This is a genomic window from Microcoleus sp. PH2017_09_SFU_O_A (assembly GCF_020738625.1).
Classification (GTDB): Bacteria; Cyanobacteriota; Cyanobacteriia; order Cyanobacteriales; family Microcoleaceae; genus Microcoleus.
In genome coordinates, this window is record NZ_JAEQCF010000007.1 from 72404 (window position 1) to 187746 (window position 115343).

General features: G+C 45.9%; 97 protein-coding genes, 1 tRNA gene and 2 pseudogenes (2 of these 100 running past the window's edge). 46 read left to right on the forward strand and 54 right to left on the reverse strand.

Features of this window, described 5'->3' with window-relative positions:
* A protein-coding gene (locus tag JGK16_RS04725; protein ID WP_293175738.1) for an SdrD B-like domain-containing protein crosses the window boundary here: on the reverse strand, positions 1–1013 show its 5' portion. 907 nt of this gene lie to the left of the window's left edge; only the first 1013 of its 1920 coding nucleotides appear in the window; its start codon is at positions 1011–1013; its stop codon lies beyond the left edge, outside the window.
* A gap of 128 nt (positions 1014–1141) precedes the next feature.
* Here JGK16_RS04725 and JGK16_RS04730 point away from each other — a divergent pair, with 128 nt between their 5' ends.
* On the forward strand, positions 1142–1963 hold the full coding sequence (locus tag JGK16_RS04730) for a peptidoglycan-binding protein (protein WP_293189762.1): 822 nt from the start codon (positions 1142–1144) through the stop codon (positions 1961–1963).
* A 756-nt stretch (positions 1964–2719) separates the two neighbouring features.
* Here the strand turns inward: JGK16_RS04730 and JGK16_RS04735 are convergent.
* The 3 genes and pseudogenes from JGK16_RS04735 to JGK16_RS04745 form a co-directional block, all read right to left on the reverse strand.
* The gene (locus JGK16_RS04735) at positions 2720–4609 is read right to left on the reverse strand and encodes a DUF1565 domain-containing protein (RefSeq protein WP_293189763.1); all 1890 of its coding nucleotides are present in this window, start codon (positions 4607–4609) and stop codon (positions 2720–2722) included.
* Between the two features lie 65 nt (positions 4610–4674).
* Positions 4675–4809, reverse strand: a complete 135-nt coding sequence (locus JGK16_RS04740; RefSeq protein WP_293189764.1) for a hypothetical protein — start codon at positions 4807–4809, stop codon at positions 4675–4677.
* Between the two features lie 39 nt (positions 4810–4848).
* Positions 4849–6032 (reverse strand): annotated as a pseudogene (locus JGK16_RS04745) (RNA-guided endonuclease TnpB family protein).
* Between the two features lie 100 nt (positions 6033–6132).
* Between JGK16_RS04745 and JGK16_RS04750 the strand changes: the two are divergent.
* Entirely contained in the window at positions 6133–7215 is a 1083-nt protein-coding gene (locus JGK16_RS04750) for a thiamine phosphate synthase (RefSeq protein ID WP_293189765.1), read from the forward strand.
* Positions 7216–7314: 99 nt separating this feature from the next.
* Positions 7315–7527, forward strand: coding sequence for a sulfur carrier protein ThiS (thiS, locus tag JGK16_RS04755; RefSeq protein WP_293189766.1), 213 nt, complete (start codon positions 7315–7317; stop codon positions 7525–7527).
* 360 nt (positions 7528–7887) lie between these two features.
* Here the strand turns inward: thiS and rpmA are convergent, their stop codons facing one another.
* Positions 7888–8175, reverse strand: a complete 288-nt coding sequence (gene rpmA / locus JGK16_RS04760) for a 50S ribosomal protein L27 (RefSeq protein WP_193973153.1) — start codon at positions 8173–8175, stop codon at positions 7888–7890.
* Positions 8176–8202: 27 nt separating this feature from the next.
* Positions 8203–8595, reverse strand: coding sequence for a 50S ribosomal protein L21 (rplU, locus tag JGK16_RS04765; RefSeq protein WP_293189767.1), 393 nt, complete (start codon positions 8593–8595; stop codon positions 8203–8205).
* 410 nt (positions 8596–9005) lie between these two features.
* On the opposite strand from rplU, the gene JGK16_RS04770 reads away from it, so the two are divergent.
* A complete protein-coding gene (locus JGK16_RS04770) occupies positions 9006–11921 on the forward strand; it encodes a pentapeptide repeat-containing protein (protein WP_293189769.1) in 2916 nt (971 codons plus the stop codon).
* Positions 11922–12106: 185 nt separating this feature from the next.
* Here the strand turns inward: JGK16_RS04770 and JGK16_RS04775 are convergent, their stop codons facing one another.
* From JGK16_RS04775 to glpK, 4 genes are all read right to left on the reverse strand, one after another.
* Positions 12107–12325, reverse strand: coding sequence for a hypothetical protein (locus JGK16_RS04775; protein ID WP_293175722.1), 219 nt, complete (start codon positions 12323–12325; stop codon positions 12107–12109).
* A 191-nt stretch (positions 12326–12516) separates the two neighbouring features.
* Positions 12517–13017 carry a DUF3122 domain-containing protein gene (locus JGK16_RS04780; RefSeq protein ID WP_293175719.1) on the reverse strand — a complete coding sequence of 167 codons (501 nt, stop codon included), beginning with the start codon at positions 13015–13017 and terminating at the stop codon, positions 12517–12519.
* Positions 13018–13068: 51 nt separating this feature from the next.
* A complete protein-coding gene (locus JGK16_RS04785) occupies positions 13069–13446 on the reverse strand; it encodes a c-type cytochrome (RefSeq protein ID WP_293175717.1) in 378 nt (125 codons plus the stop codon).
* 143 nt (positions 13447–13589) lie between these two features.
* Complete coding sequence (glpK, locus tag JGK16_RS04790) at positions 13590–15077, reverse strand: glycerol kinase GlpK (protein ID WP_293189770.1); 1488 nt, start codon at positions 15075–15077, stop codon at positions 13590–13592.
* A gap of 336 nt (positions 15078–15413) precedes the next feature.
* Between glpK and JGK16_RS04795 the strand changes: the two genes are divergently transcribed.
* Positions 15414–15998 (forward strand): DUF99 family protein, encoded by a 585-nt coding sequence (locus JGK16_RS04795; RefSeq protein WP_293175713.1) that lies wholly within the window; start codon positions 15414–15416, stop codon positions 15996–15998.
* Between the two features lie 346 nt (positions 15999–16344).
* On the opposite strand, the gene JGK16_RS04800 is transcribed toward JGK16_RS04795, so the two are convergent.
* The gene (locus JGK16_RS04800; protein WP_293175711.1) at positions 16345–17553 is read right to left on the reverse strand and encodes a hypothetical protein; all 1209 of its coding nucleotides are present in this window, start codon (positions 17551–17553) and stop codon (positions 16345–16347) included.
* Positions 17554–17905: 352 nt separating this feature from the next.
* On the reverse strand, positions 17906–18112 hold the full coding sequence (locus JGK16_RS04805; protein WP_293175709.1) for a hypothetical protein: 207 nt from the start codon (positions 18110–18112) through the stop codon (positions 17906–17908).
* Positions 18113–18364: 252 nt separating this feature from the next.
* On the opposite strand from JGK16_RS04805, the gene apcA reads away from it, so the two are divergent.
* From apcA to JGK16_RS04825, 4 genes are all read left to right on the forward strand, one after another.
* Entirely contained in the window at positions 18365–18850 is a 486-nt protein-coding gene (apcA, locus tag JGK16_RS04810) for an allophycocyanin subunit alpha (RefSeq protein ID WP_265234273.1), read from the forward strand.
* A gap of 176 nt (positions 18851–19026) precedes the next feature.
* Entirely contained in the window at positions 19027–19512 is a 486-nt protein-coding gene (gene apcB / locus JGK16_RS04815; RefSeq protein WP_293144548.1) for an allophycocyanin subunit beta, read from the forward strand.
* Positions 19513–19832: 320 nt separating this feature from the next.
* Positions 19833–20036 carry a phycobilisome linker polypeptide gene (locus tag JGK16_RS04820; RefSeq protein WP_006634929.1) on the forward strand — a complete coding sequence of 68 codons (204 nt, stop codon included), beginning with the start codon at positions 19833–19835 and terminating at the stop codon, positions 20034–20036.
* Positions 20037–20475: 439 nt separating this feature from the next.
* Positions 20476–21696, forward strand: coding sequence for an FtsW/RodA/SpoVE family cell cycle protein (locus JGK16_RS04825; protein WP_293175707.1), 1221 nt, complete (start codon positions 20476–20478; stop codon positions 21694–21696).
* 73 nt (positions 21697–21769) lie between these two features.
* Here JGK16_RS04825 and JGK16_RS04830 read toward each other — a convergent pair whose 3' ends face one another.
* Both JGK16_RS04830 and JGK16_RS04835 read right to left on the reverse strand, forming a co-directional pair.
* Positions 21770–22009, reverse strand: coding sequence for a hypothetical protein (locus tag JGK16_RS04830; RefSeq protein WP_293202833.1), 240 nt, complete (start codon positions 22007–22009; stop codon positions 21770–21772).
* A 50-nt stretch (positions 22010–22059) separates the two neighbouring features.
* The gene (locus JGK16_RS04835) at positions 22060–22713 is read right to left on the reverse strand and encodes a Crp/Fnr family transcriptional regulator (RefSeq protein WP_293175703.1); all 654 of its coding nucleotides are present in this window, start codon (positions 22711–22713) and stop codon (positions 22060–22062) included.
* Positions 22714–23248: 535 nt separating this feature from the next.
* On the opposite strand from JGK16_RS04835, the gene JGK16_RS04840 reads away from it, so the two are divergent.
* The 6 genes from JGK16_RS04840 (at position 23249) to JGK16_RS04860 (ending at position 28933) form a co-directional block, all read left to right on the forward strand.
* Positions 23249–23407: a hypothetical protein gene (locus JGK16_RS04840; protein WP_293175701.1), complete on the forward strand. Its 159-nt coding sequence runs from the start codon at positions 23249–23251 to the stop codon at positions 23405–23407.
* A 167-nt stretch (positions 23408–23574) separates the two neighbouring features.
* Entirely contained in the window at positions 23575–24474 is a 900-nt protein-coding gene (gene hslO, locus JGK16_RS04845; RefSeq protein ID WP_293189771.1) for an Hsp33 family molecular chaperone HslO, read from the forward strand.
* 180 nt (positions 24475–24654) lie between these two features.
* Complete coding sequence (locus tag JGK16_RS32690; RefSeq protein ID WP_293175697.1) at positions 24655–24909, forward strand: helix-turn-helix domain-containing protein; 255 nt, start codon at positions 24655–24657, stop codon at positions 24907–24909.
* A 20-nt stretch (positions 24910–24929) separates the two neighbouring features.
* Positions 24930–25259, forward strand: a complete 330-nt coding sequence (locus JGK16_RS32695; RefSeq protein WP_325314819.1) for a hypothetical protein — start codon at positions 24930–24932, stop codon at positions 25257–25259.
* 85 nt (positions 25260–25344) lie between these two features.
* Positions 25345–26532 carry a transposase gene (locus JGK16_RS04855; protein ID WP_293175695.1) on the forward strand — a complete coding sequence of 396 codons (1188 nt, stop codon included), beginning with the start codon at positions 25345–25347 and terminating at the stop codon, positions 26530–26532.
* Positions 26533–26863: 331 nt separating this feature from the next.
* On the forward strand, positions 26864–28933 hold the full coding sequence (locus tag JGK16_RS04860) for a hypothetical protein (protein WP_293189772.1): 2070 nt from the start codon (positions 26864–26866) through the stop codon (positions 28931–28933).
* Between the two features lie 29 nt (positions 28934–28962).
* Here the strand turns inward: JGK16_RS04860 and JGK16_RS04865 are convergent.
* The 3 genes and pseudogenes from JGK16_RS04865 to JGK16_RS04875 form a co-directional block, all read right to left on the reverse strand.
* Positions 28963–30244, reverse strand: a pseudogene (locus JGK16_RS04865) (transposase).
* A gap of 346 nt (positions 30245–30590) precedes the next feature.
* Entirely contained in the window at positions 30591–31064 is a 474-nt protein-coding gene (locus JGK16_RS04870) for a TspO/MBR family protein (RefSeq protein WP_293175689.1), read from the reverse strand.
* A 366-nt stretch (positions 31065–31430) separates the two neighbouring features.
* Positions 31431–32012: a hypothetical protein gene (locus JGK16_RS04875; protein WP_293175687.1), complete on the reverse strand. Its 582-nt coding sequence runs from the start codon at positions 32010–32012 to the stop codon at positions 31431–31433.
* Between the two features lie 352 nt (positions 32013–32364).
* Here JGK16_RS04875 and JGK16_RS04880 point away from each other — a divergent pair, with 352 nt between their 5' ends.
* A complete protein-coding gene (locus JGK16_RS04880) occupies positions 32365–32679 on the forward strand; it encodes a zinc ribbon domain-containing protein (protein ID WP_293189773.1) in 315 nt (104 codons plus the stop codon).
* Positions 32680–32869: 190 nt separating this feature from the next.
* Here JGK16_RS04880 and JGK16_RS04885 read toward each other — a convergent pair whose 3' ends face one another.
* Positions 32870–33724 carry a DUF1232 domain-containing protein gene (locus JGK16_RS04885; RefSeq protein ID WP_293175683.1) on the reverse strand — a complete coding sequence of 285 codons (855 nt, stop codon included), beginning with the start codon at positions 33722–33724 and terminating at the stop codon, positions 32870–32872.
* Between the two features lie 111 nt (positions 33725–33835).
* Here JGK16_RS04885 and JGK16_RS04890 point away from each other — a divergent pair, with 111 nt between their 5' ends.
* Positions 33836–34663 carry an NAD-dependent epimerase/dehydratase family protein gene (locus JGK16_RS04890; protein ID WP_293189774.1) on the forward strand — a complete coding sequence of 276 codons (828 nt, stop codon included), beginning with the start codon at positions 33836–33838 and terminating at the stop codon, positions 34661–34663.
* 310 nt (positions 34664–34973) lie between these two features.
* Here JGK16_RS04890 and JGK16_RS04895 read toward each other — a convergent pair whose 3' ends face one another.
* From JGK16_RS04895 to lysS, 4 genes are all read right to left on the reverse strand, one after another.
* Complete coding sequence (locus tag JGK16_RS04895; RefSeq protein ID WP_293189776.1) at positions 34974–35606, reverse strand: Uma2 family endonuclease; 633 nt, start codon at positions 35604–35606, stop codon at positions 34974–34976.
* 150 nt (positions 35607–35756) lie between these two features.
* The gene (locus JGK16_RS04900) at positions 35757–36518 is read right to left on the reverse strand and encodes a DUF4184 family protein (RefSeq protein WP_293175677.1); all 762 of its coding nucleotides are present in this window, start codon (positions 36516–36518) and stop codon (positions 35757–35759) included.
* 66 nt (positions 36519–36584) lie between these two features.
* A complete protein-coding gene (locus JGK16_RS04905; RefSeq protein ID WP_293175675.1) occupies positions 36585–37847 on the reverse strand; it encodes a SufS family cysteine desulfurase in 1263 nt (420 codons plus the stop codon).
* 430 nt (positions 37848–38277) lie between these two features.
* Positions 38278–39831 (reverse strand): lysine--tRNA ligase, encoded by a 1554-nt coding sequence (gene lysS, locus JGK16_RS04910; protein WP_293175673.1) that lies wholly within the window; start codon positions 39829–39831, stop codon positions 38278–38280.
* 473 nt (positions 39832–40304) lie between these two features.
* On the opposite strand from lysS, the gene JGK16_RS04915 reads away from it, so the two are divergent.
* From JGK16_RS04915 to JGK16_RS04940, 6 genes are all read left to right on the forward strand, one after another.
* Positions 40305–40511 carry a hypothetical protein gene (locus tag JGK16_RS04915; RefSeq protein ID WP_293175671.1) on the forward strand — a complete coding sequence of 69 codons (207 nt, stop codon included), beginning with the start codon at positions 40305–40307 and terminating at the stop codon, positions 40509–40511.
* A 50-nt stretch (positions 40512–40561) separates the two neighbouring features.
* Positions 40562–42577: a transketolase gene (tkt, locus tag JGK16_RS04920; RefSeq protein ID WP_293189777.1), complete on the forward strand. Its 2016-nt coding sequence runs from the start codon at positions 40562–40564 to the stop codon at positions 42575–42577.
* Between the two features lie 321 nt (positions 42578–42898).
* The gene (locus JGK16_RS04925; protein WP_293202835.1) at positions 42899–45691 is read left to right on the forward strand and encodes a PAS domain S-box protein; all 2793 of its coding nucleotides are present in this window, start codon (positions 42899–42901) and stop codon (positions 45689–45691) included.
* Between the two features lie 50 nt (positions 45692–45741).
* The gene (locus tag JGK16_RS04930) at positions 45742–46188 is read left to right on the forward strand and encodes a response regulator (protein WP_293155910.1); all 447 of its coding nucleotides are present in this window, start codon (positions 45742–45744) and stop codon (positions 46186–46188) included.
* Between the two features lie 1031 nt (positions 46189–47219).
* Positions 47220–48719 carry an ATP-binding protein gene (locus JGK16_RS04935; protein WP_293175663.1) on the forward strand — a complete coding sequence of 500 codons (1500 nt, stop codon included), beginning with the start codon at positions 47220–47222 and terminating at the stop codon, positions 48717–48719.
* Positions 48720–49383: 664 nt separating this feature from the next.
* Positions 49384–50472, forward strand: a complete 1089-nt coding sequence (locus JGK16_RS04940) for a response regulator (protein WP_293175659.1) — start codon at positions 49384–49386, stop codon at positions 50470–50472.
* A gap of 355 nt (positions 50473–50827) precedes the next feature.
* Here JGK16_RS04940 and JGK16_RS04945 read toward each other — a convergent pair whose 3' ends face one another.
* From JGK16_RS04945 to JGK16_RS04960, 4 genes are all read right to left on the reverse strand, one after another.
* Positions 50828–53434, reverse strand: coding sequence for a PAS domain S-box protein (locus JGK16_RS04945; RefSeq protein ID WP_293189780.1), 2607 nt, complete (start codon positions 53432–53434; stop codon positions 50828–50830).
* Positions 53431–53826, reverse strand: a complete 396-nt coding sequence (locus JGK16_RS04950) for a response regulator (protein ID WP_293175655.1) — start codon at positions 53824–53826, stop codon at positions 53431–53433. Before JGK16_RS04950 ends, JGK16_RS04945 begins: the two co-directional genes overlap by 4 nt.
* A 124-nt stretch (positions 53827–53950) precedes the next feature.
* The gene (locus tag JGK16_RS04955; protein ID WP_293175653.1) at positions 53951–55387 is read right to left on the reverse strand and encodes a response regulator; all 1437 of its coding nucleotides are present in this window, start codon (positions 55385–55387) and stop codon (positions 53951–53953) included.
* Entirely contained in the window at positions 55380–58244 is a 2865-nt protein-coding gene (locus JGK16_RS04960; RefSeq protein WP_293189782.1) for a hybrid sensor histidine kinase/response regulator, read from the reverse strand. The genes JGK16_RS04955 and JGK16_RS04960 overlap by 8 nt, the downstream gene beginning before the upstream one ends.
* Positions 58245–58611: 367 nt before the next feature.
* Here JGK16_RS04960 and JGK16_RS04965 point away from each other — a divergent pair.
* A tRNA-Arg gene (locus JGK16_RS04965) sits at positions 58612–58684 on the forward strand.
* Between the two features lie 273 nt (positions 58685–58957).
* Here JGK16_RS04965 and kaiC read toward each other — a convergent pair.
* From kaiC to JGK16_RS04985, 4 genes are all read right to left on the reverse strand, one after another.
* Entirely contained in the window at positions 58958–60520 is a 1563-nt protein-coding gene (kaiC, locus tag JGK16_RS04970) for a circadian clock protein KaiC (RefSeq protein WP_293175649.1), read from the reverse strand.
* 143 nt (positions 60521–60663) lie between these two features.
* Positions 60664–60978 (reverse strand): circadian clock protein KaiB, encoded by a 315-nt coding sequence (kaiB, locus tag JGK16_RS04975; protein ID WP_265233654.1) that lies wholly within the window; start codon positions 60976–60978, stop codon positions 60664–60666.
* 99 nt (positions 60979–61077) lie between these two features.
* Positions 61078–61221: a hypothetical protein gene (locus JGK16_RS04980; RefSeq protein WP_293189783.1), complete on the reverse strand. Its 144-nt coding sequence runs from the start codon at positions 61219–61221 to the stop codon at positions 61078–61080.
* A 230-nt stretch (positions 61222–61451) separates the two neighbouring features.
* Positions 61452–62507 carry a circadian clock protein KaiA gene (locus JGK16_RS04985; protein WP_366034548.1) on the reverse strand — a complete coding sequence of 352 codons (1056 nt, stop codon included), beginning with the start codon at positions 62505–62507 and terminating at the stop codon, positions 61452–61454.
* Positions 62508–62812: 305 nt separating this feature from the next.
* Between JGK16_RS04985 and JGK16_RS04990 the strand changes: the two genes are divergently transcribed.
* From JGK16_RS04990 to JGK16_RS05000, 3 genes are all read left to right on the forward strand, one after another.
* Positions 62813–66049 (forward strand): hybrid sensor histidine kinase/response regulator, encoded by a 3237-nt coding sequence (locus JGK16_RS04990; protein ID WP_293189785.1) that lies wholly within the window; start codon positions 62813–62815, stop codon positions 66047–66049.
* A gap of 736 nt (positions 66050–66785) precedes the next feature.
* A complete protein-coding gene (locus JGK16_RS04995; RefSeq protein WP_293175643.1) occupies positions 66786–67661 on the forward strand; it encodes a tetratricopeptide repeat protein in 876 nt (291 codons plus the stop codon).
* 420 nt (positions 67662–68081) lie between these two features.
* Positions 68082–69296: a glutathione S-transferase family protein gene (locus JGK16_RS05000; RefSeq protein ID WP_293189787.1), complete on the forward strand. Its 1215-nt coding sequence runs from the start codon at positions 68082–68084 to the stop codon at positions 69294–69296.
* Positions 69297–69556: 260 nt separating this feature from the next.
* On the opposite strand, the gene JGK16_RS05005 is transcribed toward JGK16_RS05000, so the two are convergent.
* Positions 69557–70030 carry a hypothetical protein gene (locus JGK16_RS05005; RefSeq protein ID WP_293189789.1) on the reverse strand — a complete coding sequence of 158 codons (474 nt, stop codon included), beginning with the start codon at positions 70028–70030 and terminating at the stop codon, positions 69557–69559.
* Between the two features lie 296 nt (positions 70031–70326).
* Between JGK16_RS05005 and JGK16_RS05010 the strand changes: the two genes are divergently transcribed.
* Positions 70327–70545, forward strand: coding sequence for a helix-turn-helix transcriptional regulator (locus JGK16_RS05010; protein ID WP_293175639.1), 219 nt, complete (start codon positions 70327–70329; stop codon positions 70543–70545).
* On the opposite strand, the gene JGK16_RS05015 is transcribed toward JGK16_RS05010, so the two are convergent.
* Positions 70532–70732, reverse strand: coding sequence for a hypothetical protein (locus JGK16_RS05015; protein ID WP_293175637.1), 201 nt, complete (start codon positions 70730–70732; stop codon positions 70532–70534). The two genes, JGK16_RS05010 and JGK16_RS05015, sit on opposite strands and share 14 nt — an antisense overlap.
* Before the next feature lie 475 nt (positions 70733–71207).
* On the reverse strand, positions 71208–72821 hold the full coding sequence (locus JGK16_RS05020; protein WP_293175635.1) for a radical SAM protein: 1614 nt from the start codon (positions 72819–72821) through the stop codon (positions 71208–71210).
* Between the two features lie 336 nt (positions 72822–73157).
* Here JGK16_RS05020 and JGK16_RS05025 point away from each other — a divergent pair, with 336 nt between their 5' ends.
* Both JGK16_RS05025 and JGK16_RS05030 read left to right on the forward strand, forming a co-directional pair.
* A complete protein-coding gene (locus JGK16_RS05025) occupies positions 73158–74720 on the forward strand; it encodes a DUF1800 domain-containing protein (RefSeq protein WP_293189791.1) in 1563 nt (520 codons plus the stop codon).
* A 428-nt stretch (positions 74721–75148) separates the two neighbouring features.
* Complete coding sequence (locus JGK16_RS05030; RefSeq protein ID WP_293189792.1) at positions 75149–76387, forward strand: DUF1501 domain-containing protein; 1239 nt, start codon at positions 75149–75151, stop codon at positions 76385–76387.
* Positions 76388–76666: 279 nt separating this feature from the next.
* On the opposite strand, the gene lspA is transcribed toward JGK16_RS05030, so the two are convergent.
* From lspA to JGK16_RS05045, 3 genes are all read right to left on the reverse strand, one after another.
* A complete protein-coding gene (gene lspA, locus JGK16_RS05035; protein WP_293175629.1) occupies positions 76667–77176 on the reverse strand; it encodes a signal peptidase II in 510 nt (169 codons plus the stop codon).
* 192 nt (positions 77177–77368) lie between these two features.
* Positions 77369–77947 (reverse strand): biotin transporter BioY, encoded by a 579-nt coding sequence (locus tag JGK16_RS05040; protein ID WP_293175627.1) that lies wholly within the window; start codon positions 77945–77947, stop codon positions 77369–77371.
* A gap of 121 nt (positions 77948–78068) precedes the next feature.
* Positions 78069–78212, reverse strand: coding sequence for a hypothetical protein (locus JGK16_RS05045; protein WP_293202838.1), 144 nt, complete (start codon positions 78210–78212; stop codon positions 78069–78071).
* Between the two features lie 99 nt (positions 78213–78311).
* On the opposite strand from JGK16_RS05045, the gene pstS reads away from it, so the two are divergent.
* The 4 genes from pstS to pstB all read left to right on the forward strand — a co-directional run bounded on the left by pstS (position 78312) and on the right by pstB (position 82564).
* Complete coding sequence (pstS, locus tag JGK16_RS05050; protein WP_293189793.1) at positions 78312–79493, forward strand: phosphate ABC transporter substrate-binding protein PstS; 1182 nt, start codon at positions 78312–78314, stop codon at positions 79491–79493.
* Positions 79494–79777: 284 nt separating this feature from the next.
* Positions 79778–80734, forward strand: a complete 957-nt coding sequence (gene pstC / locus JGK16_RS05055; RefSeq protein ID WP_293175623.1) for a phosphate ABC transporter permease subunit PstC — start codon at positions 79778–79780, stop codon at positions 80732–80734.
* Positions 80735–80766: 32 nt separating this feature from the next.
* The gene (gene pstA, locus JGK16_RS05060) at positions 80767–81660 is read left to right on the forward strand and encodes a phosphate ABC transporter permease PstA (RefSeq protein ID WP_293189794.1); all 894 of its coding nucleotides are present in this window, start codon (positions 80767–80769) and stop codon (positions 81658–81660) included.
* Between the two features lie 109 nt (positions 81661–81769).
* On the forward strand, positions 81770–82564 hold the full coding sequence (gene pstB / locus JGK16_RS05065) for a phosphate ABC transporter ATP-binding protein PstB (RefSeq protein WP_293189816.1): 795 nt from the start codon (positions 81770–81772) through the stop codon (positions 82562–82564).
* A gap of 631 nt (positions 82565–83195) precedes the next feature.
* Here pstB and JGK16_RS05070 read toward each other — a convergent pair.
* On the reverse strand, positions 83196–83366 hold the full coding sequence (locus JGK16_RS05070; protein ID WP_293175619.1) for an NblA/ycf18 family protein: 171 nt from the start codon (positions 83364–83366) through the stop codon (positions 83196–83198).
* Positions 83367–83600: 234 nt separating this feature from the next.
* On the opposite strand from JGK16_RS05070, the gene JGK16_RS05075 reads away from it, so the two are divergent.
* Complete coding sequence (locus JGK16_RS05075; RefSeq protein WP_293189795.1) at positions 83601–84197, forward strand: phycobiliprotein lyase; 597 nt, start codon at positions 83601–83603, stop codon at positions 84195–84197.
* A gap of 213 nt (positions 84198–84410) precedes the next feature.
* Positions 84411–85166 (forward strand): phycobilisome rod-core linker polypeptide, encoded by a 756-nt coding sequence (locus JGK16_RS05080; protein ID WP_293175615.1) that lies wholly within the window; start codon positions 84411–84413, stop codon positions 85164–85166.
* A gap of 355 nt (positions 85167–85521) precedes the next feature.
* Here JGK16_RS05080 and JGK16_RS05085 read toward each other — a convergent pair whose 3' ends face one another.
* From JGK16_RS05085 to JGK16_RS05100, 4 genes are all read right to left on the reverse strand, one after another.
* On the reverse strand, positions 85522–86487 hold the full coding sequence (locus tag JGK16_RS05085; protein WP_293189796.1) for an RluA family pseudouridine synthase: 966 nt from the start codon (positions 86485–86487) through the stop codon (positions 85522–85524).
* A gap of 361 nt (positions 86488–86848) precedes the next feature.
* Positions 86849–88291, reverse strand: a complete 1443-nt coding sequence (locus JGK16_RS05090) for a RecQ family ATP-dependent DNA helicase (RefSeq protein ID WP_293189797.1) — start codon at positions 88289–88291, stop codon at positions 86849–86851.
* Positions 88292–88327: 36 nt separating this feature from the next.
* Entirely contained in the window at positions 88328–88693 is a 366-nt protein-coding gene (locus JGK16_RS05095; RefSeq protein ID WP_293175609.1) for a DUF4087 domain-containing protein, read from the reverse strand.
* A gap of 170 nt (positions 88694–88863) precedes the next feature.
* Positions 88864–89244, reverse strand: coding sequence for a hypothetical protein (locus JGK16_RS05100; protein WP_293175607.1), 381 nt, complete (start codon positions 89242–89244; stop codon positions 88864–88866).
* A gap of 291 nt (positions 89245–89535) precedes the next feature.
* Between JGK16_RS05100 and JGK16_RS05105 the strand changes: the two genes are divergently transcribed.
* Entirely contained in the window at positions 89536–90156 is a 621-nt protein-coding gene (locus JGK16_RS05105) for a M23 family metallopeptidase (RefSeq protein WP_293175605.1), read from the forward strand.
* A 380-nt stretch (positions 90157–90536) separates the two neighbouring features.
* Here the strand turns inward: JGK16_RS05105 and ftsH are convergent, their stop codons facing one another.
* Complete coding sequence (ftsH, locus tag JGK16_RS05110; protein WP_293175603.1) at positions 90537–92480, reverse strand: ATP-dependent zinc metalloprotease FtsH; 1944 nt, start codon at positions 92478–92480, stop codon at positions 90537–90539.
* A 664-nt stretch (positions 92481–93144) separates the two neighbouring features.
* Here ftsH and JGK16_RS05115 point away from each other — a divergent pair.
* A complete protein-coding gene (locus tag JGK16_RS05115) occupies positions 93145–93690 on the forward strand; it encodes an NADPH-dependent FMN reductase (RefSeq protein ID WP_293189799.1) in 546 nt (181 codons plus the stop codon).
* Between the two features lie 46 nt (positions 93691–93736).
* On the opposite strand, the gene JGK16_RS05120 is transcribed toward JGK16_RS05115, so the two are convergent.
* Positions 93737–93967, reverse strand: a complete 231-nt coding sequence (locus JGK16_RS05120; RefSeq protein WP_293175599.1) for a hypothetical protein — start codon at positions 93965–93967, stop codon at positions 93737–93739.
* A 521-nt stretch (positions 93968–94488) separates the two neighbouring features.
* Here JGK16_RS05120 and JGK16_RS05125 point away from each other — a divergent pair.
* Positions 94489–95208 (forward strand): TPM domain-containing protein, encoded by a 720-nt coding sequence (locus JGK16_RS05125; RefSeq protein WP_293175597.1) that lies wholly within the window; start codon positions 94489–94491, stop codon positions 95206–95208.
* 44 nt (positions 95209–95252) lie between these two features.
* Here JGK16_RS05125 and JGK16_RS05130 read toward each other — a convergent pair whose 3' ends face one another.
* A complete protein-coding gene (locus JGK16_RS05130) occupies positions 95253–95636 on the reverse strand; it encodes a DUF4346 domain-containing protein (protein WP_293175847.1) in 384 nt (127 codons plus the stop codon).
* Positions 95637–95658: 22 nt separating this feature from the next.
* On the opposite strand from JGK16_RS05130, the gene JGK16_RS05135 reads away from it, so the two are divergent.
* Positions 95659–95796, forward strand: a complete 138-nt coding sequence (locus tag JGK16_RS05135) for a hypothetical protein (protein ID WP_293202842.1) — start codon at positions 95659–95661, stop codon at positions 95794–95796.
* Positions 95797–95897: 101 nt separating this feature from the next.
* On the forward strand, positions 95898–96860 hold the full coding sequence (dcm, locus tag JGK16_RS05140; protein WP_293189800.1) for a DNA (cytosine-5-)-methyltransferase: 963 nt from the start codon (positions 95898–95900) through the stop codon (positions 96858–96860).
* 57 nt (positions 96861–96917) lie between these two features.
* Here the strand turns inward: dcm and JGK16_RS05145 are convergent, their stop codons facing one another.
* The 3 genes from JGK16_RS05145 to JGK16_RS05155 form a co-directional block, all read right to left on the reverse strand.
* Complete coding sequence (locus tag JGK16_RS05145) at positions 96918–97304, reverse strand: hypothetical protein (protein WP_293189801.1); 387 nt, start codon at positions 97302–97304, stop codon at positions 96918–96920.
* Positions 97305–97432: 128 nt separating this feature from the next.
* Entirely contained in the window at positions 97433–97843 is a 411-nt protein-coding gene (locus tag JGK16_RS05150) for a hypothetical protein (RefSeq protein WP_293189802.1), read from the reverse strand.
* 162 nt (positions 97844–98005) lie between these two features.
* The gene (locus JGK16_RS05155; RefSeq protein ID WP_293175589.1) at positions 98006–99814 is read right to left on the reverse strand and encodes an aspartate kinase; all 1809 of its coding nucleotides are present in this window, start codon (positions 99812–99814) and stop codon (positions 98006–98008) included.
* Positions 99815–100097: 283 nt separating this feature from the next.
* Between JGK16_RS05155 and JGK16_RS05160 the strand changes: the two genes are divergently transcribed.
* Positions 100098–100235 (forward strand): hypothetical protein, encoded by a 138-nt coding sequence (locus tag JGK16_RS05160; RefSeq protein WP_293202844.1) that lies wholly within the window; start codon positions 100098–100100, stop codon positions 100233–100235.
* Here JGK16_RS05160 and JGK16_RS05165 read toward each other — a convergent pair.
* On the reverse strand, positions 100221–100985 hold the full coding sequence (locus JGK16_RS05165) for a Uma2 family endonuclease (RefSeq protein ID WP_293189804.1): 765 nt from the start codon (positions 100983–100985) through the stop codon (positions 100221–100223). The two genes, JGK16_RS05160 and JGK16_RS05165, sit on opposite strands and share 15 nt — an antisense overlap.
* A gap of 49 nt (positions 100986–101034) precedes the next feature.
* Between JGK16_RS05165 and JGK16_RS05170 the strand changes: the two genes are divergently transcribed.
* Positions 101035–101694, forward strand: a complete 660-nt coding sequence (locus JGK16_RS05170; protein WP_293198942.1) for an HAD family hydrolase — start codon at positions 101035–101037, stop codon at positions 101692–101694.
* A gap of 612 nt (positions 101695–102306) precedes the next feature.
* Positions 102307–105651 (forward strand): PAS domain S-box protein, encoded by a 3345-nt coding sequence (locus tag JGK16_RS05175; protein ID WP_293198943.1) that lies wholly within the window; start codon positions 102307–102309, stop codon positions 105649–105651.
* 433 nt (positions 105652–106084) lie between these two features.
* Here JGK16_RS05175 and JGK16_RS05180 read toward each other — a convergent pair whose 3' ends face one another.
* Entirely contained in the window at positions 106085–106363 is a 279-nt protein-coding gene (locus tag JGK16_RS05180; protein WP_293175580.1) for a hypothetical protein, read from the reverse strand.
* 353 nt (positions 106364–106716) lie between these two features.
* Between JGK16_RS05180 and JGK16_RS05185 the strand changes: the two genes are divergently transcribed.
* Positions 106717–107448 carry a sucrose-phosphate phosphatase gene (locus JGK16_RS05185; RefSeq protein ID WP_293189806.1) on the forward strand — a complete coding sequence of 244 codons (732 nt, stop codon included), beginning with the start codon at positions 106717–106719 and terminating at the stop codon, positions 107446–107448.
* Between the two features lie 127 nt (positions 107449–107575).
* Positions 107576–107929 carry a DUF6464 family protein gene (locus JGK16_RS05190; RefSeq protein ID WP_293175576.1) on the forward strand — a complete coding sequence of 118 codons (354 nt, stop codon included), beginning with the start codon at positions 107576–107578 and terminating at the stop codon, positions 107927–107929.
* 86 nt (positions 107930–108015) lie between these two features.
* Here JGK16_RS05190 and JGK16_RS05195 read toward each other — a convergent pair whose 3' ends face one another.
* The 5 genes from JGK16_RS05195 to JGK16_RS05215 form a co-directional block, all read right to left on the reverse strand.
* On the reverse strand, positions 108016–108366 hold the full coding sequence (locus JGK16_RS05195; protein WP_293175574.1) for a hypothetical protein: 351 nt from the start codon (positions 108364–108366) through the stop codon (positions 108016–108018).
* A 76-nt stretch (positions 108367–108442) separates the two neighbouring features.
* Positions 108443–108751 (reverse strand): DUF1830 domain-containing protein, encoded by a 309-nt coding sequence (locus JGK16_RS05200; protein ID WP_293175572.1) that lies wholly within the window; start codon positions 108749–108751, stop codon positions 108443–108445.
* Positions 108752–109824: 1073 nt separating this feature from the next.
* On the reverse strand, positions 109825–110211 hold the full coding sequence (locus JGK16_RS05205) for a response regulator (RefSeq protein WP_293154432.1): 387 nt from the start codon (positions 110209–110211) through the stop codon (positions 109825–109827).
* Between the two features lie 263 nt (positions 110212–110474).
* Complete coding sequence (locus JGK16_RS05210) at positions 110475–113927, reverse strand: PAS domain S-box protein (RefSeq protein WP_293189808.1); 3453 nt, start codon at positions 113925–113927, stop codon at positions 110475–110477.
* A gap of 457 nt (positions 113928–114384) precedes the next feature.
* Positions 114385–115343, reverse strand: partial view of a response regulator gene (locus JGK16_RS05215; protein ID WP_293189810.1) — the end only. Its footprint extends 961 nt past the window's final position; the window shows 959 of its 1920 coding nt (coding positions 962–1920); its start codon lies off the right edge, out of view; its stop codon occupies positions 114385–114387.

Here is a 115343-nt window from a genome sequence, read left to right on the forward strand (position 1 = left end):
ATGCTGCCGGTGGGGAAATTGTTGCCGAAATTGACCCCGACAGCGTTGGTATTGCCCGTAATGTCGATCGACCCTGGATTTGGCGTAGTCTGTATCCATCCCGGTTGCTGAACTTCCCTCACCAAATACCGGCCCGGGGAAACATTGGCAAAAGTGTAGTTGCCTTGGGGGTTTGTGATGGTATTGGGTTCCCCCGGATCTAACCTGTTGTTGGCGTTGAGGTCGAGGTAAATTTGCCAGTTAACCAGAGGCGGATCTGTCGCGTCTCGGACACTGTTGGCATTGAGGTCATTGTATTTGAGACCGCTGATGCTGCCGACAAAAAACACATTGCCAAAGTTAATATCTGTGGTGGTCACATTGGAAGTAACGTTAACCGGGCCCGGGTCGGGGGTAGTTTGGCGAAAACCCGGTTGCTGGACTTCTCTCACCAAATATGTATTTGCAGGAATATTGACAAAAGCGTAATTCCCTTGAAGGTTTGTAATAGTAGAAGGTTCGCCACCGTCTAGCCGATTGTTGCGGTTGAGGTCGAGGTAAATCTGCCAGTTAGCTAGGGGCGGTTCCCCCGGATCGAGGCGAGCATTGCTGTTGATGTCGTTGAATTTTGTACCTGCGATCGTCCCAGCGTTGAAATTATTGCCAAAATTAATATTGCTAGCATTTGTCCCGCTGGTTATTGTTATGGGTGCGGGATTCGGGGTAGTTTGGCGAAAGTTCGGCTGCTGGACTTCCCTAACTTGATAAGTTCCCGGTGGCAGGTTGGCAAAGATGTAGTTGCCTTGGGCGTTGGTGAGGGTCGAAGGTTCACCGCCGTCGATCCGGTTGTTGTTGTTGAGGTCGAGGTAGATTTGCCAGTTGGGAATTGGCACATCACTGCCGTCGGGCCGCCCGTTGGCGTTGAAGTCGTTGTATTTGTTGCCGCTGATGCTGCCGACTTGGAAGTTGCCGATGTTGACATTGCCGATGTCTATTTGGCTAGCGGTTCTGGTGGGGTTGCTGGATTCGGTCATGGTGTTGAAGAAGGCCCAATGAACGCGGTTTAATCTTTAGCTCTACGGCAATCTAGCAGTTTTTTTGCCAATTGCAGCTATTTTAGGGGATTAATTTTTTTATCAAAGGGAAGGACTGGGAATCAAAAATGCCCTGTTTGGCCGATGCCCTGTTTGGCCGATGCCCTGTTTGGCCGATGCCCTGTTTGGCCGATGCCCTGTTTGGCCAATGCCCAATTTTTTCCAGATTTGATGTACGATCGCTACCAAGTTTTGTATCGGTCGAATTTCCCATGTCCCAAAACCTGACAGCAAGCTGGAATAAAGCCCGCGAAGTTCCGAGTTTACTCCTCGGCTGGAGTTTGTGCGGTTTATTGGCACTGGGCGCGATCGCCTCTACTCCTGCTAATGCACAGCTACCAACATCTGAACCAGGCAATAATAACAGCCCGATCGCCCAAACAGGTGCGATCGTCCGCCCCGCGCTCAAAATCGGCAGTCGCGGCTCAGATGTTACCGAACTCCAAGCTGCTCTTAAATTATTGGGATTTTATAACGGCGAGGTAGACGGGATTTTCTCGCAAAGCACAGCTAAAGCCGTGTCTCAGTTCCAGGAAGCCGCAGGCATCGCCCCAGATGGCATAGTCGGTCAAGATACTTGGAACCGGCTGTTTCCAGCGGCTGTGGGGGCGATCGAAAACCCGATCGCCCCCACAGCCACAACCCCCGAAAACACAGAGATTAGCCCCCAACCGCAGCCCACCAATTTTCCTGTTTTGAGAAGACGAATGCGGGGCCCAGCAGTCAGAGAATTGCAAGAGCGACTGAGGGCCAAGGGATTTTTGCGCGCGAGTGCTGACGGCGTGTTCGGGCGGGAAACTGAAGCTGCTGTCAAGGCTGCTCAACGACGATATCAGCTACCAGCAGACGGCATTGTCGGCCGCGCTACTTGGGAAGCCCTGCTGCGGTGAAAGTCAACAAATATTGCCGGATATGCACATTGTGCTAACGCGCGATCGTACAAATTGTTAATAATCGATTTCTGAAGTATTTCGGTGCGTCAAAAAGTGTCAAGTTTCGTAAACAAAGTAGAGTTAGTGCAGAATTGGTGTTAGTTTAAATACATGAGGGGCAGAAACCAAGCAGCACAAAAAACTTGGATAAAAAAATTTGAATTAGAGTGTTTGTCCCGCTCGGCTCTAGTTCGCAGGCAACGCCTGAATCGTGTAGTTTATTAGCAGATAAAAGAAAGGTTGATATTGCGCTCGGAATTTGTGAAATAGCTTGAGGCGATTTGAGAAATCGAAAGTTATCAAGTTAGAATTGCGATCGCACAATCAAACACAGAAGTCTGAATAGGCTCCGCTAATAGCTAGCTCCCTCGCAGAGCAGTTGCCAAAAAGTTCACCTTAGTAGTAGTTGTTTGCTGAATTTCAGCAGAGCTAAAAACCCACTTGAATCAATTTAACTCACAAATGTTTTAGGGTCTGGCATCCGATATGCTAGGCCCTAAAATAGTTGACAGTTGACAGTTGACAGTTGACAGTTGGTAGTGGACAGTTGACAAACTAATAGACCTCTTGCAAAAGTTCTTTTAATAAAATTTTGGAACGGGCAAGATGCCCGTTTCACAAGAAAAAACATTTTTTTTGGAACGGGCATCTTGCCCGTCCTAGTTATTTTTGGAAGATATCAACTGACAACTGACAACTGTCAACTGTCAACTGTCATTTGATATCTTCGATCCGAGCATTCAAGCCATTAGCGGTGAGAATTTGTAGCAATTCTTCAGCTTTTTCGCGTTCTTGAAAAACACCAGCTTGAATCACCGATCGCCCGTTGGTAAAAGTCCGAAAAGCATCGGGAACCAAAGATAGCATTTTTTGTCGATCGCCCGAACTCTCGGCATCCACCACAACTCGATACCGGAAACCTAAAGCAGAAGCTCGATCGACTGACGGCGAATTTTCGGAATCGGGCAGAGAATTCCCCCCTAAACCAGCGGGTACGTAGCCACCCCTTCCTAGAGGAATGTTGCGGCCCGGAACCGGCAATTTACCCTCGGAAGTAACCGCACTCGAACTATCAAAATTAGGCGGAATCATTGGTTGCTGTACCGAACTTTCTCGAACCGATCTAGCATCTGGATCGGGTACAGGAATTGCGATCGCCCCTGTTCCTTCAGCAGCAGAATCGGCGTTTCTCGGAGGAAGCAGAGGCCGCAACTGAGTGCTGGTGGGTGCCGGTCGCCTGGAAACTGGCGCTGGTGGCGCAATTGGCGCTCTTTCAACTCTGGGAGTTAGCCGCCCGGGAGTGTAAGCAGGGAGAGAAGTTTCTGGGCCGCCGATACTCGAAGGTCGATCGACCCTTAGCTGCAAAGCAGTTCCCGCAATGGGTGGAGGCGGGCTAAAAGTTCCCGCCACATCAACCGATCCCGTCGTCCGATTGCTCAACAATTGATTGCCGTAAGCGGGGATGACTTGACCTTTCGCCGCATTGTTTATATCGTACTGGCCGTTATTGCGAATCACATTCCCCCCCGGTTCCGCCGAAGTTCCCAAATCTGGCAGAGCTCTGGATATCGCCACAATTCCATCTCGGCGATTGCTTTCGATATAATTGTTGCGAAGTATCGGTCTGGCATCAGCTTGCACCACCACGCCGTCTTTATTCCGAGTAATTTTGTTGCCGATTAACAAAGGCGAAGCGTTCTGGGCGACATTCACCCCAAATCCGGTGTCTTCAAACACATTATCTCGAACTTCCGGGCGAGACTCCCCAAAAATCGTAATCCCGTTAGCTCCATTTTTCGAGAAAAAATTCCCGCCAATCGTCGGCCTTCCAGTACCAACTACCGAAATGCCGTCGTGAGTGCTACCTGAAAAAGTATTGTTAACAACCGTCGGAGAACTCGATTCGATCCACAAAGCGTAACCGCGATAGTTGGTATTTGTTACCGTCACCCCGCTGAGTCCGGCCCCGTCTGCGCCTAAAATCGCGATATTTTGACCAGCCGAAGTCGGACTGATAAACTCTCCTCCGCCTTTGATGACAATATTTTGGCCGCGAGTGTTGGGATTTCCTTGAACAGTCACGCTGGGCCTGAGCATTAATGGAAATTTTTCGCCGCTTTGAGCGCTGTAAGTACCGGGCGCTAGTAAAATCGCGGTTTTCGGCGGGGCGACGCTGAGGGCGTAGGTGAGGGTTTTGAACGGCGCTCCATCGCTGCCATTACCTGCTGTGTCGCTGCCACCGCTGGAACTCACGTAGAGTATGTTAATGTCGCTGTCTGGCGCTTGGGAAAGTAGCTGCACGGAGCCGGTCTCGACAGCGATCGCCGAGGATTGAGGGTGGCAAAAAGCCGTGCTGGCAAAGACGAGGAGCAGGCAAGAACTTAAACTCTTGCTTGGCAATCGACTTTTTTTGCACTTGCTCTGTTTGGAATTTAGGATCATAAAAAAACACAATTTATCTTTGAGCCAAATTTCGCATCCCGTGTTTCGTGTCGGGTTTGCGCGATCGCAGTTTAATGTCACCCACCTGCTGGGGTTTTCTGCTGTTAATCTTTTGTTTTGTCCTGCTAACCTAACGGCTTTCCTCCGAAGTGTGGTAGGCAACTTAAGGATTCCACTTTTATCGAGTTTGCTCTATTATGCTTTGTTTTCTTGAAATTCTATAAAACTTAAAAATTTGTCAAATTTAGATCCATTGATGGCAAAATTAGGTCGATCGCCTTCACCACAATCTTGAGGGCATGGGAGAATGTAGCAGTTTGACTGCTAGCACTTAGTTTAATCAAGGTGGTTCTGATTGACATCCTCCCCGCCTTCTTAACGGCGAGGATTCCTAAGCATCACTACTTAGGTTTCTGCTTCTTCCCTTTGAGGGGTTTCGCACCAGCCTTAACAGATTTACTCTGTTCGGGTCTGACGGTCGCTCCACAGACTGATACGGCAAGTCCTGCCGCCAAAATGTTTTTTGCCGCATTGATATCTCGATCGTGGTGCGTTTTACACTGAGGGCAATCCCACTCCCTGATATTCAACGGCAGATTTTCAACGATGTGACCGCAATTGCCACACCGTTTTGAACTCGGAAACCATCTGTCAATCTTGATTAAAGTACGACCGTACCAATCGCACTTGTATTCAAGTTGCCTGACCAATTCACCCCAACTTGCATCGCTTATAGCTAGGGCTAGTTTCCGGTTCTTGACCATATTCTTCACAGCTAAATTCTCGACGGCGATGGTTTGGTTCTCGCGCACCAACCGCGTTGTTAACTTGTGAAGGTTATCTTTTCTTGCATCGGCGATTTCTTGATGCACTCTCGCTACTTTAATCCGTGCTTTGTCTCGGTTGTTTGACCCTTTGAGCTTTCGGTTTAAAGCTTTATGCGCTCTTCTCAACTTGCGATATTTTACCTTGAATCCTTTGGGATTGGCAATCTTTTCGCCCGTACTAAGAGCAAGTAAACTTGTAATGCCCAAGTCAATACCAACTTGATTGCCTGAAGGAGGTAACGCCTCAATCTCAACATCCACCAATAGAGAAACCGACCACCTGCCAGACGGGGAAAGCTTTACGGTGATAGTTGATGGTGTCGCACTCGTCGGCAATGTTCGGCTCCAGCGAATAGGCAATGCTTGCGCGCATTTTGCTAAATAGACTTGTCCATTCTTGAACTTAAATGCCGACTTGGTGAACTCTGCACTACCACCGTTTCGTTTTTTTTTAAGTTAGGATACTTTGCCCGCCCATCAAAAAAGTTAGTGTAAGCAGTTTGTAAGTGACGCAAACACTGCTGTAACGGTACGCAACTAACTTCGTTGAGAAAATCTAGTTCTTCAGTTTTCTTCCATTCTGTTAGCATACTAGAAGTCTCAGCATACCCTACTCGTTTTTGGTCTTTGTACCATGCCTCGGTTCTTACAGCCAAGGCACGGTTATATACTAAACGAGCGCAACCCATTGTCCGTCGCAACAAACTTTCTTGTTCCGGCGTTGGGTAGAATCGATAGCTGAAGGCTTTTAGTGTCATATTTACAGTCTAGCATTTCGATTGTGATATTACGCTAGACTCAATGTAAAATCTTTGTAAAGCCGTCGTAGAACGACGGGGTTTCTACCAATTTTTCTGAATGACCGAGAAACAAAACAGAACTTTACCGGCACAGCCAGCCCTCTGCCGGATTTTAGATGCAAATCTAGATCGATCGCGCGAAGGGTTGAGAATTATTGAAGAATGGTGCAGGTTTGGTCTCAACAGCGCCGATTTAGCCCTCGTGTGCAAGCAATTGCGCCAGGAATTGGCTTTTTGGCACACCCCAGAATTACGCAGCGCTAGGGATACGCCGGCAGATCCGGGTACGGAGTTGACTCACCCGCAGGAAGAACAGCGTGGCAGCATTCAGCAGCTACTGGCGGCGAATTTTTGTCGGGTGGAGGAAGCTTTGCGGGTACTGGAAGAGTACGGTAAAGTTTACGATCCGAATATGGGCAAGGCTTTTAAGCAGATGCGCTATCGAGTGTATACTCTCGAAAGCGATTTGCTGGCTTACCGGCGCTACCAACAGTTACTTCGATCGCAGTTATACCTTGTAACCTCCCCCAAATACAACTTTTTAACAATCGTGGAAGCTGCTTTGCAAGGCGGAGTGACGTTGGTGCAGTACCGCGACAAAGCCTCAGACGACGGGGTAAAGCTGGCGAATGTGCGGCAGCTTTGCGAACTTTGTCACCGCTACGATGCTTTGTTGATTGTGAACGATCGCGTGGATTTGGCGATCGCCGCGGATGCTGACGGCGTACACTTAGGACAGCAAGATTTGTCTGTAGCGGAAGCGCGCAAGTTGCTCGGCCCGGGACGGATCATCGGTAGTTCCACGACGAATAGCGAAGAAATGCAGCGAGCGATTGATGCGGGAGCAGATTATATTGGAGTTGGGCCAGTTTACGAAACTCCAACGAAGGCAAACAAGCCGGCGACGGGTTTGGACTACGTGCGGTATGCTGCTAGTAAGTCGCCTGTTCCTTGGTTTGCGATCGGCGGAATTGACATCAACAACCTCGATGAAGTGTTGAATGCCGGAGCTCAAAGGGTTGCCACAGTGCGATCGATTATGGATGCAGAACAGCCTACTTTAGTCACGCAATTTTTCATCTCGCAGTTGATTCGGATGCAGCATCTGAAAGCTCAGAAAGCTTTGCAGGCGACAACCTAGGTTGATTGGCGATTTATCGGGCGGGTTTCGTGCACGAATTCTGTGGATAAAATATAATTTTTGTACAAAACCCGCCCTGAAACTGATAATATTTGAGTGATGACAAATCAAATTGCGCTGCAAGTTAACGGAGAAAATCGCAATTGTGCGATCGACACACCGTTACCAAAATTACTAGAACAATTAGGATTAAACCCGCGCTTAGTAGCTGTGGAGTACAACGGCGAAATCCTGCACAAACAATTTTGGGAAACCACAAAAATACAAGAGGGCGACATCCTAGAAGTTGTGACAATCGTCGGAGGAGGCTAACCGATAAGTTGTTGGGCTTCAGCCCTCTTCCAGGTAAGTTGTTGGGCTTCAGCCCTCTTCCAGGTACGTTGTTGGGCTTCAGCCCTCTTCCAGGTACGTTGTTGGGCTTCAGCCCTCTTCCAGGTACGTTGTTGGGCTTCAGCCCTCTTTCGACTTGTAAAAAAAGCAAATTACTAGCCTAACAACCCCATTTCTGGCTACGTACCTTAATTTGGAGGGCTAAAGCCCAACAACGTACCTGAATTTGGAGGGCTAAAGCCCAACAACGTACCTGAATTTGGAGGGCTAAAGCCCAACAACGTACCTGAATTTGGAGGGCTATATTATGAATTCCCAGGCAAAACCCAGGAACGCATAAAATTAAACTGCTACAGCTTCAGCCACAGGTGCTGCTACAACAGGATAAATACTGACTTTCTTGCGAGTCTTACCCTTTCTTTCAAAAGTCACCACACCATCAACCAAAGCAAACAAAGTATCATCTCTGCCGATACCAACATTATTACCAGGGTGAACCTTAGTGCCGCGTTGACGAATCAAAATGTTGCCAGCTTTGACAACTTGACCGCCGTACTTTTTGACACCCAGACGCTGGGAATTAGAATCGCGTCCGTTACGTGTACTGCCTGTACCTTTCTTGTGGGCCATAATGTCCTCAACTTTATTTACTATTGTTTATTCTGATTCAATTTCGCCGGTTTGGGGAGTTTCAACAACTGCTTGAGTCAAATCTCTCGCTGCCAAAACAACACCATTGACTGTAATAGAGTCAATCATAAAACGAGTTGTTTCTTGACGGTGGCCTTTTTTCTTCCGAGTTTTCTTTTTCGGCTTCATCTTGTAGACGAGGACTTTGCGGCCCCGGAAATGCCGCAGCACAGTTCCTTCTACAGTGGCATTTTCTACTAGAGGCTGGCCGATGTGAACATCGTCTTCGTGCTGGATCAGAAATACTTTGTCGATCGTGACTTTGGATTCAGCTTCGACGTGAAGCAGTTCGATGTCGTAGAAGCGGCCTGGTTCTACCCGAAATTGTTTGCCGCCGGTTTCAATGATTGCGTAAGTCATGGGATGGTTGTTGAGATTGCCGTACAGGTAGCTGAGTAGTCAGTTGACAGTTGACAGTTGACAGTTGACAGTTGTCAATTGTTAATAACTTTTGGCTGTGGACTGCTCTCCAGCTTTTGGAATGTCTTAACCTGATCCGAGCCGGATTTAGACAGACAATCTACCATTATTGTCGATTTGGGTATTTTTGTCAAGTTAAAACGCACTTGATATTTTCTGATTTGGGACTTACGCATCAAAACCAAAGAAACCGGGTTTTTTCGGAGATCCTTCGTTACAGCCGACATCAAGGGCAAAAACCCGGTTTCTGACCACCTGTGCATAAGTCCTATTTTATTTATTTACGGAATGTTTAGAGAGTTGAATGTAGAATTTCTCAGACTCTCTATTCTAAAGCGCGGCGGGTAAAAATGGCAAATCGCATATTTAAACTCTTAACTACTGATATTAAAGAACTGTGTTCCGCCGAAGCAGCCGAGGGAATCGGAGAAGCAGGAAAAGCAGCCGCTGAATTGGCGAAAATGTTCAAAGAACAAGGGCTAGATAATAGCAATTTGCTGCTAGAAGTTTTGAACTCTCCCTTAGCTCAAGTTGTGGGAACTGGATTGCCCTTTGTCGGGATGGCGGCGAAACTACTGGCGTTTTTTATTGAAAAAACTGAACAGCAGCCGACTTTAGCTGAGTGCATTTTCCTGGTCAGTCAGGCGGCTTATCTGGAAAGTTTTAAGGATTTTATTGGACAAGACGCAAGTTTGTTAAATCGCATTGGGCAAACTCCAGTTTCCGATAAAGTCAAACAGTTGCTTAAGAAACTGGCGGATTTAGAATTTAGTGATAAAGCAGCTAGAGAAACTGTGAATTGCTTCCGCGATTCGATATTAGCCAAGGAATTTAATATAGTGCTATCAGAGCGGCTGGAACAAGCCGGACTAGAAGGCAGTCAAGCTAAGATTTTGACAAAGAGAGTTGCTGCTAATACTCACCGTTATTTAATCGAAGCTTGGGCAGTTTCCGGCGATGCTATGAAACATCTCGGACAGCCTTCTTTCAGCGAATGGCGGGAGGAACAGCAGAAATATCAAAGTATTGACGAATACCTGGAAGAGCAGATTGCCGATAAGCCAAAAGAAAAAGTATTTGCTGAAGAGTTTACATTTAAGGATATCTACGTACCGCTGAAGGCAAAGCCGATCGATAAAAATGGCAAGCCCATAAATGATGCAGAAGCTTTCGATTTAGAAACTTGGGCAAAGCAATTGCTTGAGGATGAGCATAAACAAAATCGGGTGCTGTTCATCGAAGCTGGGCCCGGACGCGGCAAGAGCGTTTTTTGTCGAATGTTTGCTGACTGGGTGCGACAACATTTGTATCCAGTTTGGACTCCGGTGTTAATTCGATTGCGAGATATTCCCGCATTGCAAAAGAGTTTTCGAGAAACGCTGAAAGATGCAGTTCATGGTGGTTTTGCTACCGATGATGCCTGGTTGACGGAACAAAACACGCGATATTTGTTTTTCTTGGATGGCTTTGATGAGTTGCTGATGGAAGGGAGAAGCAGCGGCGGTTTAGAGCAATTTCTCAAGCAAGTAGGACAATTTCAGGAAGCGTGTCAGCAGAGTTCGGAAATGGGACACCGGGTTTTGATTACTGGCAGAACTTTAGCTTTGCAAGGAATTGAAAGGCAAATGCCAGACAACTTGGAGCGAGTCCAAATTCAGGTGATGGATGACGAACTTCAGCAACAGTGGTTGAGCAAGTGGGAAGCTCAATTTGGAGCGGAAAAAACCTTAGCTTTTCAGCAGTTTTTGCAAGATGAATGCTGTCCTGAACAGGTGAAATCAGACTTGGCACGAGAACCGCTATTGCTTTATCTGTTAGCGGCGATGCACCGAGATGGAATCTTGAAAGTTGAGGATTTTCAAGGAACTAACAGCACTCAAGCAAAAATTTTGATTTACAACCAGGCTGTGAATTGGGTACTCACTGAACAGCGGTCTAAATTGCTCAATCGCAATTTAACAGAATTGGAAACAGAGGATTTGCGGCGTATCTTGACAGAAGCAGGGTTGTGCGTGGTGCAGTCGGGAGGGGAATGCGCTCCTATAGCGATGATTGAGGAACGATTGAAAGCAGATAACTCGGTTAAAGCATTACTTGAGGAAGCACAAAAACGGATTGGCGATAATCCTCTGAGAAATGCTTTGGCGGTTTTTTATCTTCAGCAAGGCAGTAAAGAAGGTTCTGTGGAGTTTGTACATAAAAGTTTTAGTGAGTTTTTGTGTGCGGAACGATTGAAGGAAAGTCTGGAAGAGTGGACGGAACCGGCAAGAAGAGGTAGAGGATTTAATACGAAAGACTCGGATATGGACTGGGAAATTTATGATTTGTTGGGTTATGGGGCGCTGACGGCAGAAATTGTGGAATATTTGATGGGGTTGTTAACAACTCCGGCTGTTGCGGGGGAGGAAAGTCGGTTTCGCCCTGTGGAGTTATTCCAGCGTTTGGAAGATTTTTATCTGCGGTGGTGCGAGGGGGAATTTATTGATATGTTGCCGGAAAGTTTGCCTCAGAAGAAGATGCGCCTGTTGCGAGAGCAATTGAAAACCCAAGAATTGGGACAGCGACAAATAGATGTTTATGCTGGTTTGAATGTGATGATTTTGCTCTTTGAGTTGCACCGTTACGGTCAGAGGAGAGATGAATTGAAAGACAAAATGGTGTTTTATCCTTGCGGAAAGCCTAATGCTAAAGGTAAGCTTGACGATGCAAATCGCTTGTTGCGTATCATCAATTATAGCTATTGTATTGGGGATTCTGGCTTTCTCCAAATTGTTGAGATATTTTTCATCGGCGCAAACCTCAGCGGCGCAACCCTCGTCGGCGCAGACCTCTGGCACGCAAACCTCAGTGGGGTAAACTTCAGTGGTGCAAACCTCATCGGCGCAAACCTCATCGGTGCAAACCTCAGTGGGGTAAACTTCAGCGACGCAGACCTCAGCGACGCAAACTTCAGCCGCGCAAACCTCAGCGACGCAAACTTCAGCCGCGCAAACCTCAGCGACGCAAATTTCCGTGGTGCAGAACTCAGTGGGGTAAACTTCAGTGATGCAAACCTAAGTGGCGTAGACCTTATCGAGGCAAATCTTAGCGAGGTAAACTTTAGTCGCGCAAATCTTAGCGAGGTAAACCTCTGCCACGCAAACCTCACCAATTGCACTTTTGGCGATGTCAAATGGGATGAAAATACAAAGTGGGAAAATGTTCGATGTTTGGATACAGCCGTTAATGTTCCAGAAGCGTTAAGGCAACAGCTAGGAATGCAGTAGAAAGATTGTTCAAGGCTTGGCGGATCATTTTTATGAACAGGCAAGATGCCTGTTCCACAAAGAGTGGATTTTCTTGTAGGGTGGGCATCTTGCCCGCCCGTGAAAGACTTATCAACATACAAAAATCGATCGCACTTAATTCTATCCAAAAGCGCGATCTACCCAAAAGCGCGATCGCACTTAACTCAAGCCACAGCAGCAGAACAGTTATTCGATCGCAATAATTCCAAAGCCTGCTGTCTTACCCTACCTTCCATCACCTCAGTTTGCAAGGTAATAAAAGCCTCAAAATCTTCTAAACCGTACTTAGTCATCTGCAACTGCTGGCGCAACAGTTCCTCGGCCTCAACCGTTAAATAACCCGTTTCCAAAGCTTTTCGGACAATTGTACTGATTAAACTCATAGTAATTTCACCCTGAAGACACGCACGTTATAAACAATGGAGTTTTATCACTTGACCAACTCTACATTGAGTTTGTTTCAAAATTACCTTGAAATACGGTTAAATCTACCTTAAGGCGTACTTGAGGGTAGTAGCTTTTGATACACACAACTCTAGGAATTTTAACTTTAGACCGGATAAAACAAGTATATTTACTTGGTATTTAACAACAGTCGCCATTCTCTGACACCAAAAGGAGGAACCAGCAACCCAGTTTCTTTTTCACCTTTCACAGGCAAACTCAACCTTAAAGGTTGATTGCTTTCCAGTTGTATAATTATTGATTTAAAATCATATTCTCCGACATTGATCGGCAAATCCGACTCGCTCCAAATATCCTTGGCTTTACCAATTTTGCGATCGCCCGCAGCAACAGTTAGCGCTACAGGATGCTGCAATTCTGTTCCGGGAAATCCTACTAATCTCAGGTTAAAGGAGTTTACCAATCCCGACTGTACTCGCTTATACAAAACCACTTGCCATGCTCTATCATGAGTGTCGCGCAGGCTTTGTACGGAGCGGAACATTACTCTGTCTGCTCTTTCTGGATATTTGTGAATTGAGGCGAAGGCGGGCGGGCTAATAGCTAGGATTAGATACAAGCACAAGCTAATAATAGTTATAATCTGGCGCCAAAAATCATTTTTTTTCATATTTAATACTTCCAACGAAGGTTCGGTTCGTAGTGAGGACTTTAGTCCTTCTTATTTCCAATCAGTTTCGGCTTGAGATAACACGTAGGCGGAAACATCAATAATTTGTTGTTCCGACAAACGATCTTTGTAAGCGGGCATAATGCCTTTACCGTTGGTTACTAAATTTGAAATATTGGCGATTGAATCCATGCCGTATTTTTTTAAGGCTTTTTGTTTCAAGTTTTTGCCGCGCCTGATAATGTTGCTACCGTTGATGTGACAGCCTGCACAGTTGGTGCTGAAGACTTCGGGGGCGGTTGCGGTTGGCGGAGTTGTCGCTGTATCTGCGATCGCACTTTGGGAATTAGTGGCAATTTCTGCAAATGCCAGTGTCAGTATTAATAGGATGAGGGTGAGAATTTTTTTTAAGTTATTTGGCGAAATCATTTATTTGCAATTTTCTAATTACTGCTAGATTTGATGATAGCACTAAATCCATAACCGGAACAGGCAAGATGCCTGTTCCACAAAGAGTTAATTTTTATTCTATTTGTGGGTAGGGCTTCTAGCCCGCCCGAAAGGCTATATATTCATTCTTCCCAGTCGAAGGTGCGGGTAACTGCTTTTTTCCAAAACCGATATTTTTGCTCCCGAAGTGCGATCGACATTTGGGGTTCCCAAATACAATCCACCGCCCAATTATCCCGCAATTGGGCTAGTTTGCTCCAAAAACCCACCGCCAAACCAGCCGCATAAGCAGCACCCAGTGCAGTAGTTTCCGCTACCACAGGCCGCACCACAGGCACTCCCAAAACGTCGCTCTGAAACTGCATTAGCGTGTGATTTCCCACCATTCCACCGTCTACTTTTAAAGATAAAAGCTGCACCCCAGAATCCTGATTCATCGCATCCAATACTTCCCGCGTTTGCCAAGCTGTCGCTTCCAATACTGCGCGAGCAATATGTGCCTTAGTCGCATAGCGAGTTAAACCTGCAATTACTCCCCGGGCGCTGTCTTGCCAATAGGGCGCGTAGAGTCCAGAAAATGCTGGTACAATGTAAACTCCGCCACTATCTTCGACGGTATTTGCTAATGTTTCTACTTCCGCAGATGTGTTGATGATGCCCAAGTTGTCGCGCAGCCACTGGACTAATGCTCCGGCGATCGCAATACTGCCTTCTAAAGCATACACAGCGGGCGATTCTCCCATCTTGTAGGCGACTGTTGTCAGCAATCCGTGGTTTGAAGGGACGATCGCCTCACCAGTATTCAGCAGCATAAAACAGCCCGTACCGTAGGTATTTTTCGCCTCCCCAACACTGAAACAAGTTTGCCCAACCAAAGCTGCCTGCTGATCGCCCAAAGCAGCAGCAATCGGAACATTTTCGAGCAATCCTTTTGCAAGTCCAAAAACTTGACTGGAAGGGCGAATTTCTGGCAACATCCGGCGGGGAATTCCCATGATTTCCAAAGTTTCCGCATCCCAATCGAGGGTTTGCAAATCCATCAGCATTGTGCGGCTGGCGTTGGTAACATCGGTAATGTGCGTGCCGCCGGTGAGGTGCCAAATTAGAAAAGAATCGACATTGCCAAAAATCGCATCACCTTTAATTGCCGCTTCCCGCAATCCAGCGATATTGTCCAGCATCCACTTAATTTTGGGGCCGCTGAAATAAGTTGCTAGCGGTAAACCGCAGCGCGATCTAAATCGATCTTTGCCGTCAACTTCTGCTAAGCTAGTACAAATTTGGTGAGTCCGGGTATCTTGCCAAACAATCGCATTTCCGTAGGATTTTCCCGTATTCTTATCCCAAACAATAGCAGTCTCGCGCTGGTTGGTAATGCCGAGGGCTGCAATATCTTTCGCATCGATATTACCGATTTCCAGGGTATTTTTAATTACGCTTTGGGTTCGCCGCCAAATTTCCTCGGGATTGTGTTCCACCCATCCCGGTTGTGGATAGATTTGCTGGTGTTCTTGTTGGTTGCTGCAAATTATCTGTCCCAGGCGATCGAATATGATAAATCTGGTGCTGGTGGTTCCTTGATCTATTGCTGCTACGTATTTTTGAGACAAGAGTTTAAAACCTTTTTAAGTAGAAGAGAGGGTTGACAGTTGACAGTTTAGGTACGTAGTTGTGCTTGGGCGCTCTTTATAATATTAGGCAAGAGTGCTAATATCGAAATTACGTGCCTTGCCCCAAACGCGAGCCGACCTTTGAGCGCTACTTTTGGTGGTTTTATATTTTATATATCCTATCTAATAATAAAACCACCCTACTTAATTAAAGTGGGAGCGAATTCAGGAGCAGCTTCATATAAAATTGATATTAGCGTTCGAGTCTTTAAAGTCTATGATAATATGTAAAAGTCAAATTAATGTCAAAATTTTTAGTTTAGGGAAGTCCCTGCTTTGAAACTAGCAGAATTGCTCAGACTCGATCGCACAATTAAGGTTATTGGCTTTGACGACGCTCCGTTTTCTCGTACCAGCAGTAGTTTGGTGTCGATCGCAGGCGTGGTCTGCGGGGGGACTAGATTTGAAGGAATGGTCTGGGGACAAGTCCTCCCAGACGGATTAGATGCCACCGACGTAATTTGTCAGCTACTGCTAGGAGGGAAATTTTTACCGCAATTGCATCTCGTTTTGTTGGACGGAATTGCTTTCGGCGGCTTCAATATTATTGACCTTCCCAAGTTAGCATCGCGGCTGCAAATTCCTTGCGTTGCTGTCATGCGCCGCCAACCAGATTTAGCTGCTGTTGAAAAAGCCCTCGGTCATTTCTCAGATTCGGAATACCGTTTAGAATTGTTGCGCCGCGCTGGCAAAATTTACGCTTTTGAACCTTTCTTTTTTCAAGTGTGCGGCGAACAACCGGAAGTAATTGCACTGGTACTCCAGCGTTTGACTGATACTGGTAAGGTTCCTGAAGCTTTGCGTTTGGCTCATTTGATTGGGGCGGCTGTGATTACTGGTGTTAGCGGTAGTTCGGCTTGAATTTATTATCGGCAATTTAATTTACCGCCATAAAAAAGGTTCGTAGTGAGGACTTTAGTCCGCATCATTTATTATAAAACAAAAAGGTTCGTAGTGAGGACTTTAGTCCGCATCATTTCTTAGAGGACAAAAAGGTTCGTAGTTAGGACTTTAGTCCGCATCATTTCTTAGGAATGAGAATTAAATAACTTACAATTTTAATTATTGTGGTATGGGCGTCCCGCCCGTCTATAAAGGACGGGCGGGACGCCCATACCACTTTTAAGAGTGTAAATTATTTAATTCGCGATCCTTAGAGGACTAAAGTCCTCACTACGAACCTATGGGGATACGGATTTAAGATTATTTAGCTTCCGACAATCTCGCCCTCAATTTCACCGAATTCGATTTTAATTCCCAAGGCCAAAGTTAGGGTACTTTCAGGTTCAATCATTTTCATGTCGCCTTGACTGTCTGTGGCCCACCAAGAGCGATTGCTCAAATTGATCAATCCTAAGGATAACTCGTTTGGCGATCGAGAATTCACCAGCGCTACCACGCCGCTAGACGCCGTAGCCGTTAAACTCGGGATGTCAGAGGTGAATAGCTGAGTACCCGCAGTCAGAGGGATAACTCGACTTCCCAATGTCAGCAAAAATTGACCGTTGGCAAAAGCATTGGCTGGCGATGCTTGTGATAAAATAGTCGGCGTAACCCGAGCGGAAGTTGCAGTAGGCAAGTCAGAGTTTCCAACTGTAATTGTACAGTTACCGATTCTCTTTTGGTCGCCCGATCGCAAATAACTCACCGCCCCGCTATCAAAATTCTCGCAAACAATTTGACCCCCTTCCAATTGAAACCGCATCGCTAAAGGCGAAACATGAGGAATGTAGATAATAGACAAATTTTCATCGCTACCAAAAGTCACCGGTTCCGCACCAATAGTCAGAGTGCGATTGGTTCCGCTATCGTAACTAATTACCAGCCAAGCTTTGTTAAACAAAGTTTCGGCCACAACTAGCATAATTCCAATCCAAAAGCCGATCGCACCACAGCCAGCTAAACGGCCCGCCGTACCCGACAAAGTATAAGCAAACAGAATAAACAAACAACCGCCCAAAAGACCTCCCACACCGCCACCACCCGCGCCGCGCAGCATTCCTAAATTAGGAATGCGTTTAGAAAGTCCAAGTCCTAACAAACCGCCAGCTATTCCCCAGCAAATCACTCGCAATAGTTCATTTTCGCCGTCGCCAATCCCGCTAAAAATACCTTCAGCGATTGCTCCAGAAATAGCCCCCGCAATTACACCAAACAATCCGCCATTTTTTAAAGATTGTTTGATTTGGGGCTTGCCTTTGATATAGTAATAGTAGCCGAACATAATTGCAGTAGCAATTCCGCCGCCTACCAATCCAAACCAGCGAGATGTGGACAATACACTGTCAAAAACAGATGTTGAATCATTGAGATGGTGCATGAAAGGTTCAGTGATGAGATTGCCGGCGAAACCGCCGACAGCACCGCTAATCCCAAACTGCAAAGCTTTTTTTAGGGCTGATAGATTTCTTTTCACGGCGCACCTGGTTAAAAGTGAGAGTCGATCGATTTTGGATTTTAGATTTTGGATTTTAGATTTCACCGATGAGTCTGGAAAATTGCACCTTAATCTAAAATTTGGGTTGCTCCGCGTCCGAGTGTGGGAAACTTGTATCCGTTTTTGGACGAGAGTCAAATTTAGCTACAAGCTTAAAAGTCACCATTTCCGATCGACACCTGTCACCCCTCAGTCTTCCGCACCTCTGTTTGACACAGAAGTTTTTTAGCCTCGCGCCGTCGCCTTCGGGACAAGCCGCTGAAGGTTCGATGGCTGTAATCCTTGCTGATATAAGATTTTAGCGATTTCTTGACTTTGAATTTTTAACGAATTAGACGCCACCGAGGGCCCAAAAATGAAAAGGAATGTTACAAACTATTACGGTAACACTCAGAATGTGAACATAATGCCTCAAAATACTTGCGAGAGGTAGTTGCGTTAGAGAAGCAATATCCTGACTAACTGCCGAACAGTCACTCGATCGCCACTTACGGATCTGCTGCAATCTCGATCGTAGATTAAAGATCGCATCAATCATTTGTGGTATTCTAAGCGACAGGCTCAGTGCGGCCACAAAAAAACGCACCGGCGTGAAGAACGAGCGTCGTCAAACAGCGAAGGCAGACACCCGGTAACAACTTCAGCAGTTGCAGGCTGTGGAAAGTCCACCCTTCCCCGTCAAAGCTCCAGCCACCAGCGAAGCGAAAGGTACGGGATGAAAGCGCCCGAACGTCGCTAGTTCAACGCGGAGCAGTTCGCAATTGCAAAATATCCAGCGGGTACACACAAGATGAGTATCGTCACCAAATCAATCGTCAACGCAGACGCTGAAGCTCGTTACCTGAGCCCAGGCGAATTAGACCGCATCAAGAGCTTCGTCACCTCTGGTGAACGCCGCGTCCGCATCGCCCAAATTTTGAGCGAATCCCGCGAACGTATCGTCAAAACAGCCGGCGACCAACTTTTCCAAAAGCGCCCTGATGTTGTTTCTCCCGGCGGCAACGCTTACGGCGAAGAAATGACCGCAACTTGCTTGCGCGACTTGGATTACTACCTGCGTTTGATCACCTACGGAATCGTAGCTGGCGACATTACTCCGATCGAAGAAATCGGTATTGTCGGCGTCCGCGAAATGTACAACTCTCTCGGAACCCCGATTGCAGCAGTTGCCGAAGGCGTCCGCGCTATGAAAAATGCAGCTTCTTCGCTGCTCTCTGGAGAAGATGCTTCCGAAGCTTCCTCTTACTTCGACTACGTTATCGGTGCGATGCAGTAAGGAATTTAGGTTTTTGATTATAGATTTTTGATTGAACAATCGAGGGTTACTGATAACAAGCCAAAAGCTTTTGCAGATAATCAACTACTTGTAAATCTCAAATCCCCAATCCCAAATCTAAAATTCTAGCTCCAAAATTGGACTGACTCAGCCACTTTCTAGGAAACAAGACAACCATGCAAGACGCAATTACCGCCGTTATCAATACCTCTGACGTTCAAGGTAAGTACCTGGACAGCAGCGCATTAGACAAGCTCAAGAACTACTTCGCTTCTGGTGAACTGCGCGTCCGCGCCGCTACCGCCATCAGCGCCAATGCAGCCACAATCGTCAAAGAAGCAGTTGCTAAGTCTCTGTTGTACTCTGACGTAACTCGTCCCGGTGGCAATATGTACACCACTCGTCGTTATGCAGCTTGCATTCGCGACTTGGACTACTACCTCCGCTACGCCACCTACGCCATGCTAGCTGGCGACCCTTCCATCCTTGACGAGCGCGTGCTCAACGGTTTGAAAGAAACCTACAACTCCTTGGGCGTGCCCATCGGTTCTACCGTACAAGCAATCCAAGCAATGAAAGAAGTCACCGCCGGTTTGGTCGGTTCTGACGCTGGTAAAGAAATGGGCGTCTATTTCGACTACATCTGCTCTGGCTTGAGCTAAATCTAAGGAAGAAGGAAGAAGGAAGAAGGAAGAAGGAAGAAGGAAGAAGGAAGAAGGAAGAAGGAAGAAGGAAGAAGATTTATTTCTTACCTCCTTTAACTCTTAACTTTTAACTTTTAACTTTTAACTTTTAACTTTGGACTTATTACCTTTAGCTTTGAAAGAAGTCAGGGAAATTGAGAGTGATTGCTAGACCGTCAAAGGCCAGTCGAGAACGCCCGACGAGTTTTAACGAGCTAGTTTTGACTCCTAACTCCCTGACTTCAATCTTTTTAAAATCCATCTAAAAATCTGTAAACCTACTCAGGAGTTTGTTTCCCATGAGAATGTTTAAAGTGACTGCTTGCGTCCCCAGCCAAACTCGCATCCGCACTCAGCGCGAATTGCAAAATACCTATTTTACTAAGCTCGTTCCCTATGACAACTGGTTCCGGGAACAGCAAAGAATTATGAAAATGGGCGGCAGAATTATTAAAGTGCAACTGGCTACCGGTAAGCCCGGAGCTAATACTGGCTTACTTTAAAATCCGAGAATGGATTGATAGAGGGGAAGAGGTCGCGATCGACCTCTTTTTTTGTTTGTTATGATTTTAGCTAGGCTGTTCCACATTAAAATTGGATATTTGAGGCGGGCTAGAAGCCCACCCCACAAGAGGTTGATTATTTCTTGACGTGCAATTTAAATGCTAATTAGCTGATAAGACTTATGCACTCGCCCACAAATAAACCGGGTTTTTAAATCGACATTGAGGGTTTTAAGCAAATATTTGGCTAAAAAACCCGGTTTTTGACCACCGCGAATTAAGCTGGCGTGCATCTGATGTTTACAATCTTGTTTCTTGAAATTCTTGTGGGGTGGGCTTCTAGCCCGCCCCCAAATTAAATTCAAATGCACAACAGCTTAACTAATGATAAAGTTCGCGAGCTCTTAAGCTCGCACTCATAACTCATAACTCATAACTAATGACTAATGATATTCGACGCTTCATTCCATTTTTTGACCCCAGCGCGTCGCAATGGGCTGCGGAGGCCCGATGGCTGCGGTGGCTGACTTTTTTGTGGCTGTTTGTAGGGCTGACAGCATTGTTTTCAGCTTCCTATCCCATTGCCAATTCCGAATTGGGAGACGGCCTTTACTATTTTAAGCGGCAACTAATCGCAGTGGCGATCGGGCTGGCGGGCTTTAACTTAATGGTTTACTCCCCCCTGCGTTACCTGATGAAAACAGCTCAGTTGGGAATTCTGGTGCTGCTGGGAGTGCTGTGGTTGACCTTAATTCCGGGAGTGGGAACCACAGTCAACGGCGCAACTCGCTGGATATCTTTGGGCCCGGTGCCGATTATTCAACCTTCTGAGTTGATTAAACCGTTTTTCGTTCTCCAAAGCGCCCGCATTTTTGGCAACTGGCCTCGATTGACGAATAAAGTTCGGTTTACTTGGCTGTTGATTTTCGGTGCGATGCTGTTGGGCATTTTGTTGCAGCCGAATTTGAGTACCACGGCTTTGTGCGGGATGACTTTGTGGTTGGTGGCTTTGGCGGCGGGCTTACCTTACTTGCAGTTGGGTGGAACGGCTATAGGGGGAATGCTGTTGGCGGTTTTAAGTATTAGTTTTAAGGAATATCAGCGCCGCCGGATTATGTCTTTTCTCAATCCTTGGGCTGATGCGATGCAGGATGGTTATCAGTTGGTTCAAAGTCTGCTGGCTGTGGGTTCTGGCGGGATTTGGGGCGTTGGTTTGGGGATGTCTCAGCAAAAGTTATTTTATTTGCCGATTCAGTACAGCGATTTTATTTTTGCTGTGTTTGCTGAGGAGTTTGGTTTGGTGGGAGGTTTCTCGCTGTTACTGATGTTGGCGGCTTACGCTACTGTGGCTTTGAGGGTGGCGATGCGGGCGCGGAATGCTGAGTCTCAGTTGGTGGCGATTGGGGTGATGGTGGTGATGGTGGGACAGTCGCTGCTGAATATTGGGGTGGCGACGGGGGTTTTGCCGACTACGGGTTTGCCGCTGCCGTTTTTTAGTTATGGCGGTTCTTCGATGGTGGCGAGTTTGTTGTTGTCGGGGTTGCTGATTCGGGTGGCTAGGGAGAGTTCTGAGGCTGAGGTGGTTTCTCTGGATGGACGGCGGGGACAGCCGTCCAAGCCGAAGTTGCGATCGACCAACGGCAATACACAAGCTGAGTAATTTGTCAAGTTATTTCCGCTAAAACAAGCCCATGAATAAGACGGTATAGACGCGGTTTCAACCGCCGTTTTATCTATTGCCGCCCGTCACCCTTATTTGGCGGTTCTTCTTGTTTTTCTTGAGGTTTAGCTGTGATATCAGTTAATTCTTTTTTGTCTGGTTTTGGTGTTTCTGGAGTTGAGTTAGCCATTGGTTTATTGTTTAAGTAGATGCACCGTTTAATTATATCTTTTTTGACTGCAAAGGTATTGCTGTAGATCGCGGGAGCAATATCGAGACCAACAATTCTCATGCAGTGGGGTTTGATAGCCAATACTCGAAGACTTTATGTAGAGTGTAGATGCGAATAGATAGATGTCGGTTCTAGACTGCTTGAGGGTTGCAGCCAAACAAATCGGAGGTGGACGCAAAAACACCTTTATTAAGTATTAAATGCCGATCGCCATCTCGACTGATTAACCCTTGCTGCTGCAATTTTCCCAACATTCGCGTTACCGTTACGCGAGTCGTGCAAATAGTATTAGCAATATCTTGATGTGTCAAGCGGATGCTCAAACGAGTTCCCTCAACCACAGGCTGACCGAAGTCCTGTTGCAATAATAGCAGAAGTTGATACAAACGGTCTTCTACTCGGCGCTGTCCGGCGATCGCCAAAATTGATTCCATTTGTCGCAGCCGCCGCACCATTTGAGGCAACAACTCGTGAGCCAATTGAGGAGAAGCTTCAATTTCCACCATAGAATACCACATCAAATAAACGTCTGATGTTGCCGTAGCTCGGTAAGTCTGCAAGGAAGTCAACCACAAACCGAAACACATCGAAGGCCCCACCCAACCCAAAAGTCCTTCTTCTCCGGTGGGATAAAGGGTACTCAGTTGTGCTAAACCTTGACAGACGCGCCAAAGGCCTTGGGACATTAAAGGAATGGTTTCGCCCTTTGCATAAAAATGCAAGTTTCGAGTTGCTCCTGTGTTATGCTGGACTTCCGCTAAAAGTGCTTTCGATGTTGGTGGCATATCCGTTATTTCCAGCTAAAAAACATTAGTGTGAGACCTAGCGATCTCACTCTAACCGACCCAGGTAAAGGTTAGGTGATCGTTAGGTTAGCGGGAGTATAAGCTTTATCTACATTCAAATTCTGTATCAACAATTACTCAAGCTATGAGTGTGACATTGCTCAGAGTATCGTCGGAATATGTAATTTAAATGCTCAATAGCTTAAATTCTAAACATTATTTTAATCCCAATACGGTTCAGTTAAGACTTTCAATATAGATAAAATAACGATGTATAAAATAGACTTTGCGATTGCTTTCCTACGGCTCACGTTCATAAGATGGTTCCTTGCAACGACCAAAAAATACTAACCAAGCGTATTGAGTTAAATGCGAATTTGATATCACATACTCTTAAACTTTCAAGGTGATTAATTGAGCAATTTCTTCAGTCTAAAAATCTAAAGCCATCTGCTTTAGACTTCGGGAATTACTTGCACATCATCAAGTTCGGTGACTGCTTCTTCCAATCTGAGCCAGCGAACAACAGCGGTAAATGCGTGACAGCGTGCAGGAATGTCCCGCGCGATCGAATATTCGCCAAAAACCAGGCGTTGCTGATTTACGGTATGAAAGGCTAAATATGCCAGTCATAGAAACCAGTATCGACAAAGCTTGGGGATTTTCAACTTATTTTTTTTCATACCCTGATTAAGCAACGCAATTTTTATATGATGAGAATAAAACGGCATTGCGTCGCAGCCCCCGCACCCTGAGGAGTCGTGAAGCTCGATCGCCCTTCCGAACTGACCATTTGCTGCGACAACCTTCAAGAACTTCTAAAATAGTTCCAGCAGTATCAAAAGACAAGTCAGGTTTTTCATGGCCGATCAATTAATTCGCGCTACAGCCGCAGATGGTGGAATTCGCGCTGTAGCCGTCATTACCACCCGCCTCACCGAAGAAGCAAGAGGGCGGCACAAGCTCTCCTACGTCGCTACAGCAGCCCTCGGACGCACAATGTCAGCAGGGCTGTTACTCGCTTCCAGCATGAAGCGGCCCGAATCGAGAGTCAACATTCGCATCAAAGGAGATGGGCCCCTAGGCGGACTTCTGGTTGATGCGGGACTTGATGGCACGGTTCGAGGTTATGTCAGCAATCCCTCAGTGGAATTGCCGCCCAATGCTAAAGGCAAACTTGATGTCGGCGGCGCCATCGGTGACGGCTATTTGTATGTGGTGCGCGACGCTGGATACGGCTTCCCTTACTCAAGTACGGTAGAATTGGTTTCCGGCGAAATTGGGGACGATCTGACTCACTATTTGGCAACCTCGGAACAGACTCCTTCGGCTCTGGTTTTGGGGGTGTTTGTGGGGGCGGCGGGGGTGCAAGCTTCTGGGGGCGTGCTGTTGCAGGTTATGCCGAAGGCGGCGACGGATGAAGAACTTGTGCAAACTCTAGAATCTAGGGTGACTGCACTGTCGGGCTTTACGCCGTTGCTACAATCGGGCAAAACGCTGCACCAGATTCTGGAAGAGTTGCTGGGTGATATGGGCCTGGAAATTTTCCCGGAAACTCAGATGGTGCGCTTTCACTGTGGCTGTTCGTTCGATCGAGTTTTGGGAGCTCTGAAAATGTTGGGTGAAGCCGAACTTCAAGACATGATCGAAAAAGATGGCGGGGCTGAGGCTACTTGCCATTTCTGCAATGAGGTTTACAAGGCTAACACCGAGGAACTTGCCGAACTGATCGGGGATTTGCGATCGAATTCCGGTTCTTGAGACCATAATGTGTAATTGGCTCTATTGAGTGCGAGTTGGGGATGACCGAAAAACCAGGAGCAAGCCCCTGGCGACCGACTTGGGGATAAGCCGGAGGCGACTTCAGTCGCCTAGAACTCTACGTCGAGGAATTTGAATAAACGGAATATTATTTATTCAGGCTGGTTGTAAAATGGTGCAATGTTGAATCTCACCTACGAATACAAACTCATTCCCACCGACGCACAACGCGAAACTATCGACCAGTGGCTGACTATCTGCCGCAAGGTCTACAACTTTGCATTGCGAGAACGGAAGGATTGGGTGAACTCCCGTAAGTGTGATGTCAACTCATGCAGCATCCGGCAGGAATACATTATCCCCGCTGATGCACCCCGTCCAACCTTTGCGCGGAGCGTGCAAAACGCTTTCCCAGGCAAAGCAGTTGATTCCTGAACTGAAGCTACCTCATACCCATGTCTTGCAACAGGTGTTGCGCTTTCTTAGAGGCAGCGTTTGTGGCGATGTGCGATCGGGGGCACGGGTTTCCTAGGTTTAAAAAGCCGATGCGCTCATTTGTGTTTCCGCAATTAAACCTAGAATCCGTTCAACGTTTTGAGGGTGCAGACTGGGTTAATTTGCCTAAGATTGGCCCCGTCAAGATACATCTATCGCGCCCGATTTTAGAGGGGTTTGAAGTTAAGCAAATTCGTATTGTGAAGCGAGCATCTGGTTACTATGCCATGCTCACTTTGCAATGTGATGTTGAAGTTCCTCAAGCATTGCTATCGGGACAATGGGTCTAAAGCCCCGTCCTTATAGGACGGCTTTAATTATTCCTGACTTTTTTGGCAAAACCTAGTATAATAGAGCAAGAACAAAAGTAAAAAAATGAAAGCAAGGTATCAATACAGATTTTATCCAACCGACCAACAAAAACAGAGCTTGGCTCAATTATTTGGTTGTGTTCGAGTGGTCTGGAATGATGCACTTGCACTTTGCAAGCAATCTGAAAAGAAACCCAAATCAGCAGAACTTCAGAAACTAATAATCACTCAGGGTAAGCAAACAGAAAAGAGGGCATGGCTGAGTGAAGTATCGGCAATCCCCTTACAACAGTCAATAGCAGACTTAGAGACAGCGTTTAAAAACTTCTTTGAGTCTTGCAAGGGACAAAGAAAAGGGCGCTCAAGCGGCTATCCCAATTTCAAAAAGCGCGCAAACAGTCAGTCTGCAAGATTAACTCGCGGGGGGTTTTCAATCAAGGGAGATGGGGTTTATTTAGCCAAGATTGGAGTTGTTAATCCAGTCTGGTCTAGGAAATTGCCGTCAGTTCCTAGTTCTGTAACCGTTATCAAAGACTGTGCCAATCGCTATTTCTTAAGCTTTGTTGTAGAGATTAATCCCGATCTAGTCGAAGCCAAAAACCACAGCATCGGCATCGATCTGGGCATTAAAACCTTTGCAGTAATGAGTGATGGAACATCAGCTCAAAGCCCAATCTACAAGCAGCTAGACCGAAGAATTCGCTCTCTTCAACGCAAGCTAGCAAGGCAACTCAAAGACTCAAAACGCCGAAATAAAACCCGGCTTCAAATTGCCAAACTGCATAACCAAATTGCAGACACGCGCAAAGACTTCCTGCACAAACTGTCAAGCAAAATAGTTAACGAAAATCAAGTAATTGTTTTAGAAGATTTGAACGTGTCTGGCATGGTCAAGAATCGCAAACTTGCGCTTAGCATTAGTCAGCAAGGATGGTATGAGTTTAGGGTACTGTGTGAGGCTAAATCTGAACAGCTAGGCAGGGAATTTAGGGTAATTAGTCGCTGGGAACCTACCAGTCAGGTGTGTGCAGATTGCGGGTTTAAGTGGGGCAAATTAGACCTCTCTATTCGTTCGCTGTTGTGCCTTAATTGTGGCACTCAGCAAGACAGGGATTTGAATGCTGCGAGAAATATAGAAAAAGTCGGGATAGGGCATTGCCACGACTCTAAACGGGCGCAGAGGGGACGTAAGACTACTTCGGTAGCAGACCCCTGTGAAGCGTCAAGAATCACCGCACTTTTAGGGCGGTGAGTATGTCAACTAATCACGAAATTTTGTTTGGGGCGTTGTGGGCGATGGCGTCGGGCCCCGCAAGCTACGGCTCTTGCAGTGTTCCGCCTGCAGGAGTATTTCATTCAGTTGACAGTTGACAGTTGACAGTTGACAGTTGACCTCTACCTAGAAGGAAGTGGATTGGAGTAATGAATAATCTTCTTTTAAATTATCCCCATAAGGGATAGGCTTGAAACCAATTCTTTCTGGTAAAAGTGATGGATACATTCTATAGAGCAGTGGATATCAGCGATCGCAGTTTTAAAATAACTAACACTGGCTGGTTGCTGTTTGTGGTGAGCGGAGATTTATGAGTCAAGATCGCAAAACACCAGGCCGTTGGTCTGCATCAGAATCCTTGGAGTCAAAAAAGGATACTTCCTCGCTAGTGCCAATTCCAGCCAGGAAAAATCGCGCTGAGCGACTTAAAGAAATCCGAGATTTGGTTACTTCAGGAAAACTGCCGGGAGGGCATCTGGAACAGCAGCCGAAAGAGTCTGGAGAAAACTCGCAACCGCCACGTGACCCCTATCGGCTGTGGCGCTTCTGGTCGAAAAAATGGCAGTTTTGGCTGGCGGTGAGTTTGCTGATGTCGGTGGGTATGGGGTTTGTGGCAATTTCGTCTTTGCTAAACCTAACCTCGCAGTCGAATTGCTCGAAGATTTTTTGGCCGACGGCTTCTGCTAACGATCGCTTTTTTTGCGCTCAAGAAGCAGCCAGCAAGCGGACGGCGGATGATTTGCTGCGGGCGATCGAATTAGTGAACGCTTTGCCCCAAGATCACCCGCTACGATCGAGAATTAACGGTCAGATCGATCGCTGGTCGCAGGATATTCTCAGGTTGGGAAATTCTAGTTTCCAAGAAGGAAAGCTGGATGAGGCGATCGCGATCGCCCGCAAGGTTCCTCAAGACGTTCCCGCTTACGCGACGGTGCGACAGCAGATTGAAAAGTGGCAGTCAACATGGAGCGATGCAGAGAAACTTTACCGCACGGCAGAAGACCACTTGCGTCAGGAAGAGTGGGGGCTGGCTTTCCGCCAAGCTACTCTGCTGTTGGATACGGGAAATACTTTTTGGGAATCGACGAAGTATGAGGAACTCACTAAGGTAATTCAGACGACAAAGGCTGAGGGTAATAAGTTGGTAAAAGCCAGGAATACAGCCTCGGAGGGAGGGCTGGACAATCTGGTGACGGGGATTAAGCTGGCTCAGGGCATCGATCAAAAGAGTTATTTGTATCAAGCTGCCAATAAGCTGATCGCGGAATTTAGCAAGAAAGTGATGGCGATCGCCCAAAAACGCTTGCAAGCAGGCGATTGGCAGCAGGCGATCTCGATCGCTAACAAGATTCCAGAGGCTGCAAATTTAAAGGAACAAGTACAGGATTTTAACGAGTTGGCTCAGGCTACGGCTCAGGCTTTGACCGGCTCTGTTGATGGTTTGTCTAAGGCGATCGATCTCGCTCAAAAGTTGAAAGACGGCCGCCCTTTGTACAAACAAGCTCAAGATTTAGTCGGCCGCTGGCAGCAAGAAATGGCTGATGTGAAAATTTTGGATTTGGCAAGTAGGCTGGCAGCGCCGGGAGGGGTCAAGGACTTGAGGGCTGCGATCGCCCAATTGCAAACAGTCCCGGAATCAAATCCCCGCTCTAAGGAAGCTCGGACTCAAATCGATCGCTTGAGCCGTCAAATCGAACTGCTAGAAGACAGTCCGTACCTGCAAAGAGCTAACGATTTAGCGACTACCGGCGATCCAAATTCTCTGGAAGCAGCCGTAGCTCAAGCTTCTCGGATCGGCCAAGGAAGAGCGCTTTACGGGGAAGCTCAAACCAAAATTCAAGCTTGGATCGAGAGAAGACAGCGCCTTCAAGACCAGCCGTTTTTGGAGAGAGCTCAGCAACTAGCGGCTAGGGGTAATTTGGCCGAGGCCATTGAGATGGCACGCCGGATTCGATCGGGACGGGTGCTATATGAGGAAGCTCGATCGAACATTCGGACTTGGGAAGCTCAATTGCAGGGCGAGCAAGGCTTGCAGAGCGCCCGTCAGGCCGCCCAAGCGGGAACTGCTGACTCCTTGCAAGCAGCAATTACGCTAGCCCTTCAGGTACCCGATACGAGTTCGCTCCGCTGGCAGGCTAGTGAGGCGATCGAGGAGTGGAGCCAGCGAATTTTGGCGATGGGTGTGGAACAATCGTCGTCGGATCTGGCTGGGGCGATCGCGACTTTGAAGAAAATTCCCTCGGGTTCTCGGGCTTTTGAGCAAGCGCGATCGCAAATCAAAATTTGGGAGGAATCGCTGAATCCTCCGGCTGCTGAGTCACCGACTGTGGCTCCCGAACCCCCGGAAACCGAGCCACCAAGCCGGTCTCCGAGCCGTTAGGCTATAGCTGGTAAAAGTATAGTCATCTATTACATGACATGGGAGGCATTGAGTCCCTCCCCTTTCGCTTTCACTTTGAGCGGATTAACCCGCCTCGGCTGAGCTACACAGCTCCCTATCAAGAGTGCTAAAAGCATTTGGGATTGCTTTTCTTAAGATATTATAAGACCCATTAACATCGGCATTAATCAATCGACCCAACGACGTTTTGTACAATCCTCTCTTAATTCGCGAACCGCTAAATGTGACATCCTGAGATCCAATATTTCCGTAGACAGGAATTGGATCTAAATTCAGAAAGTTCGATTTGGAAGTATAGGATTCCTCTTGCTCTATTACCTTTATTCCAACCAATTCAGCTTTGTATTTCAACATTTCAATTAGCCGAGCATGAGGAATATTGACAAAGTTTTGATTGGTTCTCTTGCCTAAATTAATCTCATTTTTCCATTGTAAGTTTTTGCCAATTACTAGCATCCCTATCTTTTGTGATGCGAGCAGATTGATTATCTGGCGACTGGTATGATGCAAGTAATTATCAACTTTTTGATGGCGGCAACGAGTTAGGCGCCCAAGACGTGATGACGAGCAGCGGTTTCCTTTTAATTGAGATTGCAGTTGTGCTTTACGTTTGTTGTAGAATTGATTAATTGATTTGAGTGGTCGCCCGTTTATCAGTAAAGGGACAAACCCCGGCTGATTTGAAGTTAGCGCTACTAAATTATTCAATCCTAAATCGATACTACCTACTAATTCTTTTTTGTTTTCGATGGTGGGCTCCGGCTGAGTACAGGCATTGTAAATTACCTCAATTACATAGGAATCACATTTTGGCACTAATCTAATTTGACAAATTTTCTCTGGTTTGACCTGGGTTTTAATTAAAATATTAGTACCGGAAAGCTTGATAATTCCTTTCTTGAGTTCCTTGCTACTAATGGCTTGAATCGTATAGACTAGAATATTCCGACCCTTGACTTTATCTTTGTACTTCGGTAATTTCGGGCGACCGCTAAATTTTGTGGGGTTATTTTTGTAAGCTTTGACTGCTTCAAAAAAAGACTTCCAATTTTTGTCTAATATCATTAATATTTGTTGACTTACCTTGGCTGGCAATTCTTTGTATGCTTGATGAGATTTCATCAAACGATTCATTTCGTTGTAATTGATATAACCCCATCCGTAAACAAAACTTTGACGGATAATGTAGTTAGCGGCGTTATACAAATTTTTGGATTTAAAGGCTAGTACATCAATTTCAATAAAACGGTGTTCGGTGGATTTAATGATGTGTCTCTCTGCTAGTTGCATTTAGACTCTCCATTTTTTAACGATCGCTATAATTCTCGCTTGTTGACCTTCTGACTATATGATACTACCATTGCTTACTATTGCTTGCAAACTTAATGAAGTTTTATAATACCATTTTGGATTTGGGATTTTTAAGTTTTCCGTAAGGTGTGTCGCCATAGCCAATCTTCAAAAAAGACCGACAATCTAATAGCGACGCACCAGGGAGCTTCAACAGTTATAAGACAACCCTCAGTGTGAGATTGTCGATTGAATATAAAAATTGTTGATGGCGACACACCCTAAAAATCTTTCCCTTTTCCCTTTTCCCTTTTCCTTCTTCCGACTTCCCTCGGACTTCTATCAATTAAACATCCGCCGGATTGAGGTGCATCATCGCCCAAGTCGTGTAAGTGCCGATCGGACTCCAGAGTATGTAAGGCAGCAATAACAAGGTCGCTGATTCAGAAGCAGCCAACACGCTCAAAGCTAGCAGCACGCTTAAAATTGCGCCAGTTCCGCCGATTATCGTACCGACTTTGAGGCTCCTAACTTTGCACATAACCGACGTATAAGACATAGTTACTATTTCTAAAAGCAGGTACAAACCCATTCTCAACCAAGTCTCCTGAGTTCCCGGTGCTTGCTCCCAAACAATCACTGCTGACCAAGCTCCACAAATAAAAATTACTGTCCAAATTATAGGAATTGCTGCTTCAATTTTTAGCCATCTCGGACGCACTAATCGGTTGAACCATTGGATGTCACTGGTCGAAATTCTGTTAATCGCCAAAGCTACTATCAAGACGACTGCTCCAATTACCATCCATGATTTAATCATTTCTCTACCTTTAGCTAGATTAACTGTTTCAATTAAACCTATATTTTAGGTAATTCCGAGGCAAAGCACATCTCTCTCCAGTCTTAAATTGATAATTGCAAGGTAAATTAGGCTGTTCAACAGTTGACAGTTGACAGTTGACAGTTGACAGTTGGAGAGCGACCTCTACCTATAAGTCCTAGGAATGAAACAGTGAATAATTTTGTTTTATTTCTCCCTCGAAGGAGGAGGCTCTAAACCCATTCTTCTTGGTTAAAAACAGCAAGTTTATTGCCTTCACAATCCCGGAAACATAACCTAATTATGTAGGGTGCGCGACGCGCACCTTACCGCGACAAGTAGCGCTTAGCCTTGCAAATCAATCCGCTAGCCGAGCCGGTGATGGTGTTCTAATTCTAAACTAGAGTCATCATCTTTTCTGGGAACCAGAAGCGTATTTTCACTGCTCGGTTGCAACACAGCTTTAATTACTTGGAGAAAACGGTTGGGTTTTTTAGTTTGGCCGTTGAGTGTGCGACGATCTTTAACTTTTTGAGAAAGGTGTCGCATCACAGATAAATCGAGTTCATCGATGAAATGATCTGCTATACGTTCTCCCATTAAATCAATAGCTTCTGAATACTGATCTGTCAGCATTTCTATGGCATCGTATGCTTCATCAGCAACTTGACTTGCTACTGTTTTATTTTGATCCCCTGATGTCTGAGAATGGCTGCGGCGCCGGTCTAAAAGACTTTGATACTCAGCAACACTCATTCCCAAATTGTAGAGGTGATGGTGAGCGTGATCCATCAAATCTACTTCACTAGGATAGAAGAAACCGCGAGTGCTGTTGATGCCGTGCAGTTTTGCCCAACGCCGCAGAATAGTCTCATCTTGTAGTTGGTATCGCTCCAACATTTGAGCTGTATTCAGCTCCACTTCTGGCGTAACTTTGAAATCGCTCATCGGTAAATCCTCACTGGTGAATAGATGAATACACTTGAAACTTAAAATCAGTAGTTTGGGCGCAGTCTGAAATGACGATAAATCCTTTGACGGCATTCAGAGAAGTCTTGGGGGCATTTGCTAGCCGTCGATCGAGTCAGAGGATTTCAGGGTAGCGTAGTATTGGGCTTGGTCTCGATCGCATTCGGGAGCAACTGCACAGGGTTAATAATATAGCTGATTTGCTGTTTCAACAACCATTAAAAATAGTAAACTTTGCTTTTTTGGCTTGAATTGTTAGTAATTTTGAGTTATAATACTCACTGTTACCGTGCAATTAGTAATTTTAGTAGTTGCAAGCGAGATTCTTAGTATGCCTGTATACGATTATTTTTGTCCCACAAACAACCAGCAGTTAGAAGTTTCGCACAGCATGAACCTGGAAGTTTCGACTTGGGCCCAACTATGCGAGTTGGCTAAGTGCGAACCCGGGGATACTCCTGGAGATACTCCGGTACGCCGAATGCTGAGCGCTCCGAGGTTGATGAAGCCGACATCCGACACTGATTACAAAAATCAGGGTTTCAGCAAGTATGTGAAGCGAGATGAAGGGGTTTATGAAAATGTCACGGCTAAAGATGGTGAAAGCCGTATTATCAATCGAGAAGGTAAGCCGCTGAAAGACTGAGAATCCACAATCACTAAGTTCGTAGTGAGGACTTCAGTCCTTCTTAAAAGTTCGTAGTCAGGACTTCAGTCCTTCTTAAAAGTTCGTAGTGAGGACTTCAGTCCTTCTTAAAAGTTCGTAGTGAGGACTTCAGTCCTTCTTAATTTTTAAGTTTAGCAGGACTAAAGTCCTTACTACAAACCTGATAAGATTATTTACCAAACCAATCACTCATTTTCTGCTGTGCTTGTGCTTTAGTTTCAGCATTAATGTATACTGAAACAGTCGCTATCGCCGCCAGCAACACCCCCAAATCATCTGTAAATCCGACACCGACTAATATATCTGGAATCGCATCAACCGGAGATATAAAATAGGTCAAAGCTCCCACAACAACGGTTTTAGCCCAAGCCGGTACGTTGGGATTTTGAGCAGTGTAATAAAGCGTCAAAGCTTTTTCAACTACTTCTCGGCCAGCGCTTAAAGCAAATTTTTTAAGTTTTGCCCAAAAACTTTCATCGGAATAATCTGGTTGCGGATTGCTGAGGTTTATGGTGGTTCTTTTGGGGTCGATTAAATCGAGAGGAATGCCCTTATTTTTGAGCTGGGAAACGGCAGTATTAAATGATGCTGATGCTTGATTTTTTTTGGGCGCAGCCTCCTGTATTTGTTTCATGTCTGCGATGAATTCTTGCATGGCTTGAATTTGCAAATCGGAAACTGCGAGCATTTTTTTCGCGGATTGAATCGCCTCGCTTTCTGTGGGATGCAGGGTATTATTTGCCAAAGCAATGCCGATCAAAAAATACATGACTCCCAAGCGCAGCGGTTCTTTTGACTGACTGAGAGTTTGCAAACAGTCGCCCAGAGATGGTGGAGTCGCTGTGTAGGATTGGATTTGAGCCTTGGCTGAATCCGAAAACTTGTCTAAATTTATGGTTTTAAACAACAAATTTAGTTCGTCAATATCAACAGAACCGTCGGCGGCTGCGATCGCAAATAAAGAACCGTAAAAAGCTAAAAGTTCGGTTTCTGAAGATGTAGCAAAAATATCTTGTTCGGACATGATGCAACTGGGATCGCTCGCGACGATCTCGATCGTACCACAAACCTGACCTCGAATCTTCGCAAAAACCGGCAATAATCTTAGAGGCTAGGACAAAATGGAGAATTTTTGATGAAAGTTGCGATCGTCGGGTGCGGCTATGTGGGTACTGCGACAGCCCGACATTTACGCGGTAAATCTGATTGTACCGTGACGGCGACAACTACGACGGCGAGCCGAGTTAGTGAATTGGAGGGTGTCGCCCAGCGGGTAGTTGTGCTTAAGGGAAATGATGCAGGTGCGATCGCGAGTTTACTGCAAGACCAAGATGCTGTTATGCTGTGCGTCGGTGCTCGAAATGCTGATGCTTATCGAGAAAGTTACTTAGAAACTGTGACAACTTTGGTATCAGTTTTACAGCAGATACCGACAGTCAAGCAGGTGATTTATACGGGTACTTATTCTGTGTACGGCGACTGTCAAGGTAAACTGGTAAACGAAGAATCGCCCGTCGCACCAGCCAATCCCAACGGTGAAATTCTCGCCGAAACCGAACGAGTTTTATTAGCAGCATCGAATCCAAACCTGCAAGTTTGCATTCTCCGTTTGGGTGGCATTTACGGGCTCGGGCGAGAATTAGTTAAAATCTTTGGGCGTTGGGCTGGGACAACTCGTCCGGGCGCCGGGGAAGATGCGACAAATTGGGTACATCGAGATGATATTGTTGGGGGATTGACCTTTGCATTGGACAATAGATTGCAGGGGATTTACAATTTAGTCGGGGATGTGTCGCTATCTAGTAGCGAATTACTCGATCGCATTTTTGAAACTCACAATCTACCGAAAGCTACTTGGGATACATCTGTGAACAGCGTGCGGCCTTATAATGCGAGGGTATCGAATCAAAAGATTAAGGCGGCTGGCTATCAGTTTATACATCCTGAAATTAGGGAGTTTTAATTATCTGAATTTAGATCGTGTCCGCGGTTATAAAGTTATAAAGTTCGTAGTGAGGACTTTAGTCCTCATAGTTTAAAGAGGACTAAAGTCCTTACTACAAACCTATTTTATCGTGCTACTGACTGCGGACACGATCGGGAGCATCTCAGTTTTGCATTTAATAGTGCTGTCCCCGCTCGCGTATTATACGATACGCGAGCGGGGACGCTCGCACTATAAGAAAAAAATGCTTTTTACAAAAATGAGATACTTCCGAGACGATCTTACCAACTCGCCACAATAAAAGCCATTTTGTCCGTAATTCCTGATGCTATATTTTCCCCCTAACCCAAGTCCTAAAAGATTTCAGCAAAGCAATTTCCCCCATCGTTTGAGTGCGAGTGAAAAACCCAGCCATTTCGGCTGCTGATACAAAGGGAAAAGCAATACTAAAGTCGCGCTCAATATATTCTGTTTCTACTAGCTGATAAAATTTCAAAACTCGCCCGTTATACAGCCAGAGTTCCGGGACTCCAAGTGCTGAGTAAATGGCAAACTTATTAATTGAACTGCTGGTAATATCTATTTCAATGGCTAAATCAGGCCGTGGGGCAGTTTCTAAATCCAGTTCTTGCGTGTCTCTGACTGCTGCTTCATTTTGGATATAATAGCAGCTATCTGGTTCTATTCCTTTTTTGGTATTTTTAAGCTTGAGAGTAGTTGAGCCCGCACTTTTAATTTCAATGTCGATTTCTTCTGCCAAAATGAAAATGAAACGATGAAATTGAAGTTTATAACTTTCATGAAGGTATGAAGGAGTCATGATTTCTAGCATACCCTCATCGTAAGCTATGCGATAACCTCGCTTATCGCCTATTTCTTGGAGCAAGGTTTCAAAGGTTCGCCAGCTAATATTTTCTAGAAGTCTTCTCTGTTCGGCTAAACTTGAAGTGGTAGCAATCATCTCAAAATCTCCTTGAGCTGAGAAAACTCTGGTTTTATTGTAGCACGGGCAAAGTTAGTTCCCAAAAAGCGTTCTTTTTTGAGCCGCGGATGCACGCGAATGAACGCGGATACTGGAAGGGAATTGAGAATTATCTTTTTTACCCAATTCTTAGTTTAATTGCTGAAAACCTTTGAGCTTCCAGAATGTAGCTGAGTATAAAAAACAACCGATAAATAGCCCGGAAATAGAACCAATAACAGCTCTAACAACTATCCCCGAAAAACTTCCATCCTCGGCTAGGTGTAATTTTACGGCAATTGCTGCGAAGATACCAGATGTGAGCAAAATGCAGCCAGTTGCTAATAATTTCCAGGAAATAGGTAGCGTTTCTTGCTTTTGGCGAGGTTGAGTGTTGAGTAACCATACTAAAAACCAAATCGACAAACCGCAGAGCCCGAATATGCCACTTCCATATTGAAGTAATTTGTAAAGTGGTAGAGACACAATCTTAGATTGCAGCAGAGGAAAGTTGACGACAAACCATCCTGTGGAATGAGTAAAATCATCCCAAACAATATGACTGATGCCACCGATCGCGATCGATGCTATAATGATTAAAAATCTAGATAATGGAAAGAACGAGTATCGTCTGATTGGTGGTAGTCTATCGGCTACCTGTGAGGGAGCAAGTGCCAGCAGCGGATGCTTGAAAAACAAATGAAACACTAGCAACATAACCAGGGAACAGGGTATACCTTCAACGAACACTCCTGGTAAACTGTGTCCAATGCTTCTGACTGGTTTTAGGGCGATAAAATATTGCAAATCGGGTATCATTGTCCCAATTGCGATCGCTAACAAATCCAATTTTCGTTTAGATAGCAACCAGATGGGCGCGGCTGCGATCGGATGTGCAATTGTAAAAGGCATTCTGCTCAACTGAATCTTGAAAAAAACTTTGGTAACTGAGGTGGGCAAATACCCACCCCATAAAGCTTACCCCATCATCTCACCAAAAAAGTCGATCGTCTCTTTCAAGGCTTTGACAAACACATCAATCTCCTCATGGGTATTGTAAAAATACACACTCGCCCGTGCAGTAGATGAAATGTTCAAATAGCGGTGCAAAGCTTGCGTGCAGTGATGCCCGGAACGAATCGCGACCCCCTCCGCATCCAACATGGTGGACAAGTCTTGAGGGTGAAGTTCTCCGGCGCTAAATGATGCTAGCGCTGCCCTACCTTCGCCGTTGCTGTCTGGTTGTGGCCCGTAGATTTTGATCTCGGGAATTTGCCGCAACTGTTGGAAGAGATAAGCCGTCAAGTCGGCTTCGCAAGCGTGAATCCGATCCATGCCTATGTTACTAAGATAGTCGATCGCAGCACCAAGGGCGATCGCCTCACCGATTGCCGGAGTCCCCGCCTCAAACTTGTGCGGCAAATCAGCATAGGTGGAATATTCGAGAAACACATCAGCAATCATCTCGCCGCCGCCGAAAAACGGAGGCATTTCTCTCAGCAAGTTTAGTTTACCGTACAGAAAACCGATACCAGTCGGAGCGCACATTTTGTGGCCGGAAGCAACCAGCCAATCGCAATCCATTGCTTGCACGTCTACTACCATGTGCGGCACGCTTTGGCAAGCATCAATTAAAACTTTGGCGCCGAAACTGTGGGCAATTTTGCATATTTCTTTGACTGGATTGATGCAGCCTAAAGTATTGGAAACGTGAACCACAGATACCAACTTAGTTTTGTGGGAAACCAGCGTTTTAAACTGTTCCAAATCAAACTCGTAAGTTGCAGTCAACTCTACAAACTTTAACACCGCACCAGTTTTTTGAGCAATCATTTGCCAGGGAACGAGATTGCTGTGGTGTTCCATCACCGACAGGATAATTTCATCTCCCGCTTGCAGATTGCTTAAACCCCAAGAATAAGCAACTAAATTAATTGCTTCCGTGGCGTTGCGAGTGTAAACAATTTCTTGTCGCGATGCTGCATTGATAAATGCTGCAACTTTGTCTCTCGCACCTTCGTAAGCATCAGTTGCTTTGGCGCTGAGAGTGTGGGCGCCGCGGTGGACGTTGGCATTGTATTGTTCGTAGTAATCGCGCCAAGCGTTGAGTACAGCTAGGGGTTTTTGGGAAGTCGCTGCGTTGTCTAAATAAATTAGCGGTTTACCGTTGACTTTTTGCGTCAAAATGGGGAAGTCGGCGCGAACTTTTGAGGCTAGAGTTTTTTCTTGAATAAGTGTCATATTTTCTGAGTTAACAATGAGAAGTTATTTTTTTGCAAGATTAGGGCGCAATTCCATTTTAAACGATTTTTTGCATCAATAGGTACGTTGTTGGGCTTTAGCCCTTTTTATATATGTCTAAAGAGGGCTAAAGCCCAACAACGTACTTTAATTAATTCCGCTTTTTGGCTGCGGACTGAAGTCCGCACTACAAACGAATCTTACTGCGGTTAATTGATCGGACACGGCTTTGAGGGGGAAAAGTCAATTTGGATTTTGGGATTTGAAAATCCAAAAGCCTTTCGAGTCTAACTAGAGCTTTTCTCTAAAAGATGAGGTATGACTGACAGCTTATATAATACACTAAGAGGGCTAAAGCCCAACAACGTACCTCACCTATCTGAGAAGGGCTATAATCTTGATAAATCAAGACACCACCTACAAAATTTGACTAATCTTTCACTGGCCGCATTGTCGGGAACATTACGGCATCTCGGATGCTTTGAGTATTAGTTAAAAGCATCACCAATCTATCTACGCCGATGCCCATTCCCGCACAATTCGGCATTCCCAAAGATAGCGCTTGGATGAAGTCTTCATCCATGGGATGCGCTTCGTCGTCGCCTGCGTTTTTCTGCGCTAGCTGTTCTTCAAAGCGCTTTCTTTGCTCTTTCGGATCGTTCAATTCTGAGAAGCCGTTCGAGTATTCTGTGCCATTAATAAATAGCTCGAAACGTTCGACAAATCCCGGTTTGCTGCGGTGTCCTTTGGCTAGAGGACTGACTTCGACGGGATAGTCGATGATGAATGTCGGTTGAATTAGTTTGGGAACAACTAATTTGTCAAAAACTGCGTACAAGACGTAGCCTAAACTTTGTTGTTCTAACTTTGACAGATGCAGTTCTAGCTTGCTTGCAGAGCCGATCGCACTTTCCAAGTCCAAACTGTCAAAATCCAGCCCAAACTCGTCTCTGACAGCTTCCACCATCGTTTTAACTTGCCAGTGTTTGCCGCTAAAACCGGGATATTTGTCGCTGTAGTCGAACTTGCGCTCTAAACTGATGGTTTCTCCCTGATTTTCAATTTCCACGACATCTCCAAAGACAGCCGCCGCCGCAAAACACATCACATCTTCGACAACTGTTAAAATGTCGAACACATCTGCATAAGCTTGGTAAACTTCTAAGGAGGTAAACTCGGGATTGTGAGTGCTGTCAATACCCTCATTTCTAAAGGCTTTTCCTAGTTCAAATACTCGCTCAAAACCGCCGCAAATAGCTCTTTTTAAGAACAGTTCCGGTGCCACTCGCAAATATAAGTCTACTTCCAAAGCATTGTGGTGCGTCATGAACGGCTTAGCAGCAGCACCACCGTAAATAGCTTGGAGTGTCGGTGTTTCTATTTCGTAAAAATCTGCTTTCCAGAGATAGGAACGGATGCTTTGAACGATGCGGCTGCGGAGCATGAAACGGTTGAGCGCATCTTGGTTGCTAGCCAAATCCATTTCGCGGTGGCGGCGGCAAACTTCGGGGTCGTTAATGCCGTAATAAGCATCGGGAAATTGGATTGTAGCTTTTGATAAAAGGGTGAATTCCCGCACTAAAATAGAAAGTTCTCCCCGTGGCGTGCGGCAGCCAATACCTTGGACGCCGACAAAATCGCCGATATCAAGCAATTTTTTAATTTGTTCAAAGCTCAAACCGACTTCACCGGTGACGATTGCTTTCTCGATTTTGAGTTGAATTTTGTCTGTGGCGTCTTTTAAATCGATGAAACCAATTTTGCCGCTGTCTCGCTTGGAAATAATCCGGCCTGCTAATCGCAGGGAAATTTCTTCGGGATCGCTTTCTCCGTTGGCGAGTTCTTTTCCCGGCTGACTAAATATTTCGCGAACTTGTTGGGCTGTGTGCGATCGCGCGTAGGATTGGCTAGGATACGGTTCTATGCCTTGCGATCGCAGTTCGTCTACTTTTTGACTGCGGACTTCGGCTTCACTCAGAGTCATTACTTATTGCCTGGTTAAAATTACCAATATCTTACATCTTGCACTATTCTCGTGCTGGCGCTTCGGGCGGGCTCGCCTGCTCACCCCACCAGAAAATTCACTCTTTGTGGGACAAGCATCTTGCCTGTTCCTGACCAAGCTGCAAAATGTGAGAAACACTAGACTTTATCATAACCGCGCAACAGGGATGAATTTTTCAAACAACTAAGATACACTTGCGATCGTCAGGCGTGCCTTAACTGTTGACTAACATCTGCGATCGCAACCGCCACATCCGGCGCAGACGTAAATAATCTCACAAAAAAAAACTAAACTCCTTACAGATAAACGGTTTGATTCCCACTCTCAACTGCCAACTGTCAACTGCCAACTGCCAACTGCCAACTGCCAACTGCCAACTACCAACTGTCAAAGCGGGCGAAACCTTAAAAAATTAAGTTGTCTGTCGATCGCAAGTGGTGAGATGATATGTAGTGCAGCCTCACGGCAGTTCCACAGAAACTGAACAGCAGAGACGCGGGCGATCGAACTCGACTCATCGCACCTCTGCCACAATCGACCACACATATCATGTCCGGTCGATCGATCGTACTATTTGGGTCGGGGCGGGTTTACTAAAACTCTGGTTTTCATTGGGGATTATTGGTGAACCCGCCCCTACAAGAATTACGATCGATTGACCCGATATGATATCACACACACTCTCTCTTAACATATAAAAACCAGAATTATGGCTGTTGCAACTCAATCACTCGAAGAACTCTGCATCAACTCTATCCGCTTTCTCGCCATCGATGCGGTAGAAAAAGCAAAATCAGGACACCCGGGACTGCCGATGGGCGCTGCTCCTATGGCCTTCGTGCTGTGGGATCGGTTTATGCGGTTCAACCCCAAAAACCCCAAGTGGTTCAATCGCGATCGCTTCGTCCTCTCCGCCGGACACGGCTGTATGCTACAGTACGCCCTCATGCACTTGACCGGCTACGATAGCGTCAGCCTCGACGACATCAAGCAATTCCGTCAGTGGGAATCCAAAACCCCCGGACACCCAGAAAACTTTGTCACCGAAGGCGTAGAAGTTACTACAGGCCCTCTGGGACAAGGCATTGCTAACGCCGTCGGTTTGGCAATGGCAGAAGCTCACCTCGCTGCCAAGTTTAACAAGCCCGGTAACACCATTGTTGACCACTACACCTATGTCATCATGGGTGACGGCTGCCACATGGAAGGCATTTCCGGCGAAGCTTGTTCCTTGGCTGGACACCTCGGACTCGGCAAATTAATTGCCCTGTACGATGACAATCACATTTCCATTGAAGGCGACACTAGCTTGGCCTTTACTGAAGATGTCGGCAAGCGTTTTGAAGCTTACAACTGGCACGTTATTACAGTAGACAATACTGCTCTAGACAACGATACTAACCTAGAAGCAGTTCACAAAGCTATTGAAGAAGCGAAAAAAGTCACGGACAAACCGTCCATGATTAAAGTCCGCACCATCATTGGTTACGGTTCTCCCAACAAGCGCAATTCTTACAGTTCTCACGGTGCTGCTTTGGGTACCGATGAAGTGAAAGCAACTCGCGATTTCTTGAAGTGGGAATACGCACCGTTTGAAATTCCTAGCGATGCTTTGTCACACTTCCGCAAAGCAGTTGAACGCGGCGCTCAATCTGAGCAAGAATGGAATCAAGCTTTTGCTGATTATAAAGCAAAATATCCCGCAGAAGCAGCGGAATATGAGCGCACCGTTGCTGGCACACTTCCCGAAGGTTGGGATAAAGTTCTCCCGACTTACAAGCCGGAAGATAAGGCAGATTCCAGCCGGAATCATTCTGGAAAATGTTTGAATGCTTTGGCTGCTGTCCTACCTGAATTGATCGGCGGTTCCGCTGACTTGGCATCTTCTAACATGACTTTGCTCAAGGGTGAAAAAGATTTCCAAAAAGGTCAATACGAAGGACGCAATCTGCGGTTTGGTGTGCGGGAACACGCTATGGGCGCGATCGCCAATGGTATGCTCCTCCACGGTGGTTTGCTTCCTTACTGCGCCACATTCTTAGTATTTGCCGACTATATGCGCGGCGCAATTCGCCTCTCTGCACTCTCCGAAGCCGGAGTCATCTACGTCATGACTCACGACTCCGTAGCCTTGGGCGAAGACGGCCCCACCCACCAACCAGTCGAAACCATCGCTTCCCTGCGCGCCATCCCCAATTTATTGGTAATGCGCCCAGCCGACGGAAACGAAACATCCGGTGCTTACAAGGTGGCAGTTGAAAGCCCCAAACGCCCCACTTTGATGGCTTTGTCTCGTCAAAACTTGCCCAATTTGGCCGGAAGCTCGATCGAAGGAACAGCCAAAGGCGCTTACACTTTGTCAGACGACGGCGGTACTCCCGACATCATTTTGATCGGCACCGGTGGCGAAACATACCTCTGCGTTGATGCCGCTGAAAAATTGCGCGCCGCCGGCAATAAAGTCCGCGTCGTTTCGATGCCTTGCTGGGAATTGTTCGACTTGCAAGATGCCGCTTACCGCGAATCTGTACTACCAAAAGCTGTTACCAAACGGTTAGCAGTTGAAGCAGCTTCTAGCTTCGGCTGGGGACGTTATTTGGGTTCCGAAGGCGACAGCATCAGCATCGACACCTTCGGCGCTTCTGCACCAGGCCCCGTTGCTCTAGAAAAGTTTGGCTACACCGTTGATAATGTCGTAGCTAAGGCTAAAGCGCTGTTGGGTTAATCAATAGCAGCAGCATAATTTTGGATGGGGCGGGCTTGGGGCTCGCCCCTTTTTTTATGGGTGAAGGAAGAAGGAAGACGGAAGAAGGAAGACGGAAGAAGGAAGAAGGAAGACGGAAAAAGATAAAACTTCAACCCGCGGAGGCGGGTTTTGTTTGTGTAGCCGCGAATGACCTTCGCCCGGTCTTCTGTAGATTTTTGAATTTTGAGATAACTTATAAGTTATTGGGTTAAATTTTCCATTCCCCATTACCCATTCCCAATTACCAATTACCAATTCCCAATTCCCAATTCCCGATTCCCCATTACCCATTTCTTTATCATGTGGACTGTTTTAAATAACCTCTTATTCATCGGGAATTACATTCCTCACGGCCACTGTTACCTTTGGCAGCGAGAGCTTGTCGCGCTGCATATAGTGTCAGACTCGATAATTGCCCTGGCATACTATTCAATACCCCTATCCCTAATTTATTTTATCAGTCAGCGAAAAGACTTGCCATTTCGCAACATTTTTTGGCTGTTTGCCGCCTTTATTATCTCCTGCGGTACTACTCATGTAATGGAAGTTTGGACGCTTTGGCATCCTGTTTATTGGGTTTCTGGCTGTCTAAAAATGATTACCGCCGCGATTTCTGCTTACACGGCTTTTGCATTAATTCCTTTAGTTCCCCAAGCATTAACTCTCCTGAGTCCAACTCAATTAGGGATGATCGATCGCATACTGCAACAAGAAATCATCGAACGCCGAGAAACAGAAGCTCGCTATCAAACCTTAACTGAAGCTTCGCCGGTGGGAATATTTTATGCAGACGCTATAGGAGATTGCTTGTATGTCAACGAGCGCTGGTGTCAAATTTCGGGAATGGGCTGCGATGAAGCTTTGGGTAAAGGGTGGTTCCAAGGCATTCATCCAGACGACCGCCAGCGGGTTTTTGACCAATGGTACAGCGCCGCTGCCGAGAAATTGCCGTTTAAATCTGAGTACCGCTTTCAAGGCATCGATCGCACTAAAATCAGTTGGGTATTCGGTCAAGCTGTCGGTCAAGTCGGAGAAAATGGGAAGGTTAAAAGTTATGTTGCTACTATTACTGATATTACAGAACGCAAGCAGGTAGAAGAAGAAAATCGACTGCTCAATGAAACTCTGGAGCGTCGAGTAGTCGCTCGCACTGCTCAAATTGAAATTTACAACCACAAATTGCAAAAAGAAATCGCCTACAGACAAAAAATTGCGTTCACTTTGTTAGAATTGACGCAACTGCAAAATGCAATTCTTAATAGCCCTAACTACACAATTATTTCTACCGAACCAGACGGTACGATTAAAACATTTAATCTGGCAGCCCAGAAACTTTTAGGCTATTCCTCCGAAGAAGTGGTGGGAAAATTTACGCTAGCAATCATTCACGATCCTGTGGAGGTCGGTAAAAGAGCAGAAATTCTTTCTCAAGAATTGGGAGTAAAAATAGAGCCTGGGTTTGAGGTTTTTGTTGCCTGGGCGCGTCGGGGAATAGCTGACGAAAATGAATGGAGTTACATTCGCAAAGATGGTTCGCGGTTTCCGGTACTGCTGTCTGTGACTGCCTTATTTGACAACAACGGAAATATTAACGGTTTTTTGGGTATCGGTCAGGATATTAGCGATCGCAAACAAGCTGAAAAAGATTTCCGCGACCTCACCATTGCCCTGCAAAATGCCGTGGAAGGCATTTCGCGACTGGACATTGAGGGACGCTACGTCAATGCTAACCGAGCTTACGCTCATACCTGCGGTTACGAACCCGAAGAAATGGTCGGTATGGAATGGATACTCACCGTACATCCTGATGATATTGAGATGCTAATCTCAGCTTATGAGGAGATGCTAATTTCTGGCAAAGTAGACGTGGAAGCTAGAGGAGTCCGGAAAAATGGAACGTTTTTTTACAAGCAAATAACTCTGGTAAAAGCTTGCGACGCCCAAGGGACATTTAACGGTCACCACTGTTTCATGAAAGATATCACCGATCGCAAACTAACTGAAAGAGCCTTGCAGGAAAGCGAATTCAAGTACAGACAAATAGTTGAATTAGCAGAAGAAGGTATTTGGGTAATTGACAGCAATTCCCTCACGACTTATGTCAATCACGCAATGGCACGAATGCTTGGCTATAGTGAAGTAGAAATGTTAGGTAGACCGCTTTTGGATTTCACGGACGAACCGGAAAGAACATCAAATCTCTATCCTGTGGATTGGCGCCAGCAAGCTATTGGTGAAAAACGTGAAGTACAACTAAAAACTAAGGAGGGTAAAGATGTTTGGACTTATATTTCTACCAGTCCAGTATTCGACAATCTGGGGAATATGCTGTCTTGTTGTGCGTTGGTTTACAACATTACAGGCCGCAAAGAAGCAGAGGAGCAAATGCTGCAACTTACAGAAGATTTGAAGCGTTCTAACGAGGAACTAGAACAATTTGCTTATGTGGCTTCCCACGATTTGCAAGAACCGCTCCGAGCCGTTACCAGTTACACTCAATTACTCGCCCAGCGCTATCAAGAAAATTTGGACGATCGCGCCGATAAGTATATTAATTATATTGTTGACGGCGCGACCAGAATGCAACAATTGATTAATGATTTGTTGGCGTATTCGCGACTGGGAACGAGGGGTCAGGAGTTTGAGCCAGCCGACTGCAATGCTGCTGTCAAGCAAAGTTTGTGCAATTTGCAAATTGCGATCGCCGAAACCAAAGCTGTCATCACCTGCGACGCGATGCCAACGGTGATGGCAGATGAATCTCAACTGGTGCAATTATTCCAAAATTTGATCGCCAACGGCATCAAATTTTGCCGCGAAGACATCCCCTTCATTCAGATCGCAGCCCAAAGGCAAGAGGGCGAATGGCTGTTCAGCGTCCGCGATCGTGGCATTGGCATCGATCCTGAGTATGCCGATCGCATTTTTATCATTTTTCAACGCCTGCACGGACGCCGCGAATATTCCGGTACTGGCATAGGTTTGGCGATGTGCAAGCGCATTGTGGAACGCCATGGCGGGCGGATATGGGTGGAATCTCAGGAGGGAAAAGGAGCGACTTTTTACTTCACTATTCCTATAATTAATAGCTGAAGGGTCAAAGTTCAATTTTTTTTTCCTCTAATCAAAAGGATACGCCAGTTATGAGCGATCGAAGCACTGTTAGACCCGTTGAGATTCTGCTGATTGAGGATTCGCCCAGCGACGCCGATTTGGCAATAGAAGCCTTCGGTCAGGGTAAAATATTGAATAACTTACATTTTGTGGAGGATGGAGTTGAAGCAATCAAGTTTTTACACAAAACAGCACCCTACCTGGGCGTACCCCGTCCTGATTTAATTTTGCTGGATTTGAATCTGCCCAAAAAAAGTGGCGTTGAAGTGCTAGAAGAAATTAAAACTGACCCTAATTTAAAATTAATTCCTGTAGTGATTCTCACCACTTCAGCAGCTCCGGAGGATATTGCCAAGTCCTACTCGCTCCACGCCAACTGTTACATAACTAAGCCTGTAGACTTCGTACAATTTACTAAAGTAGTCAGGTTAATTGAGGAATTCTGGCTCGCAGTCGTCAAACTTCCTCTAAATTAAACAACAGATACTTTGCTGATGGCCAATAGAAAATTTTTTCAACTTTTTGAAATTCGGTATAGGAGGATTCACCCAGCAGTCCTGATATCGGTAAAAAATGCAAATGTAGGCTAACTGCAAACCCCAGAGCCATTTCTCATGCCAGAATCGCAAATAGTATCACTTGGCTAGAAAAAGTCTGGCAAAAAGCATTTTTTTCACAAGTGGCATAAGAGTGGAAGATGGAGTTTGATACTCCCCATGCCTAAAGGCGAGGGGATTCTTGAAGAAACCATAATCGGATCTACAAAGGCGCTATCAATTCGCCGCTACTCGCTCAACTTGAATTTCTTCAAGCATTGCGTATACTTTAGTTTTTTTTGCTTTCAGAGTCCATCACTAGCCAAAAGTTACGGTACGCTCAACAACCAGCCTTTTGTTTGCCCTTTAACTATTCCGAATCAAGTCGGATATGTCCGTTGCCGGGATTGCACCGTACTAGGTTGTTTCAACACGTAGATGGTTATTCCTACTCAATCTTCTTAATCATAACATCAATTTTCGATATGTTTCATTGATCGATAGTTCGGACAGTTTTTTAACGACTCTGTAAGCGTTACAGACTAAGCCCTGGCATTTTTAATGATTTTTTGAAACGAGCGGGCTAGACTTAAAGATTGAAAAAATAGTCAGCCCTATAGCCATCAAGGGTTTGAGATACTCGATCAGATCTAAAACTGTCCTTCGTATTGATTGATGTATGTAAAGAAATATTGAAGGCGGTTGAAACCGCTACCGACTTGGATCCGTGTCGTTAGCCCGGGGCTTGCGTTTCGCTCTTCGGTCAGCAAGGATTTTTTTCCAGCCAGAAAGTTTGTAGTGGGCGTACCCCGTCTTGATTGCATTATGCTTGACTTGAATTTGGCTAAATAAAGTGGTTTGGAAGTGTTACCAAATAATAATTTTCAAGTTGCAAATGGCAGGGTCAAGAAAAAAAGTTTAAGCTGAGATTGATACGCCGTGAAAATGTTACAGCCAAAAACCTCTAAGCTATGTGGATTAAGATTCTGTTAATAGAAGACAATCCCGCTGATGCTGATTTGCTTGCAGAACTTTTAGAAGTATCTGGGGGCGTTCAGTGGGAACTCGTGTCTGTTGAGTTCCTGCATGAGGCGATCGCCCAACTGTCCAAACAACACTTTGATATAGTATTGCTCGACCTTTCTTTACCCGACAGCCGCGGTTTGGAAACCCTAACTCGCCTGCGAGAAGTTGCTCCCGATACAGCAATGGTGGTAATGACAGGCTTGGACGATGAGGCGATAGCCCTAGAATCAGTTCGCTTGGGAGCTCAAGATTACATTGTTAAAGGTCAAATTACTACTCCATTATTAGTGCGGACTATCCGCTACGCGATCGAACGATCGCAAACATTCCAAATGCTGCGGGAAAGCGAGCGGCGTTTTCGGGCGATTTTTGACTCTTCCTTTCAACTCACCAAGCTGCTGACTCCCGAAGGAGTCGTGCTGGAAGTCAACGAGACAGCCCTCGATTTTGCCGGAGTGCGATCGCAAGATATAGTCGGCCGCCCGATTTGGCAAATGGTGATTTGGCCTCAAACCCGAAATTTTTCCGAACAACTGCAATTTGCGATCGCCAAAGCCAGCCGCGGCGAGTTTTTCCGCAGCGAAATCGACTTGGTAGGCAAAAACGGCCAAATTGTCACAGTTGATTTCTCACTCAAACCTGTTAAAAATGAGACAGGACAAGTTTTGCTGCTGATTGCTGAAGCCCGCGACATTAGCGATCGCAAACGCGCAGAAGCTGAAATTCTCAAAGCCCTCGCACGAGAAAAAGAACTTTCCGAACTGCGAGCCAAATTTGTCACCATGGTTTCCCACGAATTCCGCACCCCCCTGACAACCATCCAATTTTCCGCTGGATTGCTCCAAGATTACAGCGCTAAGTGGTCAGAAGAAAAAAAATCTACTCATTTTGTGCGGATTCAACTAGCCATCAAACGCATGACAGAGTTATTAGAAGATATCCTCGTAATTGGCAAAATAGAAGCAAACACCTTACCATTTCAACCGATTTCCTTAAACCTCGAAAAATTTTGCCGTCAACTCGTAGAAGAACAGCAGCTCAACGATAGCAACCAACATCCGATCGCCTTTATACATGAAGGCGGCAACTGCGACGCTCAAATGGATGAAAAACTGCTGCGGCAAATGTTGGGAAACGTCCTCTCAAATGCCATCAAATATTCCCCCGCCGGCAGTTCAGTTTCCTTGAGACTAAATTGTCAAAACGGCAAAGCTGTTTTCCAGGTTCAAGACCAGGGCATCGGGATTCCCCAAACCGATATAGAGCGGATCTTAGAAACTTTTTACCGAGCTACAAATGTCGGCACTATTTCAGGAACAGGTCTCGGTTTAGCAATTGTGAAAAGAGCCGTGGAACTTCACGGCGGCAAACTGGCGATCGAGAGTCAAGAAGGAAAAAGCACAACTTTCACTATTACCTTACCTTTAATTTGTGCTAGCCAATAAGCTGCTGCGCCAGAGAGAGAGAGTGCGAGAGGGGAAGACGAGTTGATTAATGTTAATAGTTCATTCAAATATATAGCGGTTCTCATAAAGACGAGGTATGTCACATTCTGCTACGATCGTCGGATTGATAACACACACGCGCCCAGAGCCTCTTTACCGGAGTTTAACCTCAGAAAGCTTGGAAGCATCTCAGTTTTGGAAAAAGCATTTTTTTTACAGTGCGAGCGTCCCCGCTCGCGTGCTTTATAAAGCACGCGAGCTCCCGACACCACTACAAATACAAAACTGAGATGCTCCCGAAAGCTTATAGGAAAGAAACTATCGATTACCAATTACCCATTAGCCATTACCAGACATACATCATTTTTGGGAGAAAGGTTATACAATTTAAATGCAGTACAGATTCAGGGTGCATCTAGCGCAAGGCGAATATATTCGTAGGGGCGAAGCATGACCGCAGTCAATATGAGATGATAACTAATAACTTATATGCGGTCATGCTTCGCCCTCTTCCTTGCGCCAGATGCACCCCAGCTTCACGACTAAATTATCAACTATAAGCATCCGCCACTTAACGCTCAGTTAACAACACAAACAAACAAATTTGTCAAGTATCCTCACACAGATCTTTTGCAACAACTACTAACGAAAAGGAGCAATAACCGTGGCAAAGATTTTAGTAATAGAAGACGAAGAATCGATTAGAGAAAACATTTTAGAGTTACTGGAAGCCGAGAATTTTGAAGGCATTGGAGCGAACGACGGTAAAGTCGGTATCAAATTGGCGATCGCACAAATCCCCGATTTAATTTTGTGCGACATGATGATGCCGGAAATTGACGGTCACGGCGTCCTCAAAGCTTTGCGTTCCGACCCCATAACTGCCACAATTCCGTTTATTTTCCTCACAGCCAAAGCCGATAAAAGTGACATTCGCACTGGCATGGAAATGGGAGCAGACGATTACATTACTAAACCTTGTACGCCACAAGAACTGCTAAAAGCAATTGCTATTCGACTTGATAAACAGAAAACAATTAGCAAGCAATCTCAAAAAACCCTAGACGAATTACGCATTAATATTAGTATGTCGCTCCCCCACGAATTGCGGACTCCTTTGAATGCTATTCTGGGCTTTTCCGAGTTAATTTTGTCAGAATATCAGGTGTTCGAGGATTCAGACATCTTAGAAATGATCGGTCAAATTAACACTTCAGGTCATCGCTTATATCGGCTGATTCAGAACTTTTTGCTGTATGCAGAACTTGAGATAGCAGGCACAAATCCCGAACTGCTAAAAGAAATGCGCTGTAGCCAATTTAGCTGCGTACAATCTTTGCTCACTCAAAAAGCGCTCCAGCAAGCGAAACAGGTGAATAGAACAGATGATTTAAAATTAAATTTGCAGGATGCGTCGGTAGCTATTGATTCTATGAGACTTACAAAAATTGTTGAGGAACTGCTGGACAATGCCTTCAAATTTTCTTTAGAAGGAACGCCAGTTTTATTAAGCACTTTCGTGGAAAATGAGACTTTTATTCTGTCTGTCAAAGACCAAGGCCGCGGCATGACTCCCGATCAGATTGCACAGCTAGAAGCTTACAGGCAGTTCGATCGCAAACTTTACCAACAACCAGGTTTGGGATTGGGCTTGGCCATTGTTCAACGCCTAGCAGAATTGCACGGAGGAAAATTTAAAATAGAAAGTTTGCCACAGCAAGAAACAATAGTTTCCGTTTCCCTGCCAATCTAAACAATTTTAGATTTTAGATTTTATATTTTAGATTTTAGACTTGGGGATGATTTACTAAATCGGGGTTGGGATCTTCCCTAAAGTTACATTATTTTGGGAAAAAGTAAACCAGAATTATGGTATTCTAGATTAAAATTGCATATTTAAATCTAGAATACCCATCTCCCCCTCTCCCGGGAGCATCTCAGTTTTGTATTTATAGTGCGAGCACGCAAGAGCTCGCGTATTGTACAATACGCGAACTCTTGCGTGCTCGCACTCAAAGAAAAAATGCTTTTTATAAAAATGATATGCTCCCCATTCTTCCCCTCTCCCCCTCTCGAACATAACAGACAATCTCTCGGGCAAACAAAGCTTATGCAGGAGCGATCGCCCGTTTCACACATCGGTGCATATAAATTTGAGCTACCTTATCCCCAGGATTGACTTGCAAGCACGCCGAAAACAATCTTGTAGCTTCGAGAAATTTGTCACTATTGTAGAAAACCAAACCTTGCTCAAACATTGTCTTTGTATCTAACTTTTTCTGCCGCAACTCGGGCGGATCGGCCGTAAATATTTCATAAACCGTTACCATGCGCGATTTGCCTTTGACTGTAACGCGATCGATCAACCTAAAATCATAAACATCATTTAACTGTACAAAAGTATTGTGAGTAATTAACATCGAAACTCCATACTCTTTCGTCAAACTTTCCACGCGAGAAGCTAAATTAACCGCATCGCTAATCACCGTGCTATCCATCCGATTTTGCCCCCCCACCGTGCCTAACATCAAAGAACCCGTATTGATGCCAATGCCAATTTGTAGCGGCGCGCGATCGGGCCGACTGCGACTCATATTATACTCGTTAAGCTGCTGTAGCATGGCAATTCCAGCTTTCACCGCATCGTCCGCACTGCCATTAAACAGCGCCATAATTGCATCGCCAATGTATTTATCAATAAACCCAAAATTTTCAGTAATTGCAGGCTCCATCCGCGACAAATAAGCATTAATAAATTGAAAATTTTCTTCAGGACTCATCTGTTCTGAAAGAGCCGTGAAATTCCGAATATCTGAAAACAACACCGACATTTCTTTCTGCACCTGATCGCCTAATTTTACATCCAGAATACTTTCATATCCCAGAAAGTGTAGAAATTGGTGCGGCACAAACCGCCCGTAAGCATCTGTTAATTTTTCTTCCGCTGCTAAAGCCTTTTGCAGCTCATCTGTGAAGTTGCGGCGCTCGGTTTCTACCTCTTGACGCTCTGTGATATCTTGAAAAACTGCGATCGCGTAAACAATGTTTTTCCGTTCGTCGTAGATTGGAGTCGCCCAAATCTCGATCGGCACAATCCTCTCCGGGCGGTGAATTTCTGCATCATCAGAGTGCACCACTTCCCCCCCCAGCGCCCGCACAATCGGTTGTCTCTCGCTTGGATACAGCTCATTAGTTCCGGCGCAGTAAGTTTGATAAACTTCCGGCAAAGTGCTAGGAATAACATCAGAAACCAAGCCTTTGCCAAGTATTTTCTCAGCCCAAGAATTCATGTAACAAGGTTTCCCAATACCATCAACCACAAATATACCCACCGGCACCGCTTCCAGCAATTGAGTCAGCCGATTTTCGCTTTCTAACAGTGCTTCATTGAACTTTTCTTCAGCTATCAAAGCTTTTTCCAAATCATTCGTAAACTTCAGGCGTTCCGCATCTACAAGTCTTCGCAAAGTAATATCCTCAGCAAAACCCTGGTAGTAAAGCAGTTCACCCCTAGCATCAAAAACAGTACGTGCATCCTCAGAAATCCAGATAATACTGCCATCTCGGCGGTAAACTTCCGACTCAAACTCAGACACAGTACCGTACTGTTCCATCAACGCAAAAAACTCTTGACGGCGGTGCGGTTGCACGTACAATTGCCGCTGAATCTCATTAACACTTGCCATCAATTCTTCAGGGGAATCATAGCCGTAAATTTGAGCGAGAGCAGGATTAGCGCTAATCAAAGTTCCGTCAGGTGCAGTCTGAAAAATACCTTCGAGAGCATTTTCAAATATCCGGCGATACTTCTCTTCAGCTTGCACCAGCGCTGCTTCAGCTTGCTTGCGTTCCGTAATATCAGTAAAAGCAATAATCCCGTAGCAAATATCCCCGAGAGAATCATAAATAGGAGTCGCCCAACTCTCCACCGGAATAACCTTATTACCAGTCCGAATTTCCACACCCTCAGTCCGCACACTTTCGCCCCGCAGCGCCTGCATAATTGGCAATTCTTCCACAGGACATCTCTGATTAGTTCCGGCTTTATAGAATTGATAAATTGCTGCTTTCTGCTCCGAATTAATATGGGGTACAGTGCCTTTCCCAAATACATCCCGCGCCTTTTGATTAGCATAAAAAGATTGACCGTTCGCATCAAGCACGCACACGCCCAACGGCATCGCTTCCAGGTATTGCGTCAACCGACTTTCGTTTTCGTGGAGTTTAGCAATCAGCATCGCCTGCTTGCGGTTTAATCTTGCCAACTCCTGATTCATTTCCTGAAGTTCTATTTGTTTTTCAGCTAATTGTTTATCTTGAAAATATCTGTAGATTGCCTCAGTAACAGTTAATTTTAAATCATCGGTTTGCCAAGGCTTAGGTATGTATCGGTACAATTTAGCATAATTAATAGCATTGGCTACCGCCTCCAAATTAGCCTGCCCCGTCAGCATAATCTTGAGAGTTCTCGGCGAGATGGCATGAACGCTTCTCAATAGCTCGTCTCCTTTCATATTCGGCATGATATGATCGGAAATAATCAAAGGAACTTCATACTGTTCTGCTAAAAGTTCAGACAGCAATTCCAAAGCTTCTTCGCCGCTTTGGGCAGTTTCAATTAAATATTTATCTTCAAAGGCTTTTAGCAGGTCTATTTCCAGACTATCGAGTATAGTCTGCTCATCATCCACACAAATAATCACAGGTTTTTTCATAACTTTGCTAGACCAGACTTAATCGCTTCAATTAATTCTTGATTTTGCCAAGGTTTTTGTATAAAAGCATGAAGATTGGCTTGAGATTTTGTGCGTTCAATTGCTTCTTTGTCCGCTTGTCCTGTCAGCATAACTGTCACAATCTGCGGATATTTTTGATGAATTTTAATCAGCAACTCATCTCCTTTCATTCCAGGCATCAACCAATCAGAGACAATAACTAGAATGTTAACCTCATCTTCACACAGCTCTTCAATAATCTCCAGTGCTTCGGCAGCACTTTCAGCAAATTCGCAAAGATATTTACCCTTAAATGCCTGTTGCAGTTCAATTTCCAGACTTTCCAACACCGCTACTTCATCGTCAACACACAAAATTGCTGGTTTAGACATCGCTAGTTTCCTCCTTTCGTCTGGCAGGGTGAACCCGGATGGGCAGCACGCCGTTTTCCAAATTCTACATTCCGCGCGCCTAGACTGCAAATTTTTAGCCCCAGATTTCAGTCTGGTGTTTTACCTACTCAATTAAATTAATCGGCAAAGACACTGTAAATGCAGTTTGACCGGGCACTGACTCCACATCAATTGTACCCTGATGTTTTTTAATGATTTTTTTGACAATATCCAATCCTAATCCGCTGCCTTCTCCCGCTGGTTTGGTCGTAAAAAACGGCTCAAAAATTTTCGGCAAAATCTCCGGTGAAATTCCAGCGCCACTGTCGGTAATTTTTACGGCAAAGTTGGTATCTTGCTGCAAGGCGTCAATTGTTAAAGTTCCTTGATTGTCCATCGCTTGTAAGGCATTGTGAATTAAATTTGTCCAAACTTGATTGAGTTCGTCTGGATAACACAATACCGGAGGCAATTGAGCTTGATAGTTTCTGACGATTTCTACACCTTGTTTTAGCTGGTTCTGATAAAGAGTTAATACAGTTTCAATTCCATCAGTGATATTCACTTCTAGTTTATCCCCATGCACATCGTAACGCGCATAATTTTTGAGAGCAAAAACGACTTTTGCAGCGCGTTCTGTAGCGGTAGCGATGGTTCTGGCGCTTTTTTGAATACTAGCAAAATCGTAGGCGGTTTTGATAATATTTTCGCTGTCAGGGTCTTTGAGCAACGGCACGAATTCTTGCACATTTCCTTGCAATCCGATATTGACTAAAATGCTAGCAAGGCTGTCAGCATTATCAATCCCTTCCGCATCTAGTTGCTGCTTCACGCCTCTTTTAAATTCCCGTTTTTCTCGCGTAGATAAAGAGTAAGTTTGTTGGCGGGAACTGTACATTAAACTCAAAAAATCGTGCTGGCGTTCGGCAGACAGTTCTTTAAAAAAAACTGGCAAACTGTCGAGATTGTTATCCAAAAAGCCGGTAATATTCCCAATAGACGATCGAATCGCCCCTAGCGGCGTATTAATTTCGTGAGCAATGCCTGCAATCAGTTGCCCTAAGGCAGCCATTTTTTCCGATTGAACTAATTGCTCCTGAGTTGCTTGCAGTTGCTCTAAAGTGATTGTCAGTTCATCGTTTTTCTGTTTGAGTTTTTTTTGCAACTGGCACATTGCTAAATGGGTTTCTACTCTAACTAGCACCTCTTCCATCTGAAAGGGTTTGGTAATATAATCTACTCCGCCTACAGCAAAAGCTTTAACCTTATCTAGTACGTCATTTATCGCGCTGATAAAAATCACCGGAATGTCGCGAGTGCGTTCATCAGCTTTGATTTTTTCGCAAACTTCATACCCGTTCATTTCGGGCATCATAATATCCAGCAAAATCAAATCGGGAGGCATACCTTGTGCGGCCGAAAGTGCTAACTCGCCGCTCGGTACGGGGCGGACTTTATAGCCCTTGCCATTCAAAATTCCGGCTAGCAGTCGCAAATTCGCTGGGGTATCGTCCACTACTAAAATATTACCGGGAGGGGTACTAGGAATGTCATTATTCATGTGAGCTTGCTTGAGAGATTAACTTTAAAACTTTGTCGTACTCGAAATTTTCTATACAATTGGCGATCGCAGCAGCAGTTACTGTATCCTTTAATCTAATTTGGTCGATCGAACTCTCAATGAAATCCATATCCACTTTTAGTATGGCCAGCTTTAAATCAGCTACCAGCGACTCAGGCAATTTAAGGAAGTCAGCCGCAGTCATTTCGCGATCGCGCTCTTTGACTGCCGATGAGTTAGCTTGCCCCGGATCTTCATAAATATAGCGTACTCCGATATGTTTGTGCATAGCATCGAAAATATCGGCTTCCCGGAAAGGTTTCCGCATAAAAGCATCGCAGCCCGCCGACAAAATTACAGCCCGTTCTTCCTCCAAAACGCTCGCAGTCAGCGCAATAATAGCAGTAGCTTGACCTTTAATAGTGCCTTTAATGTATTGTGTTGCTTCGTAGCCGTCCATCACGGGCATTCTCATGTCCATCCAAATTAAATGCGGCTCCCAATTGTCCCAAATCTCAATAGCTTCTTGACCGTTAGTAGCTTCTTTCAGTTCAAAACCCAGAGGATTGAGAAGCTTAATCAACAGTTGGCGGTTGAGCAGTTTATCATCTACTATCAAAATTCGATAGGGGTGTTGGTTGGGTTCCAAGGCAATCACATTGCGAGTTTGTTTTGGGATAGAAATATCAGCCGCCTCCACCGCAATAACTTGAATATCAAACTGAAAATTAGTGCCCTTCCCAACAGCAGAATTGACGCTGATTTCGCCACCCATTAATTCCACAAATTTGCGGCTGATTGGCAATCCCAAGCCTGTACCTTCTTGGGAATCTTTGCCTGTCTGGGTTTGCACGAAAGCTTCAAAAAGATTGTCTAATTCATTGGCAGCAATACCTGGGCCAGTATCTTCGACTTCAAAATGAATAAAGAAGGATGAGGCAGAAGTTGAACCGTCATTGTGGCTTTTATAACTCGCATTTTCTGACAAAGTTAAATGTGGAGATTTAATGTTATTACTGACCTCAATTCCTGTATTTTTGTAGGTTTTTGATACAAGATTATTTACTGATTCTTTCTCTCGGTCTTGGCTGATTAAATGCTTGCTAGCTCTGACACAAACACCGCCATATTCTGTGAATTTAAGAGCGTTATTTAGCAAATTAATTAATATTTGCCGCAATTTTAACTCGTCAGTTTCTACGTATTGCGGTAAGTCGGGACTGCGATCGAAAACTAACTGCAAATGCTTGTCGTCTGCTTTGAGTTGAAACATATCGTCCAAGTCGTGTAGCAGGCGATAGAGGTCGAATTTTTTGGGATTGAGGGTGGTGCGCCCCGATTCAATTTTAGATAAATCGAGCACGTTATTAATCAGGGTGAGCAGGTGTTCTCCGCTGCTGCTAATTATGCTAAGATTTTCTTGGTGTTCTCGGGATAGGGTTTGGCTGCGAGTCATCAGTTGGGAAAAGCCGAGAATTGCATTGAGGGGCGATCGCAATTCGTGACTCATGTTAGCCAGAAAGGCACTTTTAGCTTGATTGGCTACTTCCGCCTTGTCCTTGGCTACAGCCAATTCGGCAGTCCGCTCTTGCACTCGGTGTTCTAAAGTTGCAAAAGATTGTTGCAGTTGTTGAGCCATGCTGTTAAATGACTTGGCTAATTCTCCCAATTCGTCGGAACGTTCGCTTTCTACTGTGGTGTCCCATTCGCCTTTAGCAATATTTTTAGCTGCTGTATTTAAGCGCAAAATTGGATTTGTCACCCACCGAGAAGTCTGAATGCCGATAACTACAGCTATGGCTAAAGCTGCCAAACAAAGCCAAATTGTCATGCGAGTATTGGCATCGATTTGTTCGGTGAAATCTGCTTCAGGAACAACTACCACAATCAGCCAGTCCAAACCTTTGCCGTCTTGGAAAGGTAGGACTTTTACAAATTGTCGCTTGCCGTCTATTTCAAAATTTAAGATATAGGAAGTTTTAATTTCCTTTAATTCCCGAAAACGAGCTGCTACATATTTAGCTGTAGCTTGAGTCGAGGGGTCAACACTCTCTTCTGCTTTAAACAGTTCTTTTTTATTATCTTTGGTACGGAATGGTTGTTCGGCTGTTGAAGTTGCGAGTAACGTACCATTTCTTTCGACAATAAATGCTTGACCGGATTTGCCGATCTTGAGACTGTTTAAAAATATTCCAATATGGTCGAGACGCAAAGCAGCAATTAATACTCCTTCTAGCTGGTTGTTATCGTATACAGGTTGGAGTGCGCTGAGTATTAATGTTGGTTCAAGAAACGAAATATAAACTGAGCTCCAAGTTGGTTTGCCGACATTAGCTGCATTTTGGTACGAAGGATGTTCGCGGATGTCAAATTTTTTGACCATTGCTGCTACGGTAGTGCGATCGCCTGTATTGTTACTATTGTATGAATAAAAATCAAAGCCAGTAGATTTGCCTGACATATTAATCATGAGAGGGCCAGTTGAGAGTTTTTCTCCGGTTCTATAGTCTCCCTTGTTGTTAGCAATAGATGTAAAATTTATATAAGGATATAATTGTACTTGTCGCCAAAGATATTTCTCCCAATCTGATAAATTTTCCATGTTTAACAAGCCCAGTTTGACAGTATCGAGCTTGCTTTGATTGATTTGATGGGGAGTAGTCAGGTAAACTTGCAGGTTTTGCTCGACACGCAAACTCACCTCGCTCATTAACTGAGTGGCAAGATTATTAACTGCTTTTTGTCCGTTTCTAAAGGAGAGATATCCTACGAGTCCCACGGCTGCGACGATTTGCAGCACAAATGGAACTATGAGAACAGTTCTCAGCGATAATTTATCTAACATTTTATCAATCATAAGATTCAGAGGTTTGGTGAACTTAGCCTAGAACCGTTCTTGGAGAGCTTATCTTAACAGCAGCGCCATCTACTACCTACTAGCTAGAGGAAATTGATGCGGGCTGTATTAGCTGTGGTAGACGCTGAACCGCGATCGAATGTGAGCCTAATCTTTGCTTAGATTAAAGTATATTATTTTACCCATTGTCCTATTATTTTGAGGATAATTGTCAAAATTTGCCGTCTCAGGCTGCGAGAAGTGCCTGATACACGATACGCGCGGGCGAGTAGAACCCGCATCGGCCCAGCGGTTTGGAGAGGGTCGATCGAATTTGCTCGATCGACTAGCCATTTTCGACAAGACGTGTTATACTCGAAAAAGTCGAGGGCACGTAGCTCAGTGGATAGAGCATCAGGTTCCGGTCCTGAGGGTCGGGGGTTCAAATCCCTCCGTGCTCACTGAAATTAATAAAAAGATCGATCGTTCGCGATCGATCTTTTTTATGACCAATGTTCAACAGTTGACAGTTGACAGTTGACAGTTGACAGTTGACAGTTGGAGAGCGACCTCTACCCAGAAGGATGAGGATTGGAGTAATGAATAGTCTGATTTTAATTTCTCCCGGGCTTGGGGCTTTCAATCAATTATTTCTGGTAAAGGAGTTCTGGCTGTGCGGGCGATTTCAGAACACAGCAGCGCGCACCGCACACCCTACAACAGACTGCCGATTGTCAAATATCGTCATCGTTTTGACCTTGCACGCCCTGGAGAATCCGCGATAACTCACTCTTCTCATTAACCGAAATCCGAGTTGGAGAACCGCTGATTATCCGTTCGTAGCCACGGAACGAATCTTTAATTTGTGGGCCTCTTTCAGTAATCGTGTATTCTCGAATTCCTTTGTCGTGCCACGAACCGCGCATCTTAAACACATTAATTGCCCGCGACATTTCGCCTCGAATCTCTACATACTGAAGCATGATAATCGTGTCAGTAATTGTAGAAATATGGGAGTCCGTAATCGAATGAGAACCCATAAACTGGTCGCTGGTATTCGTAAAAAAGCCGGTGATTTCTTCCTGCTTCGCAAAACCAGTCACCCCAATCACAAATTGTCTGAAAGCATTATTGCTGACACCCCTAGCTAGGGCTGAAAGCGAGTCTATGGCAATTCGAGAAGGTTTGAACTCAGCAATTTCTGATTTAATCGTCTGCAAGTGGTCTTCCAAGCCCGCAGATTCGGGGTAAGTACACAGCAGCTTCAGCAGTCCTTTGTGTTCCATTTCCTCAAAATCAATGCCCCAAGAATAAGCATTGCGGAACAACTGAGCTCGCGACTCTTCATAGGCAAAAAGTAGTGCCCGATTGCCGTTCATACAAGCATTCTGCAAGAACTTGCTTACCAACAGCGTTTTGCCGGTTCCCGTCGCACCGGTAGCCAAAATAATCGAGTCTTTAAAGAAACCGCCGCCGCACATCTCGTCGAGAGTTTTATCGCCGGAAGAAACCCGCACGTTAGAAGACTTTTGAGTTAATCGCATGGCCCCCAAGGGGAAAATATTAATACCATCATTGGTCATAGTAAAAGGATATTCACCCTTCATGTGAGTTGTACCGCGCAACTTCAAAATTTCGATGGTGCGGCGGCGGCGTTCGCCTTCCAAGACGTTGCGAACAATCACGACATTATCCGACACAAACTCTTCCACTCCAAACCGCGCCACCGGGCCGTATTCTTCAACCCGTTCGGTAGTCATAACTGTAGTTGCGCCTACTTGTTTGAGGCGCGCAACTAAGCGAAAGATTTCTCGGCGCACCACAGATGCAGCTTCGTACTGCTGAAATACGGCTGTTACTGAATCTATAGAAACGCGCTTGGCTTTGTACTTGCGAATGGCGTACTGAATTCGCTCGATTAAAGCAGATAAATCAAAGTTTCCCACAATATCCTGACCTTCTGGATCGGGGGAAGCATCTAAAATAAATAGCTTGCCTTCATCTATTAGCCGTGCCAAATCCCAACCGAAACTGCAAGCATTTTTAATAATATCTGTCGGAGATTCTTCAAAAGTTACGAGGACTCCAGGTTCGTCAAAATGGATGATTCCGTTATATATAAATTGTACGGCAAATAAAGTTTTTCCCGTTCCTGACGTGCCGCTGACTAGGGTGGTTCTGCCGATCGGCATTCCGCCGTGACTGATGTCATCGAAACCCTCAATCATCGTGCGAATCTTTTCAACGCCTGCCGTTACCAATCCTTCTGGTTGCACCGTTTGACTAATTTCATTCATGTCGATTTTTGTCAACTCTCAGTATTCTTTATTTCTCACTCATTAACCCAGCCCATGAGTCTTTATACCCAGCTTGTAATTTGGGTTCTTGCTCAATAACTAATGACTGCTGACTGCGGATCAATGACTGTCTTCTGATTATCTTATGAATTCAGGTCTTCTTCGCGAAGTTCTTCATAGAGCAAATCTAATCCTATCAGAACTTTCTCGCGATCGGACAAATCGCCGATAATTTTTCGCACCGGCGGCGGCAGGATTTTCGCCAGGGTGGGGGTTGCTAGAATTTTGTCCTCTTCTGCTAGCTGAGGATTTTTGAGAACGTCTATGACTTTCAGGGCGTAGACTCCTTGAAATTCCTGTTCTAGGATGTCTTTTAGGGTTTTCAAAGCTCGCACTGAGTTGGGAGTGTTCCCGGCAACGTACAGCTTCAGAATGTAGGTTTTCTTCAGAGGACTCATGAACTTTTTTAAATGTTGAGTGTTAGTTGTCAGATGTTAGTTGTAGTTGTTATTGGTCTTGAATCCGCTGTTCTTTGTTATTTTATAATAATTTCAGCGTCACGATCGCGCTGCCGACTGTCTTCTCCTTTCTAGTTTGTTAAATTTTTCCTTGCTTCTTGCTTTTTGCTTCTTGCTTTTGCCAGAAAGAATTGGTTGAAAGCCGGAACCCTTGTAGGGAGAAATTAAAATCAGACTATTCATTACTCGAATCCTCGGACTTCCAGGTAGATGTCGCCCTCATCCCTTCGACTGCACTTGGGGGGCAAGCTGTCAACTGTCAACTGTCAAACGATTTTGGATTTTGGATTTTGGATTTTCGATTGGGGATTGAAGATTTTTAATTGTCAACTGTCAACTGTCAACTCTTCCTTCTTCCTTCTTGCTTCTTCCTTCTTCCTTCTTCCTTCGTGACAACTGTCAACTGTCAACTGTCAACTGTCAACTGTCAACTGAACTTGAGATGTTTCTTTGGGAATCGATCGCCTGTACATCTCGCATAGATGAGCGATCGCGTCAATCAGAGTCAAGCGGTAATCGAGCAATATTTCCTCGCTGCGGCCTTCTAATTTTAGCTGTTTAGCAAATTCGTCCATCAATTCCATGTGAATTTCTACAACTTGAGTCACGGGAACATCGGCAAAAAAAGCTAAATTTACAAATTCATCTATTTGATTGTTGACCGCAGTATCTTCATCAAAATAATTTAAAACGATGTCGCGATAACTTGACTTGAGTTGCTCCAAAAACTTTTGCTTCTCTTCTCCCGAAAGATTTCGTAAAAAAATCTGAGAATTTCTTTTATAATACACACCTAAGTATCCTAATCGCTCCCGTAATTTTTCCGCAAGTCGGCGCTGCTGTCGTTGGAGTAAACTTTGAGCAGTCAATTGGGCCGTGGCATCGACCCTTGCGGATTGGTCATTGACAGGAACCGGAGTTGAAAGTTTCAGAAATTGTGCGATCGCCCGATCGATACTTGTACCTAGGTCGCTCGATCTCGCGATTGGTAGTTGCACCTCAGCCGGGTGATAAAAAAAAGCACAACTTTTTTGATCTTGACTCTTCTCGGCGGTACTCGCCGCGCCCTCCAAAGCATCTGAGGGTGGTGCTTCTTGGCTGCCATCCCCTGCCGGCTGGGGCAAAAAAAACACAGCAGGTAAAAAGAGCGATCGTTCTTGCAGCTTGCTCAAAAGCAATTGCAAATCCCTATCTACGTCATCTACGTCAAAAACCAAACAATCGAGGTGGTAATTGTGCTTGAGGAATCCCAAAAACTCCACCGCCGATTTAATGTGCGTTAACGTATAGCGTTCCCCGCTCAAAAGCTCGATCGCATCGCTGGCATTTTTTTCAGAGCGGATAAAAATACCGATCGACAGTTGGGGCAGCAAACCTCTAGGTGAACTACCCAAGTTGCCCGAAAGTGCTGGATCGCTCAGAGTTGATATCTCCTTATATAATAAAATACTTAACATTTTAACAATCATTTAAACATTTATTGTAACCAATCTTAACTGCAAAATATGGCGATCGGCTTTTAGCAGCGGGATCGTCAGAGTGTACTTATTGGCAGATGTGTCAAGCACCCCTATCCTGATTTCTGCAATTAAGCTTAAGGCTTAAAATAATTGGTAGTTGCCTCAAATCAGGTGCAGGCATCAAATTCGCAGGTCTCGGTGCAGATCCGGGGCTCGATCGAGAACTGGTATAAAACTAATAAGATACAAAAGATCGGCAGCTAGATTGGTATCAAAAATATTACTGCTATTGATAGCAGACTCTCAGGTTTGTTATGTCAACCACCAGCCCCAGTCTCAACAATTTTATCGAGCTAGTGCCCCTGTGCCTCCAAACGGCGGCGCTATCATCGCTACAGTCAATTTTCAGCCAGGGCAACTGCGATCGAATTGCAGTAGTCAACGAACAGCTACAACCCCTAGGATTAGTTTACCTGAGCCGCTTTTGGGTCTGGGCGATCGATCGCACAAACGACTGGGAGCAACCTTTGTCAGCAAGTTCGCTGCCGATCGAGCCGATCCGGGTAATCCCTGGGACTCTGAGCGTCAGCGAATTCTGGGAATATTTGCAAATAGAGGAACTTAACACCCCTGCGGAGTCTGGCCTTAGCGCCGGTGGTGGCTCCAAAAGCCCGATCGGCCTGACAGATGCCAGCGGGAAATTTTTAGGAATGCTAGAGTGTCAGAGCCTGCTGCAATTCGCCGCAGTTAACAGCAGCCTGAGGCCCGAAGCCACAGCAGTCAAAGAAATTGAATTAACCACGGTTTCCGCAGCCATCGCCACAGCCCTAGGATCTCAAGTGCGCTTCCTAGAAGCAGGATTGAAACCCTCGGAAAACCTCAACTCCCTAGTCCAACTCCTAGAAAAACTGCCCCTACCCCTGAGATTGCAAACTCCCACCGGCCAAATAGTCAGCCAAAACGCAGCGTGGCGGATTTTGCTGGGAGCTGGCCCAGATCCAGTTCCCGAACCAACAGCAAATTTGGGCAAACACTCGCCCCACAAACCAAGCCATGTAGCAACAGAATACAAGAGCGTTGAAGTAGATGCCGTCACATCTGAGTGCAGGAGCCTAGTAGGAGCAAGTCGATCGGGCGAGGGGCTGCGGGATAGCTTCGCCGCGCGTGATGGAACCGCAGCCACCAGTTGTCCGCTACCCCTGTACGCCGCCGCCTCCCCGTCTACCTTAACCGCTCCAGCTTGGTGTCCCACCGCCGGCAAACCAGATACATATATTTGTGACTGTCCCGTACAAACAGGTCAAGAACGGATCTGGCAATTTGTCAAACAGCCTCTCTCAAATCAACTAATTTTAGTAATGGGACAAGATGTCACCGAAGAACATTTAGTCGCCAAAGAACTAGCAGCAAAAAACGCAGATTTAATCCACCTCAACCGACTCAAAGACGAATTTTTGTCCTGCATCAGCCACGAACTAAAAACCCCTCTCACCGCCGTCCTCGGTTTGTCCAGCCTCCTCAAAGATAAATTGATCGGAGAACTCAACGATCGCCAAACACGCTACGCCAAACTAATCCATCAAAGCGGGCGGCATTTGATGACAATAGTGAACGACATTTTAGACTTGACCCGCATGGAAACCGGGCAGCTAGAACTAATTCCGGAACCAGTCGAAATAGCAGCCACCTGCAAAAGAGCCTTTGAACAAGCAAAACAACTGCAACAGCAAGAAGAAAAATCACCTTCCCAGCCCAGCCAAACCAAGGGCGAAGCTTCTCAAGAAGAACCACCTGTAAAAATTGAATTTACACTCGAAATAGAGCCGGGACTGAGCTATTTAATTGCCGACGAACTAAGGCTGCGGCAAATGCTCGTTAACTTGCTTTCCAACGCCCTAAAATTCACCGAAGCTGGCGGCAAAATAGGATTGAAAGTAAATGTTTGGGAAGGTTGGCTCGCCTTCACAGTTTGGGATACCGGCATCGGCATCCCGGCTGACAAACAGCACCTGATCTTTCAGAAATTTCAACAGCTTGAAAGCCCGCTCACCAGGCGCTTTCAAGGAACCGGACTGGGACTGGTACTGACTCAACGGCTCGCCCGTCTCCACGGCGGAGACGTTTCGTTTATTTCCTCAGAAAACCAAGGCTCTGAATTTACATTGTTGCTGCCCCCAAATCCTCCGGGAAATAGCGGGGAAGAATTCCCAGCACATACAGGGAACGAGGAAGAATTATTCAAACCAAAATATCAGATTCCGATCGCCAATTCTCGCTCTCGTTTAGTGTTAATAGTCGAAGCAGTTCCTAAATATATCGAAGATTTAAGCAAAGTCCTCTCTGGTTTGGGCTACCAAGTAATAGTCGCCCGTTCCGGCACCGAAGCGCTGGAAAAAGCTCGCAGGTTCAGTCCCGAAGCGATTTTCCTCAACCCGCTGCTGCCGCTGCTGTCCGGCTGGGACGTGCTGACGCTGCTGAAGAGCGATCCGGATACTCGATCGATTCCGGCGATCGTCACAGCCACCAGAGGCGAAAAAGAACGGGCTTCTGTCAACCGCGCCGAAGGCTTTTTGAGCTTGCCGGTGGAAGAAGCCGCTTTACGGCGGCTGTTGGCAGACTCGATCGGTCGCCCCGATGCCAGTACGAGCAAGGTCAGGAGTTCTTTAACCGTGTTGTGGCTCAGCCCGCAAAACAGTTCCTCTCAAGGTTCTGCTTTACTCCTCAACCCCAACTACTGCCGAGTTTTGGAAGCAGACGACCTCGGCCAAGCAGAACTCGTGGCGCGAATTTGGCGGCCCGATGCGATCGTCTTGGACAGTACCAGCCAACTGCAAAACCCCTTAGCTTTTATCGAACAGTTAAGTCTGTCTCGAAATTTGGGTGCTCTGCCCTTAGTGACTTTAGACCCCGTAACGACGCAACTAGCAAATCAAGTCAAAGGATTGTCGGTATTTCCCTGTTTGTCAGGCGGGAGTCCTGAAGGCAGTGAAACCTCAGGCACCGGGTTGGGGGCATCTGCCTTGTGGCAAGTGATTCAAGTAGCTGCGGGCATGAGTTGGAAGCCCAGCATTTTATTTGCTGACATTTTGACATTACCGGACTTGCACTGCACGACTCGGGTGAATCCGACGGGAGAATTGGCAAAGGGCGATCGATCGACCAAAGCCGAGATTCCCGTACCCCATGCCAAGTTTTCTACTCCCAACTTTCAAGCTTTGATTCAGTACATCCAAACGGCCGGCTTTCGAGGGGCGATCGCTCCCTGCTGGACAGAAGTTTTGCAGCAATTGCAATATCAAAGTGTGGACTTAGTGTTGCTGTGCTTGCGCGATACTCCCTCAGAATCGTCCGCGATGCTGCAAGCGCTATCGAACCTGCGGCAAATGGCTGTCAAACTGCCAATTTTAGTCTGGGACGATCGCTCTGCTGTAAATTCGGAATCGGAGGCGATCGACTTTCTGCTGCAAGAAGTATCTGCCAAAATTTTGCCTTCTTCCTTGTCAGCAGCACAATTGTTAGACAAAATTCAACAGACTTTATTAACTAAATAAAGTCGATTCATTCAATTGACAGTTAACAGTTGACAGTTGACAGTGACAAGCGAATTTCTGCATATGGTACCCGCCACGTGATTTATCCGTGGAATCAATCCCAAATCGAAAATCGAAAATCCTCTCTTCCCCCGAATTTATCCGTGGGGTCGCCTCTAAAATCAAAATCGATTGACCTTTGCCTGGAAGTAAGAGGATTGGAGTAATGAATAGTCTGATTTTAATTTCTCCCGATCGGGCGCAAGGGCTTTCAACCAATTCTTTCTGGTAAAAATGAATAAATTATATCGTTTCCGGTTGCATCGGAATTATATATTTGAATCGTTGAGCGTGCGAGCGTCACGAAGAGCGATTCAGGCCGCTCTTCGTGACGCTCGCACTACATAATTTCGATGCAACCGGATTTGATATTACCCATTTACCGTGAGAATTTCAGCGCTCTCGAAAGCAGTTAATAAAAAGTATTGCTTAGGAGTAAAAACAAATTCAGGAAACTATTTTAGGGAAAACCGCGCAGCGTTGCGAGTCAGGAAACAAGAAAACATCTGATTTTTGTAAAAAGGATTTTTTTATTGGAGTGCTGTCCCCGCTCGCTTAGTTAGATAAACCAGCGAGCCTCCCCGCTCGCACTATAAAATCAAAATTGAGCTGCTCCCAGAAACAATATCAAAAGTCAAAAATATGAGTTATTATAGGCGATCGAGAAACCATTATATTTTTTGCTGGGGCTGATAGCGTGCCTAATCGTCTTCCTCTAATATCTCTGTTACTCGCACTCGGTTTGTGGACAATGCCCAAGCCCGTTGCCTGTCAGGCACTCCTGCCTTACACCCTGCAAATCGACTCAGCCGGACTCGAACAGACAGCCTTGAGCCTTGCAGAACGAGCCGTTCAGCTAGCGAGACTCCAGCAGTTCCAACTCGCCGTCCCCAGCGCCGAACTCGCGACGCAGTTAGCCCCCAAGAATGCTCAAACTTGGACTTTGTTAGGCAGCTTGTACCTTCAAATCGAGCAGTTTGACAAAGGCATTGAAGCTTTAGGGCAAGCTCAATCTCTGTCGCCAGAAAATGCGTCAATTAAATTTGTCTTGGGAGAAGCTCACTTTCGGAAAGCGAACTACGAGAAAGCAGCCGAATACTTGCAAGCAGGGTTAAAAATAAAGCCCGACACTCCGGGCGCATTATTTGATTTAGGTAACGCTTTTTACAAGCTAAAGCAGTTCGATCGCGCGATCGCCCAATATGAAAAAGCCTTTGCTTTAGAAAAAAAACTCTGGCCCGCTATCAACAATATTGGATTAGTCAAATACGAAATGGGAGATATCGATAACGCCATCCGCCGCTGGCAAGAAGCGATCGCGATCGACGACAAAGCAGCAGAACCAATGCTAGCTCTAGCAGTAGCACTTTACACCAAAGGCGACAAAGAAAAAGGTTTATCCCTGGGAGAAGCCGCCCTGAAATTGGACAAACGCTATGCCACAGTAACTTTTCTCAAAGACAACCTCTGGGGCGATCGCTTGATTGCAGCCACCCAAAACTTCCTGGCAACTCCCCAAATTAAAGCAGCACTCGCCAAAATTCAAGACGCCCCACCATCTCCCCAATTGTAACTAGAATTCTAGTTAGGTTAGTCGTGAGGATGGAGAGTCCTAAAAGCATTTTTTAGCTGAGGAGCCGTGTAAAAATAACTTGATCAGGTGCATTGCTAAACTGTATTTAATTTAAAGGCTCCAATTAAAAAGTTACGCAACTTATTTTTACATGATTCCTGAGCAAAAATGTACTCTTGGATATGGATTCCAAGGCAGATCCTTAGAATCAGTTAATCCAATCTCCAATTTGAAATCTAAAATCTAAAATCCCAAGTCTAAAATAGTATTACCAAGAAGAATGGGTTTAAAGTTTAAAGCCTCCTCCTTTTAGGGGAAAATAAAACAAAATTATTCATTGCTCCAATCCTCTTCGTTTTATGGAGAGATAGCTGTCCCAGCTCAACTGTCAACTGTCAACTGTCAACTGTCAACTGAACTATGACATCTACTACGATGATCGCCACTCCCCTAACCTGGACACAACTAGAAGCCCTTACCGACTTTCAAGTCGATACAGTCAACGGCCCCACCAACTCTCAATCCCGCTTGCGCCTCTTCGGAAAAACCGAATCCGATGTGAGAGTCACCCTGTACCGCGACAATCATGGCTGGTGTCCCTATTGCCAAAAAATCTGGCTGTGGTTGGAAGAAAAACAAATTCCCTACCGCATTGAAAAAGTTACCATGTTCTGCTATGGGGCAAAAGAAAGTTGGTACAAGCGTAAAGTGCCGTCAGGAATGTTACCCGCGATCGAACTAGACGGCCGCATCATTACCGAAAGCGATGATATCTTAATCGCCCTCGAACAAGTCTTCGGCCCCTTGAGTTTGGGCATGAAAAACCCCGAAGTCCTTCCGCTGCGGCGCCTAGAGCGACTGCTGTTTAGAGCGTGGTGCTCTTGGCTGTGCTACCCGGCGAGTTCAACCGCAATAGAACAACACAACCGCAAGCAATTTATCAGCGTCGTCGCCGATGTCGAAGCAGCACTCGCGCGATCGCCCGGGCCATATTTTCTGGATGAGTTTGGCACTGCGGATGTAATTTTTACGCCCTACGTCGAACGGATGAATGCCAGTCTTTATTACTACAAGGGATATTCCATGCGGGAAGAAAACCCGCGCTTTGCTGACTGGTTTGCAGGGATGGAAAGTCGCCCCACCTATCGCGGCACTCAAAGCGACTTCCACACGCACGTCCACGATTTGCCACCTCAAATGGGCGGGTGCTATGAAAACGGTGAACCGCAGATGCTAGTCAACAAAACCCGCGTAGATAATGGGCCTTGGGCCGGACTCCCGGATGTCATGTATCCAGAACCGGAAACCTCCCGCGCTGAAGCACTCCAGCGCGTCATCAAACACCGCCACAAGATCGTTCAAGTCAACCCTGCTGATGACAACTTATTCGATGAGGCTTTGCGCTGTGCTTTAACTTTGATGGTGACTGGCGAAAGTTGTACGCCGCCGGTTGGTTCTGATGGGGCTTTGCGGTATTTGCGCGATCGGGTAAATGTGCCCCGCGATATGTCCATTTACGCGGCCAAACGGCTGAGGGAAAGCTTAGAGGAAACTGCCGCCCTCGTGGGTGACGGTCAAGGTGAGCCTATTCCCGTGAAGCACCGGCGAGATCAAGATCCGGCTAATTTTGTATAGGGGGGCGATCGGAATCAGGCGAAACGATCGTTGCTGCTGCTGGCGCAATGACTCACGCGCTTAGTTGGTGATGCAGGAGAATAATCGATCTGACGGGGTGACAGGTTGCCTGAAAATCAGACAGTCCGGCAATCCTAGACAAATCGCCTAAAAAAAGATAGGGCAAGAAAGCTTCGGGAGCATCTCAGTTTTGCATTTGTAGTGCTGTCCCCGCTCGCACTCAAAGAAAAAATGCTTTTTACCAAAATGAGATGCTCCCTTTAGAAACTTTCCATTAAGGTTTTTTCTTGAGCGTAAACATCGCGCAATTGTTGCAATGCTGAGGCAGAAATTACCAATTTAACTGTAGCGACTAATTTACCCCACTCGTGCAAGCTGTCAACTGAAACAGCGGCTTTGAAGTTGTACGTATAAAATTTAGTCCAAAATTCTGGTGCTTGGGTGCGTTTCCAGCGTTTGTACCAGCCGAGATAGTCTTGGGTGCAGGCCGGTTTTACTTCTAAGATTGGGGGGAAATCGGCGTAGCTGACGAATCTGCTGAGGCCTTTGGCGTGTACGTACACCATGTTGTGACAGCATTCGATTCGGTAAATTTGGTCGGGCGTGATGTTGAACAAAAGTGCTACGGTTTCTTCGGTGACAAATCTCGATCGCGGATTGACCATCAACGATTTGTGAATAATTTTTGAGGCGCCGATCGCTGACGACGATCTTAACTGATTCTCTAATATCATTGTAGTTGCATCTGGTGGTGGTAGCTCAGTCTATCTGCTAGGTGCGATCGACAGTAATTATCTCTCGGCATTAATTATAACGGGCGATCGCCTTTAGTTTCGTTGACTCTGCCGCCAAACGGATACAAGCGCCGATTTCTCCCGTAAGCGGCCCCAAATTTTAGACCAACGTTCCAGCTTCTAGATTCATCTTTAGAGTCAATCTAAAATCTAAAATCTAAAATCTAAAATCGAATGACCTGGGCGATCGCTTTTTGCTATATTATACTAAATCCAAAATTTTGTAAATAGTTTATATGAGTAAAGGTTTAGTCAGGTTGCGGGTTCGAGAGTTGGCGGCCGAGAAGGGATGGACGCTGAAGGAGGTTGCCCAGCGATCGGGCGTGGGGTACAGTACGATTAGCAATTATGCCCGCTCTCAGGGGATGGCGATGGTTGACTTTGCCGCAGTGTACAAGTTGGCCCGCACTTTTGACGTGATGATTGAGGATTTTGTGGTCATCATGGAAAAGTAGGTGCTGTTTGGCGATCGAGTTTTGATTGGGCGATCGACCTTTTGGTGGAAATTATAGCAGTTTTAAATGCGATCGACAATTGCCCCGAAATTCGGACACGGCAGTGCCGTTTCCCTGCGGGAAATTTGACGATCAAAGCAACAGTAATTGTAGGGTGTGGATCCTGCGAAGAATCCCTAACTTGCATATCGAAAATCTCAAAGATCCGCACCTCTGCACTCGCCAGATCGCAAATAAAGTCGATCGCCTAAAATCAAACTAACCCCCTAGAGCCTGAAAATAGGATAACTGTCAAACTTTCTTTTGCATTCCGCCATTTCCTAACTCTTAAACTGCAAATACTCCATTTTAAAATCTAATACGGTTTACTTAAGATTGTCTTTCGAGAGGAACGAAGCAAACTGTATCTATTTTTCATGGGAGTTTCACGACTAGCAGTACATGAGTGAACCGTATTGCTTTATATATAAGAAAGAGCGCTGAAGCGCAACTACGTACCTTTATTATCTTAAGTGAACCGTATTGCTTTATATATAAGAAAGAGCGCTGAAGCGCAACTACGTACCATTATTGTCTTAAAATCTACATTTTTCCATGACAAATGCAATCGATTGAAATATCGAGAACCAGAAATATTGATTCCAAATCTAAAATCCAAAATCTCAAATCGAATGACTCATAGCCTCAGCCAAATGCTTCTTCAAAGTCGCTTCTGGTAAGGGCCCTTTTAAATGACTCCAAGGCAAAACCTGATTTAAATCCCACTCTTGGAAAACATAAAAATCCATTTCCGGTAACTCTCCCCGCAACTCCTTAAAAGCCCGCCGATAACTTCCCAAAGTATCTCCGTAGTGTCGCACTAATTCCAACAGCTTAGACAATCTGCGATCGCCCTTCGATAGCAAACCCTGAATCACAGACCAGTTATAGCTTTCAGGTCTAAATTCTAATCCCAACTTCCGCAATTCTTTATCTAAAAACTTCAGCCTCTTCTCTGCATCTTTATTCACACCAAACCACTGAAAAGGAGTATGAGATTTCGGGACAAAAGTGCTGCATCCCAGAGTCAAGCGCAAACCCGGAGCGGCTTTTCTAATCGCCTTCATCATCGCCACTGTCTCCTCCAAATCCTCCATCTCTTCGCCGGGGATTCCCGCCATACCGTAAAGCTTAATCCCTTTTAAGCCACCAGCCTTAGCATTAATAGCAGCTTGAATAATTTCATCGTTAGTGAGTTTTTTATTCACAATCTTGCGAACTTGTTCGCTACCACTTTCCACCGCAATCGTCACAGACTTGCTATCTCTGTTTGTCAATATTTCCGCTAACTTAACTGTCACCGTGTTCGTGCGTACCGAAGAAAGACTCAGCCGCACTCCGTCGTATTTCGGATGGTTTAAATGCTCCAGCAATGCTTCAAATTCTGGGTGCTGAGTCACAGAAGCACCCAACAAACCCAAACGATTAGTCACAGCTAAACCGCGATCGATCGCCGGAATTAGCGAATCCTCCAAACTCGCAGTTCTAAATGGTAAAGTGAGATAACTTGCCAAACAGAAACGGCACATTTCTGGGCAACTCCGCACCACTTCCACCATATAAATATTTTCCCAAGCCGCTTTTTCTGTCACTACAGTAGAAGCAGACAAAGTATTGCCGCGATAAGTCTGTTTTTCCACCATACTAGGAATTTCAGAATCCACAGGATGAATCGATTTAATCCCCTCCGTGGCATCCAAATAAGTTACTTCGTACAAACTGGGAACGTAAACCCCAGGAACTTGCGCTAAATGCCGCAATTTAGTTTGTCTGTCGGCACTACGAACTTCTTTACAAGCATCAATAAAATTATCAATGAGATGTTCGCCATCTCCCAGCAAAATTACATCAAAAAATTCTGCAAAAGGTTCGGGATTCGCGGTAAGAACCGGGCCACCACCAAATACTATTGGATGATTGTCAGTTCTTTTTGATGCCCAAATCGGAATTTCTAGAGATTCCAATAAATTGAGAATGTTTACATAATCGAGTTCCCAAGAAAGCGAGAATCCCAGCAATTCTGGATGTCGGGGAAGTGGTTCGTTGATATCAGTAAATAAACGGCTGACTTCAATATCCGATCGCACGGCCAAAGTTGCCCACACTATCTGATAGCCGAGACTGGTAATCCCAACCGTGTACTCGTTGGGAAATGCAAAAATAGTCGGAATAGCATCAGCATCGGGGGTTGCTGGGGCAAATAGCAGGCGTTCTTCGGCAAATGGATTAGGGGTCACTGGCAAGTTTAGCTTTAGGAAAATAATATCTGTTTCTTTTCTAATTTTATGCTATGGACTGACCGCCGGACAGCGATCGCCTGCGGAGATACGGATAATAAATTTGTGTCATCCGCGTATCCATGTTGGGCGTTGATGACTAACAACCGTAGGAGTTACGCACTCGCCCACAAAGAAACCGGGTTTTTTTAACTCTTATTGAGAGTTTTAAGCAAGTATTGGTTAAAAAATCCGGTTTTCCATCGCCAGTGCCGAAATCCTAAACTATTGAACCTTTTTGCCGCCCAACCAGTCTAAGGCATACAGAATTAACCAATAGTTCCCCCAGCAGCTACTATGAAACTGAAACTCAAACATGGGGCATTATTTCTCTACTTGTGGCTGTGCCCGATCGCCTCCAGCAGCGCCGCCAGTCCCCCCGACAATTCCAAAATTCTGCATCTCCTCAACCGCATTAGTTTTGGCCCGCGATTGGGCGATATCGAAAAAGTGCGATCGCACGGCACAGAAAATTACATCCAACAGCAACTCTCCCCAGAAACCATCCCCGAACCTCAGAACCTTACCTCTCGCATCAACAGGTTAGAAACCCTGCAAAAAACACCAGCAGAACTCTTTGTCGAATACGGTGTCCGCCGATCGCAAAACGGTCAAAAACCAACACCAGAAGCAATCAGAGCCGCCAGCATCAAGGCTCGGATAATTCTCCAAGAAGCAGTTAAAGCTCGTTTATTGCGATCGGCAGAAAGTCCCCGCCAATTGCAAGAAGTTATGGTGGATTTTTGGTACAATCACTTTAATGTTTACTCAGATAAAGGATTAAATAAACTCTGGGTAGGAGCCTACGAACAAGAAGCAATTAGACCCTACGCTCTGGGAAAATTCCGGGACTTGCTAGGTGCAACTTCCCGTCATCCTGCCATGTTGTATTATTTAGATAATTGGCAAAATACCGATCCAAAAAGTATCGGAGCCAAAGGCGGATTTCGGGGATTAAATGAGAATTATGCGCGGGAGTTAATGGAGCTGCATACCTTAGGCGTCAATGGGGGTTATACGCAACAAGATGTTATCGCATTAGCTCGCATTTTTACAGGCTGGGGATTTGGGCCGCGACCATCTGAAAAGGACGGTTACAGCTTTTATTTTGATGCCAAACGCCATGATTTTAGCGATAAAATATTTCTCGGGAAAACTATCAAAGGTTCGGGCGAAACCGAGGGAAAACAAGCTTTAACTATTTTAGCCAAAAGCCCAGCCACAGCCAAACACGTCAGTTATAAATTAGCTCAATATTTTGTGGCTGACAGCCCGCCAAATGCGTTAGTCGATCGCCTCAGCCAGCGCTTTCTCGAAACTGATGGAGATATCCGCGAAGTCTTAAATACTTTGTTCCGCAGCCGAGAATTCTGGGATAAAAAAAATTACAGCGCTAAGTTTAAAACTCCCTACCAATACGTTATATCGGCGGTGCGATCGACAAATAAGACAGTAGAAAATTTTCAACCGCTGTACACAACTTTGCTACAGCTAGGAATGGCACCTTACGGCTGCCCAACTCCCGACGGTTACAAGAATACTCAAGATGCTTGGCTGAATCCAGATGCGATCGCCCGTCGGTTGAGTTTTGTCACGGCTTTGGCCACCAATCCCTTGTATTTAAACTCTCCTCCCGCTGACAACAATCAGTCGGGATGGATGTTACCTGCGATCGCAACTCCTTCTAACTCCTCTTTGCCAATGGGCCCGAGAAATAGCAACCAGTTAATAGATCCGTCGCAGTTAGCTAATATTTTGGGGAATGATTTCTCGGCGAATACCAAAAGTGCGATCGCCTCCAGTCCGGCTAATTTACGCCCCGCTTTGATTTTGGGCAGTCCAGAATTTATGCGCCGATAAAAGAAGGAAGAAGGAAGAAGGAAGAAGGAAGAAGGAAGAAGGAAGAGGGAAGAAGGAAGAAGGAAGAAGGAAGGGAGCATCTCAGTTTTGCATTTATAGTGCTGTCGAGAACTCGCGTGGGTGTATAAGCACGCGAGCGGGGACAGCACTACAATAAAAAATGCTTCTTGTAAAACTGAGATGCTCCCAGAGGGAAGAGCGTTAGCACTTTAACTTCCAATTACCAATTCCCAATTACCAATTCCCAATTACCAATTACCAATTACCAATTCCCAATTACCAATTCCCAATTACCAATTCCCAATTACCAATTACCAATTACCAATTCCCAATTACCAATTACCCATTACCCATTACCCATTACCCATTACCCATTACCCATTACCCATTACCCATTACCCATTACCCATTACCCATTACCCATTACCATGAACAGACGCCAATTTTTAATCCAAACCGGATTGCTTTCAACTTCGACAATTATGTCTGTCGGACTCCACGGTTTAGCCGTGAAAGCCGCCGCACCCAAGAACAGCAAACGATTAATTGTCATCTTTTTGCGCGGCGCAGTCGATGGCTTAAACGTAATTGTTCCCTACCAAGAAGCGAATTACTATCAATCTCGACCCAAAATAGCTATCCCAAAACCGGGGCTGCAAGGCGGTGCGATCGACCTTGACGGCCGTTTTGGACTCCACCCCGCACTCAGCGCGATCGCCCCGCTGTGGCAGCAAGGAACCCTCGCATTTGCCCACGCTTGCGGTTCTCCCGATCCCACCCGATCGCACTTTGAGGCGCAAGACTACATGGAAAGTGGCACTCCCGGCAAAAACAAGACCCCCGACGGCTGGATGAACCGCCTGCTGTCAGTCATATCCGCCAATTCCCCCGTCCAAGCCCTGAATGGTGGCACCTCCACACCCCGCATCCTGTCGGGAAAAATGGCAGTTGCCAGCTTTAGACTAGGTAAAAATGCCAGCCGCCCGATCGCCATTGACAAACCCCAAATCGGTACCGCATTCGATCGACTTTACAGCGATAGCGACCAACTAGGTCAAGCATACCGAGAAAGTCGCGCCGCCCGCCAAACCCTGCTGGCTAACTTAGATGCAGAAATGAAAGCCGCCAATAACGGCGCACCCTTAGCCGATGGTTTCCCCGGCGACGCGACGCAATTGGGGCGGCTGATGGCGAGAGACTCCAGCATTCAGCTAGCTTTCCTCGCCCTCGGAGGCTGGGATACCCACATCAATCAAGGAAGTTCCCAAGGCCAATTAGCCGCAAGATTGCGCCCTCTGGGACAGGGTTTAGCGAATTTGGTGCAGGGATTGGGTGATGTTTACTCCGAAAGTGCGATCGTAGTTATCTCAGAATTCGGCCGCACTGTGCGCGAAAATGGCAACGGCGGCACGGATCACGGACACGGAAATGCGATGTGGCTTTTGGGTGGTAATATTAAGGGCGGCAAAGTTTATGGCGAGTGGCCGGGATTGGATGAAAGTCAGTTGTATCAAAAGCGCGATTTAGCCGTGACGACGGATTTTCGAGATGTAATTGCGACTTTGTTGCAGAGTCATTTACGGCTGGATGGGGAAAAGGTCGATCGAGTTTTTCCCGGTTATAAATCAAATCGAATCGTTGGGTTAGTTTCAACAGTTGACAGTTGACAGTTGACAATTGACAGTTTGATAGCGACCTCTACCCTTAAGTTCGAGGATTGGAATAATGAATAGTCTGATTTTAATTTCTCCCTCAAAGGGAGAGGCTTTCAACCAATTCTTCTGGTAAATGAGTGAGAAAGCCGTAGGGTGCGTCGCCATTCACAATCTCTCAAAAAAATCGACTTTTCGAGTAGCGAAGCACCTGTGTTATCGCCAGCAGAGTGCAAACAACATTCGTTTGACTCCGCCAACAATTATGTCGTACAAAGACTTGAGAAAATACTATTACTCTGAAATAGAATCGCTATCATCTCGGTTTCTCGGCGGCGGTGCACCGTGAAAAGTTGCAATCAACAAACAGATAATCCCAGCATTAATAAACACATCGGCCAGATTAAATACCGGGAACCGAATGATCCGAAAATCGATAAAATCTACAACGTGGCCCAAAATAAATCGATCGATCCCGTTACCCAGTGCGCCCCCCAAAATCAAACCGTAGCCAGCTTGTTCCCAGCGGTTAATTCGCGGCCCGAACCAAGCCAAAATCATCAATCCCACACTCACACCCAAAGACAGCCAGCGCAACCAACTCGCCCCACCATTGCTAAACAAACTAAAAGCCGCACCGGTATTAACAACATAAGTGAAGTGAAATATCCCCGGTAACAGCGGCTGAGTCTGCGGAGGAACCGTCAAGTCAAAATTTTGCACCACCCAAAACTTGCTCAGGTGGTCTAAAACTAAACTGATAATAGCAGCTACCCAGAACAAGGGATTTCTTTTAAAACGCATGGATTAGGGAATAAAAGATAGGGCATCGGGCATGGGATAATTCACTCAAATCTCGCGTTTCAGCAGTTTAGCCGATCTTTCCCACCCGCAGCGAGATGACTTTCCCGTTGCAGAATGATACTATAACCCAATTTTGCACAATTACCAATGCCCTATGCCCTATGCCCTATGCCCTATGCCCCAATTCCCCAATTAATAAAACATCAAGCGGCGCAAAGTAAATGACAGAAGTGCGATCGCACAAACCACAGCCAATTGGCCTGGCAGAGGATAAACAGAATATTTCAGAATCTCATTCAATAAAGGTGTTTTTTTACCCGGAATCAGCAAGTAATTAAAAATCAGATAAATTAAGCCGATCGCGTGAACTGTAAATAAACCGCACAAACAACTAAAAGCGATCGATTCCAACCGCGAAGCAACCTTAAAAGCGACCCAGCCGCACACCCAAGCACCAGGCACGAAACCCAACAAATACCCAAAACTCGCTTCTTTAATGTAGCCGATGCCGCCACCTTGAGCAAAAACTGGCCACAAAGTCAATCCTAATACCAAATAGGCAATTTGCGAGAGAGCCGCCGCATTTTTGCCACCCATGCAGCCTACTAGCAATACTGCTCCAATTTGATAGGTAACACCTAAAGAGTACGCCTGAAGTCCGCGATCGTCCCAAAACCCGATCGGCATTGTCACAGATGCAGGCAAAAAAGTGCCTCCTATCGTTAGGAGCAAACCAATAACAGCCCAGATTAATTCGATAGGAGCAGGCATGATCGTCAAACGGTGTTCGTCAGAAGGTATTCCTCAGATGCCAGCTTCAACGCTAGCAGCATTTAAGTTCTCAATACTAGCACCTTGTCAAAACAACCACCATTGTAGGGTTTTATGGTTCTCAAGTCTGGATGTGCCGATCGCCTAATGTGGAATTGTTCGCGATCGCGCGATCGCATCCTTGTTTCTCTACTAATTTATTTGGCACATATCTAAAAAAATCACACTTGTCAAGCTCATGAATGAATTTAATCTTGGTTAACATTAGATTAAGATAAAATGTAAAGATTTTTAACCTAAGCTTTACTTTCGCGCGATATGCTAGTGCGCGACACCCGTATAACGATCGCAAATTTCTATACTTATGATTTTTCGTATCAACTTGATAAATCCGAATCGTGTTACCACAGCAATTTCTGCTATGGCGATCGCCCTCAGCTTAGCAGCTTGCGGCGGTGGCAGCACCACCAGCAGCAGCCCCAGCCCCGGCAGCGACACCGCAGCAACCCCCGGCGCTGCCCCCGTTGCAGCAGCAACCAACACCAAACTCGCCCTCGCCTCAGACGTAGCAATCACAGCAGCAGGCGCATCATTCCCCGCACCTCTATACCAGCGTTGGTTTCAAGACTTCAACAAAATCAACCCCAAAGTACAAATTAACTATCAATCAGTAGGTAGCGGCGCCGGAATCGAACAATTCACCAAAGGCACAGTAGACTTTGGCGCTAGCGACACCGCCATGAAAGACGACGAAATCGCCAAAGTTCCAGCAGACAAAGGCGTGATTTTGTTGCCCATGACAGCCGGCAGCATCGTTATCGGCTACAACCTGCCAGACGTACCCGAACTCAAACTGCCACGGGATGTTTACACAGAAATCTTCCAAGGTAAAATTACCAAGTGGAACGACCCCAAAATTGCCGCAGCCAATCCAGGCGCTAAATTGCCAGACCAAGCCATCACCGTCATCCACCGTTCCGACGGTAGCGGTACAACAGCCGTCTTCACCAAACACCTGAGTGCCATCAGCCCTGACTGGAAAACCGCAGTAGGTGACGGCAAAACAGTAGAGTGGCCCAAAACAGGTACTTTTATTGGTGCAAAAGGCAACGAAGGCATCACAGCCCAAATCCTGCAAACCGCAGGCAGCGTCGGCTACATAGAATACGGCTATGCCAAAAACAACAACGTCAAATTTGCATCTTTGCAAAACAAAGCAGGCACCTTTGTCACACCTAACGACGAATCAGCTTCAGCAGCTCTAGCGACAGTGCCCTTACCGGAAAATCTGCGAGCATTTATCGAAGACCCAGAAGGCGCTGAATCCTATCCAATTGTCACCTACACTTGGATGCTAGTTCCTAAAACAGTTGCTGACCCCAACAAAGCCAAAGCGATCGAAGCAATGGTTGAATACGGCTTGAATGAAGGTCAAAAAGTTAGTTCTGAATTGGGCTACGTTCCTTTGCCTGCAAGTGTTAAAGAAAAAGTAGCCGCGGCGGCCGACGGCATCAGCGCCGACTACAAAATTGAAGTTGCCAAATAGCGATTGAAGGAAGAAAGAAGAGAGATATTTCTGTAGGGGCGGATTCACCAACAATAATTGCCTAAAACCAATAATCTCGTAAACCCGCCCCCACCCAAAGGTAAATCGCAATCTACGTCTTTCAAAATCAAAGCGGCGGGCTTCACCAGAAATATTTGTTGAAAAGTCACGGGATTAATCAACCCGCCCCTTTGATTTTTTTATTCTTTTTCTTTCTGCTTTCTTCCAGCTAGCTTTTTCTTAAAATTAATCTTTCTCACTACTATTATTTGGGTTTTTTGTTTATGGTTTCAGATAATAATAGCCCTCAATTAGAGAGTCGATCGCGCTCAAGAGCAGAAAAGTCGTTAGACCAAGCCTTTATCTGGCTGACGCGCATTTTGGGCATCGGAGTGGGTGTAATCTTGCTGGTAATCGCCGTGACGGTTGCTTATAGAGCGTTACCTGCGATTCAACAGTACGGTTTGGGATTTCTATTTAGCAGTAGCTGGAATCCGGTTAAAGAAGAGTACGGCGCGCTGCCGATGATTTATGGGACGATCGTCAGTTCGGCGATCGCGCTCCTAATTGCGGTACCATTAGGAGTAGGGACTGCAATCTTCCTGAGCGAAGATTTTTTGCCGCTCCCAGTACGCACAGCTTTAGTTTTTTTAGTAGAACTTTTAGCCGCCATTCCCAGCGTAGTCTACGGTTTGTGGGGAATTGCTGTATTGATTCCCATACTTACCAGCATCGGAAAGTTTCTCAACGGTAACTTTGGATGGCTGCCGATTTTTAGCACTCCGCCAGTTGGCCCGGGAATGTTACCTGCCGGAGTAATCTTGGGAATCATGACTTTGCCCATTATTACTGCTATCTCCCGCGACTCTTTAGCCAGTCTCCCGCCCGAATTGCGACAAGCATCTCTAGGTTTGGGAGCAACTCGCTGGACAACAATTTTTAGAGTGCTAGTACCCGCAGCTTTTTCCGGGATTGTCGGCGGAATCATGCTCGGCCTGGGCCGCGCGATGGGAGAAACAATGGCAGCCACCCTGTTAATTGGCAATTCCAATCAGTTAAGTGCTTCAGTGCTAGCTCCTGCAAATACTATTGCTTCTTTGATGGCAAATCAATTTGCCGAAGCTTCCGGCTTGCAAGTGTCTGCTCTGATGTACACGGGACTAATTCTGTTTATCATGACGCTGATTGTTAATGTTTTGGCAGAGTGGATTGTTTCTCAAGTAAGAGCCAAGTACAACTAGAAGTTTGCCACAATTTCCTAATAGCTTTATTTATGTCAAATCCCGTCCCTGACGAGAATTCTTTAGAACAGAAAGTAGGCAGTTTAAAGAAGGTCAAAAATAGCCCTAGAACTCTGTTAAATCTGGCGATGACCGGAATAGCTGGAGCTTGTATGGCTATCACTCTGCTGCCTTTGTTTGCAGTCCTTTCCTACGTAACCATACAGGGTTTTAACCGCCTAAATTTAGACTTATTTACCAAATTGCCACCCCCGCCTGGACTGTCGGGAGGCGGTATCGCTAACGCAATTATCGGTACATTAATGACCGTAGGAATTGCCTCTCTAATTGCTGTTCCTTTTGGCGTATTGGCCGCCGTTTATTTGTCAGAGTTCAGCAGCGGCGAAGTCGCTCGCTGGGTGCGCTTTGCAACTAATGTCCTCAGCGGAGTTCCATCGATTATTGCAGGTGTATTTGCCTACGGTTTGTTCGTGGTAAATATGGGAGGTTTTTCGGCAATTGCAGGAGGCGCGGCGCTGGCTGTGCTGATGTTACCGACGATTGTGCGGACTACTGACGAAGCTCTACAAATTGTCCCGCAGGATATCAGATGGGCGTCGGTTGGTGTGGGTGCTTCTAATTATCAAACAGTGTTGCAGGTGGTTTTACCTGCGGCAATTCCGGCTATTTTAACTGGTGTGACTTTGGCGGTTGCTCGCGCTGCTGGTGAAACTGCTCCTTTGATTTTCACGGCGCTGAATTCGCCTTTTTGGCCGGCTGGATTTGATAAGCCAACTCCGAGTCTTTCGGTTTTGGTTTACAACTTTGCAACGGTTCCTTTTAAGGCACAGAAAGAATTGGCTTGGGCTGCTTCTTTGATTTTGGTGTTGATGGTTTTGCTGACGAGTATTCTGTCTCGTTGGGCTACTCGCCAAAAGGTTTATTGAAGTCATTAGTTATTTGTTATTTGTCATTCGTTGGGGGTGGCCAAGAACCAATAACCAATCACCAATAACATTTTCATTTGTAAAATTCGATTGGAGTATTAAGTGTATGATGAATCTGGCAAATAAGACTGAAACTGTTTTACGTACTGAGAATATCAATATTTTTTACGGCGCTTTTCACGCGGTAAAAAATGTTTGCATGGAGATTCCCAAAAATCAGATTACTGCTTTAATTGGGCCGTCTGGCTGCGGTAAAAGTACAATTCTGCGATGTTTTAACCGCCTCAATGATTTGGTTAACGGTTTTCGTTTAGAAGGCCGAATTGATTATCACGGTCAAAATCTTTACGATCCTGATATTGATGCTGTGGAGGTGCGCCGCAAGATTGGGATGGTGTTTCAAAAGCCGAATCCTTTCCCGAAGTCGATTTATGACAATATTGCTTACGGTGCGAGGGTGAATAACTATAAGGGAGATATGGATGAGTTGGTGGAAAAGTCGCTCAAACAAGCTTATTTGTGGGATGAGGTAAAGGATAAGCTGAAGCAAAGCGGTTTTTCGCTGTCGGGTGGCCAGCAGCAGCGTTTGTGTATTGCTCGGGCGATCGCAATTAATCCTGATGTAGTATTGATGGATGAACCTTGCGCTTCCCTTGACCCGATTTCGACGATTAAGATTGAGGAGTTGATGCGGGAACTCAAGGAGAAGTATACGATTGTAATCGTGACTCACAATATGCAGCAGGCTACTCGGGTTTCTGACTTGACTGCTTTTTTCAATGCTAAACTTTCTGACGATGGGAAGCGGTTTGGCTATCTTGTGGAGTGCGACAGGACTGAGGTGATTTTCCAAAATCCGAAGGAAGAGTCTACTATGGATTATGTCAGCGGCCGTTTTGGTTGAGTTGCCGGAGTCTCCAACAGGTTGAAACAATCGCCCTACACGAACGACGACAATCAAATTGGTTCGTAGTGAGGACTTTAGTCCTCATCCGTCACAGGACTAAAGTCCTTACTACGAACCAATTCGGACTTGACACTCCTCGGCCTTAAGGCACGAGGATTCTTAAGACATTTCGATCTTAATATCCCGCGCAAGCGTGGGTTCTTGGGCGCAATCCTTTTGCCTTAAAAGGTGGGCTGCTATCCTTGTCTTACAACAAGCTCCTCAAGCGTTTAGGGATTTAAAATCCCTGGTTTCACGTCCTGGCCCGCGTACCATTTCTAAAACTTGATCTTTAGTTGTTTGTGATTGACTTTAATTACGATTTTTCCTGGCTTTGCAGCGAGATACTTAATCCTTAAAATCTAATTTTAGACTAGAATTGATTGCCCCCAAAGTCAATACTATGTTACATTACTTAATTATGGAAAAAGCCGGCCACTGAAGAAAGGGTTTTAAACCCAATTTCTTGATAACTGAAGAATCCCGGTTTCTTGGAGGAGCCGAGATTCTTGGTTTTTATGTTTAAAAGCTCGATCGTACTTTTTGCAGATACAAGTAGCTGATTTTGTTGAAGAAGTTCTCGAAAAGCTCACATCTTCTTCATCCAATACTTTAACAGGTTTTCTTTGACCATGTTTTGTCGCATCACTTCTAGCAAGTATTCCTGAGCTTGGTCTTGACTCAATGTTTTGACTTGTTCGCGCAGCAGTTGCAATTTAAACTGCTGTTCCATGCTGAGGCTGGTTGTAGGCATATCCATAAAATCGCTCCTCCAGTTTGTTACGTGAGATCGATGCGAGATAGATCGGAATGACGTTCCGCAGGCTTTGTTGTGTTCCCTCTATTGTAAACTATCATAACATCTGCTTGACAATATGTCCAAAGTACACATTTTGAAACTAATTTGTGTCGCAAAAGTACATCTAAGTGGGGGGAGCTTTATCATAAAACAGGGATAAAAACCGGGAAGCCTAAGCCAAAGGAGCTATTTTGTATGGATGCAATGGAGTTTTTTCAGAGCAGTGCTGGGGAGTGGCGATCGCAGCGCAGCACTCACCATCTGGCTTTTCGCCAAGCGGAGATTGGAGATTCAAATATTCAAGTAACGGCGCTGGGTGCGGATGACGATCGAGTGGCTGAGATTTGCCAGATGCACGAAGTCGATCCGAGTCGGGCTGCTGGGGGAGCGTTTGTGACTTGGCACGGCACTATGGCGTGGGATAAGGATGATGAGAATCATAAGGGGTCTACCGTATTCGCGATCGTCCCCGATCCTGAAAATCCGCGGCAGGGTTTGATGTTGCGGGAACGGGGCTACGCGGAAATTGTGCCGGTGGCTGGCCGTTTTGAGATGGATGATGAAGATGCGCTGCTGCTGATTACCGAATACGAGACCATGAGTTCGATCGAGCGTTTTTGGTTTGCGACTCCGAACGTGCGGATGCGGACAAGTGCGGTAAAGCGCTTTGGCGGTTTCAGCACATCGACTTTTTGTACGGAAGTTCGCGTGCAACCAGACTCCGATGCAGCTAAGCCAGCAGCAGAGGATCAAGCCCCTCCCAGCCAGTTTTACTCGGCTCTGGGCTGGTAATTTATTTTGCTGCCCACTGCCCACTGCCCACTGCCCACTGCCCACTGCCCACTGCCCACTGACAACAAATGTTACAGATTGTTGCAAAAATTCAGGAAAATCGGATTTAGATTGCGGGAATCCCCTAATCTGTATGTTGGTTAGTTGTATCCGTTATGCTGGCAGCTCGCGGTGTCAACTATTTCTGAAATTTGAGATAACGGAGATTTTAACGTGGCGCTTCCTTTATTAAGCTACGCCCCCAAGAGTCAAAACCAGCGCGTTGCTGGTTATGAAGTAGGGGGCGACGAGCAGCCCAGAGTTTTCACAACTGAAAATGTGCTCTCGTCCGGGGACATGGAAAATTTGATTTGGGCTGGATATCGTCAGATTTACAGCGAACACCAAATCCTCAAGAGCAACCGCCAAAAGTCTTTGGAGTCGCAACTCAAGTTCGGCCAAATTACTGTGCGGGATTTCATTCGCGGTTTGGCGACTTCGGGGCCTTTCTTGGAACGGAATTACCAAACTAACAGCAACTACCGGTTTGTGGAAATGTGCGTGCAGCGCGTTTTGGGCCGGGATGTTTACAGCGATCGCGAAAAGATTGCTTGGTCGATCGTAGTTGCAACCAAGGGGCCTCAAGGGTTTATTGACGAATTGGTCAATAGCGATGAGTACCTCGACAACTTCGGCTACGATACAATTCCTTACCAAAAACGCCGAATTTTGCCTCAGCGTGTTGGAGGGGAAACTCCTTTCAACTTGAAGACTCCTCGCTACAACGAGTACCACCGCTCGCAGCTTGGCTTCCCGCAAATCATTTGGCAGAGTACAGTTCGCCGTTTTGTTCCTCAAGAACAGCAAGCGAAGGCTGGCGATCCGTCGAACTATTTGAATATGGCTCGCAATATGTCCATGCCTGCTACTCCGCCGCAGCGCGTATCTCTGGCTAATATCAATATTGCCACGATGGTTCCTCGCCGCTAATTGATACTGCTTGGTACTATTGTTTGTGTCGGGCTATGGATTTAATCGATCAGTTTTTAGGCTGAGAGAGTTTTGAGTCTTGAGTTTTGAGGTTTGAGTTTTTTATTAAACTCGGAATCCAAAACTCAGGACTCATAATTTTTTGTCCGTGGTTAGTAGTTAGTAGTTAGTGGTTAGTAGTTAGTGGTTAGTGGTTAGTAGTTAGTGGTTAGTGGTTAGTGGTTAGTGGTTAGTGGTTAGTGGTTAGTAGTGCTGTCCCCGCTCGCAAACAGTAGTAGTGCTGTCCCCGCTCGCGAACAGTAATTAGTAGTCATCAATTCCCAATTATTAATTCCCCATACTCAGTTACCAATTATCAAATATGAGCTCGCAGGCGCAATATTTTTAACAGGGTGTTGAATTGATCGGGTAAAGGCGCGATCGCCTCAATCAACTCTCCGGTTAACGGATGCTGCAATTGTAGCCGCCATGCGTGGAGGGCTTGTCCGGTTAAATTTACGCCGATGGAACGGTTGCAACTGTACATCGGGTCGCCGACTATGGGATGTTTAATTTCGGCTGTGTGGACGCGAATTTGATGGGTGCGGCCTGTTTCTAATTGATAGTGCATTAAGCAATAGTTGCCGATTCTTTCTTTGATTGTCCAGTGAGTAACGGAGGGGCGGCCGCCTTTTTCTTCTGGTACTACTGCCATTTTTTTGCGGTCTGTGGGATGCCGACCGATGGGTAGGTCTATTGTACCTGTTTCGGCGTTAGGAACTCCGTAAACTACGCCTAAATATTCCCGGCGGGCGGTTTTGCTTTTGAGTTGGGCTTGCAGGTTTTGGTGGGCGATGTCGGTTTTGGCGATCGCGATCGCACCTGTTGTATCTTTGTCTAATCTGTGGACGATTCCGGGGCGTTGAACGCCGCCGATTTCTGCGAGGGGACAGTGGGCTAACAGGGCGTTGACTAATGTACCGTCTAGATGTCCGGCGGCTGGGTGGACGACTAATCCGGCTGGTTTGTTGATGATTATTAGGCTGTCGTCTTCGTAGAGGATGTCGAGGGGAATTGCTTGGGGTTCTAATTTTGTGGGCTGGGCTTCGGGTAAAGTGATGTGGATGCGATCGCCCGTTTTGACTGATATTTTTTTCGAGGTGCAGGTTGCGTCGTTGACTTTGACGTTGCCTTGTGATATCAGGGTTTGGATTCGCGATCTCGATAAGTCTGGTATCTGGTTTGACAGCCAAATATCTAATCGCTGAGTGACATTAGTTTGATTAAATTCCTCTGTATTTTCTACTGTATATATCTGTGCCGTAGTGTTTGTTTCTATCATTTAATTTTTACTGTTTTTTGCCTTTATTAAGCAGGAATTGCGTAAAAAGAAGACAGGGCGGTTGAAACCGCGTCTATAAAAACAAAACCCGCCTCCGCGGGTTGAAGACAAAGGCAATTAAAATTACCAGAAAGAATTGGTTGAAAGCCTCTCCCTTTGAGGGAGAAATTAAAATCAGACTATTCATTGCTCCAATCCTCTTCCTTCTAGGTAGAGGTCGCTCTCAAACTGTCAACTGTCAACTGTCAACTGTTGAAGTTATCCTCTCTTAGTCCGCGGAGGCGGACATCGTTTGTATAGCAGCGGTTTCAACCGCCGTCTGCTCTTTATATTCTAACATTTTTTAGTCTAATTGTCAATTTCACCGACAATTATCACAGTGCCCGCAGCGCATAGATGTAGCTTCCTTGGTAAAGCCAAAAGCTTGCAGCAAAAATTGCCACCTGCACTCCCGATGCTTGAGATATTTTGCCATTTCTTCGGGGGCGGTAAAGTTTTGTTTGCCACCTTTTTGTTGTGCGGATTTGTCGATCGCATAATTGAAAGGATCTTCCCATCTTAACTGTCCGCTGCTGTGCAAGATCGAAAGGGCGATCGCACTTTCAGGGAATTCCCGCCCCACAGCATCTGCATCGCCCTTAGCCGGGAGTTGTTTCGCCAACTGCTGGGCTTCTCGAAATTGCGATCGCAATTTGTCTTGAAAAAATTGTGCTCTTTGTTTGTCATCGGGATAAAGCAAACCCGTCGGTTCGCTAATCAACGTCAGGGCGATCGCAGATTTGCCGTCGCGTCCGCCTCTACCTATTTCCTGAATGTATTCCGATAATAGCAAAGGTGCTTGAAAATGAACAACCCAGCGCACATCCGGCTTATTAATTCCCATCCCGAAGGCGCAGCTACAAACAACAAATTTCAGATCGTTATTCAGCCAAGCTGTTTCTATTTTTCGGCGCGATTCTGGACTCAAACCTGCATGATAGGCTGCCGTTTTATAACCCGCATCTTCCAACAAATCCGCCAAGTTTTCGCTATCTTTTCTAGTGCGGACGTAGACTAAACCTGCTTCTTTTGGTCGAGCTTTGATAAAATTTAATAACTGCTGTCTCCGCCCTCTGGGTGTCCAGACAGTTTGCACTTGCAGGTGCAGGTTAGAACGGTACGGACTCAGCAAAAAAGCTTCCGGCTTGTGTAGTTGCAAGACTTTGTTGATTGTTTGCTGCGCTTGGGGGTTGGCGGTGGCGGTGAAAGCTGCGATCGCAATTTTAGTTCCTTCCGGCTTAGATTTTAACAAAGCCGATCGCACTGTACCCAAACGGCGGTAAGCTGGTCGAAAAGTATCGCCCCACTGGACTAAACAGTGAGCTTCATCTAATATTAAACCGTTGATTGGGATGTGCGGCTGACTGATAATTGCCCAAACAGGTTTGCTGAGTAATGTTTCGGGAGACAGGTACAGCAATCTCAACTTGTTTTGTTGCAGCGATTGCATAGTTTGTTGGCGCTGCTGTGTTGGCAATTGACTGTGGAGGAGGGCAGCGGGTAAATTGCGATCGCGCAATTCTTGCACTTGATTTTCCATCAGTGCGACTAACGGCGAAATCACCAAAGTTAAGCCTGTTTGTAATAAAGCTGGCAGTTGAAAGCAGATTGATTTGCCACCACCTGTCGGCATAATTATCATTGTATCTTTCCCGGCTAACAAACTGCTGACGATTTCTCCTTGAGGCGGCCGAAAGTCGTCGTATCCCCAGATTTGTTTGAAGGCGGCGCGGGCTTGATTTAATGATGTTGGTTCGTATTTCATTTTACTGAGTTAAAAAAATGTCTAGTTTTGCCACAACTAACGAATTTTTGGTAAATTCGGATCTTGGCGACAAGTCGAGAGTGGTAATTGTTCGCCACCTTGTATCGTGGTAATTCTGATTCGATTTCTATCTGTTACCACATCCAAACAAGCACAACCATATCCATAATTGACATTAGTTTTGACATATTCATCGTCGTTAAAAGGAGGAATATTATCCATTCCTCCGGCTTGATATCCCCCTTGCGCCGAGATAATCCACTGAGCATATTTGTCTTTGAGATACCAATTAGCAGGCGTGGGATTAATCAACCATCCGCACCTGGTTTCAGCCGCTTTCGCAGGAATAACAACGATCGAAAAAGATGAGATAATTGCAGGTATCAACCACTTTAGTTTCATAGCTTTACATTGTAATTTTTGAGCGACAATCATACAGGAATTACCTGCTTCAACAAAAGAAACCGGGTTTTTTAGCGAATCTGCGGGTGACAACGAAATATTGTCGCAAAAACCCGGTTTCTGACTACCTGCGCGTCCAGGAGTGTCCCAAATCCAAAATCTAAAATTGCCTAAGACTCGCCGTCTCGGCGCCCGAGTTCGTACACGCCACCGCCAATACAGGCGATCGTCCCCATAGATACCGCCCAACTGGCACCCAACGACAATTCGACGCCCCAATTGCACAATCCGCCCACAATCAAAAAGGGCAGAATACTCAACAGGGAAGCATAAAAGGCATTTTGAGCTTCTCGGGCTTGGCGGGTTCTCTCAAACTCCGCTTCCGAGGTGTAGAGGGATCTTTCGGCAAAATTCATCCAGCGGTTGAGTTGCAGGATTACCCATTCTGTGATGGGTGAGAGACCCCAATACAGGGCTAAAGACCATAATGACGCACCGGCGATCGCAGTTGCGTCTATGGCAAAACTAAAAGGAAAAATTTCAGTAAGCATTGCTTGATGTGTGTTATAAATTTGAGATTTCAGACGACATCCAAAATCCCCGAACTACTATAGTGTCAAGCAAAAGCTCGATCGAATTCAACCGCAGCCGAAATTCTGAGGCCATTTTTTTTTGCCTTACCCCCGCGTAAATGCCCGGAAGCCTTGACACGGGTTTTGGATGGAGTAAGATACACGTTGTTGATAAACTGATTCGCGAAGGAAGGGTAGATATCAGACGCCATCTTGCAGCGAATTGGCACTCCTCAACGCACACTCGCACACACATTCAACTTGTTCGCCGTGAAAAAAATCCTGCAAGACTCTAGAGGCCCGCTGACGGTAAAACGCTTTTTTCGTTTCAGACAGATGCTGCTGCTGGCACTTTCGATCGGCATTGTGTTGATCAGCCCTTATTTGCAGCAGCAGGTGGTCAAAGCTCAGTCAGGTTTACCAAGCAGAGTAGCGACGGGTAATTTGTGGCAAGAAGCTTCTTTTCCAGTGGAAAGTTTTGAAGCCTATACTTCCCCCTTCGGCCCCCGCGGCGGGGATTTTCATTACGGTTTGGACATGGCGGCCCCGGAAGGCAGCTACATCCGCAATTGGTGGGGGGGTCAAGTTGTGGAAGTTTGGGAAGATGGCAGGTGCGGTACTGGTATGGTAGTGCGATCGGGAAATTGGGATCACATCTACTGTCACCTCAAAGGTAGGGTGCAAACCGCTAACGGCGGGCGTTATTATATCGATCGTGAAGGCGGCCTGCAAATTTGGCAGGGTCAAACTGTGCCGGCCGGTGCGAGAATTGCCAGAGTGGGGATGACAGGGCGCACGAGTGGGCCTCACCTGCATTGGGGATTGAAGTACGGCGGCCGCTGGGTAGATCCGGCTTTGGTACTTCGCGAAATGTATTCCAATCAATCTTAATTAGTCTGGGAATGAGGACTGAAGTCCTCACTACAAACTTGTAATTTTTAGGTTTGTAGTGAGGACTTTAGTCCTAATTCTTCTTAGTTTGTAGTGAGGACTTTAGTCCTAATTCTTCCAAAAAGAAGGACTGAAGTCCTCACTACAAACCTTACTGTAGTGAGGACTTTAGTCTTAATTCTTCCAAAAAGAAGGACTGAAGTCCTCACTACAAACCGGGAGCATCTCAGTTTTGCATTTATAGTGCGAGCGTCCCCGCTCGCGTGCTTGTATACGCACGCGAGCGGGGACGCTCGCACTGTGAAGAAAAAATGCTTCTTGCAAAACTGAGATGCTCCCCTACAAACCTTACTGCAAACATTTAATCACTGCTGACTAATTCACGTTGGGGCTAACTCTTTTTTTGTTGTCAACTCGGTGTATCGATCGACAATTCGGCGGAATTCCTCACCATCGATGGTTTCTTCATCCAACAGCGCTTCCACCAGCTTGTCTACCAAAGCGCGGTTTTCGCGGATAATTTGGCGGGCTTCTTCGTAGCAGTGAATAGCGATTTCTCGGACTTGCCGATCGATCTTCATCGCCATTGCTTCAGAATAATCCGATCGCGAATTCCAGTCTCGGCCCAAAAACACCTCATTGTTCGGACTTTCCAAAGCCACAGGCCCCAAATCCGACATTCCGTAAAGCGTTACCATCTGTCTCGCTAGCTTGCTGACTTCTGTGATATCGCTGCTGGCGCCCAGAGTTACTTCCGCATCGCCGTAAACTTCTGCCTCCGCAGCCCGTCCTCCCAAAGCTACAGTAATCCGGCTTAACAGCCACGCCCGACTCCTCAAACCTTCGCTGTCAAGCATTTCTTCGTCGAGTACGTAGTTGGCAAAGCCTGCGATGCCACCGGAACGGGGAATGATCGTTACTTTTTCTAGGGTGTCGGTATTTTTGAGCATAGTTGATACGAGGGCGTGTCCGATTTCGTGGTATGCTACTAGCCACTTTTTCTTACTGTCGAGCAGCGGATTCAGAGTCAGCCCGATCGTAATTCGGTCGATCGCATCATTAACTTCCAAAGTACCAATCGTGTCTTTGCGTCGCCTCGCTGTCAGAATAGCTGCTTCATTGAGCAAGTTTGCCAAATCAGCGCCGGAAAAGCCTGGAGTGCGACGGGCAATCATGTCTAGGGCAACTTCCTCGTCGAGTTTTTTGTTGCGCGCGTGCACTTCCAAAATCCCCAAACGCCCTTTGTAACTGGGCAAATCTACCGTTACTTGGCGATCGAACCTACCGGGCCGCAGCAAGGCAGTATCGAGCACGTCGGGGCGGTTAGTAGCTGCAATCACAATCACGCCGCTGTTACCCTCAAAGCCGTCCATCTCTGTCAGCAACTGATTGAGAGTTTGTTCGCGTTCGTCATTTCCGCCGCCAATACCAGCACCGCGCTGCCTTCCTACGGCGTCTATTTCATCGATGAAGACGATGCAGGGCGCATTTTCTTTAGCTTTGCGGAACAAGTCGCGGACGCGGGAGGCGCCGACTCCGACGAACATTTCCACAAATTCGGAACCGGAGATGCTGAAGAATGGGACGGCTGCTTCACCTGCGATCGCTTTTGCCAACATGGTTTTACCTGTTCCCGGAGGCCCGATTAACAGAACTCCTCTGGGAATTTTGGCGCCGATGGCGTTGAAGCGTTCGGGTTTTTTCAGGAAAGTGACAACTTCTTGCAGTTCTTCTTTAGCTTCTTCGATTCCTGCTACGTCGTCGAACATCACGCCGGTTTTGGCTTCCATTTGGAAACGGGCTCGGGATTTGCCGAAGTTCATGGCATTTCCTTGCGATTGGGTCGATCGGCGCAGGATAGCCATCAACACTGCCAACACTGCAAAAATTACCAGCAAGTTTACTACTAAACTAACTGCGGCCGCGTTGTCGGCTGTTTGTTTGACTTCAAAGTCGATCTTTTTGGCGCGGATTTGCGAGTAGAGTTCTCGGTTGTTGTAGTCGAAGAGAGTAACAATTTGCGCCTGATCGCTTTTTTGATCTTTTAGCCTAACTTTGGCAGTTCTTTGGATTTCATCTATTTCGACTTTACTGACTTGTCCTTTTTCTATGTTGTCGATGAGTTGGCTGTAACTCATCGTGTTGTTTGGCGCGCTGTCGGCAAACACCGGGGTAGAGAGCAATATTCCTTGAGAAATCACCAAACTACCCAGGATGCGCCAAAGATTTCGTCCTGGAATTGATTTTTTAGGATTCTGCTGGCTCGATTTGTCTTTGTTTTCAGCTAGATGTCCCAGCCATGCGTGTTTCCAAGAATTTTTCATATTACTTTTTGCCCAAGGTGGAATACTGCCAAGATTGACCGCTTGTGGTTTGCTACGTTCGTTTATTTTAACAAGATGCCGGGTGTTCAATGGGTTTATCTGTCGATGACATCTCAATAGGTACCTGAAGATGCAGGATTTTGAACCCACTGCGACTCAGAAACCGGGTTTTTTCGCGGCATCAGGGGCTTTCACCAAGAATTTTGGCAAAAACCCGGTTTCTCTGTCCCTCCACTGAACTTACCAGAAAGAATTCGTTTAAAGCCGGAACCTTGAGCGGGAGAAATTAAAATCCGACTATTCATTACTCCAATCCTCGGACTTCCAGGTAGAGGTCGCTCTTAACTGTCAACTGTCAACTGTCAACTGTCAACTGAATTTACGCACTGCGACTCAGAAACCGGGTTTTTTACCAAATCTGTGGCTTTCACCAAGAATCTTGGCAAAAACCCGGTTTCTCGGCCCCTCCCACTCTCTGCGACTCAGAAACCGGGTTTTTTACCAAATCTGTGGCTTTCACCAAGAATCTTGGCAAAAACCCGGTTTCTCGGCCACGTCAAATCCCAAATCTAAAATCGATTGACATTTGCCGATCGCACTTGTTACACTAATCATAGTCGTAATGAGTACGTCTTAGTCAAGCAGTTATTGTTTTTCAACTCCTATGGTAAAGATTGTCGGCATTGGTGGAAGTTTGCGGGCTGGCTCCTACAGCCAGTTAGCGCTGACGGTAGCAGCAGGACGGATGCAGGCCCTGGGCGCAGAAGTTGAAATATTCGATTTGCGATCGCTCGATCTGCCATTCTGCAATGGCGAGAATGATTATCACGATTACCCGGATGTGGAAAAGCTGCGGAATGCGGTACGCCAAGCCGACGGTTTAATTTTGGCAACGCCGGAGTATCACGGTAGCGTTAGCGGTGTTCTCAAGAATGCCCTGGATTTGATGAGTTTCGAGCATTTGGACGGGAAAGTTGCGGGTGCAATCAGCGTGTTGGGAGGACAAGTCAACAACAACGCCCTTAACGATTTGCGAACGATTCTGAGATGGGTACACGCTTGGGTAATTCCCGAACAAATTGCGATCGGACAAGCTTGGAAAGCTTTTAGTCCTGATGGTAAATTGTTGGATGAAAAACTGTCTCAAAGGTTCGATGAATTTGCTATGAGTTTGGTAGAAAATACTAAAAAATTGCGAGGAATTTCGTAACACATTTTCCTAACTGTCAACTGTCAACTGTCAACTGTCAACTGAATTAAAATGGCATATCGATCGCATCCCCGAAAGGATGCGGTACGTCGATCGGCATTCTTCCGGGTTTAGACTCATAGTTGTCAATCCACTTTTTGGCCAATTCCAAAGCTTCCTCTTCAGTTTTGGCATTTTGGACGGCGACGTGGCGGTTGCCGCAGCTATCCCAAACTTCGACGTAGAATACTTTCTGGGATTGAAGAATCCAACCTTTATAAGTGTCTGCTGGTTCCATACTTAAAATCGTAAAATAATCCGGCGGGGAGTTGGACTGACGACCTAATTATAAATATTGCACCGTGTAAAATGAATTTTACAGGGGGTTCTATAGTATTTTTGGAAAAAAGTCAGTGTTACGGTTAACCTCGTCATTGACCCCAGCCCAAAGGCATGGGGCTTGAAAGAGGAAGGCTCACCACCTTCACAAATTCAGGACTAAACCAGTGTCTAGCCTACGTCTTTAAGACAAACTGAACTGTCTGGGAGTGGTATCCCGCAAAACGTTAAGAATGCCACCGCAGCGTTTTTAACCACTTTGGCAGTCAGTGGCGAAGGGAAATATACACCTAGAAATAGGGCTTACCGCAACTTTTCGGTAGCAAACACTATGCGTACAGGGTCGCAAAATTTGAAACGGTAATTGTCCCGTTGAAAGTGCAACACTTTCATCACACCGAACTCTTGCGACTCCAAGGCGGTAGTAACAACAAATGTAAAGCCGTCCTGAAAGGACGGGGTTTCAAACCCATTTTTCTGATGACTAGACTAGAGCAATTATTTAACTGGAGAAATTATCTCCAACAAGCGGCTGTGACGATCGCGATCGTCCTGATCGCATCCCAGATAGCGGTATTGCCGGCATTGGCGACGGGCGTTTACGAAATGCCAGTGTTGTCGGCGGGCGATCGAACTTGGGTGTGGGACAAAGGCGACGTACTCAGCCGGAGTACCGAAAGCAACGTCAGCAGCGTGCTCGACACCCTGGAACAGAAAACAGGAAAACAAGTCAGGTTTGTCACTATCCACCGCCTAGACTACGGCGAAACGGCTGCGACTTTCACCGACCAACTGTTTGAACAGTGGTTTCCCGCAAAAGAAGACCAGGATAACCAAATTTTACTCGTTCTCGACACTGTTACCAACAGCGCGGCAATTCGCACCGGCGAAGGGGTAAAGTCACTGCTAAGCGATGAAATTGCCCAGAGTGTAGCTGGGGAAACTGTGCAAGTGCCGCTGCGAGAAGGTAATAAATACAACGAGGCATTTTCCGAAGCTAGTTCCCGGATTGCGACTGTGATGTCCGGCGAACCAGATCCGGGCGCGCCTAAAGTTGTTGATAACATTCAAGTTGAAGGCACGTTTAAAAAAGCTGAAGAAACAGACCAAGGTAATGCCACAGTTGTTGTGGTTGTGCTGTTGGTGTTGGCGACAGTGATTCCGATGGTGACTTATTTCTGGTACCAAGGTTTTTCTTGAACAGTTGACAGTTGACAGTTGACAGTTGACAGTTGACGCTGGGACTAATCTTGAACGTATTCTCGATCGTTCAACAAAGCAAGTTCTGCCCGCACAAATTCCCGTCCCAGATAAGCCGCGTGATCGAACATTGTCACCGGGCTGGGGCGGGTTTCTTCTAGGATTTTGACGCAAAGTTCTTTGGCGGTTCTGCCACTAAAAAGCGTGCACTGAGTGCGTTCTACTTTGCCGCGGGCGGGGATGGGTTTGCCGGTTTCGGGATCGACGGCGAGGCCGCGATCGTCGATAATGTTGGTGAAGTGTTTGGCGCAAATTAGGCTGGTTTCGCGATCGATGTAAATGATGAAGTAGCCGCCCGGATCGAGGTCGATGTGGCGTTTGGACAGCTTGTCGTCGATGGCGGTGAGGTTTTCCAAGGTTTGACTCATGGTTGGTGAAAGGAAGTAGATAATGGCTGTATTTGGTTCTGCTATTTCTAGTTTAGTGGGCTGCGGGACAAGTTTGGGAGTTTTTTGGGCGATCGACATTCTACCCGATATCTGCATACACGGCAATTCCCTGTGGGATGTCGGTTTTTGTTTAGATTAGTTTTTTGAACCACAGAGAGCGCAGAGAGCGCAGAGTGGAAGAAGAGAGAGGAACAAAATCTGTTATTATTAGATTTAGTAATGTTTTACGTTAAATTATAGATGAAATTTATAGATTTGTTTTCAGGTATAGGAGGTTTTAGACAGGGTTTTGAAAATGCGGGCTTTGAATGCGTTTTTTCCAGCGAAATCAATAGTAAATGCCGGGAAGTATACGCAGAAAATTTCGGCGAGGTTCCTTTTGGAGATATCAGTAACATCCAGCCCGCCGATTTAGCAGACTTTGATATTTTAGTCGCCGGGTTTCCGTGCCAACCTTTTAGCATCTGCGGCAAGAAGCTGGGTTTTGAAGATACGAGAGGGACGCTATTTTTTGATATTTGTAAAATCATCAAAGTAAAACAACCTCAAGTAGTTGTGCTGGAAAATGTCAAGCACTTGATCCATCACAACAAGGGAAATACCTTAAAAGTAATTATTGCCAGCCTTGAAGATTTGGGATACAGCGTGAATTACAAAATGCTTAATGCTAAAGACTTTGGAATTCCCCAACACCGCGAAAGAATATTTATTATTGCAACTAAGGGTAAAGAATTCAATTTTTCTCGACTTAAGACCAAGTTTCCGCCAAAACTTAGGGAATTTCTAGACGAGACAGGGGATTTTGAAATATTAGATAAATCCGAGTATACTTTAATTGAATATCCGAGAAAGCAGGATTCGGGATTGTTATTTGTAGGCTATAGGAATAAAGGTACTTGGAAAACTGGCGTCAGGCCGAATACAGAACATTTATCGAGGGTGCACAGACAGCCGAATCGCATTTATTCGGTGGATGGCGTGCATCCGACAATTCCTTCGCAAGAAACATCGGGCAGGTTTTTTATCTATTTTCGCGATCGAGATTTGGTGCGAAAGCTGACGCTGAAGGAATGCTACCGTCTGATGGGTTTTCCTGAAGATTTTAAGAGTTATCCGAGTGCGGGGGAAAGTTACAAGCAAATTGGAAATTCGGTTTGCGTGCCGGTGGTGGAGGCGATCGCGAAAGAAATACTCGACGGTTGAAACCGCCGAGTATTATCAGGGGTTTTTAACCCGGATTTAATTTGCAAACTTGCTCAGCTATGTTTGCGAAGGTGTCCATACAATTCTCGATCGCTCTGCTAACAAATCAGCTAATCTTTCAGCCCTGTCTCGGTCATCTGTCACATAAGGTAAACCGACAATCTGAGCGTGGGATGCTGAATCAGGTACTGCATCTAAACCTAATTCACGAATTTGTCCTACTTGCAGACTAGCAACTCCGAAACAATTGTTGAACTTTGCTGCACATTGTTCGGGTGAACAAACACTGGCAATTGTTACCGATAAACCAGGCTCATTGGGTCGAAGTAAATAAGCGAAAAGTAAAACTATATCGCTGGTTTCATCAATCCATTGTCTCCGAAGTAAAGCTCTATAGACAATAGCACTGTCAGCTAAAGAATCGAATTCATAGTTTGTAGTCATAAGTATTTAGTCATAAAAATGTCATTCGCAGAACAAATTGGATAAATTTTATCCACGAACAATAATTATTATAGCACTTCATTACATATTTAAGACTGCATCTGAGTGACTCCTCTAAAATTTATCAGTCATACCTGGTTAAACCACTCTAGCCAATGAACTAACGTTGACGCGGAAATGAGATCTTCCGATTTATATTCCTGATTCTTCTGATGATAAATGTAAGCTTTCCCCTCGGCATTAGATGGGCAAAATAACCTGACTCTACAATCAGTATTTAGATTTTGCCAAGCCAGTCTAATACTACCTTGGTCATCTGTACCAATCGAGCATTTAGGAAAACTGTTCCCCATACTATCATAGGCTTCAGCAATTAATTTCATCGCTGTCCTGAAAGCATATTCAGTTGGTCTTAAAATTCCGTACTCATCCTCTTCTTCTAAATCTAAAAGTTCTAGCAGACCTTCAACAGTGATGCGAAAATTCGATAAACCGCTATTGCTGCTGGCATCAGTAATCTGTTCGTTAGCTACTGTCATAAGATTAAATTCCTTTTAGTCGATCGCCAATTCGATCCTAACACAGTTTAATGCTCGGGAATTTGCAGTAAGAACTTTTGTTGCTAGTTCATAATAAATTAGGACTGAAGTCCTTACTACAAACCTGTAAGAAAGGACTAAAGTCCTGAGTCCGAACCTTTATCAGGCGGGAACTTGGATTCTTTCACTCCCCGAAAGCTCAAACGCGGCGTGAATTGCTTTCAAAGCTGTGACACCTTGTGCTTCATCCACAACGCAGCTAATCTTAATCTCGGAAGTCGCAATCATTTGAATGTTGATTTTGTGCTGCGAAAGCGCTTCAAACATCTTTGCCGCTACTCCCGGATGCGCTACCATCCCGGAACCGACTACGCTAACTTTGGCGATTTCTGTATCGACTGCGACTTCGCCCCAGCCGAATTCAACTGCTGATTTTTCCAAGACTGTTTTCGCAGATTCGGCGTCAATTTGTGCTACGGTAAATGCAATATCGCGGGTTAAGATGCCGTCGATATTGTGGCAGCGTTGCGATTGAATGATTGTATCTACGCTGATATTTTCTTCGGCTAACAGTCCGAACAGTTTTGCTGCTACTCCGGGGCGATCGGGTAATTGGCGAATTGCCAGACGCGCTTGATTGAGATCCAACGCTACAGCCCTGACTGCGGGCGGTTTGTTCGATGAGGAATGCAGCCCGACAGGGGAGTTGGCGACATCAAATGCTTTGCAGAGTTCGGCAACTGCCCGATCGCAATCCGTAGCATCGATCGTACAACTAACTTTGACCTCGGAAGTGGAAATCATCTGAATGTTAATTCCCGCATCCGCCAAAGTCTTAAACATCTCGGCTGCTACCCTCGGCCGCCCGATCATTCCCGCACCCGCAATGCTAACTTTAGCTATGGGTCGTTCCTCTGCTTTCACTTCGGGTTCCCCCAATTCTGGGCGAGAATTCTTACCCAAGGCGGGGACAATTGCATCTGCAACCGCGACAGCTTGATTCAGCGAATTTCGCCTGACTGTAAAGGCGATATCGTTCGTATTTCCTTCGTGAATTGATTGGATAATTAAGTCTACATCGAGATTTTGCTGCGCGATCGCACCAAACAACCGCGCTGCTACTCCCGGGCGATCGGGCAAACGCAACAGCGACACCCCCGCCTGATCCAAGTCAAATTCCACCGCATCGACCGCTTTTGCGAGCTCCAAGCCCTCCAAAGGCCGGGGTTGGGGGGGAGGCGACACCACCCGCGTACCGGGGGCGTCACTCCAGCTAGAAAGCACGATCAGCGGCACGCCGTAATTTTTGGCAATCTCGACGGCGCGCGGATGCAGGACTTTTGCACCCAAACTCGCCAATTCCAGCATTTCGTCGCAGGTGATCTCATCCATCAATTGCGCGTCGGCTACCAAGCGCGGATCTGTAGTTAGAATTCCGGGCACGTCGGTATAAATTTCGCATCTGTCGGCCCGCAGCGCTGCGGCGAGGGCTACTGCTGTGGTATCGGAACCGCCGCGCCCCAAGGTGGTGATTTCCAATTCTCCGGCGTCGGCGATGCCTTGAAAACCGGCAACGACGACAACTTTTCCGCTATTTAACTGGGTTTCCATGCGCGCCGGATCGATTCGCAAAATCCGGGCGCGGGTGTGGGCGGCTTCGGTGACGATGCCGACTTGGGCGCCGGTGAGGGAAATTGCGGGCTGTCCCATTTCCTGCAATGCCATACTCAAAAGTGCGATCGATACTTGTTCCCCAGTGGAAAGCAACATATCCATTTCCCGTTTGTTGGGATTTGGGGAAATTTCCTTAGCGAGTTTCACTAAACCGTCGGTGGTTTTCCCCATTGCTGAAAGTACGACGACGAGGGAGTTTCCAAGCTGTACTGTTTTGACTACTCGTCGGGCTACTTCTAAAATGCGATCGACTGTACCAACCGATGTTCCACCATATTTCTGAACAATTAGTGCCATAGGACTTACACAAAAGTGATGCAATACTTTACTAATCAATTAATATACGCAAATTCTGGATTAGAACCGATGTCAATCTTGTTTTTGGGGCTGGTAGCTGCCAATCAAGAAACCGGGTTTTTGGCGAGATTGAGGGTTTGAATCGAATACTTGGGCGAAAAAACCCGGTTTCTCGTCACCGCTGCTTCAACAGTTGACAGTTGACAGTTGACAGTTGACAGTTGACAGTTGACAGTTGACAGTTTGAGAGCGACCTCTACCCTTAAGTCCGAGGATTGGAGTAATGAATAGTCTGATTTGGGCTTTCAAGCAATTCTTTCTGGTAGGTTCAAAGAAACCGGGTTTTTGGGAGATTGAGGATTTTTTGCGAATATTTTGGCGGAAAAACCCGGTTTCTGGCTACCTATTAGCTGCCTTCTAACTCTCGCAAACGCGCTTCTAAAGCTTGAATTCGCAACTCAGCTTCTATGCGCCTTTGTCGTTCTTGTTCTGCTGCTAATTCGGCTTGTTCTGCCCGTTCATCAGCGGCCAGCAGCAAATTCCCCTCAGCATCCCACCAGCGCAGCCAAGGCAGTTCTACGCCCTGATAAACTCCTTGCCAAATGCCCAATTCCAATCCCATTGGCTCGATTTGGTAATGTCCGCGCTGATTTTCTGACATTAACTCAAATCTATCTTCTACCAAATGATAGCATTCTATTTTGGCTTTTTTGACTTCATAAATTCCGTAAAAAGCAGGTCTAATAATCCGTTCGTAAATCCAGAATTTCCCCTTTTTGGGAGTTTTATCTCTTTCTTCGCTGCCATCTCCCGAAACAAATTCTAGTATAATTAACGGCGGCATTAATTCTTTCCACATCACATAGGAACGCCGCATATTTCCGTCGAGAGTTGGCGGCACGTCGGGCACGTAAAACCAATCTGGTGCTTCGGCTCCTTTTTCGGGCGGTTCCGGGGGTTGCGCTACTCGCCAGTAAATACCTGAATCTTGACCGATGCAGTATTGTCCGTCGGGATGAACTTGGTCTAGAATAGGTCTAATTGATGTTGTTAAGAGGATGCTTTGAGGGTGTTCTTGAAAGTTTTTCACAAAAGTACCGTCGGAGTCTGGTAATTGAGTGTGGTCTGGAAAGTCTGTTGCTAAAAATTCGGGTTTTTCGGTGACATTCATCTTGACCTCTTGAATGTTTAAAGATTATACTTCACACTGGGAACGGAATATGAGTCAGTACAAGTTAATTATTTTCGACTTTGACGGCACTTTGGCAATTACTCATAAAGCCATTATATCTTGCATTACTAAAACTTTTGAAAGTTTTGGTAATACACCGCCTGAGGCAGATATAATTCAAGGGACGATCGGCATTAATTTACCAAATACTTTTAAAATGCTTCATCCGGCGATCGAGGAAAGCGCAATTCCCGAATGGGTTGAAACTTACCGCTCTTATTATCGGACTGAAGGTGAAAAGCAGCTCGATTTATTTCCTGGTACCAAGCAAATTTTGCAGTTGGCGAGCAAGTCGGGATTGAGCTTGATAGTTTTCAGCAACAAACACCTGAGTTTTGTAAATCTGTTCCTGGAAAAGTTGAGAATTAACGGTTTTTTTGATTTGATTTTAGGTGATGACGGACAAATTATTCAAAAACCCAATCCAAGTGTTTTTCACTCGATAATTAAACCGCTGTTCCCGGATTTGGATAACAGTCAAGTGTTAATGGTTGGCGATACAGCGGTTGATTTGCTGTTTGCTAAAAATGCTGGGATAGATGTTTGTTGGGCGGCTTACGGATATGGCGATCGCGCTGAGTGTCTGGCCCTAGCACCGACTTTTGCGATCGATGATATTTCCGAACTGGCTGCGATCGTTCAAAATTAATCTTGACTCGGTTTTTTTTCAGAATAGTTTGGATCGTTTAACAACTAAAAAAGATTTGATTAAAAACATTTCACTAGAGCTAGAGTTTCTATTTTGGCTCTAGAGGTAAAACTTTATTGCCGGCAGCAGTAAGCCGACTAAACGCTGTTAATTAATATTAGTTTTAAAAATGAATGCAACTGTAGGTAAACTCCCAACTGCGAGATTCATCAGCAAGTCCCAATCTAAAGTCTAAAATCTCAAATGGTATAAACTATACCAGAGATAGAGAAGGCGCGACAACAACTATTATAAGTTAACGGGTAAGAGTCGTTTGAATGCAAAAATTACAAGGTAGAAGGCAAGAAAAACCCGGCACACTGATTTATTGTTGGTATAATTTAATGCATAAATTTTGGAGGATGATTTTCTAACTTCGACATATAGTGGATCTAGCTCTCATATTCGCGGACGTTGTTGGGAAGAGGGCCCTCTTAATTTAAGGGTTATATAAGCTGTCAGTCATACCTCATCTTTTTGAGAAAGGCTATATAAGAAAATAGGAAATTTTTGTTAAAATTGCAGGGTATGCTGCCGATCGCGATCGATAATAAACTCAATCTATAAAAACTTATGCAGATCGATATAAGTATTCCTTTTGACAATCTATCGCCGAATCGTACCGGCCCCAATGCACCGAATTTAATAGAAGAAGTATGGAGGCTGTACGATCGCGCCCTGGCAGCTACCAGCAACGGCATCGCGATCGCGGACGCTACACTTCCGGACAACCCAATCGTCTACTGCAACCCAGCCTTCGAGAAGATTACAGGCTACGATCGCAGCGAAATCATCGGACACAACTGCCGTTTCCTGCAAGGCCCGGATACCGATCGCGCAGCCGTCGATCGCATCCGCGCAGCCCTGCGAGAACAACACGACTGCAAAGTAGTTCTGAAAAACTACCGCAAAGACGGCACGCCCTTCTGGAATGAACTCACCATCTCACCGGTGCGCGATAGCAGCGGCACCGTTACCCACTTCATCGGCGTCCAAGCTGAGATCACCGATCGCATTCAAGCAGAAGAAGCCCTCAAACAAGCCGAGGCAAAATACCGCAGCATCTTTGAAAACGCCACCGAAGGCATATTTCAAATCGCCCCAGACGGGCGCTACCTCAGCGCCAACCCGGCACTCGCCCGCATCTACGGCTACGATTCTCCGTCAGAACTGATCGCAAAATGTTCGGCAACAAACATTTATGTCGATCGCACCCGCCGCGCCCAATTCGTCGCTACTATTACCAAAAAAGGCTCCCTGAAAGAGTTTGAGTCCTGCATACTCCGCCGGGACGGCAGCACTACCTGGATCTCGGAAAACGTGCGCGAAGTTGAGGGCGAAAACGGCGAACTCCTTTACTACGAGGGAACCGTCGCCGAAATCGCCGATCGCAAGCGCGCTGAAGCAGCCCTGGGCGATCGAGAATATTGGCTGAAAACCGCGATCGATGCCGTACCCGACGCAGTCAACCTCACAGACAGCGAGGGGCGCTGGCTGATTGCTAACGACTGCGCCCTCCAACTTTTGGGCCTCGATACCTCAGACTACCAGGGCAAAACTACCGCCGAACTTGCTGCTACTGCCGATCCGAGAGTCAGAGAAATCCTGCTAACTTGGCAAGAAACCGAGGAAACTACCTGGGAAGCCGGTACTCTGACTTGCACCCGCCAAGTTGTCTCCTTACCTACAGGCGGCAGCAATTGGTTTGAAGTGCGGAAAGTGCCGCTGTTTAACCCCGACGGTTCCCGCAAAGGCATGGCAGTGGCGGGGCGGGACATCACTCAGGAAGTCGAAGCAGAGGCAGCTTTGCGGGACAGCGAACAGCGGTTTCGGGCAATTTTTGAACGCGCTGCGATCGGCATGACAGTGGCTACCCTCGAAGGCGTGGCGATCGCGACTAATCCGGCATTTCAAGCTATGCTGGGGCGATCGGAAGCCCAACTGCGCGGCGCCGGCATCGACGACTGGGCGCATCCGGAAGACGCAAAGTCCGATCGCCACTTGCGCCAACAGTTGGTCTCAGGATCGCGCGAAGCTTACCAAATCGAGAAGCGCTACCTCCGCCTAGACGGCAGCATCAGGTGGGGACGCCTCAGCGCCTCTGTCATCCACAGCAGTCACGAAACGCCACAGTTTATTTTGGAAATGGTAGAGGATATTACCGATCGCAAACTTGCCGAATCAGCTTTACTGCAAAATGAAGCTAAGTGGCGATCGCTAATTCTCAACAGTTCCGACATCATTACCATTCTCGACGGCTGCGGTCGCATTGTTTACGAAAGCCCTTCTGTAGAAACAGTCTTGGACTACGAACCAGAGGAACTCATCGGTCAAATTGCCCTCGATTTCATTCACCCTGACGACCTGCCCTCGGCGATTTCCGACGGCGAAAAACTGCTCGCAAATCCCGGCGATCCGATCGCCCTCAAAGGTCGGTTCCGGCGCCCTGACGGTTCTTGGTGTTTTCTCGAAGGAGTCGGCATCAACTTGCTAGCAGACCCCGCTGTGAACGGAATTGCGATCAACTCCCGCGACATGACGGCGCGCAGACAAGCAGAGTACCGCCTCAGCAAAATCAACGAGTGCTTTTTGGGATTCACCACCGACGCGGGCTTGAACATTCAGCGCCTGACATCCTTAGCCGGCGAGCTTTTGGGCGGCAGCAGCGCCATCTACAGCCACGTCGGAGGCGGGCTGCTGCGCGCGATCGCGACTTGGCAAGCGCCGCCCGATTACCCAGAGGTCGATCGCGCCGAAGGCCATGTCTGCACCGATGTCTGCCACCAAGCCAGCGATCGGGCTGTGGCGATTCCTGACTTGCAGAACACGATCTACGGCGAAATCGATCCCGCTGTTATCCGCTACCAACTCAAAAGCTATCTGGGACAAGCAGTCAGGCTGGGTGAGAATTACGTGGGTGCCGTGTGCGTAGTCTACACCGAGTCGATCGCACCCACAGAAGCCGACTGCAAGCTGATCGGAATTATCGCTGGGGCGATCGGAGTTGAGGAAGAACGGGCTGCTGCTGCCGATCGCGATCGACAAAAATCCCAGGAATTGCAAACAGCTTTGCGCGAATTGCAACAAACTCAAATGCAATTAGTCCAAACCGAAAAAATGTCTTCCCTCGGGCAAGTGCTAGCAGGAATTGCCCACGAAATTAACAACCCAGTTGGCTTTGTCGCCGGCAATCTCTGCCACGTCCGCGGCTACGTTCTCGACTTGCTAGACATCGTGCAGATGTATCGAGAAGAATTGCCGAATCCCCCAGCCAAAATTCAGAAACAAGCTGAAGATATAGACTTAGAATTTTTAGCAGAAGACCTGCCCAAATTGCTAAATTCGATGCACACAGGATGCGATCGAATTGTAGAAATCATTCAAACTCTCCGCAATTTTTCCCGGGCAGACGAAGCTAAATTCAAGCCTGCCGACCTTCACGAAGGTTTAGAAAGTACCTTGTTAATGTTGAACAGCAGGCTAAAAGCCAAGGCACACTGGCAGGGAATTGAAGTAATTAAAGAATACGGAGAACTGCCAAAAATACCATGTCATCCCGGACAGCTCAATCAGGTATTTATGAATATCTTGGCAAATGCAATCGACGCTTTAGAAGAAAGCAGCAGCCCAGCCACAAATACCCCCAATTCAAGTTTTCCAGCAATCACAATCAAAACTGAAATGATTGATAACAATAGAATTTATATTCGCATCTCAGACAACGGCCCGGGAATTCCCCAAGATAATATCGTGCGTTTATTTGACCCATTTTTTACCACAAAGCCCGTAGGTAAAGGCACCGGTTTGGGTTTGTCAATTTCGCATCAAATTGTGGTTGAAAAACACAAAGGTAAATTGCAGTGCCTCTCGGAACCTGGGAAAGGCACTGAATTTATCATCGAACTTCCAATTCAATAAGAAATGAGAATTAAATAACTTATAATCTTTATTGTTCTTGTGGGATGGGCGTCCCCCCCGTCCTTTGTGTACGGGCGGGACGCCCATCCCACTTTCAAGAGTGTAAATTATTTAATATGCGATCCTAAGCTCGTTTCTTCCACCTTGTACCATATTCGATCTAATACCAAGAAAAAAAAATCGTTGTTTTCTCACATATTTTCGTGCTTGGCGTCGCTCGATTTTCGCTCTTTTTTTGGTACGATATTTCTGCGACGCAACCTACAGATACTAATCATATCATGTCCGGTCGATTACCATAACAAAAATGGTTTGTAGTGCGGACTTCAGTCCGCAGCATTTTACGGACTGAAGTCCGCACTACAAACCTTTCGTAGTCCGGTTAATCCAGCGGACACCATATCAGTGATTCCCAAATCTAAAATCTCAAATCCTATGACTTCTGTCGCCTCTTGTTGTATACTAAGGAGATCAGAGGTGTCAGTCTGGCTGCTAGTTTCGGCACTGTACCGACTTCAGTAGCTTTTTCAGACTGAGGAAAGTTTGTAATTTCTAACTCATTTGGGGGCAATTTACGAATTGCCCCCTTACTTTTGGGGCTGTTGCTGCGATCGCCCGCGTGCTGTATCTTGTCATAAAGCTCGATCGACAATTCAATCAATCCGCCAGCCCTTCTCCCCGATAGCTGCGACACTTCCACCTCAACCCCCATCAGCCTTTCGTCTGACAGACTCCCTCGCTAGCGCAACTTCTGGACTTGAGTTATCCTGAACCTAATCCATTGTGGCAGCTTGACGCCCCCTGTCGCACCACAAACCAACAAAAGATCACAAAAACTAAGATAATTTTATTCTTGTAATTAAGTCTTGTAATTAAGGAATTACCAGAAACAATTGGTTGAAAGCCCGCCCGCCCGATCGGGAGAAATTAAAATCAGACTATTCATTAGTCCAATCCTCGGACTTCCTTTGTCAAGTGTCCTCAATCGGTCAACTATCAACTGTCAACTGTCAACTGTCAACTGTCAACTGTCAACTGTCAACTGAACAATTCCCAATTATCAAAATGAAATTCTTATTAGTGACAGATTTAGACAACACATTAGTCGGAGATGACGAAGCAACTCAACTTTTAAACCAGCACTTGCGATCAAAGCGATCGCAAATTTGTTTAGTTTACGCTACCGGGCGTTCCCATGCTTCAACCTGCGAGTTAATTTCCCAAAAGCAACTGCTAGCCCCCGACTATACGATCGCAGGTGTAGGCAGCGAGATTTACCAAAATGCCACCCTCGATTTAGATTGGGCGGAATATATTTCTCAAAACTGGGATAAAATTGCGATCGCCTCTTTAGCTCAACAGTTTAAGCAGCTTAAAGCCCAATCCCTAACAGAACAAAATCCTTGGAAAATCAGTTATTGTCTGGAACCAGAAGCAGACAACAGCTCGATTCTCCAGGAATTGCAGCAAAAATTAACCGCATCGGGACTAGCAGCTCAAATCATTTTTAGCAGCAATCGCGATCTAGATATCTTACCAAAAACTAGCAATAAAGGCAATGCCCTAACTTATTTACAACAGCGCCTCCAAATTCCATCGGACGCAACATTAGTTTGCGGCGATTCTGGCAATGATATTAGTATGTTTGAACAGGATGTTCGGGGAATAATCGTTGCTAACGCTATGTCAGAACTCTTAGCATGGCATCGCGAATATGGTACTGAAAATCATTATTTAGCTGGCTCTGCTTGCGCTGGGGGAATCCTGGAAGGAATGACTTATTTTTGGGAATTTTGATGGTATAAAAGGCCATTAAAGGTTCGTAGTGAGGACTTTAGTCCTCATAAGATCAGAGGACTGAAGTCCTCACTACAAACACGGAGATTGCGATACCATCAGCTTGTACTCGCTTGTCGCACCGCACATGGAACAAAATACTTTACCAGTAGAAGTGATTCTCTCTCACTCCCGCCAATCCCTAGGGAACATTCGGCTGGATTGGACGCCACAACCGGGGAACTATCTGGATTTAGAGGGAAAAACCTACGCTGTCTTGGAACGCCACCACCGCTATCAACTCAAATCCGGGCGCTACCAACTGCAAAAAATTGCCTTGTACGTGCAGTCTGCCGCACTGCCGACGGAAAGAACATTTGTCAGCGGCATCTGGGTTATCGGAGTTGCTAGCTGCCACTTTAACGCTCGATCGGAAATTCTGCGCTGTGCTGTCAACCCCAATGGCCCCTGCGAGGGCTGCCGCGATTACCAAAAGTGTTGAATGCAAGCTCTGCGTACAGACAATTTTAGCTCGATCGGGCGATCGAGAGTGCCGAGGATCTCGGCATCTCCCTCAATTACCGAAAACTATCTAAACCAACTACCAACTCTAGAATCGAATTTAACTTCTTCCCGAACGCGATAATCTACCTTCTGATAGCTGTGCAGTAAGTCGCGAATGCCAGTATGAATCAAATTTTCTATCTGTAGCAACTGTTCTGAAGAACAGCGAACCTGAACTTTTTGGTTCGCTGACTCGCCGGAGTCGATCGCAGTATATTTATTAGGAACTCTGCTCAGCACGTAAGCAATTAAATCCTGCCGCAAGCCCGAGTGTGAAAAAACCTGTTGGTGGGGATGGTTGGGATAAGACCCCAAGATAATTTCTACTTCCTCTGTGACTACGCCCAAGGTGATATTGACAAGATTTTTCTGCATTTTCCCAATTTCCCAAATACTACTGAACTTAGATATTTGTTGCCCCCGATCCAGTTCGTCTCATTTCTCCGGAACTTTAGCGCGCTAATACCGCATATTTTGCTTCCGGAATAACCCGATCGAACTCAGAACTTACCTCTTCTATAACCCGCAGCACGTAGCAGGGAATATTGTCCGATAAAATAGCACTTGCCACCGCGCCTGTATGAATTTCTAATACTGCTGTTGCCGCAGCTTCAAACATCATTCGCTGCCCCGGAAACATCACTCTTTCAAAGTACCAATTAGGAATGTTTCCAATCCGCAAAACCTGAATTTGGTTAGTAGCATTGGCGTAATAGCACAAGATTTGGTTGTTACCTTGAGAAGATAGCTGATATGACATTTGAGAAATCTCCACACTCTTTAAAAAACTTACTCAGACTTCGCTTTGCCTATTCGTCGCAATTGCGAGTTTGGCTGTTGACAAAATGACCTACTTATTTTCTCGACGTTATTCGACAGCACGAATCACATCCTCAGTTATTAATTTATTTTTGATTGATTTTTCCTGCCAACACTTAGAATACTTGCACCGAAACCAGTTTTTTCCGGTTGAAAAACCCAGTTTGGTTGGTATGCAGTGCCTAACCCCTGATTGATTCAGGTTGGTTGTGTTGTCGCACTCCTCAATCAAAAGTACCGTCACTCACCAAACTCTCCTGACAACAGGTTTGTTTTTTGGCAGCCGGATGCTACTGAGAGTGCGACCTTCACTTGAAGAACCTGGGATAAACATTATCTAAAAAATATGAGGAAATTATGAAGATCGTCATTGTTTTAAATCAATATATTTTGCTCAAAGCATGGATTATAACACTTAGGCAGAAACCGGGTTTTTCCCTACCAACTTCGCTGTATTAGGGAGTATGGCTTAAACCATTTGGTCGATCGAGCAACAATCTGTAATTTATACAACAGTAATCTAAGTATAAATACGCATAAAGCCGATCGACTTTATGGGCAACAAAAGACCCCGACTCCCTGAGGTTATCTCTGGAACTTCTAGGGAATCAGGGTTTGAAGTAACCAATCACCGATCGATCTCAAAGCTAAATCAAAAAAATGAGGAAATTCTGAAAACAGCCCGAAAACTTCGACTTTCCGGGACGGAGAAAGTCGGTTCACCAAGATAATTGCGAGATTTTAGCAAGAGGCTGAGAACCATAAACCGGATTTCCGATCGCCATCCGGCTTAAATTCCCCGTTAGATCAAATCCGGTAGCATCGGAATTAATATTACCCACAGAAAGGACACGGCAGTGCCGTGTCCCTACAATAAATGCTTGCGATGGTTATATTTCTCGATCGCGCGATGGCAAGAGAGCAAGAGAGCCCGTGCTACGATTATTTTGCGGCGCAAGAAACGGCATTGCCGTGTCCTCCTTTGCTGAGAGTTAACAGTCAACTTTCCCCAGCTTAAAGCAACGTTTCCCAACCCAAAATTCCCGCAACTTGCTGCGCCAAACTCAAAGGATCGAAAGGCTTGGCAATCACCCCTGCTACCCCCAAATCAGCAAACTCGTTCAAATCCATCGCCTGCACCTTAGCCGTCAGAAAAATCACCGGAATCTCTCGAGTAGTCGCATTTTTTTGCAGCAAACCAAACAAAGTAACTCCGTCCATATCGGGCATCATTACATCGAGTAGAATAGCATCAGGGACTTGAGTTTCAGCTAAAACCAATCCTTTGCTGGCCTCGGGCGAAATCAGCACCCTCCAGCCACCTAAATGTTCTAGACAAGCCTGAATCACGCTACAGAGGTTTTGTTCGTCATCGATTACCAGAATCTGCTTTGCTGACATAATTAAAACCCTTATTTTAAATTAATCATCGTAAACTGAAAGAAAACTTATATCAATTCCGGCTGCGCTCATACATGATAGAGGAAAGGAGACGGCTTAGCCTTAGTCCCTACCCCAGATTAATTGTAGGGACTAAGGCCAAGCCGTCTCCTCATTTCGGCTAATAATTCCGATGCGATTTGATATTAGTAGGGTGGGCAATGCACACCGATACGCAGTGCCCACCCTATATAGAGTGCGTGCGTTCAAGACTGAAAATAATCTCAAAACTTCTCCCCTTCGCCTTCGGGCGGTGCAGGCACTGTGAAATAGAAACTCGTGCCTTCAGAGACAACACTTTCGGCCCAAATTCTGCCTCCGTGCTGCTGCACGATGCTGCGACAGATAGCCAAACCCAAACCCGTACCTCCTTTTTGGCGGGAGTCAGAACCATCGACCTGTTGAAACCGTCCAAAAATAGTTTCTAGTTTATCAGCAGGAATCCCCCTCCCTCGATCTTTGACTTCAAATAAAACCCGTGAAGCGTAGCTATCCCGTAGGGAATCGACCAAATCTTCAACCCTGACAGTTACTGTACACCCCGGAGCCGAAAATTTAATCGCATTGCTCAACAAATTTACCAGCAGTTGCACAATCCTGTCCGGGTCAGCCCAAATTTGTGCCGTTGCGGGCAAAATCGACAAATTAATCTTATTTTCAGCAGCCACAGACATCACAGCTTCCGCAGACTTCCGCATCAAAACCTGCACATCGCACCACTGCTTAACAATGGTAACTTGGCTCGAATCGAGTCGCTCTAAATCGAGAATATCGTTGACCAAACGCACTAACCGTTCGGTATCGCTTGACGCAATTTCTAACATCTGTTTGGCAGTTTCCGGTCGATCTTTGAGCACCCCAGCCGCCAGCAAACCTAAAGAACCGCGAATTGAGGTCAGCGGCGTTCGCAGTTCGTGGCTCACAATGGAAATAAACTCATTTTTCATTTTTTCAATTGCTCGACTTTCTGTGATATCTGTGACTGTGCCGACGTAACCAATTAGTTGACCTCCATCGGCAAAAATCGGAGCTGCTTTTGCCCGACCAAACCGGATTGTTCCATCTGGCTGGATGTGGCGGAATTCGCAGGAAAGTTCTTCACCAGGCGATCGCAATTCCGACCACTTAGACTGAATTAGTTTGATATCTTCGGGGTGAACAAATCGCATCCAGCCGTCTCCTAAAGCTTCTGCGGCTGTGAAGCCACCAATTGCTTGACAGCGCGGATTTGTATAGGTACATTTCCCCTCAGCATCTATTTTGAAGATGCCGACAGGAGAACTCTCGCTCAGAGAACGAAATAAAGCTTCGCTTTCCCGCAGTTCTGTTTGAGAAATTTCTAGTTCTCTGGTGCGCTGCAAAACTCGCATTTCTAAGAGTTCGTTGAGCTGTTGGAGGGCGGCTTCAGCTTGTTTGCGATCGCTAATGTCGCGCTGCACTGCCACCCAATGGGTAAACCAACCAGTTTCATCTGCGATCGGCACAATGCTCAATTCTACCCAAAATTCCGTCCCGTCTTTGCGGTAATTGATCAAGTCAACCCGCACCGGCTGCCAGGTTTCCAAAGCTCTCCGAATGCGATCGAGACTTGCCCTATTTGTTTTTTCTCCTTGCAAGATGCGCGGCGTTTTGCCCACAACTTCTTCTAGCGTATAGCCGCTCATCCGCGTGAAAGCTGGGTTGACATACAGAATTCGCGGGCCCGGTTCGTCAATCGGTTCAGCTTCGGTAATTAACACCGCGTCGTTAGTCGTGGTGATGACTGATTCCAACAAACGCAACTGTAATTCTTTAGCTTTGCGATCGCTAATTTCTGTAACTGTGCCCACCATCCGCACAGCTTCGCCCGTTTCGGTGTAAAAAAACTTACCTTTCCCTTCCATCCAGTGAATGCTGCCGTCGGGCCAAACCACGCGGTGTTCGTGACAGAAATCCGATCGCTCGGCGAGGGCCTGATTCCTAGCATTCTCCAAAGCTTTTAAATCTTCCGGGTGAACGCAAGCTGCAAAACTTTGATCTGTTCCGCCAAAAGTTCCAGGCGCCAATCCAAACAACTCTTCATGTTCCCTCGACCAAACCATGCGATTTTTCTGTATGTCCCAGTCCCAAAATCCAATTTTGGTAGCCGACAAAGCTAAGTTGAGCTGCTGGTTAATTTTCCGCAACTCAATGCTAGCAATAGCAACTCGCAGTTCTCGGGCAATTTCGATTTCGCAAGGCAGCCAAGGCAAAGATTTTGACCTCACAGTTTCTTGCCACAACTCAAAGGAAGTGCGAGGAGACATCAATGGGGTGCCATCCGGTTTAAATTCAATTGGCCAGTCGGGTTTGCCTGCCCAGTTGACAGTTTGAATTGCTTCGGGACGGAACCACAAAATGTAATAATTTTGCATCTCGGATATGGCAAGCACCAGCAAACCGCTAGCAATTTTCTTGAATTTCTCCGATGGCGGATACAGTTTTGAGAGAGAATCTGTATAAAAAACATCATTATTTATTTGAGGTTTTATCCAAGCTATTAAGTTTCTGATTTCTCCCAATTCTGGGGTTGTGCCAATGGCTGTTAGATTTTCATTGGCACAGACAACTCCACCGATAGCGCCCACTAATGCCAGCAATTCATCTCGGGATTTAAGTAAACCTTCTACAAAGCAGTGTGATTGAGAAATTTCAGCGATGAATTTATGGCAAATTTCTTTTAAATTAATTGCATAGTCCCGGTCTTCGCTATCTTGTTTGTAGCTGAGTTCTAGATTTACAAACTTTGCTACCAGTTCGCAAGCCGTTCTGGTTTCGTAGTTGATATACTTTGGTGTTCGGTGGTGACAGGCGATCAATCCCCAGAGTTTTCGATCTTTGATTAATGTCACGGTCATGCTAGCGCCAATGTTCATATTCTTGAGATATTGAACGTGGCAAGGCGAAACTGTTCTCAACAAAGATAAGCCCATATCCAGGGGGCGACCGGTCAGCGGATTGCACTCAGGAATTAGTTCTACAGCCTGATAGTGAATATCGGGAATAAATCGAATTAAATTCATGGTGAACTGCTTTCTAGCCTGCGGGGGAATATCCGCAGCCGGATAGTGCATTCCCAATAAAGGAGCCAAATTTTCTGCTTTATCTTCGGCGACGACTTTTCCCGCACCTGTGGCATCAAATTGATAGACGATCGCCCGATCGAACCCAATCATCCTCCGCACCTCTTCTACCACTGTCTGACACAGCAATTGCAGGTTTGGCGTGTTGTGGATTTTGTCGATCGGCTTTTGGACTAAATGATAAGAATTGAAATAATTGCTCGCTTTTGGGGAAACAACCTGCTCTAGTTCAAAAATTAATACCGAACTTAATTGATACAGCGTCCCATGAAAAAAAGACTTGCGGTTTTGAATTTTGAATGATAAGCTGATATCGTTAGTTTGATTGCTGTTTTCACATAAAGCTTTTTGAATCGCCTTAATTTCCTCAGTCTCGACAAATCCATGTAAAAACTTGCCCAAAAGTTCTTGCGGGTAAATGCCGATCGCCTTAAAAGTATTATTGCTAACTTGCAAAATCTTCAACACAGTAGATTCCACCACCAACAGGATGCCGTGAGGTTGAATCGAAGCCGGAGCGTAAATTAATTCGCAGTCGGTGTCATCGCGATCGCCTTTCTCTGACGTTAATACCATTGCTTTCATTTGATTGTGAACATTGATCTAAATCAGCCTGTATTGTTAAATGACCGGGCTCTCCATCCCTCGACGCCATCGCGTCCGAATCCTAGAATTTAATAATCCCAAGTTTTGGCGAAAGCTTACCGGCGTTTCGGACGCCCGCTGCATCATTAGGTGTCAACAATCGCCTAACAACTTTTGTATCTATCGTTTACCGTTGAGGCCAGATCCCCCTCTTGCGGTCAACTGTCAACTGTCAACTGTCAACTGTCAAACGATTTTGGATTTTGGATTTTGGATTTTCGATTGGGGATTGAAGATTTTTGATTGTCAACTGTCAATTTTCGATTGGGGATTGAAGATTTTTGATTGTCAACTGTCAACTGTCAACTGTCAACTGTCAACTCTTCCTTCTTCCTTCTTCCTTCGTGACAACTGTCAACTGTCAACTGTCAACTGTCAACTGTTTAACTTACCGCTGTGTCAGAGCAAGTTTGTGTCGGAGTTGAGTCCGCTCCAAACGATTCAGGATGCGAGCAATTAATTCCGGTTCCACGATCGGCTTATTCACGTAGTCATCAGCACCCGCGACAAACATTTGACGCACTATTTCCGACTCAGAATGAGCGGTCAAAAATAGCACGGGAAGCTTGCTCCAGCGCAAATCGTTTCGCACTGCCAAACACAGCTCGATACCGCTGTAACCAGGCATCTCCACATCTAAAATTAGCAAATCTGGACAAGTGGTTTCGAGTACCTCCCAGAACTTTTCGGGCCGATCTAATGTTGTGACTTGCAATCCCCAAGGTTGTAGAATCACTTTCAGTGCAGCCAATAGATGCACATCATCGTCTACCACCATAACTTTGGCTTCAGCAGCACCTGTTTGATCGAGAACCTGGGCGACTGATTTGAGTATATCTGCTGGGGAGATAGATTTGTGTAAAAAGCCGGAAGCTCCCAAACGAGCAACTTCAATTCGATCGCTCAATTGATTGTTCCCGCTAAAAATCATCACTGGAATATCAGGTTTTTCAGTGCGGAGCTCGGCTAGGAGAGTAAGTCCGTTTTCCTGAATTCTGGAAAATGTCAAATCCAGTAAAATCGCGTCGGGAGGCTGTTGAGAAATCGCGCTTCTTGCGGATTGCCCAGATGTGGCAACTTCTATCTCAAAGCCCGAACCGGATGCTGCTGCTTTTAGTCGATCGCTCTGCAAAGTATCATCATCAACGATCAGAATGCGGCGCTTTTTGGAAACCGCAGTAACCAGCTCGCTTTCAGGTTCCGGCGGGCGATCGAATATCTGTTTGAGCAAATCCTGAAAATCCTCAATCTGCTGAGCAGTCTCCGGTTTAAAGATGTTTTGGGCCTTGAACAACTGTTCGATCTTGCGCGCAACTTCCGAACCTTTAGGCAGCCCTAAAGTTCCCA

Excerpts from the sequence above, each read along its gene's own strand:
- JGK16_RS05130 (WP_293175847.1), bottom strand. The coding sequence starts at position 95,636 with ATGAGTCAAACCTTGGAAAACCTCACCGCCATCGACGACAAGCTGTCC.
- JGK16_RS04895 (WP_293189776.1), bottom strand. The coding sequence starts at position 35,606 with ATGATTGCTACCACTTCAAGTTTAGCCGAACAGAGAAGACTTCTAGAA.
- JGK16_RS04980 (WP_293189783.1), bottom strand. The coding sequence starts at position 61,221 with ATGAATAGTCTGATTTTAATTTCTCCCTACAAGGGTTCCGGCTTTCAA.
- pstB (WP_293189816.1), top strand. The coding sequence starts at position 81,770 with ATGAATCTGGCAAATAAGACTGAAACTGTTTTACGTACTGAGAATATC.
- JGK16_RS05045 (WP_293202838.1), bottom strand. The coding sequence starts at position 78,212 with ATGTTAACCAAGATTAAATTCATTCATGAGCTTGACAAGTGTGATTTT.
- ftsH (WP_293175603.1), bottom strand. The coding sequence starts at position 92,480 with ATGAAAAATTCTTGGAAACACGCATGGCTGGGACATCTAGCTGAAAAC.
- JGK16_RS05025 (WP_293189791.1), top strand. The coding sequence starts at position 73,158 with ATGAAACTGAAACTCAAACATGGGGCATTATTTCTCTACTTGTGGCTG.
- rpmA (WP_193973153.1), bottom strand. The coding sequence starts at position 8,175 with ATGGCCCACAAGAAAGGTACAGGCAGTACACGTAACGGACGCGATTCT.
- JGK16_RS04950 (WP_293175655.1), bottom strand. The coding sequence starts at position 53,826 with ATGTCTAAACCAGCAATTTTGTGTGTTGACGATGAAGTAGCGGTGTTG.
- JGK16_RS04730 (WP_293189762.1), top strand. The coding sequence starts at position 1,142 with ATGCCCTGTTTGGCCGATGCCCTGTTTGGCCGATGCCCTGTTTGGCCG.
- JGK16_RS05005 (WP_293189789.1), bottom strand. The coding sequence starts at position 70,030 with ATGATATTAGAGAATCAGTTAAGATCGTCGTCAGCGATCGGCGCCTCA.
- JGK16_RS05135 (WP_293202842.1), top strand. The coding sequence starts at position 95,659 with ATGGCTGTATTTGGTTCTGCTATTTCTAGTTTAGTGGGCTGCGGGACA.
- JGK16_RS04985 (WP_366034548.1), bottom strand. The coding sequence starts at position 62,507 with ATGATTGTTAAAATGTTAAGTATTTTATTATATAAGGAGATATCAACT.
- JGK16_RS04870 (WP_293175689.1), bottom strand. The coding sequence starts at position 31,064 with ATGATTAAATCATGGATGGTAATTGGAGCAGTCGTCTTGATAGTAGCT.
- lysS (WP_293175673.1), bottom strand. The coding sequence starts at position 39,831 with ATGACTCTGAGTGAAGCCGAAGTCCGCAGTCAAAAAGTAGACGAACTG.
- JGK16_RS04905 (WP_293175675.1), bottom strand. The coding sequence starts at position 37,847 with ATGACACTTATTCAAGAAAAAACTCTAGCCTCAAAAGTTCGCGCCGAC.
- pstS (WP_293189793.1), top strand. The coding sequence starts at position 78,312 with ATGATTTTTCGTATCAACTTGATAAATCCGAATCGTGTTACCACAGCA.
- JGK16_RS05070 (WP_293175619.1), bottom strand. The coding sequence starts at position 83,366 with ATGGATATGCCTACAACCAGCCTCAGCATGGAACAGCAGTTTAAATTG.
- JGK16_RS05180 (WP_293175580.1), bottom strand. The coding sequence starts at position 106,363 with ATGGGGGTTGAGGTGGAAGTGTCGCAGCTATCGGGGAGAAGGGCTGGC.
- JGK16_RS05155 (WP_293175589.1), bottom strand. The coding sequence starts at position 99,814 with ATGGCACTAATTGTTCAGAAATATGGTGGAACATCGGTTGGTACAGTC.
- JGK16_RS32695 (WP_325314819.1), top strand. The coding sequence starts at position 24,930 with ATGTCTTGCAACAGGTGTTGCGCTTTCTTAGAGGCAGCGTTTGTGGCG.
- pstA (WP_293189794.1), top strand. The coding sequence starts at position 80,767 with ATGTCAAATCCCGTCCCTGACGAGAATTCTTTAGAACAGAAAGTAGGC.
- JGK16_RS04890 (WP_293189774.1), top strand. The coding sequence starts at position 33,836 with ATGAAAGTTGCGATCGTCGGGTGCGGCTATGTGGGTACTGCGACAGCC.
- JGK16_RS04840 (WP_293175701.1), top strand. The coding sequence starts at position 23,249 with ATGCGTGACAGCGTGCAGGAATGTCCCGCGCGATCGAATATTCGCCAA.
- lspA (WP_293175629.1), bottom strand. The coding sequence starts at position 77,176 with ATGCGTTTTAAAAGAAATCCCTTGTTCTGGGTAGCTGCTATTATCAGT.
- JGK16_RS05030 (WP_293189792.1), top strand. The coding sequence starts at position 75,149 with ATGAACAGACGCCAATTTTTAATCCAAACCGGATTGCTTTCAACTTCG.
- JGK16_RS05085 (WP_293189796.1), bottom strand. The coding sequence starts at position 86,487 with ATGATAGAAACAAACACTACGGCACAGATATATACAGTAGAAAATACA.
- JGK16_RS04835 (WP_293175703.1), bottom strand. The coding sequence starts at position 22,713 with ATGCCACCAACATCGAAAGCACTTTTAGCGGAAGTCCAGCATAACACA.
- JGK16_RS04740 (WP_293189764.1), bottom strand. The coding sequence starts at position 4,809 with ATGTCAATCAGAACCACCTTGATTAAACTAAGTGCTAGCAGTCAAACT.
- JGK16_RS05010 (WP_293175639.1), top strand. The coding sequence starts at position 70,327 with ATGAGTAAAGGTTTAGTCAGGTTGCGGGTTCGAGAGTTGGCGGCCGAG.
- apcB (WP_293144548.1), top strand. The coding sequence starts at position 19,027 with ATGCAAGACGCAATTACCGCCGTTATCAATACCTCTGACGTTCAAGGT.
- JGK16_RS04930 (WP_293155910.1), top strand. The coding sequence starts at position 45,742 with ATGAGCGATCGAAGCACTGTTAGACCCGTTGAGATTCTGCTGATTGAG.
- JGK16_RS04770 (WP_293189769.1), top strand. The coding sequence starts at position 9,006 with ATGGCAAATCGCATATTTAAACTCTTAACTACTGATATTAAAGAACTG.
- JGK16_RS05210 (WP_293189808.1), bottom strand. The coding sequence starts at position 113,927 with ATGGTATTAACGTCAGAGAAAGGCGATCGCGATGACACCGACTGCGAA.
- JGK16_RS05145 (WP_293189801.1), bottom strand. The coding sequence starts at position 97,304 with ATGACTACAAACTATGAATTCGATTCTTTAGCTGACAGTGCTATTGTC.
- JGK16_RS04960 (WP_293189782.1), bottom strand. The coding sequence starts at position 58,244 with ATGATTGATAAAATGTTAGATAAATTATCGCTGAGAACTGTTCTCATA.
- JGK16_RS04780 (WP_293175719.1), bottom strand. The coding sequence starts at position 13,017 with ATGAAAAAAAATGATTTTTGGCGCCAGATTATAACTATTATTAGCTTG.
- hslO (WP_293189771.1), top strand. The coding sequence starts at position 23,575 with ATGGCCGATCAATTAATTCGCGCTACAGCCGCAGATGGTGGAATTCGC.
- JGK16_RS05015 (WP_293175637.1), bottom strand. The coding sequence starts at position 70,732 with ATGCAAGTTAGGGATTCTTCGCAGGATCCACACCCTACAATTACTGTT.
- JGK16_RS05075 (WP_293189795.1), top strand. The coding sequence starts at position 83,601 with ATGGATGCAATGGAGTTTTTTCAGAGCAGTGCTGGGGAGTGGCGATCG.
- JGK16_RS05175 (WP_293198943.1), top strand. The coding sequence starts at position 102,307 with ATGCAGATCGATATAAGTATTCCTTTTGACAATCTATCGCCGAATCGT.
- pstC (WP_293175623.1), top strand. The coding sequence starts at position 79,778 with ATGGTTTCAGATAATAATAGCCCTCAATTAGAGAGTCGATCGCGCTCA.
- JGK16_RS05040 (WP_293175627.1), bottom strand. The coding sequence starts at position 77,947 with ATGCCTGCTCCTATCGAATTAATCTGGGCTGTTATTGGTTTGCTCCTA.
- JGK16_RS04900 (WP_293175677.1), bottom strand. The coding sequence starts at position 36,518 with ATGCCTTTTACAATTGCACATCCGATCGCAGCCGCGCCCATCTGGTTG.
- JGK16_RS04925 (WP_293202835.1), top strand. The coding sequence starts at position 42,899 with ATGTGGACTGTTTTAAATAACCTCTTATTCATCGGGAATTACATTCCT.
- JGK16_RS04805 (WP_293175709.1), bottom strand. The coding sequence starts at position 18,112 with ATGATTGATGCGATCTTTAATCTACGATCGAGATTGCAGCAGATCCGT.
- JGK16_RS05160 (WP_293202844.1), top strand. The coding sequence starts at position 100,098 with ATGAATAGTCTGATTTGGGCTTTCAAGCAATTCTTTCTGGTAGGTTCA.
- JGK16_RS04825 (WP_293175707.1), top strand. The coding sequence starts at position 20,476 with ATGACTAATGATATTCGACGCTTCATTCCATTTTTTGACCCCAGCGCG.
- JGK16_RS04785 (WP_293175717.1), bottom strand. The coding sequence starts at position 13,446 with ATGATTTCGCCAAATAACTTAAAAAAAATTCTCACCCTCATCCTATTA.
- kaiB (WP_265233654.1), bottom strand. The coding sequence starts at position 60,978 with ATGAGTCCTCTGAAGAAAACCTACATTCTGAAGCTGTACGTTGCCGGG.
- JGK16_RS05150 (WP_293189802.1), bottom strand. The coding sequence starts at position 97,843 with ATGACAGTAGCTAACGAACAGATTACTGATGCCAGCAGCAATAGCGGT.
- JGK16_RS05205 (WP_293154432.1), bottom strand. The coding sequence starts at position 110,211 with ATGTCAGCAAAGCAGATTCTGGTAATCGATGACGAACAAAACCTCTGT.
- JGK16_RS05000 (WP_293189787.1), top strand. The coding sequence starts at position 68,082 with ATGACATCTACTACGATGATCGCCACTCCCCTAACCTGGACACAACTA.
- JGK16_RS04945 (WP_293189780.1), bottom strand. The coding sequence starts at position 53,434 with ATGAAAAAACCTGTGATTATTTGTGTGGATGATGAGCAGACTATACTC.
- JGK16_RS05165 (WP_293189804.1), bottom strand. The coding sequence starts at position 100,985 with ATGAATGTCACCGAAAAACCCGAATTTTTAGCAACAGACTTTCCAGAC.
- JGK16_RS04775 (WP_293175722.1), bottom strand. The coding sequence starts at position 12,325 with ATGAGTTTAATCAGTACAATTGTCCGAAAAGCTTTGGAAACGGGTTAT.
- JGK16_RS05115 (WP_293189799.1), top strand. The coding sequence starts at position 93,145 with ATGGTAAAGATTGTCGGCATTGGTGGAAGTTTGCGGGCTGGCTCCTAC.
- JGK16_RS05100 (WP_293175607.1), bottom strand. The coding sequence starts at position 89,244 with ATGCTTACTGAAATTTTTCCTTTTAGTTTTGCCATAGACGCAACTGCG.
- JGK16_RS04880 (WP_293189773.1), top strand. The coding sequence starts at position 32,365 with ATGCCTGTATACGATTATTTTTGTCCCACAAACAACCAGCAGTTAGAA.
- JGK16_RS04990 (WP_293189785.1), top strand. The coding sequence starts at position 62,813 with ATGTCAACCACCAGCCCCAGTCTCAACAATTTTATCGAGCTAGTGCCC.
- JGK16_RS05200 (WP_293175572.1), bottom strand. The coding sequence starts at position 108,751 with ATGTCATATCAGCTATCTTCTCAAGGTAACAACCAAATCTTGTGCTAT.
- dcm (WP_293189800.1), top strand. The coding sequence starts at position 95,898 with ATGAAATTTATAGATTTGTTTTCAGGTATAGGAGGTTTTAGACAGGGT.
- JGK16_RS04885 (WP_293175683.1), bottom strand. The coding sequence starts at position 33,724 with ATGTCCGAACAAGATATTTTTGCTACATCTTCAGAAACCGAACTTTTA.
- kaiC (WP_293175649.1), bottom strand. The coding sequence starts at position 60,520 with ATGAATGAAATTAGTCAAACGGTGCAACCAGAAGGATTGGTAACGGCA.
- JGK16_RS05120 (WP_293175599.1), bottom strand. The coding sequence starts at position 93,967 with ATGGAACCAGCAGACACTTATAAAGGTTGGATTCTTCAATCCCAGAAA.
- JGK16_RS05170 (WP_293198942.1), top strand. The coding sequence starts at position 101,035 with ATGAGTCAGTACAAGTTAATTATTTTCGACTTTGACGGCACTTTGGCA.
- JGK16_RS05125 (WP_293175597.1), top strand. The coding sequence starts at position 94,489 with ATGACTAGACTAGAGCAATTATTTAACTGGAGAAATTATCTCCAACAA.
- thiS (WP_293189766.1), top strand. The coding sequence starts at position 7,315 with ATGACAAATCAAATTGCGCTGCAAGTTAACGGAGAAAATCGCAATTGT.
- apcA (WP_265234273.1), top strand. The coding sequence starts at position 18,365 with ATGAGTATCGTCACCAAATCAATCGTCAACGCAGACGCTGAAGCTCGT.
- JGK16_RS05185 (WP_293189806.1), top strand. The coding sequence starts at position 106,717 with ATGAAATTCTTATTAGTGACAGATTTAGACAACACATTAGTCGGAGAT.
- JGK16_RS04860 (WP_293189772.1), top strand. The coding sequence starts at position 26,864 with ATGAGTCAAGATCGCAAAACACCAGGCCGTTGGTCTGCATCAGAATCC.
- JGK16_RS04855 (WP_293175695.1), top strand. The coding sequence starts at position 25,345 with ATGAAAGCAAGGTATCAATACAGATTTTATCCAACCGACCAACAAAAA.
- JGK16_RS05195 (WP_293175574.1), bottom strand. The coding sequence starts at position 108,366 with ATGCAGAAAAATCTTGTCAATATCACCTTGGGCGTAGTCACAGAGGAA.
- JGK16_RS05095 (WP_293175609.1), bottom strand. The coding sequence starts at position 88,693 with ATGAAACTAAAGTGGTTGATACCTGCAATTATCTCATCTTTTTCGATC.
- JGK16_RS05090 (WP_293189797.1), bottom strand. The coding sequence starts at position 88,291 with ATGAAATACGAACCAACATCATTAAATCAAGCCCGCGCCGCCTTCAAA.
- JGK16_RS04820 (WP_006634929.1), top strand. The coding sequence starts at position 19,833 with ATGAGAATGTTTAAAGTGACTGCTTGCGTCCCCAGCCAAACTCGCATC.
- tkt (WP_293189777.1), top strand. The coding sequence starts at position 40,562 with ATGGCTGTTGCAACTCAATCACTCGAAGAACTCTGCATCAACTCTATC.
- JGK16_RS32690 (WP_293175697.1), top strand. The coding sequence starts at position 24,655 with ATGTTGAATCTCACCTACGAATACAAACTCATTCCCACCGACGCACAA.
- JGK16_RS05190 (WP_293175576.1), top strand. The coding sequence starts at position 107,576 with ATGGAACAAAATACTTTACCAGTAGAAGTGATTCTCTCTCACTCCCGC.
- JGK16_RS04875 (WP_293175687.1), bottom strand. The coding sequence starts at position 32,012 with ATGAGCGATTTCAAAGTTACGCCAGAAGTGGAGCTGAATACAGCTCAA.
- JGK16_RS04750 (WP_293189765.1), top strand. The coding sequence starts at position 6,133 with ATGACCGAGAAACAAAACAGAACTTTACCGGCACAGCCAGCCCTCTGC.
- JGK16_RS04955 (WP_293175653.1), bottom strand. The coding sequence starts at position 55,387 with ATGAATAATGACATTCCTAGTACCCCTCCCGGTAATATTTTAGTAGTG.
- JGK16_RS04935 (WP_293175663.1), top strand. The coding sequence starts at position 47,220 with ATGTGGATTAAGATTCTGTTAATAGAAGACAATCCCGCTGATGCTGAT.
- rplU (WP_293189767.1), bottom strand. The coding sequence starts at position 8,595 with ATGACTTACGCAATCATTGAAACCGGCGGCAAACAATTTCGGGTAGAA.